We start from the raw sequence: 110510 nt of genomic DNA on the forward strand, positions 1-110510 counted from the left end.
GCGTCGGCGTCAGCTCCTTCACCTCCGCCCGCTGCAAACTGAACACCCCCACCGACATCCCGCGCAGCCAGTCCACGTCGAAGGTCTTCACCGTACGCTCGTAGTTGTCCAGCTCGCTCGGCGTACCGGCCATCACCAGCACGTTGCGCGTCGGATCGGCCAGCAGCGTCGCGTCCGGCCGCGCGAACGGCTTGATCAGCTTCTGCATCTCGGTGGCCGAGATGAAGCGCAACGGAAACAGGCGCGCCTGCAAACCGCCCGGCGGCGCCGCCGCGCCGATGCTCGGCACCAGGTTCCCCGCCACCGCCTCCTTGGACGGCAGCACCACGTAGCGACCGTTGGTCTGCACCAGCGCGTTGCCGGTCCACGACAGCAGCGTCTCCAGGATCGGCAGCGCCTGCTCGCTGGTCACCGGCTGCGAGGTGGAAAACGACACGTTGCCCTGCACGCCCGGCACGATCGAGTAGTTCTCGTGCAGCAGGTCGCCCAGGATCGCCTTGACCACCGACTCCACCGGCTGGTTCTCGAAATTGAACGTCACCGTGCCCGACCCCGCCGCCACCGGCCTGGGCTTGGCCAGCCCCACCGGCTTGACGAACTCCCCCGTGCCCGTGGTGATGTCCGGTGCCGCCGCCGGCGGCACCGGCGGATTGCTGTCGCCGATCGCCAGCGGCCTGGGCGCCGGCTTCTCCGTCCCGGCCAGCGCCTCGCGCTGCAACGATCCATCGTCCCGCGGCTGCGGCAGCGTCGTGCAGCCGGCAAGCGCGACCGCGAGCGCCGTAGCGGCGATCAGAGAACTCTTAGGCATGGAACAACGTACTCCCTCGTTGGACACGGCTATGGATGCCGACCCCTGGCCTGTTGCCGATCCGCCAACTCTAAAGGGAGGGTCCCTACAGCGCTAGCTCCCCGTGGCCGACCTGCTTCACGGGATTCGACTTACACCGAATTCAGAAAGTTCCTAGGAGTACATCATTCTGCCCATTCCGCGTGGAAACTGCCCTTCTCGTCGACGCGCTCGAAGGTGTGCGCTCCGAAGAAGTCGCGCTGCGCCTGGATGAGGTTGGCGGGCAGCGTCTCGGCACGGTAGCTGTCGTAATAGGCCACCGCCGCCGAAAAACCCGGCACCGGAACGCCGACCCGCACCGCTTCCCCCACCACCTCGCGCAGGGCCGCCTGGTAGGACTGGGCCACGTCGCGGAAGTAGGGGTCGAGGAGCAGGTTCTTCAGGGCTCCGTCGTGCTTGTAGGCATCGGTGATCTTCTGCAGGAAGCGGGCGCGGATGATGCAGCCGGCACGGAAGATCTTGGCGATGCCGCCGTAATCCAGGTCCCAGCGGTTTTCGTCCGAGGCTGCGCGCAACTGGGCGAAGCCCTGCGCGTAGGAAATGATCTTGCTCATATAAAGCGCGCGGCGCACGGACTCGACGAAGGCCTTACGGTCGCCGGTGAATCCCGGAACCTGCGGCCCGGCCAGCACCCGGCTGGCGGCGACGCGCTCCTCCTTCATGGAAGACAACACGCGGGCGAACACCGATTCGGTGATGAGCGTGAGGGGAACGCCCAGGTCGAGCGCACTCTGGCTCGTCCATTTGCCGGTGCCCTTTTGCGCGGCGCGATCGAGGATCATGTCCACGAGCATCTTTCCGCTCTTCTCGTCCTTGCGGCGGAAGATCCTGGAGGTGATCTCGATGAGGAAGCTGTCGAGCTCGCCCTCGTTCCATTCGCGGTAGACGTCGGCCAGTTCCTCGTTGGACAGGCCGGCCACGTGCTTGAGCACGGCATAGCTTTCGGCGATCAATTGCATGTCGCCGTATTCGATGCCGTTGTGCACCATCTTCACGTAATGCCCCGCGCCGCCCGGCCCGATGTAGATGACACAGGGTTCGCCGTCCGGCGCCCGCGCGGCGATCTCCGTGAGGATCGGCGCCACCAGGTCGTACGCGTCGCGCGGCCCGCCGGGCATGATCGATGGACCCTTCAGTGCGCCCTCCTCGCCGCCGGACACGCCGGTGCCGATGAAGTGCAGGCCGTCGGCGGCCAGTTGCTCGCCACGGCGCACCGTGTCCTTGTAATAAGTGTTGCCGCCGTCGATCAGGATGTCGCCTTTGTCCAGGAGGGGGCGCAGCTGTTCGATCACGGCGTCCGTGCCCGCGCCCGCCTGCACCATGAGCAGGATCCGGCGCGGCTTCTCCAGCGACTCCACGAACGCCTCGAGCGTATAGGAAGGCACCAGCTTCCTGCCCGGGCTCTCCGCCATCACCTCGTCCGTCTTTTCCCGGCTGCGGTTGAAGATCGACACCGCATGACCGCGGCTTTCGATGTTCCAGGCCAGGTTGCGGCCCATGACGGCCATGCCGATCACGCCGATCTTCTGCTTGCTCACGGGAGGGTCTCCGACTGGGAAAGGCGTCAGGATGGAACCATGCGCATCAAAGCGCCATAACGGCCGCCGGTTCTTGCAAGTTTCCCGCACTGCGGCGAAGCCCTTCGCCGGGCTCGGCTATGATGGGCGGCGAACCGGCGGCCGGACCGCCCGGAAGGATCGAAGCGCATGAACCAGGTGAAGTCGCACTCGCGCGACAAACGCGTCGCCAGCGCCCGGGAGGCGCTCGCGGGTCTCGTGGCCGACGGGCAGACCGTCGCCGTCGGCGGTTTCGGCCTCTGCGGCATACCGGAACTGCTCATCGAGGCGCTGCGCGACTCCGGCGTGACCGGCCTCACCGCCGTCTCCAACAACGCCGGAATCGACGGCGTGGGCCTGGGCCAGCTCCTCGGCACCCGCCAGATCCGGAAGATGATTTCCTCGTACGTGGGCGAGAACAAGGAGTTCGAGCGCCAGTTCCTCGCCGGCGAGCTGGAAGTGGAGTTCACGCCGCAGGGCACCCTGGCCGAGAAGCTGCGCGCCGGCGGCGCCGGCATCCCGGCCTTCTTCACCCGCACCGGCTACGGCACCCAGGTCGCGGAAGGCAAGGAAACCCGCGAATTCGACGGGCACATGTACGTGATGGAACGGTCCATCGTGGCCGACGTGTCGCTGGTGAAGGCGTGGAAGGCCGATCCGTCGGGCAACCTCGTCTACCGGAAGACCGCGCGCAACTTCAATCCGATGGTCGCGACGGCGGGCAAGGTCTGCATCGCCGAGGTGGAGATCATGGTCGAGGTGGGCGAACTGGACCCGGACCAGATCCATACGCCGGGCATCTACGTGGACCGCATCGTGCATAATCCCGCGCCGTCGAAGCGCATCGAACAGCGCACCGTGCGCGCCTGAGGAGACCACCATGGCCTGGACCCGCGAACAGATGGCGCAGCGCGCCGCCCTGGAACTCTCCGATGGCGATTACGTGAACCTCGGCATCGGCTTGCCGACGATGGTCGCGAACCACCTGCCCCAAGGCGTGGACGTGTGGCTGCAATCGGAAAACGGCCTGCTCGGCATCGGCCCCTTCCCTACCGAGGAAGAAGTGGACGCCGATCTCATCAACGCCGGCAAGCAGACGGTGACCGCCCGCCCGGGCGCGTCGTATTTCTCCAGCGCCGATTCCTTCGCCATGATCCGCGGCGGACACATCGACATTTCCATCCTCGGCGCCATGCAGGTCACCGGCGAGGGCGACATCGCGAACTGGATGGTGCCCGGAAAGATGGTGAAGGGGATGGGCGGCGCCATGGACCTGGTGGCGGGCGTGAAGCGCGTCGTGGTGCTCATGGAACACATGGCGAAGGACGGCACGCCCAAGATCCTGACCGAGTGCACCCTGCCGCTCACCGGCAAAGGCGTGGTGAACCGGATCATCACCGACCTGGCGGTGTTCGACGTGGTGCCGGGCGGGCTCGAGCTCGTGGAGCTGGCGCCAGGGGTGGATGAGGCGCAGGTTCGCGCCGGTACTGGCTGCGATTTCACCTCGAAGGTCTGACACCGCCGTTGTAGGAGCCGCTATAGCGGCGAGGAAACCTCGCGGGAGCTTGCCCTTTCGCGAGATTGCTCTCGCCGCTATAGCGGCTCCTACAAGGCCAGGCCGGTGTTTCCGGATGCAGAAAAGAAGTCGCCCCGCAGAGGACGCCTCAGCATGGGCCTCGGGGGGGGAGGTAGGCCGGATGCCGGTAGTTAGCGTCGATGCGGGGCGAGGGACCTACCGACCCAGGGGGAGGGGTTGGTGGTAGGTCGAGAAGAATCATAGATTTCCTAGGAAATTCCGGCCAATATATCTTTCGGCACTCACTTATTCGAAATTCGACTATGTTCGACCTCCGCCAGCTGCGCTACTTCGTCGAGGTTGCCGAAACCCTGAGCTTCACCCAGGCCGCGCAACGCCTGCATATTTCCCAGCCCCCGCTCTCTCAGCAGATCCAGTCGCTCGAGGCCGATCTCGGCGTGCGCCTGCTCGACCGTAACCGCCGCCGCGTGGCCCTGACGGAGCCCGGCCGGCTGTTCCTCGCGGAGGCCAAGGCCATCCTCGCCCGGGCCGAGACCGCCCGGACCGTGGTCACCGAAGCCGCCGCCGGCTTCACCGGCCAGCTGAGGCTCGCCTATGCCGTGTCGGTGTCTTTCCATCCGGCACTGCCGGAGACGTTGCTGCGCTTCTCCCATGCGGTGCCTGGCGTCAGCCTGCACCTGGGAGAAATGTTCACGGGAGCCCAGTACGACGCCATCCTCTCCGGACAGATCGACGTAGGCCTCCTGCGCGCCCACCCGGAGGGCGTGGCGAACGCCCGCCAGCTCGACGTGGAAGTGATCGACCACGAACCCCTGGTGATCGCCCTCCCCATGGGCCATCGGCTCGCGAAGCAACCCGTCCTGCGCATGGCCGACCTCGCCGGGGAACGCTTCGTCGCACCGCCGCGCGCCCTGGCGGCAACGCTCAACGACCGTCTGGCTCTTCTGGCGAACAAGGCGGGGTTCCGGCCGCACATCCGCCAGGAGGCCCAGCAGATCCCCTCCCTCCTTCCCCTGGTGGCTGCCGGCCTCGGCGTGGCGCTGGTGCCCGCGTCCCTGCGGGTGGTGCACCTGAAGGGCGTGGCCTTCGTGCCGGTCGACGATCCGGAGGCCCACCTGTTGCTCGCGGTGGCCTCGCGCGTGGACAATACGTCCCCGGTACTGGAGAGCTTCCTCCGCACCGTCCGCGAGGCCCGTTCGAAGCTTGGCCTCGGCTGAAAGACCAATGGTGGCCGGCGCTTGCGTAAGCCATGAGAGGCCGCTACAATTCCGTTTTTCCTTGTCCGTAAAGTTTCAGGAGCTGGCCGTGAAGGTGCTTTCCTCTTTGAAGTCCGCGAAGTCGCGTCACCGTGACTGCAAAGTCGTTCGCCGTCGCGGCAAAGTGTTCGTGATCTGCAAGAGCAACCCGCGTTTCAAGGCCCGTCAGCGCTGATCCAGCCGCGACGTGTCGAAAAAAAAGGGCCGCGCAAGCGGCCTTTTTTTATGCCGCATGGCCGGAGGGTCTTCATCCGCGCGCTTCGCTCAGGTACGGCGAATCCGGAATGTCGCCGGTATCCCCCATGAAGACGCAATTGCGCCCCGCCCGCTTGGCCCGGTAAAGCGCCGCGTCGGCCACGACCAGCAGGCGGTGCAACTCGAAGCCGCATTGCATGCTGCCGGCGATGCCGAAGCTCGCCGTCACCGTGAGGTCGGGCCGCGCCTGCGTGGCCGAGGTGGCCGCGATCGAGAGGCGCAACTGCTCCGCGCGGGCGCGGGCCTGTACCGGACTGCAGTCGGGCAGCAGCACCGCGAATTCCTCGCCGCCGAGGCGACCGAAGACATCGCAGGCATGCAGCGCGCGGCGGCATACGTCCACGCCGCGCTTGAGCACCTCGTCGCCGACGGCATGGCCGTAGGTATCGTTCACGGCCTTGAAGTGGTCGAGGTCGAACAGGATCACGCAGGCACCGCGATCGGAACGTGCACCATACGCCAGCACGCGCTGCGCCTGCTCCACGAAGTGCTCGCGGTTGCAGATGCCGGTCAGCCCGTCGCGCCGCGCCAGCTTCATGAAGCGCAGCTGCGAGCGCCGCAACCACAGCAGCAGCCAGCCGATCGCGCCGAGGCTGGCGAGCAGCACCACGATGTACAGCCGTCCCGTCTCCACTTCCTTCCGGTCGAGCGCGCCGGTAAGCCGCAGGATCTCGTTCTGCTTGTTGAGCGCGTCGACCTCCGCCTTGCGGGCCAGGAGCTGCTGGTCGACGATCTGGAACGCGAGACTGCGCGCGCTCACGTCGTTCAGATAGCCCTTGTCGGCTTCCATGTACTTCTCATGGTAGGCCAGCGCCGCCTGCGCATTGCCGAGCCGACGCTCCACCTCATAAAGCACGCCGTATCCCGTGCGCCGCGGATCGGTGAATTCGTCCTTGATCGAACCCGCGACTGCGGAAAGCGCGAAACGCCTCGCGTTGGTCAGGTCACCCAGTGCGAAGTACGACTGCGCGAGCGTGGCGTCGTATTCCGTCAGCAACGCCGGGTAATTCAGGGTCCGCAGACCGTCCCGTGACTCCGTCAGGATCTTCACGGCTTCGGCGGCGCGGCCTTGCGAGAGATGGAATGCGGCGATGTCGGCGCGCATGGTGTCCGCGAACACGTCGTCGCCCGTCGCGTCGCATACGTCCAGCGCCCGGAGGAACATCGGATCCAGCGTCTTCAGCCGGTTTGCCTCGCGCTCGGCGCGAAGCAGGTGCTGCGCCCCGATGCAGATCGTCCGCCCCGGTGGCGGGTTTTCCATCATCTCCCTGGCGTACGCTTCCGCTTGCTCGTATTGACCGGCCGAACTGAGCAACTGCGAGGCCTCGCCAAGCCCCTGGAAGCGCGCCTTTCCGTCGCGAATGGACGGCATCATTTCCTGCAGCTGGTTGAGCCGCACGAAAGCCTCCTGGTAACGATGCCCAACCCCGAGCAGGTTGATCAGCGTCGCCGTCGCGCGGAAGCGCAGCACGATGTCGGTTGCGTTGTCCGCGACCTCCTCCAGGGCTTTCCTGCCGGCGTCGTAGTCGCCGAGCCAGGTATACCGCCACCCCTGGAGGAAGCGCAGCCTCCAATGTTCGACCGGCGTCAGCTTCGCGTCGCGCGCCTCCAGTCCGTCGAGCAGGCGACCGAAGCCTTCGAAGTCCTTGATCTTGATGTCGTCGGCGCGGGACAGGATCGCCTCGGGGGACGACGGGATGCCCCCCTCGTCGGGTGCGGCACGCAATCCCGTGCAAACCACCAGCAACACGGTGGCCAGCAACGGGAGAACATGGCGCAACGACGTCTTCATGGCCTCAACGGGACGGATCCTCGGGCGGCATGCGCGAGATGTTCCCGTCGGGCTCGCCGTCGCCGTTCTCGTCGTCTTCGTCGCCGGGATAGTCCTCCTCTCGCTGAGGATCGTCCGGCATCTGCGAACAGCAATATCCGCCCCGGCCCAACAGGGCGCGGAGCGCATCGCCGTCTGACCCGGACAGTGCGCGGCCGAGTTCGACGTCGTCGACACCGGCGTCGAGCAGCGCGATGCGCACGACATCCGCGGACGCGTGCCGCAGCGCCGCATCGCTGCCGGCGCGCGCAAGGAATTCGATGACCTTCCCCATCTGCCTCGTCCTTTGAGCCGGGGCCCCACCCCGGCCCTCGCGGCGGACCTCCCCTCGAGGCCACTCGCGAGCGGATGATAGTCCTCTGGGCCAGTCCGGAGTAGTAGGCCAACCGGACCGGCCGAAGGGAATGCGATGCAGATCAGATACCTGGCATGGCAGGTACCGGGAACGCGGAGTTATTACAGCAGCGCGGCCGCCTTCTCCAGGGCGATCCACACGCCCACGAGGAACGGGATGCCCACGCCGAGCCATGCCAGCGTGCCCACCGCGCCGAACCGTCCGCGAGCCACGGCGGCAAGGTCTTCCTCCGACGCGGAAGCTTCGTGTTGCAGCGAACGCTCGCGCGCCAGCTCTTCCTCGGTCATGTGGTACTTAGGATCGACCGGGCGAACGAAGAGGTTGCAGACGAGACCCACGAGCAACAGGCCGGCGAGGATGTACAGCGTGCGGTCGTAGACCAGGGTCTTCTGCACGCCCGCGTTGAGTTGGGCTTCCCGCACGCCAGCGATCAATACCGGCCCGACGATCCCCGCCACCGACCATGCGGTGAGCAGGCGGCCATGGATGGCACCCACCATCTGCGTGCCGAAGATATCCGCGAGGTAGGCCGGCACGGTGGCGAAGCCACCGCCGTACATGGAGATGATCAGGCACACGGTGATGACGAAGGCACCCGCCATGCCCATGTGGCCCAAGGTGGGCAACAGGCAATAGAGCGCGATGCCGAGCACGAAGAACACCACGTAGGTGAGTTTGCGGCCGAGGTAGTCCGAGGCCGAGGCCCAGCCCAGGCGGCCAAGCGAGTTGAACAGGCTGATGAGTCCCACGAGGCCCGCCGCGGCCGCCGCGATCGCCGCCTTCTGCCCGGTGCTCAGCTCCGCCGTGGGATGCACGCCGAGCAGGCCCGCCCCGAACACGTCCTGGAGCATGGGGCTGGCCATCGATATGACGCCGATGCCCGCGGTCACGTTGAGGCAGAGCACGCCCCAGATCAGCCAGAACTGCGGTGTCTTCCAGGCCCGGTTGAGGTGGACGTGGTGATGGGTGATGAGGGGAGCCTTCTTCGCGCCGGCCGCCTCCGGCTGGAAACCCAGCGGCTTCCAACCCTTCGGCGTCACGCGGAAGCCGAAGGCGCCCAGCGACATCACCACGAAATAGAGGATACCCATGCACACCAGGGTGGACGCGACGCCGGCCGCGACGCCGTTGCCGAACACCGTCATCAGTTTCACGGCGATGGGCGCACCGATCATCGCGCCGCCGCCATAACCCATGATCGCGAAGCCGGTGGCAAGGCCGCGACGGTCGGGGAACCATTTGATGAGGGTCGATACGGGTGTGATGTAACCGAGCCCCTGCCCTACACCACCCAGGACGCCACAGCCGAGGTACACCAGCCACAGCTGGTGCATCGATACGCCGATGCCGCCGAGGACGAGGCCACCGCCCCAGCAACAGGCGGCGATGAAACCGGCCTTGCGCGGCCCCGCATGTTCCAGCCAGCCGCCCCAGATCGCGGCGGCCACGCCGAGCATCGCAATGAAGGTTTCGAAGACGTGGTTGACCGCCGGCACCGTCCAGTTGCAGGTGGTAGTGGTGAGCTGGTCGACGAAACCCTGACCGGCGCAGAGCGCGGCATCCGCTCCCGGCACCAGCTTCGTCATCGGCAGCCAGAACACGGAGAACCCGTAGGCCATGCCGATACAAAGGTGGATGGCGAGCGCCGCCGGGGGCACGAGCCAGCGATTGAACTTCGGTCCCGCGATCGTACGTTCCCGCGCCAGCAAGCCGCCTGAAGCCATGTGTCATCCCCTGCAGATGAAGGTGCAATTGCGCTGGAGGCATCTTAGGCAGGTTTTCGGCAAGCGCCACCCTACCTTGGTCTTATGGCGGGGCTTCGGAGTGGCTTGTCAAGGCGAAGAGTCTCGACTTGACGCGCTCCTTCTCGAGCTGAGACCCACGTCCACATCCCGGACTAGGTCGGGTCATTTTCGGAGTAGTCCTATAGCGAGGATTGTCCCTCCGCTCCAGGATCCAGCCTTCCCTGCAGGAGCAAACAAATGCGCAGACGGTTCACTCTGCCAATGATCGCCTTCATCCTGATGACGGCTTTCGAACTTCAAGCCGCAATGGCCGCGGGGCGTATCGAAGCCAAACTCGCTCTCTCGACGGATCCGAGGGCACCCAGCCCCGCCACCATTGTCGTTACACTAACCAACACCGGCGATGCACCGGTCAACGTCTTTCGCTGGTGGACACCTTTCGCCGCCCCGGACGGACGGCTACCTCAGCCTGTGTTCGATCTTACGGACGACACGGGAAAGCCGGTCAGATATATGGGCAGGCGGGTGAACACGGGAGCGGTACGATTAGCTCACTTCATACAGGTGGCGCCAGGGGAAACACTTGAGCGCGAGGTCGACCTGACCAAGGAATACGATTTCATACGCGCGGGTTGGTATGACATCCGGTTCGACTTGCATCTGGAGACCTCGCTCGATCCGAAGAGGGCCCCCTTGGACGAATTGGAGCGCTTCGTTCCCAATGCCCAAGGCATCGTATCGACGAACCGCGTCCGGTTTCTGCTTCGCAATCCTATCCCGTGGATCCGCCGCGCTCCGGACGAGGTGGCCAGCTTGACCTGCGACGTTGAGCAGTCCGTCGACATCGAAAGCGCCCGTATCGGTGCCAGGGCCGACGCGACCCGTGCCGAGCGGTTCTTGAATACCATGATTTACGTGTACGAGTTCACCGGTGACGACTTCGTGCTTACGTTTAGGCCTCACCCGCGATATTCGCGGTGGTTCGGAACGCACGATCCTTCCGAACCCATGCCAGAAGATCCGGGTTGGGGAGCCGGGGACAATGCGCAGGTAAAACGCACTATAGAGACTGCAGCATTGCGCCTGGTCAATGGCGTCATCTCGCCTACGTGTGGCTGTAGCCCAGGGTATGAGGACACGATGGCATGGGCGGAAGATCACACCCCATATAACATTCACTTCTGCAAGAAGTTCTTCGATGCCTACAGCGATGGTCGGGATTCACGGCGCTCGGCGGTCTACCATGAAATGACCCATTTCTTTGACCACCGCCTGGACGGACGGTCGGATTACTCGTTTGTTACCAACCAGGAAAGTGCAAAGAATCTCGCTACAACCAATCGCTCGCATGCGGTCCGAAGTGCTTTGAATTACGAATACTTCGTCACCGACACGAGCAATAGGGAAGAGGCTGAGGAGCGTTAATCAGTTCTCAAGCCTCACGACGCACTCGATGCCCTGCCTCGCCATCTTCGCATACGGGCATAGCCGCTCGGTATGACGCACGAGGGCCTCGGCGATGGCACGCGGAACGCCGGGCAGCGCGATGATGACATGGGCTACCAGCGTGAACAGGCCGTCCATAGGGTCGCGGCCGAACGTAACTGCCGCGGTGACCGTGGCATCGCGGATCTCGATGCGCTCACGGACGGCCAGCAGGCTCAGCGCGCCATGGAAGCAGGCGGCGAAACCCGCGGCGAAGAGTTGCTCCGGATTGCTCCCGCCACCCGGCCCGCCCAATTCGGGGGGCAGGCGCAGGTTGATGTCGAGGCATCCGTCGGTGGACTGGGCGATGCCGGAGGCACGCCCATGCGCGGCATCGCCTCCGGTGACGCGAACGGTACCCGTGTACAGCGGGGCGAATTCGGCTCCGCTGTACCGGTCGAGCAAGGACACCGGAGGCGGCGTCGGCTTGGCCATGATCGTGGGAGTCCCTCAGGCCGCCGAAGCGTACCGGGCGTACTTCGAGGTCTTCAGCCAGGCGGGGAAATCGATCTTCCCCAGGTGCGCATCGGGGCCGGCCACCAGCGCGTCGTCGTCGAGCAAGGCGCCGAAGTACGGCGCCTTGGCGTCGCCGATCACCTTGTGCGGGTCCTGGATGATCTTCAGGAAGCGTGCCACAAGCTCCGACATGCGGAACTTCTCCGGGCCACCGATCTCGACCATGCCATTGACGGGCGTTCCGGTGGCCGCCAGGACCACCGCGGCGGCCACGTCGTCCGAGGCGATCGGCTGGATGTAGGCGGTAGGAAGCGTGATGCTGCCGCCTTGGGCGGCCGACTGCGCGATACCGCCCATGAATTCGAAGAACTGCGTCGAGCGGACGATCGTGTACGCGATACCCGATGCGGCGATCAGTCTCTCCTGCGCGAGCTTGGCCACCATGTAGTCGCTGTCGGTGAGCCGGTCGGCGCCCACGACGGACAAGGCCACGTGGTAGCGGACACCCGCCCGTTTTTCCGCCGCAAAGATGTTCCGCCCCGCCGTCTCGAAGAAGGCGAGCACATCCGGACCCACGAAAACGGGCGAGTTGGCCAGGTCGATGACGGTGTCGACCCCGGTCATGGCCGCATCCAGGCCCTCGCCGGTGATCGTGTTCACGCCCGACTGGGGCGAGGCGGCGATCGCCTCGTGATGCATGTCGCGCAGCCGCTGCACGACCTTGCTTCCGATGAGGCCGGTACCGCCAATGACGAGGATTTTCATGATCGTGACCTCTGCTGAACGTCGAATCATCCTAGATTCGGCCCGCTCGGCCCGGTAGCACCGTCCGGGGGATCACGATGTTGCCATGGCAGCACCAATGGGCAGGATGCTGCCGCATTCCAGGTCCAGGGCGCGGATGGCGCCGATCATGAAGTCGATGAACACACGGATACGCGATGGCAGCTGCTGGCGGCTCTGGTAGCAGATGTAATGCCCGCGGTCGTCGGGCGCGTACTGCATCAGGCAGGGCACCAGGCGCCCCGAGCGCAGGTGCTCGCAGACCAGGTAGCCGGCCAGCTGGCCGACCCCCCGTCCGTCCAGCACCGCCTGCAGGACCAGGTCGGTGTCGTTGAACACCTCCATGGCCGGGGGCAGCGCCTTGCGCAGGCGGCCGTCGACCTTGAACTCCCACTCGTCGATGCGGCCGGAACCCGTGCGGTAATGAATGCCGCTGTGCGTCGCCAGCGCATCCACGCTTTCGATGGCCCCGTGTTCGCGCAGGTATTCGGCCGTGGCGCATACGAACATCTGCATCGGCACGACCTGTCGCGCGACGATCTGGCTGTCTTCCATGCGGCCGTTGCGGAATGCCACGTCCACGCGATCGCCGGTGAAATCGAACGGGCGATCGTCGAGCAGGAGGTCGATGGCGATCCCGGGATACGCATCGCGGAACGCGTTCAGCAGCGGCGCCACCACCTTGCGTCCGAAACCCACCGGCGCGCCGATGCGAAGCTGGCCGCGCGGCGGTCCGTCACGAAGCTCGCGCATGTCGTCCAGCGCCTGGGCGATACGCTCCACGCCCGGATGGCAGTTCTCGAAGAAGATCTCACCTTCGCGGGTGAGCGAGGTGCTGCGCGTGGTCCGCGAGAAAAGGCGCGCCCCCACCTGCTGTTCCAGCTTCTGCACGCTGCGGCTCACGGCCGAGCGGCCGATGCCGAGCCGGTCGGCGGCACGGGCGAAGCTGCCCTCGTTCACCACCGCGATGAAGGCGATCACGCCCGCATAGCTGGCGGAAAACGACGTGGCGAGCGCATCCGCGCCCCCGCCGCTCGACGGCGAATGGAAGTTCATGGCAAATCCTCGTTCTGCGGCCGGGCGTGGTACGAACCGGCCGCCTGTATGTAAGAGCGTGCATCGTGGAGCAGCTCACGACAAGCGCCGGCATCGCGGCGCAGCAACATGGCCACCTCGTCGATGCCCGCCTCGAAGATGTCGCTCATCAGGAAAGCCACACGGGCATCCGGCGGCAGACCGTCGAGCGCGTCGAGAAGTCCATTGAGGACGGAGTCGACTGGCTGCCGTGTCGATAGCTGCCTGCGCAAACTTTCGTAGACGGTCGTATGCGGGTCCATATCCAACAGACGAAGCGGACCCGCCGTCTGTGACATGGCCATTGGTGACTGCCGGGCAACACCATGGTCACGCCCGGATACCTACTCCCGCGCCGGGGGCGGTCATAGCCTTTTCGCCATCCCCACAGAGGATCCACCCGATGAGCCAGCGCCTCGATTACATGCAGCAGTCCCCGGACATGGTCAAGAAATTCATGGAGCTGAACGCCCTGATCAGGAAATCCACCCTGGGCGATACGATCCACGACCTCGTCAACATCCGGGCCTCGCAGCTGAACGGCTGCGCCTTCTGCATCGACATGCACCACAAGGAAGCGACGATCCACGGCGAGCGCGCGCTGCGCCTTTACCACGTGGCGGTGTGGCGCGAATCCAAGCTGTTCGAGCCGCGCGAGCGCGCCGCCCTCGCCTGGACCGAAGCCCTGACCCAGATCCCCGCCGACGGCATCCCGGACGAACTCTACGAACGGGTGCGCGGCCAGTTCTCCGAGAAGGAACTCTCCGACCTGACCTTCCTGGTCATGTGCATCAACGCCTGGAATCGCGCGAACGTCGCGTTCCTGCCCACCCCCGGCGCCTTCGACAAGGCCTGGGGCCTGGACAAGGCCGGCCTTTCCTGAGCCCCCAACCGAGGACACTCCCATGCGCATCGTCAAGGTACTCGCCCTGCTTCTCGCCCTTTCCCCGGCGCTCGCCCTCGCCCAGAAGGATCCGGCGGACGGCGCTCCGCAGCCCGACGTCAAGGACCTGATGACCAAGGCGCTGAAAGATAATCCGGGCAAGGAGATCACCATGATTTCCGTGGACTACCCACCCGGCGCGATCGAGCACGTGCACCGCCACGACGCCCACGCCATGTTGTACGTGATCGAAGGCAACATCGTGATGGGCGTGAAGGGTAAGCCGGAGCAGAAGCTCAAGGCCGGCGACACCTTCTACGAAGGCCCGGACGACATCCACACTGTCGGACGCAACGCCAGCAAGACCGAACCGGCGAAGTTCGTGGTGTTCATCCTCAAGGACAAGGACAAGCCGCTGATCATGCCCGCCCATTGAACGCCGCGGCATCCTGCAGGAGCCGCCATAGCGGCTCCTGCAGGGACGATTTTGCTCAAGACGCGTCACGAACGGGCTGGCAGAATCGTCTTGATGGGTATGAACGAAGCCACAGCGACCTTTTCCGCCCTGCGGCCCCGCTTGCACGGCATCGCCTACCGGATGCTCGGCTCGGTGGCGGAGTCGGAAGACGTGGTCCAGGACATCTGGCTGAGCTGGAACGGCGCCGAGCGCGACACCATCGACAACCCCGAAGCCTGGCTGGTGGCCGCCACGACACGGCGCGCCATCGACCGGCTCCGTGCCGTCAAGGCGCGGCGCGAGGAGTATGTGGGCATCTGGCTGCCCGAGCCGATCCTCACGGACGACGGCGCATCGCCGGAAGACCTCCAGGAACTGGCCAGCGACGTCTCCGTCGCCTTCCTCCTGCTGCTCGAACGCCTTTCTCCGGAAGCCCGCGCCGCCTTCCTGCTGCGCGAGGTGCTGGACGCCGACTACCCGGAAATCGCCAGCACCCTCGGCAAGAGCGAGGCCGCCTGTCGCCAGCTGGTGCATAGGGCCAAGGACCAGCTTCGCGACGAGCGTCCCCGGCAGACCGTGCCGCAGGACGCCCATCGGGTCCTGATGCGCCGCTTCGCCGACGCGATGGCCCGCGGCGACTTCCAGGCCTTGCGTTCCATGCTGGCGGCGGACGCCGATCTCAGCGGCGATGGCGGCGGAAAAGTCACGAGCTTCCCAAAACCGATGCTCGGCGGCCAGCGTATCGCCCAGCTGTTCTATGCCGGACACCTCCGCTACGGCGACAAGGTGCAGGTGCGCGTGGTGCGCATCAACGGCGAATGGTCGTTGCTCCGATACATCAAAGGCGAGCTGGAATCCGCGCAGACCTTCGTCACGGACGGGGAGAAGATCCTCAGCATCCACGCCCAGCGCAATCCGGACAAGCTGTCCCGGATTGCGCGCGGACTACAGGGGTTCCATCCAGCCTGACGCTCGTCGCTCCTGCGGAGGCAGGAACCCGGCGACTCGTTCGTCCGTCACCGCACGAAGCCGCCGGAAGCCCCCGCCCTCGCAGGGACGACGGTCGCGGCGTCAGCTGTAGCGGACACCCGTGATTTCGTAATTCCTCAACCCGTTCGGTGCCTTGAACTCGAATTCGTCGCCTTCCATCTTGCCGATGAGCGCACGCGCGATCGGCGACGACACGGCGATGAGGTTCTGCTTGATGTCGGCTTCGATGTCGCCAACGATCGTGTAGGTGACCTCGGCATCGCTGTCGAGGTCGACCAGGTCGACGATGGCGCCGAAGACGATCTTCTTCCCCGGATTCAGGCGCTCGGTGTCGATGACTTCCGAATTCGACAGCGCGGCCTCCAGCTCGTTGATACGACCTTCGTTGAAGCCATGCAGCTCGCGCGCCGCGTGGTACTCGGCGTTCTCCTTGAGGTCGCCGTGCGCGCGCGCCTCTGCCACGGCATTGATCAGCTCCTGGCGCTTCGGACCCTTCAGCTGCTCCAGTTCCGCGCGAAGGCGGTCGGCGCCCTTCCTGGTCAGCGGGGGACGTGTGCTGCTCATGCGTGAAGCTCCTTGTGCAGGTCCTGCAGGCTGTTGACCTCGCCGTCGGCGTGGAAGTCGAGCGAATGCACCAGGGCACGCGCGCCCGCGACGGTCGTGGAGTACGTGACGCGCTGCTGCAGCGCTTCGCGGCGGATCGAGAACGAGTCGGAAATGGCCTGCTTGCCTTCCGTCGTGTTGACGATATAGACCACCTCGCCGTTCTTGATGAGGTCGACGATGTGCGGGCGACCCTCCAGCACCTTGTTGATGCGCTCGCACGCCACGCCGTTGTCCTGGAGAAACGTCGCCGTGCCCGAGGTGGCGACGATGGCGTAGCCGCGAGCGGCCACGTCCTGCGCGATCGGCAGCAGGCGATCCTTATCGGCGTCGCGCACGGACATGAACACCTTGCCCTTCGGCGGCGCCTTGATGCCCGCGGCTTCATGGCCACGCGCGAAGGCGGCGCCGAAGCTGCGGCCCACGCCCATCACCTCGCCGGTGGAGCGCATCTCGGGACCGAGGATCGGGTCGACGTTCTGGAACTTCAGGAACGGGAAGATCGCTTCCTTCACCGAGTAGTACGACGGGATGATCTCCTTCGTCGCCCCCTGGTCGGCGAGCGTGCGACCGGCCATGGCGCGCGCCGCGATCTTCGCCAGCGACATGCCCGTGGCCTTGCACACGAACGGCACCGTGCGCGAGGCACGCGGGTTCACCTCGAGGATGAACACGTCGTCGCCCTGGATGGCGAACTGCGTGTTCATCAGGCCGATGACCTTCAACTCCTGCGCCATGGCCTTCACCTGGCGACGCATTTCGTCCTGCACCTCGGCGCTGAGCGAATACGGCGGCAGCGAGCACGACGAGTCGCCCGAGTGTACGCCGGCTTCCTCGATGTGCTCCATGATGCCGCCCACCAGCACGTTGCCCTCGGCGTCGGCGACGATGTCCACGTCGACTTCCACGGCGTGGTCGAGGAAGCGGTCGAGCAGCACCGGCGATTCGTTCGACACCTGCACCGCCTCGCGGATGTAGCGCGCGAGGTCGGCATCGGCGTAGACGATTTCCATGGCGCGGCCGCCCAGCACGTAGCTGGGCCGAACCACCAGCGGGTAGCCGATCTCGCGGGCGAGGGCCAGCGCTTCGTCGGCGTTGCGCGCGGTGCGGTTCGGCGGCTGCTTCAGGCCGAGCTTCTGGATCATCTTCTGGAAGCGCTCGCGATCTTCCGCGAGATCGATCGAGTCGGCGCTGGTGCCGATCACCGGCACGCCGGCGGCCTCGAGCGCGCGCGCGAGCTTCAGCGGGGTCTGCCCGCCGTACTGCACGATGACGCCCTTCGGCTTCTCCAGGTCGACGATCTCCAGCACGTCCTCGAGCGTCAGCGGCTCGAAGTACAGGCGGTCGGAGGTGTCGTAGTCGGTGGACACGGTCTCCGGGTTGCAGTTGACCATGATGGTCTCGAACCCGTCCTCGCGCAGGGCGAGGGCCGCGTGAACGCAGCAGTAGTCGAACTCGATACCCTGGCCGATGCGGTTCGGGCCACCGCCGAGGACGATGATCTTGTCCTTGTTCGTCGGGTTCGCCTCGCACTCTTCCTCGTAGGTCGAGTACATGTAGGCCGTGGTGGTCGCGAACTCGGCCGCGCACGAGTCGACGCGCTTGTACACCGGGCGCACGCCGAGGGTGCGGCGCACGTGGCGCACGGCAGCCTCGTCGGTACCGACCAGCTCGGCCACGCGCGCGTCGGAGAAGCCCATGCGCTTCAACTCGCGCATGCGCGGCTCGTCCAGCGCCGTGAGGCCCTGGCGCTGCACCTCGCCCTCGGTCATCACGATGTCCTCGAACGCAGCGAGGAACCAGGGATCGATGCGGGTGAGTTCGTGCACTTCCTCGAGCGACAGGCCGGCACGGAAGGCGTCGGCCACGTGGAACACACGGTCCGGACGCGGCTCGCGCAGTTCGCGCTTGAGCATCTGGAAGCCTTCCTCGCTGCCGATGTCGAGACCGGTGGGATTCAGGCCGTTCTTGCCGATCTCCAGGCCGCGCAGGGCCTTCTGCATCGACTCGTGGAAAGTACGGCCCATCGCCATCACCTCGCCCACCGACTTCATCTGGGTGGTGAGGCGCGCATCGGCGGCCGGGAACTTCTCGAAGGCGAAGCGCGGGATCTTGGTGACCACGTAATCGATGGACGGCTCGAACGAGGCCGGGGTGAGGCCGCCGGTGATGTCGTTCTTGAGTTCGTCCAGCGTATAGCCGACGGCGAGCTTGGCCGCGACCTTCGCGATCGGGAAGCCGGTGGCCTTCGAGGCCAGCGCCGACGAGCGCGACACGCGCGGGTTCATCTCGATGACCACGACGCGGCCGTCCTCGGCGTTGATGCCGAACTGGACGTTGGAGCCGCCGGTGTCCACGCCGATCTTGCGCAGCACCGCGATGGACGCGTTACGCAGCCGCTGGTATTCCTTGTCGGTCAGCGTCTGCGCCGGCGCGACGGTGATCGAGTCGCCGGTGTGCACGCCCATCGGATCGAAGTTTTCGATCGAGCAGACGATGATGCAGTTGTCCGCCTTGTCGCGGACCACTTCCATCTCGAATTCCTTCCAGCCCAGCACCGACTCTTCGACCAGCACCTCGTGCACGGGCGAGAGCTCGAGGCCGCGACCGACGATCTCGACGAACTCTTCCTTGTTGTAGGCGATGCCGCCGCCCGAACCGCCGAGGGTGAAGCTCGGGCGGATGATGGTCGGGAAACCGACGGTGGCCTGGATCTCGAGCGCCTGCTCCATCGAGCGCGCCACGGCGGCCTTGGGGCATTCCAGGCCGATATCGGCCATGGCCTTGCGGAACAGGTCGCGGTCCTCGGCCATGCGGATGGCTTCGCGCGATGCGCCGATCAGTTCCACGCCGTACTTCTCGAGCACGCCGTTGTCGGCGAGGTCGAGCGCGCAGTTGAGGCCGGTCTGCCCGCCCATCGTCGGCAGCACCGCGTCGGGGCGCTCCTTGGCGATGATGCGTTCCACCGTCTGCCAGTTGATCGGCTCGATGTAGACGGCGTCGGCCGTTTCCGGGTCGGTCATGATCGTCGCCGGGTTCGAATTGACCAGGACGACGCGGTAACCCTCTTCCTTCAGCGCCTTGCAGGCCTGGGCGCCGGAGTAGTCGAACTCGCAGGCCTGGCCGATGACGATCGGGCCGGCGCCGATGACGAGGATGGTCTTGATGTCGCTGCGCTTTGGCATGTGTTTTTCTCGCGAATCGATGGCGGATGGAGGACGGCGGGGATGGGCGTCAGGACGCCCGTTTCGCCTTGTGCGCTTCCATCGCGGCAATGAACGTGTCGAACAGGTAGCCGACGTCTTCCGGGCCCGGGCTGGCTTCCGGGTGGCCCTGGAAGCAGAACGCCGGGCGGTCGGTCAGGGCAAAGCCCTGCAGCGAGCCGTCGAACAGCGAGGTGTGGGTGACGCGCACGTTGGCCGGCAGCGTCGCGGGATCCACGGCGAAGCCGTGGTTCTGCGAGCTGATCAGCACGCGGCCGGTATCGTGGTCCTTCACCGGGTGGTTCGCGCCGTGGTGGCCGAACTTCATCTTGAGCGTCTTCGCACCGATGGCCAGCGCCATGATCTGGTGGCCGAGGCAGATGCCGAAGGTCGGGATCATCGTGCCGAGGATCTGCCTGGTCGACTCGATCGCGTAGTCGCACGCGGCCGGATCGCCCGGGCCATTGGCCAGGAAGATGCCGTCCGGATCCATGGCGAGCACTTCGCTCGCGGGCGTCTGCGCCGGCACCACCGTGATGTCCACGCCGCGGCCGGCGAGCAGGCGCAGGATGTTCTGCTTCACGCCGTAGTCGTAAGCGACCACCTTGAACTTCTTGGGGGCGTTGTAGAACGCCTGCTTGTCGAGGTCGTAGACGCCCTCGGTCCACTGGTAGGTCTTCGTGGTACTCACGACCTTGGCGAGGTCCATGCCGTTGAGGCCCGGGAAGGCCTTCGCCTTCGCCACCGCCGCGTCGGCGTCGATGGCGTCGCCCGCCACGATGCAGCCGTTCAGCGCGCCCTTCTCGCGAAGGATGCGGGTGAGGCGGCGCGTGTCGATGCCGGCGATGGCCACGATGCCATGGCGCTGCAGGTAATGCGGCAGCGGCTCCGTGCTGCGCCAGTTGCTGGCGAGACGGGGCACGTCGCGCACGATGAGGCCCGCCGCGTGGACGCGGTCGGCCTCGATGTCGACGTCATTGGTACCGGTGTTGCCGATATGCGGGTACGTGAGGGTGACGATCTGGCGGGAATACGACGGGTCGGTCAGGATTTCCTGATAACCGGTCATGGCGGTGTTGAACACCACCTCGCCAACCGTCTCGCCGCGGGCACCGACGGCATGGCCGTGAAAAACGCTGCCGTCTTCGAGAGCAAGCAGAGCAGGAGTACGCATGGGATGGCCGCCTTCGGGTGCAGCAAGGCCCGCAAGCCAGCGTGAAGCGGCTCGTGGGCCTTGGGGAAAAGGAATCGTTGGGCGGGTAAGAATGATAGATGACAGACAGCTTTCTGTCCACCGGAAACGATGTCTGAACGCGTAGGAAATTGCCGCTGGCAACCCGCTCCGTCACGATACAATGCCGGCCGAGGTATCCACTCGAGAACCGCCCGCATGCTGCTCGACCCCACCCGCCTGGAACGTCCCGACACCGACATCAGGCACGAGCCGTTTTCGTTCATGATCGCCCACGGGCAACTCCCGGACGATGCCCGCAGCGACCTCGACCGCGATTTCCCTCAATACGGCAGCGCGGGGTTCTTTCCCTACGATGCGAGCGACTGCGGCCCGTCGGTGAACGAACTGGTCAAGCAGATGACTTCACGGGAGTTTTCGGCGGCCGTCGGCCGGCACCTGGGCATCGAAGGGCTGGAGAACTACCCCACCCTGGTCACCCTTTGCCGCCTGCTCAACCGGCGCCACGGCACCATCCACACCGACAGCAAGTCGAAGATTGCGACGGCCCTCATCTACCTCAACCCGATGTGGCCCGACACCAGCGACGGCTGCCTGCGCTTCCTGCGCTCCATCAACGACATCGACGACGTCGTCGCCCCCGAGCTGAAGCCGCTGTACGGCGAATTCGCCGTGTTCCGCCGAGCCGAGAATTCCTTCCACGGCCACCTGCCCTACGAAGGCGAGCGCCGGGTGATCCAGGTGGCCTGGCTCACCTCCGAGGAGGAGAAGGCCCGCAAGACCAAGCGAGGCAAGTTCTCGCGGGCGTTCAAGAAGATCTTCGGGAAGCTGGACCGCAAGGTGGGCGCGGACCGGGACCGGAACGCGTCCCACCCAGATTGAAGCCTCTATTAGTAGCGAGAAGCCCAAGCCGAACTGTAGGAGCCGCTATAGCGGCGAGGAGCCAACGGGGCGACGAAGCGGCAAGGCAAGCTCCCCTCGCCGCTATAGCGGCTCCTACGAAGGACATCGCACTTTCAGCGGCTGCCGAAGTACCAGCCCACGAACACCGCGAACACGCCGTAGAGCGCCCCGATCGGCATCAGCCAGCGCGCCTCGACCGAGCCGCGCCGGAACATCGCCCAGAGCGCGACCACCGCCAACCCCGTGATCGCGCCCGCCACCACCAGCGGCGTATCGAACAGCCAGGGCGTCGCAAACAGGGCCAGGGAACTCGGGATCGTCGCCTGGATCATCATGGCGCCCGAGATGTTCGCCAGCGCCAGCCGCTCCTTGCCCTGCCGCACCCAGATCAACGCGTTGACCGTTTCGGGCAGCTCGGTCGCGACCGGGCTCAGCACCAGGGCCACGATGTGCGGCGAGAGCTGGAAAAAGTGGCCCAGCGCCTCGAGCTGCCACACGAAGGTGCGCGAGGCCACGGCGATCACCACCAGGGCCAGTCCCGTCTGCAGCGCCACCCAGCGCATGGCCGGGTTCGGGTCGTTGCGGCGGAAGATGAGCGGCTCCAGCTCCTCGTCTTCCGGCGCGCTGGTGTCGTCGCGCATTTCCCGCCATACATAGAAGGCGTAGGCGAGGAGGAAAAGCACGCCGAGCCACGGCTTCCAGGCGAAGGCCACCAGACCCAGCCCGATTTTCACGACGAAGATGCCCAGGAACCAGGACTGGTCGCGGGCCAGCCGGCGGTTGTCCACCCGGACCCGGGAATCCGCGCGATTCAAGCGCTTGCGGCCCGCATATAAAGCGAATCCGACCACCGAGTAGGCAATGGTGGCCAACACGAGCGGGCCGCCCAGGGCGGCACCGACGCCGATATCGCGGGCCTCGGGGGTCTTGCCGAAGATCACGGCGACGAAGGTGACCGCGCTTTCCGGCAGTGCGGTACCGAACGCCGCCAGCACCGTGCCGGTGGTGGTCGCGCCAAGGTTGAGCTTGCGTCCGAACCATTCGACGCCGTTGACGAAATATTCGCAGGCGAAATAGATGGCCCCGGCCGACACCAGGAACAGGAAACACGTAAGCAGCATGGATGACTTGAGGCCGGGCGAGCGCAATGAACCGATGGCACAACGACACCGCTCGCCCGGCCCGGGTGAGCATGTCGATGGCCAAAGGTCTCGCCGGGCGGGCGGCGCGTCCTGCAGCGCCGTTGCCGTTCGCGCCATGGGGTCGTTAGACCGCCAAGTCTGTTGACGCGAACTCCTCAGGGGGAACGAGGATGGCTACTCCCCAATGACATCGGCGCGAATCTTAACACGGCTTCGAGGTTTGGGTAGGCGCACTCACCCCTTGGTGGCGATCACGTCCTCGATGGACCATGCACCCGGTGCGCGGCCGGCGATCCAGGCCGCCGCTTCGAGCGCGCCCCGCGCGAAGATGGCGCGATCCGTGGCACGGTGGCCGAGTTCGATGCGCTCGCCCTGACCCATCAGCAGCGCCTGGTGTTCGCCGACGATGTCGCCGCCGCGTACGACCGCGAACCCGATCGTGCCCGCCTTGCGGGCGCCCGGCCGGCCTTCGCGCGCATAGACCGCCAGGTCGTCGAGTCGGGCGCCGCGCCCTTCCGCCGCCGCGTGGCCGAGGGCCAGCGCCGTACCGGAGGGAGCGTCTTCCTTGCGGTTGTGATGCACCTCGACGATATCGAGGTCCCATCCCGGCAGCGCCGCGGCCGCTTCGCGGAGCAGGCGCGTGAGCACGGCGACGCCGAGGCTGAAGTTGGCGGCGCGCAGCACGGCGATGCGCTCGGCGGCCTTTGCAAGGCGCTCCTCGAGCGCGGGCGACAAGCCGGTGGTCCCGGTGACCAGGGCCGCTCCGCCGGCTTCACAACGATCCAGCGCGGCGGCGAGCCCTTCCGGCCCGCTGAAATCGACCACCACATCGGCTTCGCCCTCACCCGACCAGTCGCCGAAACGAAGCGGCGATACATCGGCGTAAACCGGCTTGCCCAGACGGGCCGATGAGGAGGAAACCACTGCACGCGCCAGCTCGAAGCGCTCGTCGTCGCGCACGAGGGACAGGAGCGCGAGCCCCATGCGACCGGAGGCGCCGCTGATGGCGAGACGGATGGGTCGGGTCATGCAGAACGCTCGGCGGATGGGAAACGCAATGCTAGTGGATAGCCGACCCGGGCGCTCGCACACGCTCGCAGGAACCGCTGTAGCGGGGAGAAGCCGACGAGGCGGAAGCGGCGAGGCAGGCTCCCCTCGCCGCTATAGCGGCTCCTACCGAAGTGGGGTCAGGAGGTGACCCGCGACCAGAAGTCCTTCACGCCGTCCATGAACGTGGTGGAGCGCGGCGTGTGTTTCGCCGCTTCCTCGCCGACGAAGGTGGCCTCGAGCTGCTGGAGCAGGTCGCGTTGTTCCTTCGTGAGGCGCACCGGCGTCTCGACGACCACGGTGCAGATGAGGTCGCCCGTACGGCCGCCGCGCACCGACTTCACGCCACGCCCGCGCAGGCGGAACTGCTGGCCTGTCTGCGTTTCCGGCGGCACGTTGACCGGGATCTCGCCTTCGAGCGTCGGCACCATCAGTTCGGTGCCCAGCGCCGCCTGGGCGAAGCGGATCGGCATCTCGCAGTAGAGGTCGGAACCGTCGCGCTGGAAGATCGCATGCTCGCGCACACGCACTTCCACATACAGATCGCCTGCCGGCGCACCGGCCGGACCGGCTTCGCCCTGCCCCGTCAGACGGATGCGGTCGCCGTTGTCCACGCCCGCGGGGATCCGCACCGACAATGTGCGCTCTTCCTCGAGACGACCCTCGCCGTGGCACTTCTTGCACGGCTTCTCGATCTGCTGGCCGGAGCCATGGCAGGTGGGACACGCCTGCTGGATGGAGAAGATGCCGTTCTGCATGCGCACGCGGCCATGACCGGCGCAGGTGGCGCACTTCGACACCTTGCCGTCTTCCGAGCCGGTGCCGTTGCAGTGGTGGCAGTTGACCTGGGTGGGCACCTCGATCTTCTTCTCGACGCCGAACACGGCCTCTTCCAGATCGAGATCCATCATGTAGCGCAGGTCGGCGCCACGGCGCGCGCGCTGGCGTCCGCCGCCACCGCCGAAGATGTCGCCGAAAATATCGCCGAAGATGTCGCCGACGTCGCCGAAGCCGGCGCCGTTGCCGCGACCGAAACCGCCACCCTCGAAGGCGGAATGACCGTACTGGTCATACGCCGCGCGCTTCTGCGCGTCGGAGAGGATGTCGTAGGCCTCCTTGGCCTCCTTGAATTTCTCGATCGCCTCCGGGTCGTCCGGATTGCGGTCGGGGTGGTACTTCATCGCGACGCGACGGAAGGTTTTCTTGAGGTCGCCCTCGGTCACGGTGCGTTCGACACCGAGGATTTCGTAATAGTCGCGCTTGCTGCTCATTGCACGCTTGCATTCCCTGGACGAATAAGGGCGACGTGCCGCGGACCCCTCGCCCGCGACACGTCACCGCCTGTGGACGACTTACTTCTTGTCGTCCTTCACTTCCGTAAACTCGGCATCGACCACATCGTCCGGCTGGGCCGAACCGCCGCCCGGAGCCGACTGCTGCGAGGTGTCCTGCGAACCGCCGGCCTGGGCCGCGGCGTACAGCGACTGGGCCACCTGCTCAAGGTTGGTGATCTTCGATTCGATGGCCGACTTGTCGTCGCCCTCCTTCACCTTCTCGAGCTCGGACACCGCGGCGTCGATGCTGGCGAGCTGCTCGGCCGGCACCTTGCCGCCGTGCTCCTTCAGCTGGCTGCGCGTGGCGTGGACCAGCTGGTCGGCCTTGTTGCGCACCTGCACCAGCTCGTGGAACTTCTTGTCTTCCTCGCGGTTGGCCTCGGCATCGGCCACCATCCGCTGGATCTCTTCGTCCGAGAGGCCCGATCCGGCCTTGATCTCGATCTTCTGCTCCTTGCCGGTGTCCTTGTCCTTCGCCGACACGTGCAGGATGCCGTTGGCGTCGATGTCGAAGGTGACCTCGATCTGCGGCGTGCCGCGCGGTGCCGGGCGGATGCCCTGCAGGTCGAACTTCCCGAGCGACTTGTTGGCGTTGGCGCGCTCGCGCTCGCCCTGCAGCACGTGCACGGTCACGGCCGTCTGGTTGTCGTCGGCGGTGGAGAAGACCTGCGATGCCTTGGTCGGCACCGTGGTGTTCTTCTCGATGAGCTTGGTCATCACGCCGCCCATCGTCTCGATGCCGAGCGACAGCGGGGTGACGTCGAGCAGGAGCACGTCCTTCACCGAACCGCCCAGCACGCCGCCCTGGATCGCGGCGCCGACGGCCACGGCCTCATCCGGGTTGACGTCCTTGCGCGCTTCCTTGCCGAAGAAGTCCTTCACGGCTTCCTGGACCTTGGGCATGCGGGTCTGACCACCGACGAGGATGACCTCGTGGATGTCGGACACGCGCAGGCCGGCGTCGTTGAGCGCGGTGCGGCAGGGCTCGATGGTGCCCTTCACCAGGTCTTCCACCAGCGACTCGAGCTTGGCGCGGGTCAGCTTGATGTTGAGGTGCTTCGGGCCCGAGGCGTCGGCCGTGACGTACGGCAGGTTCACGTCGGTCTGGTGCGACGACGAGAGTTCGATCTTCGCGCGCTCGGCGGCGTCCTTCAGGCGCTGCAGCGCGAGCTGGTCGGTGCGCAGGTCGATGCCCTGCTCCTTCTTGAACTCCTCGACGAGGTAGTCGATGACGCGGTTGTCGAAGTCTTCGCCGCCTAGGAACGTGTTGCCGTTGGTGGCGAGCACTTCGAACTGCTTCTCGCCGTCGACGTTGGCGATCTCGATGATCGACACGTCGAAGGTACCGCCGCCGAGGTCGTACACGGCGATCTTGCGGTCGCCCGTGGTCGACTTGTCGAGGCCGTAGGCCAGCGCGGCCGCGGTCGGCTCGTTGATGATGCGCTTGACTTCGAGGCCGGCGATGCGACCCGCGTCCTTCGTGGCCTGGCGCTGGCTGTCGTTGAAGTAGGCCGGCACGGTGATCACGGCTTCGGTGACCGGCTCGCCCAGGAAGTCCTCGGCGGTCTTCTTCATCTTCATGAGGACCTTCGCGGAGACTTCCTGCGGCGCCATCTTCTTGCCGTCGGCGGTCTGCACCCAGGCGTCGCCGTTCTCATGCTCCACGATGCCGTAGGGCACGAGCTTGATGTCTTTCTGCACCTCCGCGTCGGTGAACTTGCGGCCGATGAGGCGCTTCACCGCGTAGAAGGTGTTCTTGGGGTTGGTGACGCTCTGGCGCTTGGCCGGCGCGCCGACCAGGACTTCGTTGTCCTTGGTGAACGCGACGATGGACGGCGTGGTGCGATCGCCCTCCGCGTTCTCGATGACGCGTGCGGTCGAACCCTCCATCACTGCGACGCAGGAGTTGGTCGTTCCGAGGTCGATGCCGATGATCTTGGCCATTGCAGTTGCTCCGAAATATCTATGCGGCCCCCGCGGCCGCGACTGTGTTTGAAAGTGGGGCTCGGCCCCATCGATTCAATGCCTTGTGAGACTCAGTTGTCGCGCACCACGGCCACCAGCGCCGGGCGCAGGAGGCGATCGTTCAGCACGAAACCCTTCTGCACCACCGCGACCACCGTGCCCGGCGGGTGTTCGTTGGATTCGACCGAGCTGATCGCCTGGTGGTGTTCCGGATTGAACGGCTGGTGCAGCGGATCGACCACGCTCAGGCCATTGGCCTGGGTCACCTTTTCCAGCTGCTTCAGCGTCAGCTCCAGGCCTTCGCGCAGCGTCTTCGCGTCGGCCGAGTCGTTGCTCAGACCGAGCGCGATGCCGTCGTAGACCGGCAGCAGGTCGCCCAGCAGCTTCTCGTTCGCGAAGCGGCGGGCCTGATCCAGGTCGCGCTGGAGGCGGCGGCGCTGGTTCTCGATCTCCGCCCGCTCGCGCAGGACCGTCTCGCGCGCCCCGGCCAGTTCGGACTCGAGGGCGGTCAACTTCGCGGTGAGGGCGTCGAGGTCGGCATTGACGCCGGCATCGTTCGCGCCGTCCTGCACCGGATCCGGCACATGGGGATCGTTGTTCTGCATGCTTGCTCCAAATGTCAGCTAACCGGCCCCCTCCATGAGGGGGTCGAACATTCGCGGGAAATAGTAAACCCGCCTCCCGGGGCGGTTTATGAGGTCGCCGCGGCGCGATTCAAGGCGTCGCTGAGCAATCCGGCGGTGGCCTGTACCACCGGGATCACCCGCTCATATGCCATACGCGTCGGTCCAATAACTCCGATCGCGCCGAGCATGCGGCCATTCGTGCCGTAGGTGGCGGTGACGATGCTGCAGCCGTCCAGGGCCGAAAAGCCGGATTCCTCGCCGATGAAGAGGCGGACGCCCGGAGCCTGGACACACATTTCCATCAACTGGAGCAGGTCGCGCTTCTGCTGGAAGGCGTCGAACAGCTCGCGGAGACGGTCGATGTCGGCCAGTTCGGAATAGCCCATGAGGTTGGTCTGGCCACTGACCAGGACATCGTCGGCGTCCCCGTCCGTGGTGAACGAGGCCGTGGCCAGCTCCACCGCGCTTGCCAGCATCCGGTTGAGTTCGCCGCCGGCCTCGCGCAGTTCCGAGGCCAGGTGGGCGCGAATGTCGGCCAGCCGGAAGCCGGCGAACTGCGCGTTGAGGTAATTCGCCGCCTGTTCGAGTTCGCCGCTGTCCAGGGGGCGGGCCAGCTGGACCACCCGGTTCTGCACCTGGTTGTCGGAGAACACCAGGATCACCAGGACGCGGGCGTCCGGCAGCGAGACGAAATCGATGTGGCGTAGCGGGAAGTCGCCCTGGCGCGGCACGGTGACCACACCGGCGAAGCGGGTCATGGCCGAAAGCAGGTTGGACACGTTGCCGAGCAGGTCGCGCGTCGTCGTCTGGTGGGGCGGCAGGCCGCCCTGGAGGCGCGCCATCTCGTCGCGCGGCAGGGGCTTGAGTTCGAGCAGGCTGTCGACGAACAGGCGCAGGCCGCGTGGCGTCGGCACGCGGCCGGCCGAGGTGTGCGGCGACGCGACCAGCCCGGCGTCTTCCAGGTCGGCCATGATGTTGCGGATCGTCGCCGGACTCACTTCCAGGCCGGAAGAGCGCGCCAGCGTCCGCGAGCCGACCGGCTCGCCGTCGGAAAGGTATTGGGAAATCAGGGTCCGCAGCAGCCGGCGCGCGCGAGCATCGATGTCGTGACCGGAAAACGGATTCATGCGCAGGCTGGGTCGGGAAGGGTCGGATCGTCCGCTATCAATAAGGTCTTGCCGTCCGGCTTGCAAGTCTCGGCTCCTGCGACGCCGCTCCCGCTACAATCGGCGCGATTCCCTCCGCCACCCCCGGTGCCCATGCTCACCTCGCTCTACGTCCGCCAGTTCGCCGTCGTCGAAGAAGCCGAGGTCGCGTTCGGGCCCGGCCTCACCGTGGTCAGCGGCGAGACCGGTGCCGGCAAGTCCCTGCTGGTGGACGCGCTGATGCTCCTGGCCGGTGCCCGCGCCGACAGCGGCATGGTCCGTGCCGGCAGCGACCGCGCCGAACTGGCCGCCGAGTTCGATCTGACCGGCCTGCCGGAAGCCTCGGACTGGCTGCGCCAGGAGGAACTGGACGACGGGGACACCTGCCGGCTGCGCCGCGTGATCCGTACCGAGGGCAGCTCGCGCGGGTGGATCAACGGCCGTCCCGCCAGCCTCGCGCAGATGGCCGCGCTGGCCGCACTGATCGTGGAGATCCACGGCCAGCACGAACACCAGGCCCTGCTTTCGCGCCAGCACCAGATGGCCCTGCTCGACGCCTATGCGGGCAACGAGGAACGGCTGGCGCGCGTCCGCGATACCGCCCGCGCGTGGCGCGACGCGGTGTCGCGCATCCGCGCCCTGTCCGGCGGCGACGACCGCGAGCGCCAGATCGAACTGCTCGCCCACGAACTGGAAGAACTCGAGCGCTGGGCCCTCGCCCCTTCGGCACTCGAAGAGCTCGAAGCGCAGCATCGCCGCCTCGCCAATGCGGGCCGCCTCGCCGAAGGCGCCAACGGCATCGTCGAGATGCTCGACGGAGAGAGCGAGTTCGCCATCGGCCGCGCGCTGCTCCGCGCCCACGCCGAACTCTCGCGCCTGGCAGAACTCGACGCCACCCTCGCCCCGCTCCTCGAACTCCTCGACAGCGCACAGATCCAGGTGGGCGAAGCCGTGGACGGCCTCGGTCGTTACGCGCAGGACGTGGAGCTGGACCCGGCGCGCCTCGCCGAGGTGGACACCCACCTCGCCCACCTGCACGACCTGTCGCGCCGCTATCGCCTGCCCATCGAGGAACTGTTCGCGAAGGCGGACGAGGTCCGCGAGCGCCTGGCGGAACTCGAAGGCGCGGGCGACGCACTCGATCGCCTCGCCGGCGAACGCGATCGCCTGCGCAAGGAATACGACGTCGCCGCGGCCGCCCTCTCGAAGGCGCGCGCGGACGCGGCGGGCCGGCTAGGCGCCTCTGTGGCCGCCCTGATGGGCGAACTCGGCATGGCCGGCGGCCGCCTCGAGGTCTCGCTGGAGCCGGCCGAAGGCGACGAACCGGACCCGCAGGGCCGCGAACGCTGCGAACTGCTGGTCAGCGCCAATCCCGGGCAACCGCCCCGCCCGCTGCGCAAGGTGGCCTCGGGCGGCGAACTCGCCCGCATCAGCCTCGCCATCGAGGTAGCCACGCTGGGCAACGACAACATCGGCTGCATGATCTTCGATGAGGTGGACACCGGCATCGGCGGCGCGGTGGCCGAAGTGGTCGGCCAGAAGCTGCGCGCCCTGGGCGAGCGTGTGCAGGTACTCTGCGTGACCCACCTGCCGCAGGTGGCCGCGCAAGGCCATTCGCACCTGCAGGTGGCGAAGGAAAGCGACGGCGAAGCCACCCGCACCCGCATCCGTGCGCTGGACGCCGCCGGCCGCCGCGACGAACTCAGCCGGATGCTGGGCGGCGTGGAGATCACGAAGGAAACCCGGGCCCACGCGAAGAAGATGCTGGACCGCGCGCAAGGTTGACCCCTACTTTGCAGGAGCCGCTATCGCGGCGAGGGAATGAACCTCACCGCTTCATCGCTCCGCAGGCTTCTCGCCGCTATAGCGGCTCCCACAGTCAAGTCAGCTGCGGATCAGCCCGCGCTCCTGCGCCATCCGGTAAAGATCCAGCTCCGATCCCGCGTTGAGCTTGTTCATCACCGCGGCACGGTGGATGTAGATCGTCTTCTGCCCGATGCCCAGTTCCGCCGCCACCTGCTTCGGCGCGCGGCCGATCGCCAGCAGCAGGAACACCTCGCGCTCGCGGGCGGTCAGCCGGTTGAACGGATCGAGGTCCGTCGTGGGCCGGCCGGAGCGGCGCTCGCGCAGGTCCGAACTCAGGTATTGATCGCCGCCGAGCACGGAACGCACCGCCGCCACGAGCTCCTCCGGCGCCACGCCCTTGGTGACGTAACCGCGCGCACCGCGGCGTAAGGCTTCCGAAACATAAGGCTCGCCGTCGTGCATGCTCAGCACGACGATCCGCATGTCGGGCGCGATGCTCGCGAGGTGTTCGATCAGCGGAAGTCCGCTGCCGTCGGGCAGCGACAGATCCACCGCGACCAGGTCGGGCCGATGCTGCGTGACCGCCTCCACCGCCTCGTCGGCGTTGCGGGCTTCCGCGACGACGTCCAGGTCGGGTTCCAGCTCGATGAGGCGCTTGAAACCCTCGCGAACGATGGCATGGTCATCTACTAGGACGATTCTTGGCATGGGTGGAATGTAGCAGGCTCTCCCGACGCATGCGTATGGGTGCGTAAAACCCGCCGAAGCCGCATACCCGCCGTGTACCATTCCGGCATGCGCTTATCTGGCTCTTCCCGCTTCGTCGGTCCCCTCATCGCCCTGGCTTATGCCGCCACCTGGGTGATGCTGTGGCCGACCGAACAGCCGTATTGGGTCCTGCCCTTCGGCCTGCGTTTCGGCGCCCTGCTGCTCACCCGCAGCCGCGACTGGTTCTGGATCCTGGGCGCGGAGATCGTCGCCAGTGCCTTCTGCGAGTGGCGCAGCGGCCTGCCCATCGGCGGCGCCGGCTTCGTGCTCGGCGACGCGCCCGAGCCGCTGATGGTGGCCGCATGCCTCTGGCTGCTGCGCCGGGCCCATCTCCATGCCAGCCTGAATACCCCCGAGGACGTGGCCCGCCTGCTGCTCTCGGCCATGGTCACGGCCACGGTGGCGACGGCCGGCAATGCCGCGATGATGGCCTCCATGCATCCCGCGGCTCCCGTGGAAATGCTGGGCACCACCTTCGGCAGCGACCTGCTCGGCAACTACCTGGGCGTGCTGCTGGTGGTGCCGGTGATGATCCTGGTCTTCCGCGAGCGACCCACGCAGGCCTCGCTGGCGGAACTCCTGCTCGACGGCCTGCTGGTGATGCTGCCCTCGCTGGCCATCCTCATCACCCTGGCCGAGTACTCCCCGCAACCGCAATTCGCCCGCGTGCTTTCGCTGGCACCGGTGCTGTTCTTCGCCTTCCGCCACGGTTGGCGCGGCGCCGGCCTGGCGATGCTGATCACCAGCGTGGGCCTCAACGTGACCGAGGACATGATCGGCCGCGGCGCGCCCACCGCCGCCGCCCACCTTTTCCTCGCGGTGGCCGGTACCGGCACGCTCATGCTCGGCGCCGCCACCGACGCCCTCCGCCGCAGCAGCGAGCGCGTAGCCCAGCAGAACACCCACCTTGCGGCGGCCAACCAGCGTCTCGACCAGTTGGCCCGGCAGTTGCGCGACGCCGCCCGAGGCAATCTCCAGGCCGAGGAAAACCTGCGCCGCCACATGGCCGCCGAACTGCACGACGAGCTGGGCCAGAACCTCACCGCCATCCAGACCCACCTGAAGCTGGCCCAGACGCGCCTGGGCAGCGCGGGCCTGGACGACATCGGCATGTCGATCAACGGCATCCTCGGACACATGCGCAAAGCCCTGCACCGAATGCTGGACAGCCTGCGTCCGTCGGTGCTGGACGAATTCGGCCTGTTGCGTGCGCTGGACGAAGGTCCCATCCGCGACATGCTCACCGCGGCCGGCATCACCTACGTGACCGACCTGCGCGGCGAACCACGCCTGCTCGACGACGACACGCTCACCGCCATCTATCGCGTCGTGCAGGAAAGCGCGACCAACGTGGTTCGCCACTCCGGCGCCAGCCGGATGACCCTGCGCCTGCGTATCGGCGTGCGCGACAGCGGTCCGGTCGCCATCCTCGACATACGCGATAACGGCAACGGCCTTTCCTCCAATCCGCGGCCCGCCCGCACGGACGGAGGCGGTCGCGGCTTGCAGGGAATGAGCGATCGCATCACCGCTCTCGGCGGCCTCTTCCGCATCCGCCCGGAACCCGTGGGACTTCACCTTCGTGTGCTGCTTCGCAGCACAAGTATCGGATCCGGCATAGGAAATTTTCCAATACCGGGGCAGTGAACGCTTCGTTACGATCCCATTATCGATGTGGGGGAGCCGCCGTCGAGAGACGGCGAGCCCGGGTCGGTCGTGGGGACGATCGACCCGATGAGGCGACAGGATGTCAGCCTCGCCGGTACGACATGGTGGTCCGTGGACCAGCGAGCAACTCGCATTCCACGAGCCATGACGAAGCCGGATCAGCCGTCGGTGGACAGGAGTCCACCGACGGCGTTTTTATTTGGGGGCTCGAAACGCGCCCCCCTCATGCCGCCCGCCCCATCGGGCATCCCTTCCGCCCGCAGGCCATTCCTCCCGCCTCACCTCATCCCTGCGAAAGCAGGATCCAGCGCCTTCCCACCCGACAAGGGCCGCCTCCCCCAAACGAAAAAAGCCCCCGAAGGGGCCCGGTCAACCACTGGAAGAAACGCCTCACCGCTTCTTCTTGGGCCTCACATACAGCACCAGGCTGTGATCCTCGATCACATACCCATGCCGGTCGGCGATCTCGTGCTGGAGCCGCTCGATCTCCTCGCTCATGAACTCGATGACCTTTCCGCTGTCCACGTCGATCATGTGGTCGTGGTGCTTGCCGCGGTCCAGTTCGTAGACGGCCTGGCCGCCCTCGAAGTTGTGCTTCATGACGATGCCGGCCGCTTCGAACTGGGTCAGCACCCGGTACACCGTGGCAAGCCCGATGTCCTCCTGGTGCGAGAGCAGGCGCTTGTAGATGTCTTCGGCAGTAAGGTGGCGCTCCTCGGCCTCCTCGAAGATCTGCAGGATCCGCATGCGCGGGTGCGTGACTTTCAGGCCCGCCTTGCGGAGTTCTTTGGTTTCCTGGTCCATGTCAGACCCCTCGCGGTGCCGGAAGGCGCTTAGTGTATCATCACAGGCTTCACGATCCGGACGTAACTACGCATGCAAAAGCTCATCCGCACGCTGGGTTTGGCCATGATGGCAGCCGCCATCGCGGGCTGTGGCCTCGTCTATACCCCCGACGTGCAGCAGGGCAACCTGCTCGACAAGAAGAACGTCGACCAGTTGCAGCCCGGCATGACCAAGCGCCAGGTGCTCGTCCTCCTGGGCACCCCGTCGGTCATCTCGCCGTTCGACCAGGATCGCTGGGACTACGTATCGACTTTCTCGCACCGCGGGAAGCCGATGACCAAGCGCACCCTCACCCTCACCTTCAACAACGACACCCTGGTCCGTACCGAAGGCGACTTCTTCGCCCAGGACGCCGAGCAGTTGCTGAAGGACTCCAAGAAATACAAGGCCAACCCCACGGGGGATGCCGAGGGCGACAAGAACACCAGCGGCAAGAAGGACGACGACGGCGGCTTCGGCGTCGGCGTGAGCGGCTCCTCGGACGACAGCCCGGCCAGCAAGCGCAACCAGAAGTAAGCCTCGTTCAGGCGCCGCGCGCCGCGCGGCGCCGCCTGGCTTCCATCGGGTCCAGGATCAGCGGGCGGTAGATTTCCACCCTGTCGCCCTCTTCGAGTACCCGGCCGGCGGGCACCTTCTTCGAGAAAATCCCCAGGCGACCCGGGTCCGGCGTCACGCCGGACGGCAATCCCGTCCTCGCCAGTTGCACGGCATCCCAGGCGGTTGCACCGTCCGGCACGGCGAGTGGGATGACCACCTGGCCCTCCGGGCCCGCATAGGCGACCTCGACGACGATCTCAGCCATACTGCCGGCGCGCCTCGTCGCAGAAGTCGTCCACCATCCGGTTCGCCAGTTGCTGGAAACCCATCTTCAGCACGCTGCCGCCGAGGCCGGCGTAATCGAAATCCAGTGCCAGGGCGATCTTGCATCCGATGTCGCCGAGGGCCTGGAAGGTAAAGACACCATCCAGCGAACGGAACGGCCCCTCCACGAAGGTCATGGTGAGGCGCTCGGGGCGCTGCATCGTGTTCCGGGTGGTGAAATGCTGCTTCAGCCCGGCGAACTTGAGATCCAGCCGGGCCACCAGCATGTCGTCCTGCCGCTCGACCACGGTGGCGGCATCACACCAGCCGAAGCGCTTTGGGTATGCTTCCACATCGTTGACCAGGTCGAACATCTGCGCGGGCGTGAACGGCACGATCGCACTGCGGCGGATTTCAATCATGAAGACCTCGTCTCATTCGCCGGCGCCAGGATCCGCCGGTCTTGTATCAGGGACCCGATAGACCGATTTTAACGGACATGGCAAAAGCGAAAGCAAAGGACACGGAAAAGGACGGCGGCGGCACCATCGCGCTGAACAAGCGCGCTCGCCACGAATATCACATCGACCAGCGCTTCGAATGCGGCATCGAGCTGCAGGGCTGGGAACTGAAGGCCTTGCGTGCCGGCCGGATCAACTTCGGCGAAGGCAGCTACGCGATCATCCAGCACGGCGAGGTGTTCCTCGTGGGCGCCCAGATCCCGCCGCTGATCAGCGCCTCCACCCACGTGGTGGCGAACGACCGGCGCACGCGCAAGCTGCTGCTCCACCGCGAGGAGATCGATCGCCTGATCGGCGCGGTGGAACGCAAGGGTTACACCCTGGTGCCCACCGCCCTGTACTGGAAGCACAACAAGGTGAAGTGCGAGATCGGCCTGGCGAAGGGCAAACAGGAGCACGACAAGCGCCAGAGCGACAAGGAGCGCGAATGGGCCGTGGACAAGCAACGCGTGATGCGCGCCCATAACCGGGTCGGCTGACTGAACGCGGGGGCGCGTGCCCATTGTGACGCCCCTCCCCCGCCCCTATACTTCGAGTCGGTAGTCTCACAACAGTTTCCCCGGGGGTGTTCTGGCTTCGACGGGGGTAGTGCGATTGCCTGGTGCATGCCGAGGGGGCAGCTTTCCTCGTTAATCCAGCAGCAAAACTCATAGTTGCCAACGACAACTACTACGGTGACAACCAGGTGGCTCTCGCCGCCTAAGCTGTCCGGCCCCTAAAAAAGGCCAACCGCCCGAACCCACTTGTGCTCGTGCTCGTCGGTGTAGGGTCACTATCACGGGATCGCCGAAAGACCCTCCGTCTGGGGGTCTGACGCCAGACTAATCAGACATGTCCGCCGGTGCGCTTAGCACGCCGTGCTGTCGGCGGACGAGATCTAACGGTGAGCTAAGCATGTAGATCCGGGGATTAAACGCCTTCGGACGCGGGTTCGACTCCCGCCACCTCCACCAATACCGAAAGCCCAAGCAATTGATTGCTTGGGCTTTTTGGTTTTTGGACCCGGCCCGATGACGGCCCATTTGGTCCCGATTAGGTCTGTGTTGTCCCCTACGCGGGACGGATTTGGGACGGGTTTTCGATCACGAACGGTCGTCCGATCCCTTCGGTTTGCGCGGTGGCAATGCTGCCGATTCGGTGTTCAGGAATCGCCGGCGCGCTTCGGCCAGAGCCCGAGGATCGCGCGGCATGTGGTAACGCAAGTAGTGCTCGACGAAGTACTTCGCCCGGGCTTCGCTTCCGGTGTAGCAATCCATGTCGCGGCGCCAGTCATCGGTGTGCTTGATCTGCGATCGCCACCGCCCGTCGTTGATCTCGCGCACGCAACCGATCTCGATGCCGCCGTCGATAGCCTTGGCCCACCAAGGGCCGCACGGTTCCATGGCCGCGCCATAGACGGCTTGCTCCCATATGATGGGAAGGTCGAGCGTTGGCGCGTGTCGAGGCATGGCGCGCACTCTACGCGCCCGGCGTCTCAGGCCGCGCGATGCACCTGGTTACCGCGGCCTAACGGGGGCGACGGGCTTCGGGAGGGAGGGATGGGGAATTCGCGCGGAAGACATCGCCGCGGCGCCCATGAGGCCGGCTGCGGACGGAGGCTGCCCTTGCGGCAGCGCGGGGCGCGGGAGGGAGGGAGCGGCAGCCGCAGGGGTCGCCGTGGTGCCGAAGGTCGAGGGGAGATAAGGGGACGTCGGCATGGTCATCGCTCTGTTAGCGTCAAGGGCATGCGTGCTCGCGATGCCCTGTTGATCCTGTCTGCACCGGCGCAGGCCGCAGCCGTCGGCCTCGCGGCCGGCGTGCTCGTGTTCGCCGCGATCCTGGCGCTGACCGCGGGCGGCATCACTTACCCGGTGTGGGCACCGCTCGCTTCCGTTGTTCGTAGAGGCGCAGGAAAGCGGCCATCAGGCCACCACGCTGATCCTGAAGCTCACGAATGACGCGCGTGCGCTCGGCGACAGGCAGCTGGTAGGCGCGCTGGATCTGCCGGTTGTAGTCGGCGACACCGGATTGCACCTTCTCGCTGTAGCCGGTGTCCTCGTTGCGCTGGCTCAATCCGCCGCTGGCCTCGCGGTAGGCCGCGTACAGGCTGCCCGGCACCGCGCCGACCTGGTAGGTGCGGACGTCGCCGCGATCGGTGTGCTTCAGGCGCATTGCCGGCGAACCGTCCTGGTTCGTCTTCACGGTCATGCCGTCGGCGAACACTCCCGCCTCGCGCGCGACGCGCTGCGCACCCTCGAGATCGCCGTCATCCAGCTTCGCCTGCACCATCGCCTTCGTGCGCTCGATCTGGTCACGGATGTCGTAGAAGCGATCCGACCGCGCCCGATTGCTATCGGTATCCCAGCCGAAGGACTTCACGATGGGGAAATCGCGCAGCATCGCCTGCCAATCAACCGCGACCGAACCGTCCTTCTTCGCCTTGTAGTTGCCGGCAAGCAGTTTCTCTGCCGACGTCCAGGTGCCGCTGGCGAAGCTACCCAGGCCACCGAGCATCGTGTTCGACAGGTATTGCAGATCCTCGGGGCTCCAGTCGAGCAAACCACGAGCGATCTCGGGGGGACGGAAATCGGGATCGCCGCCGCCGGCGCGATTCAGAGCGCGCGCCAGCCACACGTAAGGCGCCGCCGTGCCGGTCTTACCCATCGCCGTGCGCGGCATGTCGTAGGTGGCATAGGGCTGGTCGGCGGTGATGCGCCGGCCGAAGTCGTCGCGGTTCTCCGCCAGGTGTAGCGGGATCTTGAAGAGTTCCGGGGCGAGGCCCGTGGGACCGTTGTCGAGCGGGATGGGCGAGAAGGCCTGGAGCATGCCTGCGCCGAGGTCGTTGACCAGGTTCCCCTTGGTCGACGGCTCGCGGTTCAGCGCAGCCTGCGTGAGGCGGCCGCCGGCGAACACCATGAAGCCGAATTCGTACGGCATCGGCAGCGCGAAGTAATGGCCCTGGCCAGGCAGCGCGATGATGAGCGATCGCTCCTTCTTCCAGTCCGGGATGGCATCCCAGTCGCTCACGCCGTCGTCGCCCTTGCGCGACATCAGGAGCGCCGTCTGCGCGCCCTGTAGGGCGGCGATGCTGCCCAGGAATCCCAGCACCTTTGGATTGCGCATCAGCTGCAAGCTGCGGCGGACACCCTGCGCGCTCGCGTTGTAGAACAGGTACAGCGTATTAAGCACGCCGGCCCACTGGCCTTTGCGGTTGAAATTCACCGTGAGGTCTTTCGCGTAGGCTGCGGCGCGGTCGGGCGACATGCCTCGCTTACGAAGCGCCACGTACGAGGCCAGGCGCAGTGCGTTCTCCGTCGCCTCGTTCGCCAATTCGACGACGTGCGCGATCGGCTGGAGCTTTTCCAACGCCTTCCCGGCAGCGGCCAGCGGCCGCAGTTCTCCGAGCAGTTCCATGCCGCTCCGGAACTTGTCTTCCAGCGCGCGCGAGGTGGACTCGACATCGTTGAAATGCACAAGGCCCGTCTTGCCGCCGCGCTCCGCGAACTCTCGCGCCCAGTCGTCCATGGACTTCTGGGCATCCGGCACGCTCGCATCCCCCGGTGCATGCGCAGCGTCCCGCCAGGAGGATCGCAGCGCCGGCAGGTAGTTCGCCGCCGCATCGGCCGCAGCCGCCGCGCCATGCTCGGCGGTGAGGCCGGTCATGCCGAGAGTCATATCGCGCAGGGCATTGATCGGGGTAAAGGCCGGGTTGTAGCGGGTGCTCACGGCCGAGAGCCAGCGGTTGAACCGACCCAGCGTGTTCACCAGCCACTGCGCCTTTTCCGCACCCAGGTTCAGCACCGCGTCGCGGATGCGCGGATCCTTGAGGCGAACCATATACGGCTTGCCGTCGTGCATGACCGTCAGCACGTCCTGGTCGTTCGTCGGACGCTTCGGTGCGAGGTAGGCCTCGCCAGTGGATTCCGAGAACCGCCACTCGAGGTCGACGGGCTCCACCTGCCAGAGGTCGGGATTCGGGTATTCCGCCGCGAGCTTGAGCACGGCGCGCCCGACCCTCGCCTTCTCCGCCTGGATGATGGCGCGCTGCGCATCGCCCACGATCTCGGCGAGGATGTTCGGCGGGGCGACATTGCCGGCGCCACGGCCGAGCGCACGCTTCACCGGCTTGCCCTTGATGTTCACCCCGCGGCCGGCGCCCTTTGGCGTCTCCGCCTCGCCTTCCTTGCCGCGCAGGGGTACATAGTGCTGCCACTGCTTGCGCAGCTGACCGGCCAATTGCGGGGTGATCTGCCCCGATCCTTCGAGCGTGGCGATGGTCTGGTCGCGTACGCGGTCGACACGCGCCGCCAGCGCCTGGAGCTTGGGCATGTCGGCCGCGCTGATCTTCTGGCCGGAATACGGTCCCGGCGCATTGCCGGCGAGGATATCGCGGGCTTCCTGCGTCGTCAGGCCGGACCCGCCGTCCGGCATGTCCTTGTTGATGGTCGCAATGCGGGCGTTACGCTCCGGCGCGTGCCGCGCGTAGAGGTAATCCATGAGCAGCTTCGGGGTGACACCAAAACCTTTCATGGCCTTCAACAGCGGCTTCACCGACGTGCGATCGAGCGCGTCGAGGCGATCCGCCGCACGGCCGTGCATGAGGTTTTCGAGCCGGTAGACGTCGGCATCGTCCGCGATGGTCTGCCCGGTGGCGTCCGTGATCGCCCCCTCCGCGCGGCGCAGCGGGTCCATCTTGTCGAACAGCCCAGCGATCGCCTTCTGCACGCCACCACGCCACCCTTCATATTCGGCGGGGTTGCCGGTCCAGCCGATTGCACCCTGGCCGTACCCCTGTGCGGCTAGGTGCGAAAGGATCGACGTGCGCGCCGCGGCGGCCTGCTGTCGCACCTGCGCCGCCGGCGCGCGCGAGAAGCGGATATCGGGATTCGTGGCATCGAACGTGCCACGGTTCTCGCTGGCCGATTTGATCTGCCGCGAGTCGAACGCGATCCACTGGCGGCCGTCCTTGATGTGGATGCCATCGTAGCCCTGCGCCTCGAGGTCGCGTCGAAGCTGACGGGCTTCCTCCGGCGAGTCCACCGCCTGCAGTTGCTCGAGGGTCATTTCAGTGGGATGGCGCACAGCGAGGTAGGCATCGACCACGCGCTCCTCGGCCGGAACGCCATCGCTCGCGTTGCGCGCATAGTGCTCGGCCTGGGCCCGCCGCTCGGTGAAGAAATGCCCCAGCGACGCCGTCGCGTGGCCCGTGGCGCGACCAGAGACGTCGCCACGAAAGACGGTATGGTCCGAGGCGGTGCCGTGGTACACCGGACGCGGTCGGCCTTCCTCGTCGACGACACGGGAGCCGTCGAAGAAGCGACGGAATGCCTCCGATTCGGGCGGCTCGCTGCGGCTGAAAACCGGCGCGCCTTCGATGCTCGATGCGCGCCAGTCCTGCACACCGTCCGGCTCGACTCGCGCGCGCGTCGGCCGCTCACCACTGGCTGCAGCGCGCAGCATGTCGCGCGCCGTGCGCCGGATGGCATCGGCGTCCGATTCGAGCAGGCTGACCGGAATACCGACACGGTTCAGGCCGCGCTTCAGCGCGTCGACCACGCGTGTCACGATGCCGTGGCCAGGCGTATGTTCGGCGAGGTACGCCATCGCTTCCTCATGGAGAGCGCGCGCCGGCGTGCCGACTTTCTCGGCGTGCTGCCAGGCCTTCACCATGTCCTTGTCACCGGCAGCGATCGCCCGATTGACCATGCGGCGCAGAGCGAGACGATCCGTCTCGGTGGTGAGGCGGTCATAACCATAATGCAGACCGGCCTCGTGCAGCACGATGCCCGGCACCTCGGCGAGGTCGCGCACCTGGTCAGCCAGGATGTAGGCCCGCCCGTCGTGGTACAGGCCCTTCACGCCGCGGAGTTCGTCAGCGGACGAGGCCAGCCCACGGGAGACGGCCTCGTCGGTATCGATGACGTGCAGGACGCCCTCGCGCTCCAACTTGCCGATGAAGCGATTGCCCCACGCCCGGGTGGCTGCCTTCCGCACCTGGTCGCGGGAGGCCGCGCCCTGCCCCGCCTCGAGGTCGGCGGAGAACGCGGGGCGTTTCTTGAATGCCTCCCGCAGCTGCGCTATCGTGGGCTCGGACCCCGGCGAACCCTGGGCGCCTGCCGCTTCGGCCAGGCCCCTATCTGCGGCACCGGGGTCTTCCATTTCAAAGCCCCGGAAATCGTAGAACCGGCGGCCACCTTCCTGACCCACGCGATAGATCATCTTCACGCCGTAGGTCTTTCCCTCGATTTCCACCGGCACCGCCGCGTAGGCGTAGGCCATGCCTTCGCGGTTCGCACGATCCGCGGCTTCCTCGATAACGGGCGCGCGCGCGGCGAGTTCGGGCAGCTGACGGATGATGCCCATGCGGCGCGCGTCCCGGCGGCCCGTCGACAATGCCTTGGTCCGTCCCGACGACGAAAACACCACGGGCGTGCCGTCCGGCGACGTCACCTGCTTGCCTTGCACGTTGTCGCGGAAATACTGGTTCGCGGCGTAGAACTGCTGATCCTCCGCCTCCTTGGCCGGCTCCACGTGCAGCGGCGCGACCGGGGCCTCGTCGGGCGGCGGCGTATCTCGGCTGGCCATGGCCTCGCCGCGCGCCACGGGGCTTTCGGCGACAGGCGGGTTCTCCAGCGCGCTCCACCACGGCGAGGACGTGCCCTCGGCGACAGGTGCGGGCGGACGCACTTCGGCAGGCCGCACCGGTGCGTCATCGACGCCCGCAAGGCGAATGGCGAACTGACGCAGTTCCTCGTCGTTGTCGACGCGGGACAACCGATCCCGGAGTTGGCGCGCCTGGTTGCCGGCGGCAACGGCTTGCCGGTGGTCTTCGAGTGCACCGCGGGTTGCGGCAAGACGCTGCTCGGCGTCGGCAAGCTCCGCGTCGGAGAGGCTGTTCGACCCCGAGCGCACGACACCGGATTGCCGCTTCGCGTACTCCCCGCGAAGCAGATCCTCGAGTTCGCCTGCTTCACGGCCCAACGTCCGCAGATCCTCGTTCGGGCGAGCACGTGCGGCGATAGCGTCGAGCGCGGCAAGACGATCATCGATCACCCGGCCAGCGTCCTGGAAGGATAGACCGGGCGGCGGCGCTTCGGGCGAAGCGGGAAGCGCGCTATCGACTGGCGGCGCAGCCACCTCGCCAGCGCCGGCATCAACAGGCGCCGTGTCGGCCTTACCGGTGAGCTTGTCGAACGCTGCGATATCGGCAGCGGCGGCGGCCCGCTCGGCGTCAGTACTCGCCCCACGCCACGCCTGCACCAGGTCATCACGCGTCGCACCAGCAGGTGCTTGCGGCAAGGACGGCTCGCGCGGCACAACGTCACGCAACGCTTCCGGCGCGATCGTCGGCGCATCCGTGATGGGGGCAGGTGCAGCCGCCACCGCCTGCTGCGCATCGGCAAGGATCTGGTCCGCCGCGGCCGCGCCGGCTTCGGCAGGTCCGCGCGGTGCGCGCAAGAGCGCGTCGACGCTGGTCCCGTGCTCCTGGGCCACGGCGGCGGCAAGCTGCTGTGCGATGGCATCGGGAACCGCGCCGCCAGTCTGCTCCGCGGCCTGCCCCATGCGCTCGTCGAAATCCTGACGTGCGACACCGTCGCGCAGGAAGTCCGTGCGATTGCCGAACGCGATCTGGTCAGCGAGCGAACGCCCTTCGTCGGCGAGCGACGCCGAGTGATGGCCCGGCAGCACGCCCAGGGCGGCCCCGAAACCCGCCGCCAGTGCAGCGCCACTTCCCAGCGGGCGGCCGGTCACGACGTTGTTGGCTTCGTTGGTGGCCTCTCCAACAGCAGCGCCCGAGGCGACACGCGCCGGCAACGACCATCGGCCTGCCATCGGCACCAGGTTCGCCGCCGTCGCGGTCGACGCCATCGTGACGAGTTGGTCGGCAGAAACCGGCTTGCCCTCGGCCTCCAGCTGTGCGGCTTCGTTGCCCGCCTGCGTTGCGCCAAGGAACGCGGCAGTGCGAGCCTGCGGACTGGCCAGCGCGACGCGTGCCGCACCCATGAGGCCGGTTCCCGTCGCCGCTGCTTCACCAGCACCACCGGTCAGCGAACCAATCGACAGCTGCGAGCCGAGGTTGCCGATGGCCTGCGTCGTCAGCGCGCCAATCCCTGCATCACCGGCGGGCTGAAGTTCGCGCGTGCGTTCGACGGCAGGAGCCTCCACATAGCGCTGCCACCACTGGCCAGCCGTGGGGCTCACGGCGGAAATACCGCGGCCGAGCAGTTCGCCGACACCGGCATTGATCGACGCCGCGCCCTGGCCAAGACCGCGAGTCAGCGGGTTGTCGATGAGGTAACCGGCACCTTCGCCATAGCTGGCACCATCGCCACCACCGCCGAGCTGTTGCTTCCACCAGTCTCCGGAAAGGAACGCAGGCCCCGTCGGCTCGTTCGTCGGATCGACGTTCACCGCGCCATAGCCGGCCGCGGTGCCGGCGCCGAAGCGTGCATCGAACGCTGCCGCCGGCGCTGCCCTCAATGCCTGCACGAAGCGGTTCGGGCCTATCAGGTCGGATGCGCTAGAAGCCGCGCCCGAGTAGGCCTTAGCCTGTTCATCGTGCAGTTGTCCGGCATAAGCGTCCGCCGATTCTTCGTTTGAAAAAACACCGAGATTTTCGCCAGTCCGCTGGAAGTGAGCGATCGCCTCCTTGTTCGATACAACACGATCGCCGACAACGGTCGGGATGAGGATCGCCTTACCGTCGTCCGCGGTGATCGTGATACTGCGCACCGTGCTGTAGCTGCCGTCCTTGTTGTGCACGACGGGTCGCTTCGACAAGTCGATGTTCCCCGGACGGAGCATGCCGGCCGGCGCTTCGCCGGCCACGTAGGTCGGGGCACGCGGCAAGACACCACCGCTATCGCCGTCCCGCGCGGCATAAGCGACGGCCGCCTGCTGGTTTTGCAGACCCTGCACGTCCTGGTTGGTCGGCACCGATGCGGGTTGACCATTGGCGTCCAGATGCGGAACGTCATCGACGGCACCGACCTGGTACGCCCCGGGAGGCATGCTCTCGGCCGACGGCGCGCGCGAGGCCCATCCCCAGTCGCCAGCCGCCATGCCACCGGCGAGCTCGTTCTCCTGCTGCACGGCGCCCTGCTCCATCGCCGCCCACCACGGCCTACCCGACGCGGCGGAGACGGGCGGAGGCGGAACAGGCGCGGGCGTGGGCGCGGGAGCCGCTGCAGCGCCGTCGTATTGATCCCACCAGTTCGCCATGCATCAGGCTCCGGGAATCTGCATGACGCGACCCGACGGCAGCCGCACCCACGTTCCCGGCGGCGGCTGCGTGGCGGTGGAGGTTGCATCCAGCGGATTGTCTTGCGACGAGCCAGCGGCCGCCGGAGCGGCAGGCGCGGGGGCAGTGAAAGCCGCCGGCGCACCGAGGGCACCGTTCAAGGCACTTCCTGGGCCGGGCGTGCCGCCGCGCGTGCGCGCACCGACGCTGCCGCCCTGGGTCCATACCAGGTTGCCTTTTTCCGGCGGCGCCTCGTCGGGCTTCACCAGGACGTTCTGTCCATCCGGCAACTGCCAGATCTGCTCGCCGCGCGGCTTCGCCTTGCCCTCGGCATCGGAGCGGATGGTGGCGGCCTGGATCGTCGCGTTGGCCGACAGGCCGCTGCGCTTTTCCTCGGAGGCCCGATCCATCGCCTTCTGTTCCGCGTCGAAGCCTTGCTTCTTGTCCTCGAGGGAGGCCTTCGCCTGGTTGTCCTGCGCGTGCAACTGGCTGTCGGCGGCGAACTGCATCGTGATCTTGTCGTAGTTCGCCTGCGACTGGTACTGGTATTTCATCGCTTCGAGCGCGCGCTCCTCAGCCGCCTTGGCCTCCAGGAGTCGCTGCGTGCGGATATCCGCCTGCTCCTGCTGGATCTGCTGCTGCAGTCCGCCAAGGAAGCCCTGGGCGGCACCCATCAGGCCGTAACCGAGTGCGCGATTCATTGGGCTGCTCCCATGAGACCATTACCTTGCGGCGGCGCGGCGGCCGGTGAAGCTCCTGCCGGAGCGCCGCCCTGCTGCCCCTGCGCCTGCGCGAACGGATTGACGCCATTTCGCTGCCCGATATCCGAGAGCGTCGATTGCGCGTCGCCGAATTCCTGCGGGCTGACTTCCTTCAGCGCTTCCTGCGCCTCACGCTGCGCTTCGCTGCCATCGGGCAAGGAATCGGCGTAATCGTTCAGGGCCTGCGTAAGCGCTTGCAATCCCACGGCCTGCGCGTCGAACTGCATGTTCATCGCGGCCGCCATCTTCTCCAGCGACTCGATCAATTCGGTGGCGACACCCATCAGCAGATCCATGCTGAAGTCGTGCCCGGCCTTGTGGCCCTGATCGGCGCCCTGCTGCACGAGCGCGAAGGTGATGTGCCCAATGACCGTGCCCAGCGTGTCCGGCGTGGCCTGCTGGATCTGACGCTGGATATCGGCCTGGCCCTTGCCCCACACCCAGTCCAACAGGCCGGCCAGCATCGTTTCGAAGAGTTTGCGTTCGTCCGCCATGGGATCAGTTCCAGTAGATCGGGTTGCCGTTTGCATCGACCGGGAGGCCCGAGTCCATATCCCAGCCAGCTGCCATGAGCCCACGGTTCCCGTTGGGCGCGGTGCGGAACGAGTTGGCATTCAACTGCGCCGCGGGGTTCGTGTTGTTCGCGCCGCGCACCGGACCGGTGATCTGGTCCGGAGCCGCCGCGGGCTGACCGGTGAGCGTGGCGCCGGCATCGAAGGGACTCGTGATGGCACCGCCGCCGTTGTCATCGCCGCGCGCACCGACACCCCAGTACGACATCGGCTTCTCGCGGTCCCACTGATCGTCGGCAAGCTCCTGCTGCTGCTTGCTCTGCATGTAGCTCGATACGCCCTGGATGCCGGACGAAATCAGCGGAACGGCGAGTTTGCTGTTCAGCACCTTCGACATGAGGCCAGGCTGCGCGGCATTCGCCGTCGTCGTCGTGAGACCTGCGCCCGCGGTGGTGCCCGTGCCGGCACCGATCGCGCCGCCCGTTCCGGCCGCGCCAGCCGTGGTCCCGGCAAGCGATCCGGTCGCCCCTGCGTTGGCGAGATAGCTCGCGTTCGCCGCGGTCGACCCGGCGCCGGTATAGGTGCCGGCGCCGGTCAGCGCGTTGAAACTGCCACCGGCAGCGCCCGCCGCACCGCCCGCGGCAGCGCCACCCGAGGCGGCGGCCGGCGCATAGGTCGAGGCGGCAGCACCCAGGCTCTGCGCTGCCGCACCCGTACCCAAGGTCAGGCCCGCACCACTGGAGACGCCAGCCATCACCGGCGCCGAGGCGAACGCACCGCCAGCCGTGGACGCGGTGACACCGCTGCCGATGCCGACACTGCCACCGATCGCGGCCGCGCCAGCGACCATCGTGGACCCTGCGGCTGACATAAAGCCTGCGAATCCCCCGCCGGCCGTGGCCATGGCGCTACTGAATCCCGCGATGCCCACCGTGGCGATGCCTGCGGTGAACACGATGGCGGCCACGATGAGGATCTGCTTCCAGTACTTCTTGACGAAGTTGGTCGCGCGCTTGAAGTCCTTTTTTACGAACTTCGCGACACCCTTTACTGCTTTCTTGACTGCGCTCACGGCTTCGTCTCCAAGGGGATTTTCATGAGGTACATACCACCGGTCCGCGCAAGACCCTTGCGCTGATACAGGTGATCGATGCGGTCGCCGGGATCGTCCTGCGACACGCTGAGGTCGATGCGCGCCACGTGCTTCTTGCGCGCCCATTCGACAAAGGCGTCCAGCAGAACATCGCCGCCCTGCTCCGCGTAGAAAGCGCCATCGGTGGCGTACTTGCGCGGAGAGAACGGCAACTCGATGGTCATCGCGATGAGGAAGCCACAGAGGCTTCCGTCAGCCCTTTCGGCGATGAGAACGTCCTGCCCCTTGAGCAGTACGGCGCCGCGGAACATGTCGCGGGTGTGGCCTGCGTTGAACGGAATGTCGCGGTAGTTGCTCGCCCCGTGGGCCACACGCCCCAGGATGACGAGGCGGGTCAGATCTTCGAGCCCAGCGAGGCGAACAGTGATCGTCATACGTTGGTGAACACCTGGGGCACGCCCGCGTTGAAGGTGTTATTGGTCGCGCTCCAAAGGCCCTGAAAGATGGCCTTGGCGTTCTCCGCCGCCTGCTGCTGTTGCGCTGGCGTGAGGTTGGAGTTGTTGTAGATCGACGAAAGGATCTGCGACATCTGCTGCTCGCGCTGGAACTGCGAACCAAAGTACTGGTTCGACTGCTGCGCATTGAGATTCTTGTCGAACTGATATTGCTGTTCGTTGAGTTGTGCCTGGCTCATCAGGCCGCTGTTGACCTGTCCCGCGTTGAACTGGCTTTGCTGATTCGCCTGGCCAGCGTTGAATGCACCGGCCTGATTCAGGCTGTTGGCGTTGAACTGGCTCGTGCTGTTCTGCGCGTTTGCGGTGAACTCGTTGGCGCGGTTGGTGGCGTCGTTGTTCGCCTGCGTCATCTGGTTCGTTTGGCCGGCGTTGAACTGATCGGCCGTGTTCGCCGCGGTCGCGTCGGCGGTGTTCGCCGTCAAGGTCTGTCCGGCGTTGAATTGCGAGGCGGTGTTCGTCGCGATCTGGTTCGCATCGGCAACCGTGCCGTATCGCGCCGCGTCCGCCTGGGCGATGGGCAGCGCGGCGGCAACGGCCGCACGTTCCGATGCCCCGGCAGCGATGCTGCTGGTCATCAGGCCAGATCGAGCCGCCTGCTGCTGGCCCTGCTGGCGGGCTTGCTGGATGTACTTGCTGTCGCCCGCGGTGAGGTCGTTCAGCTGGTTGCTGACCAGCTGGTTCCCCTGCACCGTCTGGAGCGTCGGGTCGTACGTGGTGCCGGTCTTGTCGACCTTGGTCGGGTCGTAGGTCTGCGCCGTGCCCGTCGCCGCCGTATAACCGGTGGAACCGGCCGTGGCGGGGTTGTAAGTCGTGGTCGAGGCCTGGGCCGGCACGAAGCCCGTGTTCGGCTGAGCGGTGCTCTTGGAGGCGGCAGTCATCAGGCCACCCGTGGCCGGCACGGGCGGCGGGGACTTCGTCGTGGTGGCACCGCCACCACCATAGGTTGCATCTGCGGGCAGCATGGTCAGCCTCGTACGTGGCCGCGGGAGTCACCGCGGGGATCAGCATCCGTGCCGATGGCCTGCAACGTGTGCGGCCCCTCGACGTCGGAAAGGGAATCGAAACGCAGGGTCACCTCGTAACCCTCGATGGGGGCATCGGCGACACCACGCGCGGGGAACACGCCGGCATTGGCCAGCGGATCGCCGAGCGTGAACGGGAACGCTTTCGTGCCATCGGGCACGCTGTAGTTGACGCTGCGGCTGAGCCGGACCTTCGCGAACCCCTCGGCCTGGCCAAGGAGGAATGTCCGGTCGAAACGCTTCAGCATCACGCTCTCGCTGAAGGACAGCGGGTTCAGCACCACGTAAGAGGGGAACGCCGCACCGTCGAACGTGGTGCCGTGATCCAACTCGAAGACGTATCCACGGTTGGCGTCCGCATCGAAGCTGCCGAAGATCCGCTCACGGCCCAAGTCGTCGATGCCGATACCCACGGTCGAGATCGGGAACGGCTGGTCCGGCATGTCCGGATCGTCTGCGGCGACGAAGTATCGCTGCTTGGTGAATTCCGGCGTGTCGTTCGCGGTAAGGGTCATGTAGTACCCGTCGCGGAAGTACAGCCGGTACTGGTTCTTCGAACGCACGGCGATCGCGCCGATCACCTGCTGCAGCGGCACGGTGCCGTCGGCTACGGCCTGGAGCCGCGGCTTCAGCCAGGCCTGCACCTTCATCGATAGATAGGTCCGGCTGAGGTCGCCGAACGCCTGCGTGGCATCCGACGAGGCGATGCCGACGGCATCGGCGACGAGCAGGCGGCCCACGTCGGCGCCGGTGTATTCGATGCCGCCGCGGTTATCGGAGACGGTCTGCTGGTCGTAGCTGTCGGCATCGGTGCCGTGCAGCGCGAGCGTCTTCGTCTCGCCCACCACCAGCAACGCATCGCCCATGGCCGGCATGAGGTTGGTCAGGTGCTGGCCGATCTCGATGCTGGCTGCCCCGTCTTCGCCACGGAAGTTCAGCGGGTCGCCCGGCGGGCTCAGGATGTACGCGCCCTGGTAATAGCCCAGCACCAGCGATGCGCCATGGCGCGCGATGTGCCGCGGCAGATCCTGCTGGGGATCGACAGGAGTGCGCACCCACAGCAGGCGCGAGCCGTCGTAAGTGAACGCGGGCGACGCGCCGGAGACGCCGTAGATCGCCTGGTAGTCAGCCATGCCGTAGAAATTCGTGGCGAGAAAACGGTACTGGCTCCGGTTCGCCTGAAGGTCGGGCCAGCCCGGCAGGCGGATCGGCTGGTCGCCGCTGGCCACGGTGGCCAACAGGTCGCCGCCGCCAGCCGGCGCCGAGCGGATCTGCATACCGTTGCCGATGGACGGTGCCCAACTCGCCCCAGGGATATCGAGGACCAGCCAGCCCGCGGCGTCGCCATCGACGTAGCTGCCGGTGATGAGTTGCGCGTCGACCAGGTTAACGGCGATATCGAGCGAGCCCGTCCACACGTAGATCGCAGCGTCGCGGCGGCGGTAGTACACCTGCAACGACACGCGGTTGATGGCACCCTGCGGCTCGGGATCGACGGCCTGCGTGACGAGACGGAAACCGAAGTCCGCCTCCTTCACGGTGCGCGGAGTCAGGTTGTCGTTGCCCCAGAGGTCATCCTCGCCTCCGTAGACCACCTCGGTGTCGTCGGTATCCCACGTCACCTGGCGCGCCTTGTTGGTGCTGGTGCCGTCGATGCCGATCAGTTCGGCGATGTAGTCCTCGACCTTGTGCCCGACATCGGCATAGCGCTTCACGCGCACCTCGATGCCCAGGATGGTCGCCGTGTCCGGGATGGCGGACAGGTCGCAGCCGGTCACGCGCAGTTCGTCGCTACCGTTGCCGGATAGCGCGGCGCCGCTGCCGTCGTCGGCCGCAACCTCTGCCGTCACGTCGATGCCATCGAGCAGCGCCTTGGTGCCGGCCTTGTAGCCGCTGGCCAGCGGCGCCGCACCGATACCGATATTCGTGTTGATGAACTGGCCGAAGGCGGACGTGCCGGAACTGAATTGCGCCTCACGCTTCAGGTCGACCGGCTGCCAACCCGTGGCGGTGGCCTTCCACAGTCCCGCTGGGGTGCGGTAGGCCCGCACGCTGAGGTCATCGTTCTCCGGCTGCACACCCGTGCCCGGGCTGGTCATCGTGGCCTTGCCGTCGCCATAGCTCAGCATGCCCATCATCGCCACCGGCAATTCGCCCATGGCGGCGCCAGCAGCGTCGAAGCCCGTGTACTGCGAGGGCCGCGTCACTTGATCGCCCGGCTCCGGTGCGACAGTCATCGGCTGGCCATCCTGGCCAATCGGCCACAACACCATGTAGCCGGCGAGATAGGCCTGGCTCGTGTAGTGCACGGCCACGACCGTGTACACGCCGCCGGGCATGGTCACTTGGTCGCCCACTCGGAACGGCCATTGCTTCGCCGACTCGAACCAGATCAGCGGGTAGTCGCGGATGGCATAGAGCCGGTTCTTGAACCAGAACACGCCGGATACGGGCACATCGGGATTGCCCGGCACCAGGCCCACCAACGGACGAGCGGCATCGGCCAGCGCCTTACGCGCGGCGTTCACGACCTTCTGCTTGCCCACCGGGTCGGCCATCAGATCGGCCGCCGTGATCGTCGCACTGCCGGCGCGCGAAAGGTTGGTGATCGTGGCCGGTAGCTCGAGCGGCCACGGATCGCGGCTATGGCACATCACATACAGCGCCCAGCCGGTGCCACGCGCGGCGGAGGTCACATAGCCGGTGTGACCGCCAGCCATGACCTCATCGCCGGGAAGGAAGCTGCCGCTGACCAGCGCCCCCCTCATCCGCACCGTGCGGAACTCGGCGACGCGGAACTGTCCGTCGAACCGCTCGAAGCCCGTGATGCGGGTGTAACCGTCGCGGTCGGTCACCTCGTAATTGAGGCAATCCAGCAGCGTGCCGGGATCGGCTGTCGCCTTTCCCGTGGACAGGTCGAGTCCGCCCTTGAGCGCGTAGGACTGCATGCGTCAGAACCCCAACTCGGGCAGCTGCTCGCGGTAGAGCCGCGCCATCGCCTGTTTCCGGCGGCGCTCCCACTTCTGGTAGGACTCCTGGGTCTTCTCGCGCGAATCCGCGTAAATCATCAGCGCCCGCCACACGATGGCCTGGTGATGCTGCGCCGGCAGAATGGGCGCGTCCGTATCCGCTTCCAGCGTGGCCAGGGCCCGGGTGTACGCGAACGTGATATCCACCGCTTGGGCCGGCGTCGGGTACAGCCGCAGCGACCCGTCGGGCATCACGGAAAAGTAGTTCGGCAGGCCCGTGGCGCTAGCGGCCGAGCCGCGCTCGTACCGGCCGCCGCGCCATTCCTCCCATGGAACGAACCACGCCGGCTGCTGCGCGGCCACACCCTGCCCCGTGGGCGCCACGAGGATGTGGCGATGCCGCATGTCGCTGGTGTAAGGACGCAGCGTCTCGTAATCCGCCGGCAGCAGCGCGGCGTCCACGGTGCGCACCGCGACACCCGTCACGGTGGCCGTGGACTCGCGGAACGCCCAGTCACGCTGATCCTCCTGGATGTCGCGATAGGCGTACTGCACCCAGCTGACGATCTCTGCCAGCACGCCCTCCTGGCCGATCACCGTCTCGGGCGCCGTACCCGGCGGGTCTTCGCCGATGCGCGAGATGCGGTGCACGTCCTTGCACAGTTCCAGGAAGGTCGACATGGCTTAGGCGTCCGCGTAGATATCGACGCCGATGAACGTCAGGAGCTGGTCGCGGATGTCGTCGTCGCTCATGTCCTTCGTCGTCACGTTGGCCTGCGGGCCGTGCAGCCAGCGCATCACGCGGATGAGGTCGCGGCGGTTGCTATCGGCGAAGTTGTTGGCCGATTTCGCCACCTCCTGCACGTACTCGATCATGGAGCACGGCAGGCCCTCGGTTCCCGGGGTATCCCCCAGGTCGGAGAACGGGATCACCGGACGCCGGGTTTCCTTGGTAATCACGCTGCGGCCATCCGCCGAGAGATCCTTGGTCACCTGCGTTTCGATCATGTTGCGCAGCGCCTCGTAATAGGGCCACGGCATGTCGAGTTCGGTATCGAAGTGGAAGTACTTGATCTGACCTTCCCACGAGATCGGGAAGCCCACGAAGTTCTGGTAATAGTCGGTCTTCGACAACCGGACGCGGCGGTAGCGCCCACCCCAGCGACCGGACGGCCCCAGATTGGGCGGCGCGGACGACAGCGTGAAGCCGTTGGCGGCAGGCTTCGGTGCTGCCGAAGCGATCGCCGTGACCTGGTCGTTGGTCAGCGTCGTCTCGGTGAAGCCGATGGCGGCGCGCAGCTTCTGCCGCAACGTCTCGCTGTTGGTTTGCGGCGCGTACTGGACATTGAGATCCTTCGCGGCCTGCTTCAGATCGTCGCGCTCGAGGTCGGCGAAGCCGGTGCGCATCCATTCGAGCAGCTGTTCGTTGGTGTTCTGGGTCATGGGAACCTCAAAAAAAGAGACCCCGCCGGAGCGGGGCCTCGAAGGGCCAGCCGAAGCTGACGGATGCCGGTCCTACGGCGTTAGGTCGGATTGGCGGTGACGCCGACCTCGATACGCTGGATCCATTCTTCCGAGAGGCGCAGCGCGGCGTCGTACCAGGCGGCCGCGATGTAGACGCGCTCGTTCGTCGGGTCGGACTTGTCGGGCTGGTCGAGGATGCTGACCTTGACGGCCCCCCGGCCGGCCGGACCCGAACCGCGCAGTGCGATGCTGCCCAGCGCGTGCTGACCGAAGATCATCAGCGGGTACACATCGACGTTGGTGCCGTCGCGCGACTTCATGCCCGTGCTGCCCACGGCTGCGCCCGCGCCGTAGAACGGCTCCAGTTCGGGCGAGAGGAAGAACAGCACCGAGCCCAAGGCGCCACGCAGCAGCGGGCTCTTGGCCTCGGCCGGCAGGTTCGACATTTCGGGCACCGTGCGGAAGCCCGGCAGGCGACGCAGGTCCGGCATCAGATCGGTGTGGCCGAAGGCGAAATACGCCGGCTCCACGCCCGCCGTGCTGACCGCCGTCGACGCGCGGATCATCTGCGTGAAGGTCATCGCCTTGTTCGCTTCCAGCGCGCGGGTGGCGACGTCGAGGCGGCCAACGGAGATGGCGCCGTTCACGCCATCACGGGTGGTCACCGACGGGCTGTTGTAGGACACGGCCGAACCGGCCTTGCCCGTGTTGTAGCGGACGCGCTCGCGGGTACGCTGGATCAGGTCGCCGAGCACATCGGCCGCACCCTTGACGCTATCCCACACGTCCAGGTCGTAGTTGTAACGCGACTCTTCGAACACCTCCGCGAAGCGGTTGATCGTGGTGTTGTAGTCGTCGTGCGCGAGCGCGCGGGACGTCGGCGTGACACCCTCCGCGTTCGGGGTCTCGTTCACCGCCGGGTTCCGCCAGCGACGGAAGTTCACGGCGTTACCGGCGTTCTTCGGCACCGGCTTCATGTCGGCGGCGAGGTCGAGGCAGATATGCGGGCCGGCGCGCTCGAGCACCTTGGCTTCGCAGTAGATGGGGGCAGAAACGCCCGCGATGGGCTGATACTGACGCTGTGCCATGACGGCAATCCTCTGTTAACGGAAATTGGGGTTATCACCCACCAGCTGCAGGAAGGCGGCATCGTCGTCCGACATCGCGCCGCCCGGATTGCCACCCGTAGAACCGGTGGATTCGGGGCTACGCACGTTCGGAGCCGTGCCACGTTCGAGCGCCTGGGTGCGCCGATGCTGAATCGCGTCGGCCGTGCCGGTCTGCGCGCTTTGCGCAGGGACGGCGGTAGTGGTTGCGAGACTGCCCTTGTAGATGTCGAGCAGGGAGATCGTGTCGAGGGCATTCATCGACGCGTTGAGGGCCTGGATGCCGGGAGGCTGCCGCTCCAACCACTCCCAGTAACTGGGACTGTTATGGATATCGCGCCAATCCGCGTGCTTGAGTTCCAGTGCACTCACCTCGCGTTCCAACGCCGCTTGCTCCCGGTCCGACGAGAGCGAGCCAAGCTCGGTGCGGGCAGCGCTAAGCTGCCCCTTCAGGGACTTCACCTCTTCCCGCAAAGGATTCACCAGCGCCTGAAGCATCCGGGATTCCTCTGGGAACTGCGCAGCCCATTCATCGAATCCGTTCTGGGCGTCATCCGTGGCGGCGCCCGCGTTCCCTTGCGTGCGCCCAACCTGCTCCAGCTGCTGGATTCGCGCCGTGGTGGTTTCCACCTGGCGGCGCAATTCCGCGTTCTGTCGCTGCGTCGGCGCCATCATGCCGTGCAGCGCCCTGTAATCGTTCTCGAACTTCCGGCTCTTCTTCGACAGGTTGTCGAACGCCTCGCGCACTTCGGGGCTGAGGTTCGCATAGCCGGGGAACGGCTCTTCATCAGCACCCTGCCCCGAGCCGCCCTGCGTGCCATCGGCACCGGCCTGCACGGTGGCGTTCCCATCCGAAACATCACGCGCCGTCGCACCGTCGTCCTGCGTGGCTGCGGAGGCCGCCGTCTGATCGGGACCCTGCGCGCCGGCGCCATCGTCGGTCGTGTCTACGGCGCCAGGTGCAGCGCCGGCGGTGGCTTCACCGAACAGCGGGTTGCCGGTGGTCATCGCGGCGAACTGTTCGTCTTCGGAAAGGTTCTTGGTTTCGTCGGTCATGGTCTGCTCACGGGGGCTCGATTCCGAAGGCGACTTCGGATTCGGTCTTGGTCGGAGCGGCACTGGGCAGTTCGAGCAGCGATTTCAGCAGCTTGATCTGTGCGCGGAGCGCGAGCGTTTGCTCGTGTTCCGTCGCGTCGCTCTCCAGCGCGCTACGGGCTTTAGCCAGGCGGGCCTTCGCCCAGCCGGAAACGTCTTTCCAGGTATCGGAACGGGTATCGATCGCCATCAGATGCCGGTCCCGGAGGCGTTCGCAGGATCAACCTTGAGGCTCATTTCCTGCCGATCCTTGGCGATGGTCGCTGCCTTCAGGCGCGCGTTCATCGTGCCCATGAACTGGGCGAGGTTGTTGGTCGACTGGGCGATCTGAAGATCCTTCTCGATCTCGGCCAGCGAAATGTCTTTCTCGGTCGCCAGGCGCGCGGCCATGATCTGAAGCTCGGTGTTCTTCAGCATCAGGCGGGCTTGGCGCTCTTCGGCCTTGTCCTGCAATTCGGCCATACGCTCCTGGTGGAGCATCGCGCGCTCTTCGGCGGCCTGCTGCTGTTCGACCTGGAAGCGCTGCTGCTCCAGTTCCAGCTGCTGCCTCTTCAGGTCGGTCTGGGCCTGCATGGCCTGGGCCTTCGCCTGATCGGCCGCGCCGGCGCCCTGCCGGCTCGCCTGGGCCTGTTGCTGGCGAATCTGGTCGGCCTCTTCGTCGGTACGCAGGAGGACTTCCGACGACACATCGGCGGCTTCGAACATTTCGCGCAGGAACTCGCCTTCCTTGAGGTACACGGCGAAACGCGGATCCGCGGTGATCTGGGCGATGATCTGGAGGTGTTGGGCCTTGATGTCCTTATGCAGCAGCACGCTGGTGCCGCGTGCCGACACCGCAAAGTCGCCCTTGATGGTGTCGTCCTCGCCGTGCAGCATTTCCCACACGTAGAAACGCTCGATCATGGGCGAGATCAGATCGTCGTCCATGGACTTCGCGCACCGGCGTTGTACGATGTTCGAAGCATTCAGCAGCTGGATCAGTCCAGCTGCCGTGGGAACTGCATCGTTCGGCTGACCCTGCGCGATCGAGGGCAACGAAATTTCGTCGTCACCCAGTTCCATCGCCAGCTTCAGCACCTCCATCAGCTGCGAGGCGTTGTTGGGCAGCGTCTCGGCCCGGAAGACTTTGCTGACGTCTTCGACGTCCTCGTCCTCGACCTCCCAGAGTTTCGGCCCACGGATCTTGTAGACGCCGTCCTTGGGCTTGACGATGCCCTTCTTGTAGAAGACCTGGGGGCCGCTGCTGACGGCCATGTTGTGCATCAGCATGAGCCAGATGCTGTCGATGGACCGTTGCGGGTTGCGGTACAGCCAGGGGATGCCGTAGCCGTAGATGGTGTCGTCCGCGCGCTCGTAGCACCACGTCCAGTACGGCGGCCGACGGTCGGCCTCGAGGACCGACAGCGAGGCGCGGAGTAGTTCGCCCTGGCAGAACCACAGTTCCGCCACGGGGATCACGTCCACGTCGCCGTCGAGGTCGCCCAGGCCCAAGGCCTCCAGCTGTTCTTTGCTCAGGACGACGTGCGCTTCCCACACCGCATACAGTCCCTCGAACTCTTCCTTCAGGACGCAGCGCTGGTTCCACTTCCGCAGGTTATCGCCAACCCGGCCCAGGTCGGGCTTCTGCCGCAGCAGGAGTTCGGCGGCGGGCTTGTCGATGCCGTCCTGACCGGCAAGCTCCTTGATGGCCGACCGGCTCATCAGGTGCAGTTCGAAGACCTGTTCGCATTCTTCCATCGTCCGCGCGGCCGCGGGATAGAAGAACCGTGGATCGACGCGGGTGCACTGCGGGACGCGATGCTCCATGACGTCGAGCGTGGCGACCATCCTGCCCTGCGAGTTCCGCTGGAAGCCGAACCGCTTCCGCCGGATCTTGCGGGTGAACGGGCCCTTCATAACGCCCACGCCGATCTTGCAGCCGTCCTCGATGATCCGGCGACCGTGCTCGGAGTACAGCGAGTCGTCCAGGTAGTTCTGGATCTTCTCGCGCATCCCGTCGCACTTGCCCTTATCCTGATCGGCGGTGGCGGCACCGGTGGCCACGGCCGTCTGGTCATCCGTCGGCTGCGGCGCGGGCGTGGGCTGGCCAGGCGCAGGCATGCCGGGTTGCGGTGCGCCAGGTGGCTGCATCGGCTGGGCAGCCTGCGGCGGCTGACCGGCATCCACCTTGCGCAAGGCCTCGCCCACGCGATCGGTGAGCGGCTGAAGATCCCAGTTCCGGTCGTTGGCCGGGAACAGCATGTCCGCGATACGCGCCGCGGCCATGTTGGTGCGGGCGCGGGTGAGGTTCACCTTCGTCTGGGTGTCGCGCTCCCGATTGTTGCCCTCGGTCGAGTACTCCTTCGACACGGGCAATGTGGACTCGCCTTCGTACTGGTTGACGTCTTCAACCCAGCGCTGCTCGATCTCGGCACGGCCGGCGATGATCCGGTCGCGGGACTGCTCCAGTTCCTTGATGAGCCCTCGCGCAGCCACGCGCTGGTCGCGCACGGCGCCGATGATCTCGTCGAGAGCGTGACGCTGTTGCTCGTCCGGCAGCTGCAACAGTTCGGGGTTCGCCCGCACCGTTTCGGCGACGGCGGCAGTCTCGACGGGATCGAGCCCGTCGAGGGCGGAATCAACGGTAGAGGCCAAAGGTCAGTTCCTCGTTCGGCTGCGCGGCGGCAACCTGGGGTGTCGTAGCGATCTTCAGACCGCTCACGACGCCGTAGCGTGTGGCGTCCATCAGGTGGTCATCCTGTTTACGGATGCGACCCTGATCGTCGTAGCTGTAGCGGCGGTATTCCTCGAGCCATTTCTGGCAGGTGGAGAACACCTTGAAACGTCCGGTGGCGATGCGGCCGAGCACGTCCTGCAAGCCAGCGTCCACGGCCTTCTCAGCCAGGCGCAGCTTCAGCCCTTCCTTCTTGTAGAGCTTCAGGATCTGCTCGCCGTCGCCCTGGTTGATCGCGGCGGCATCGCCGACACCGGGAATCCAGAGGCCGCGCGACTTGATGGCGGCGGCGTGGATCGGAATCTCCACCTCGCCGCGCTTGTACTCGCTGTACAGGTAGACGGTGTCGGTGTCCTTGTCGTAGGCCAGCCACACCGCCGCGGTGTTGTACCAGCCGCCATCGAACCCGTAGACGCGTCGGTAGTGGTTCGGGAGCGGGATGGGCGGGATGACGAAGTCTTTTTCGTCCACGGGGTAAACCTTGCCTTTGCCGGCGACCGGGGTGCCATAGCGGCGGGCATCACGGAGGTAACCCGGCGTGGCCGCCAGCAACTCTCGTTTCTCCTGCTCGCCGAGGTGAGGGATGTCATCCCAGCCGCAGGTGATGAGGCGCTTGGAGCCACCCTCGGCGAGGGCCTGCTCCCACTTCATGAAGCCGTCGACGACGTCCGTCCAGCCCGACAGCGGCGTGAACGTGAGAGCGATCTTGCCGGCGGTGGTGCGGCCGCGCATGACGCACTCGACATAGATATCGAGCGGCGGTTCCTCGTCGAGCCAGATCCAGGGAATCTCCGTACCCTGCCAGGCTTTTCGACCCTGCTCGTAGCTCTTCAGGTTGATGACGGTCCACCCGCCATCCTTGTTCTTCACCCTCGCGAAGTCGATCGCGCGGTTGGTGTTCGGTCGAAACCGGATGCCTTCGGCGTCGATGGCGTCACGCGGGATGAGGCCGGTGCCCAGCAGTTCCGGGTCTTTCGCGACGTTCCCGAAGAGCTTCGCCTGCGTGATGTCGCGGACCGTCTCGTTCGTGTCGCCACCGACCCACATCGGGATCGAGGTGTTGAACTGGTAGCCCGTCCACCAATCCGGATATCGCCCGGTGGCGTGGCATGCCGTCTCGAACCCGCCGAGCACCGACTTGCCGACACCGTTGCCACCCATGAAACACCGCTCGCGCGTGGTCGCGCCAAGGGTGATGAACGACATGTGCTTCGCGTACAACTCCCGCCGCAGCGGCCCGGTGTCCGGGAACATGTACGCCAGCTGGTTGAATCGGTGCTCGGCCTGCAATAGCTCGAGCAGGCGCGCCGCCGGGTCCGCCATACGGTTAGGCGGTGCCTCCGCCTCCCTGTACCTGCGCCTGGAGGGCTTCCACCTGGTCAGCCAGCGTCTTCACGGCCCCGATGAGGCGCACGGTGAGCAGTTCATAGTCCAGCCGCTGGAAGCCGTCGGCCCCTGACGAGATAAGTTCAGGGATGCAGGCTTGGCTGGCCGCTGCACCGATCGCAATCGTTTCCCGCCCCGTCGTCTTGTCGAAGACACGGAGCGGCTTCAGCGCTTTCACGCACGGGAGGCAGTCCGTCATTTCCCGGAGGTTCGACATGAGGCGTTCGTCGGCGATGGCCATTACGGAAGATCCCGTGAGACGCTGATGGTGATGTCTTTGAAGGCAGACGAATGGCCGTCGCCAACGGTGAGACGCCACACGGCGGTGAGCGTTTCGGTGCCGCCACCGCCGGTGTTGCCCAGGTTGCCCACGCAGGAGAACGTGGGATTGACCGCGGCCGTATTGCTGCACACCGGGATACTGGATCCGCTGATGCGCTGCCATGTGGCTGTTATCGATCCGGAGCCGCCGGACGTACTGGTCCCTGCAGCGTGCGACGCGGACGATGGTGGACGGCTGACCGGAATCGTGCCAAGGCTCACCAGCGACGGACCGTTGATCGACAGCGGCACGTAGTTCACGGCACCAGCCAACTGCGACAGTGCAATCGGCGCGGTGGTGGGAACGGCTGCGTTCTGCGAGACGTTCGGCACGTGGCCGGCACCACGGCGTAGGCCGAGCAGGCTAGATGCACCGAAGGTCAGCTGACGCTCGCGCAACGAGACCGCCATGTCAGTGGCCCTCCAGCTTGGCCAGCCGATCGTCCACCTCGAGCAGCGCGGACGCGAGTAGTGCGGTCACCTGCCCGTAAGACACGCCGTCGTAGCCGTTGGGCAGAGGAATCTTGGCTTCCGGGAGAGCCTTCTCGACCTCGGTCGTGAGGAAGCCCACCTCGGGTTTGCCTGGGCCACGAAACTCCGGGGTGTCGTACTTCACGTACTCGCGCGGCCGCATCTGCTTTAGCGATTCCATGCCGCGAAGGAGAGGACGCACCCGGTCCTTCAGACGAGGGTCCGAGGTCGCGATGAAGTCCGGGGCGGAGGCATTGCCCTGGATGTACAGGTTGTCGCTGGCGTCCAGGCGCATTGCCCATCGGGTACTCGTGACGTTGTAGATGCCGGCGTTTCCGGAGGCGGTGGACGCGAAGCGATACATGCGCCCGCCGACGGGATTCAGTTGCACCGACATATCGGTGCCACCACCGATGACTACGGGGCCCGTGAATGTCGCCCCAGAGAGCGCGGCGTAGTTGCCCGGATCGAAGTTTCCGGAATGCCAGAGATAGCCCTGGAACGTCGTATCGATGGTGATGCCGAGTTGGTTGGAGCCCCATGCAAAGAAGACGTCGTTCGACGTCGTGTTTCTCACGGGATGCGCAAGGTTCGTTGAATCCCAGGGCGTGGCCCCATCGAAGATCGGGCGCTCGTTGAAGGCCACGGCGCCAGTGAATGTCCCACCCGACTTCGGCATCTTCGCATCGAGCGCCGTCTGTAGCCCGCTCACCTTGGCGAAGGTAAGAGCGCCGTCGGCAATGGACGTCGTGAGCGCGACATTGGCCGTGCCGTCGAAGGACACCGCCGCGGCCGTGACCAGCCCCGCAAGGGCAAAGGTCCGCGCATCGGCCAGCTTCGTCGCCGCGTCCGCGGTGTCGCCGGTGTCCATCTTTTGCGCGATGAGCCCTGCGGTGATGCCCTGGAGCGTGGGCGTACCAGCCGTCCAGGATTGAGCGGTGGTGCCTTCCTGCGCTCGGGTGACGCCGGTCAGCGTCACCTGGTTACCGACGATGGCGCGACCGGTGTAGCGCACGATCTCGATCTTCGCCGGCGCGCTCGGAACGTCCTGCAGGACGATGATGCCCGGGGCGTCCTCGGTGGCTGCCGGCGGATCGCGCAGAGGCGCCGCCGCCTTGGCCAGCACAAGCTGCGTGTCGGCCGCCGTTGCATCCGTGGCCAGGACGGACCGGACGAAGTTGTCGAGAGTGGTCGCCATGGCGGGATTACGACGCCATCAGGCCCGCGGCCTGGAGCTTCGCCAGCAGGGCATTGAAGTCCGTCTTGAGGCCGGCGACATCGGCGGCCGTGCTATCGGCCTGCGCCTCGGCCTGCAACACCACGCCAGCCGTTTCCGTGGTGGCGTCCACCACCCCGATAGCAGTGCGCGCTGCGGCGGCATCGACAGCGGTCAGGAGGCTGATGCCGGTTTCGGTCGCGTCGGTGATGGTGTCCGACGACACCTCGCCAGCGGTCACGGCGGCGACGTCGGAAATCAGCTTGTCGAACAGCGCGGTGAGCGCGCGGGCCTGGTCGGACGGCAGGCTGTTGAGTCGCAGGGCGACTTCGCTGGGGGTAAGAGCCATGGGGCTACTCCTAGTGAGCGGGGCCGCTCGCCACCGTGGCGAACAGCTCGGGGTGCTGGGCGGCGAGATTGCGGATCTCGGCCTGTCGTTCTTCGGGCGTCATGTCGGCAGCGGGCAGCTGCTGCGACTTGATCGGCCCACCGTTCTTGCCGGTGAGTTCATGGCGGGACACCTGGCCGTAGCGCTCCGGCGACTCGATGGCGCATTGCCATTTCAGCGTGTCGACCATGACGCGAGCGGACCGGGCATCGATCCTGCCGTGGCGAAGGTCATAGATGACCTCATCCATGGACTCATAGCGGGCATGCGCACGCTCGTGCGTCGCCGCCATGTACGCCACCCGGAAGTCCTCGTGCTTCGCCAGCCACTGGAAGATGGCGGCCTTGCTCGGCATACCCGTCTGTGCCGCGATCGCACGCACCGATGCGCCCTCGGATATCAATGCGCAGACAGCGGCGCCGATTTCCGGGGAGTACATGACGTACGAATCGCCAGCGGGCGCGTCCGGCGTGGACTTGCGCGAGGCGCGAGTGGTGGTCGCAGGTGCGTCCTTCGCTGCCTTCTTGCTGGTGGCCTTCGTGGCCTTGCCGCGTTTCGCGGCGGGTGCCTTCTTCGAGGCGGTCTTTCGGGGTGCCATGTCGTGCTCCGACTGATCCACCCTGCCCGACTCGCGATGGCGACTCGGTTCGGTGGTTCAGGGTTGGCCCGCTGGTGGCGGTGGTGGGGTTACTTCTTGCTGGTGGTGCGCGGCTTCCAACCGCAGAGCTTGGCGCCCGTCACGTTGTGATCGAGGATCGCCTTGGCCGTCGCATCGGTCAGCACGTCTTTCGTGCTCACGTAGATGGGCTTCCAGGCGCTACAGGGATCGGAAACGATCACGGGCGGCTCAGTCGCGCGTCCATCCATCGTCGCGCAACCGACCAGCGGCCGTACCAGCAGGAGCAGCGGCAACACTCGAAGGAGGCGCATCAGGAAGCGCAGCTGTTTCGGATTCGACGTCATGGCGCACCTCGGCGTTGTGCACCGCAGCCTGCGCCGCGGCGGCAGTGGTTTCGGCCTGGTCGGCGCGCTGTTGCAGTTGCGCGTTCGCGGTGGCCTCGCTCGAACCACTGCGACGGCCGAAGAAGTAGGCAGCACCGGCCGCGGCCAGCGTGGCCAGGATGGCGAGCGCCCAGTCCTTGCCGCTGCGGAGAAGGGACAGCAACCAGGTCACGCCGAAGCGACCTTGCGGCGGTCGACCACGCAATCGAAGAAGCAAGCGCCCCAACGGGTGTACACCCAGAGTCGGCGACCGGTGCTCGGAGCGTGGATGCCGCCAAGCCGCACGATCGTGGCGGATACCAGCCGCCACCAGGGCCACGTCTGCGGCCCGTGCAGCGGGCGCATATCGGCACGGAAGTGGGCGAACGATGCGAAGAAGTGCACGCGGGCGAGCTTGATGAACATGTCAGGCACCTGCCTGGTCGGTATCGTCGATGCGCTGAGCCTTGCCCTGGTCCCAGGCGATCAGCACGGCGCCGACGATCACGGCGGCGAACTCTGCCAACTGGCCGGCGGCGGAATCGGTGACGGTCAGGCCGAAGATGGCGGCGACCTTCACCACCAGGCCGATGTACGTCGTGGGCTGCTGCAAGCGCAGGCGAAGCCACGGCAGGACGGCACGCCAGAAGGCGCGCAGGCGGGCTTTCAGGGTCGGGTTCACTTCGTCCACTCCCGGAGGGGCTGCTTGTCGGCCTTCTGGTCGAGCTTGCCCTCGATGCGCTCAAGGCGGCCGACGATCTCGGTGCGCATGTTCTGCACGGCGCCGGCATCCTCGGCGCGGCGTTGCTTCAGCATGTCGACATCGGAGCGCAGCTGCACGATGTCGGTCTTGTTCTGGGTCGACAGAGCCATGGCCTGGCTCACCTGCGCGGCGGAGGCATCGATCGTGAAGATCTTCCACGCCATGCTGCCGACGACCGTCAGGAGCGTGGCGGTGGCCGCCAGCGACGAAACGAGGTTGCCCATCGTCCAGCGGTTCTCGATGACGGGCCGGTTCATGCCGTTGCTTCCCCGCGCACGGTGCTGACCGCCACGTCGTAGTTGTGCAGGAACTTCCCGGCCAGGATCGTCCGCGTCGCCGCGTTGCCGCGCGTGTAAGCGCCAGGGCGCCAGTTGCGCAGGTAGTAGGCCAGCATGGCGTCCCCTTCTCCGACCTCGGGCAACGGCGCCGGATCGCTGAACAGCAGCAGGCGCGCGAAACCGCAGGCCAAGAGATCATCCGCCGCCAGCGCCAGGTACGCGCTGCGCTCCGTCTTCGGCACTCCGCGGCGGGCCAGCAACTGCCCGGCGAGCATGGCCGTGGCCTGATGAGTCATCACCCCATGCACGCCGCCGCCCTGCTCGAACATCCAGGGGCCGCGTGCCGGGCCGCTGATCTGCTGCCGATAGGCGATCTGCCCGTCCATGCCACCCTCCTGCAGCGCGATCGCCAGCAGCGCGACCGCCGCCCGGTCATCCCAGGGCACGCCCGGCAACAGCGCGCTCGTCGGGTCGATGATCTTGCGCAGCGCATCGGCCGGCGAAATGGGAAGTGGGATGGGCATGTCGGGCAGGGCTCCAACGAAAAAGCCCCGCACAATGGCGGGGCTTCGGGGGTAGTTCTGGATGATGGCGAATTTAACTGCTTTTCCAGTCCCGTCAAGATGACGTGCGCGCGAGGTGGTCTACACGCGATCAGTCCTTACTGATGGACCCGAAATTGAACGCGGAGACATCCTCGATCTTTACCCTGACGAAGATCCCTTCGCTCCCAGTGGGAATTGCGTTGCCTCCCGGATGCCAGTAGCGGGCATTGCGAAGATGGATGAACATCGTCGGGGGAGAACCCTCATCGTTGCCATTTTCGGCTTTCTCCTGCTCCATCAACTGTTTGATCCCATCCCCGAATGCCTTCGCCACTGGATGATGCTCGTAGTACTTGTCCGCGCTCACGACGTAGCCGGATACGAGAATCCCTCCTACTGCAAGGGTCACGTCGCAACTCACGCTGCCGTCGTTCGCCATACCCGCGAGGGTGGTGATCATTGCGTCTCGATTCTTAGACATTGTCCCTGTTCCTCCGTTGTGGTGCGGAAAGGATACCGCCCCTCAAGCTAACGCGTGAACTTGACAAGGGGCTACGCCTTCGCCCGGGTCAGCGCCCACAGAAACTTCTCTTCCGCGTCCCCGCACAGGCCATCGAGCCAGCCGCCGGCGGATCGCATGGCCTCGTCCAGTCGCTCCCGGCGGACACACAGCATCCAGGCGTACTCGGCTACCTCGTGCTGGGTCATCTGCGCTCCGGCCAATCGGCGCACCGCCAGGGCGGCGCCCATCCGCAAGAGGGCTACCTCGTGGGGCGGCAGCTTCGTCTTCTGGCCCTTGGCGTCTTCCCGGACCTTGTGGTCCCAGGCACGGCGCAAGGCGCGCTCGTGCAGCAGCGTGGAGGCGTACCGGGTTTCCAGCGCGGCGATGGCGACCACCCCGACCTTCCGCTGCGCCATACCCAGCGCCATCTTGATGTCCGCGTCGGAATCGCCGGCGAGCGATCGCGGCGCGAAACCCTGCCGGAAATCCTTGTACGTGGTCTTGCCCTCCATCTGGGCAATCTTCTCGAGCTTGGCGTTCATCGTAGGGGCCTCGGTATGGTTCGGGCCCGGCTCTTCGGCCGGACCTCTTGCAGGTAGTGGGTCAGGTGCCAGCCGTGGCAGTGGTCGCAGCGGTACGGGCGGACGCGGTGCCCGCGGCGCTTCGTACCGACCACGGCGGCATGCGCATCCGCGGAGGTGAGGTAGCGACGTTTCCCGGTGTGGGTACATCCGTAATCGCACGTCATGGGCTCAGCACCCTCAGCACGATGCGGACACCCGGGGCGTCCAGGGCTTCCGGATCCTCGCCCGGGTAGACCTTGGCCAGGCGCTCGTACTCAACCAGCCGCGCGTCGTCTCGCCAGATGCCGGCCTCGGTGAGCGCGTCCTCGGTGCTCCGAGCGAGTTTCGACAGGTCTGGCGTGCGCATGGGCCACGTGCGGCGGCGCTTCGGGGCGCTCAGCGGCTTCGGCAGGGTGAACACCATCCGGCAGATCACCGGCGCGTCGATGGGTGGTCCCGACCGGACCTCGAGCGCGGCGGCCCTCACGTCCTGTCGCCAGGGCTTCACCTTCTTCGACGATTCGATCATCACGCCGCCGCCGACATGGCGCTTGCTGCCCTGCGGGCCGGGTGTGCCGTACACGACGATCTCGATCATGGCTTCCATGCGTCATCCCATGGCGACACCTGGCGGCGGCGCAGCTGCGTGCGGAAAACGCCCTCGGCATGGGCAAGGCGGACATCGGCGTAGGTGTAGCCAGCCGGCGGCGAGAGGCGACCGTCGACGACGTCGTGGCAGTAGTGGCACCCCTCGGCGGCCTGCTCGTCGTCCGGCTTCGTAGCGGTGCCGCTGGTGTCGTCCAGCCGGTAGTGGCACAGCACGACAGTGTCTCGGGCGCCCTGGCAGCCGGGAATGCGGATGGTGCAGCGCTGGCCACGGGCCTCCTGGCGCATGGGCGTCGTCTTCGGCCGAGTCATCGCCATTGCCTCTTGCGCTTGCTGCCGCACCGCGGGGCGCCGTTCGGGGCCGGGCGATAGGTGCAGGGCTTCGCACCCACCTTCGCCGGCGGCGGCAACCCCTCGTTTCGCATCGGCTTCGGCTCCGGTGGCGCGAAGCATAGTGCGTCCTGCGCCAAGTCGAAGAACACCGTGAGGTTGGGGAGGTGTCGAAGCGGCTTCACGCGGCCACCTCGCGCGCGGCTTGCACCTCGGCGTCACGGTCCATCAATCGCAGGTGAACCAAGCGGCGGAATTCGGCATCGCCCAGGCTGATGCGAAGCCGGTTCATACCGGACAGGAGCATGGCGGTCTCGCAGTCGTGCGCCCGCTCCGCATGGCGGAACTCGCCCCACGCTCCGGACCACGAGCGCGGATCGGGGCCGACGACGCGGAACACCCTCCGGCCCCTGACCTCGAGCAGGCCCCACCGTGGCGGCAACTCGTTGGGCCGGATCATCTCGGCAGGTGCGAGGAAAAAGCGAAGCGTCCCCATGCCCCGCTCGGGCTCGCGGCGGAACGGTTTCTTGCGGTCAGCCAGGAAATCGGCACGGCTCGTCTTCGCTTCGACGAGGATGGTGCCGCCCTCGCGCCAGCCGATAGCATCCGGGATTTCACCCGAGCGGCACACGGCGGCCAACTCGGTCATGACGATCTTGCAGCCGGCGGCACCGCGCAGCCAGGCGCCCGCACGCTCGACCAGGTCCGCGTGCGTCATGCCGCCTTCTCCCGCCAGAACGGGCTGGGGTCCGGAACCTCGATGTTCAGTTCTGCAGCGATGCGTTGAACCATGTCGTAGAACCGGACGAAGGTGCCGCGGTCGATGACGTCGCGCTCCCCGTATTCGTTCGTCGTGGTGGTGCGGCGGGCACGGGTCACCTTCTCGCCCAGAACCATCACTTCGACGGTCCCGAAGAACTTCCGGCAGAAAGCCGCATGCAGCTCGTCGGCGTCGTAGCCGGTTTCCATGCAGATCGGCGGGTAGGCCACGCCCCACAGGGCGCTGTTCTGGTCGAGCGATCGCTCCCGGCTCGCCTCCCGGATCTCGATGCGCCATGACTTCGTGTCCGGCAGCTTGTCGACGAAGGCCGTCACGTTGGCGAGCACACGCGGCCTCTCACGGCCGCCGGCGTTGAGGGTGAATCGGTGAATCACGCGGCATCCTCCCTACGGTCGTGACTGATGCGGGCCAGCAGGTGGCCGGCGACGTACTTCGCGTCGGTGATGCGCAGCGTGGCGCTGTCCGACCCTTGCTCGATCACGCGAACCGCCTTCTCGGTATCGCCGATCAACACCGGCCGGACCTGGTACTCCCGACCGCTGAGGTTGTTCTCGGCCTCGCTCTCACCGATCAGGCGCGGCGGGAACGCCGGCAGTTCACGGCGGAGGCGGTAGGCGGCATAGCGGCGCTCGAATTCGCGGGCCTTGAACGGCAAGTCCTCCGCGGCGCATCGGCACAACGGCACCCAGCCGCCCATTTCGACCAGCACGACGTGGATGAGCGGATCGTCGAACGAGACGGAGCGGTAGGCGCCGACGGACTTCACGGCCCTCTCGACCTTCGCCCACGCCCGCATGCCCTGGGTCTGCGTCGAACCTTCGAGCAGGCGCGTGATATCGGCGAGGCGCGGCGGGAACTGACCGCGGTCCGGGTCGCGGGCGTGCAGCGAGAAGGCGCGCTTCACGTCCTCGAATTCGTGCATGCGCAGCCCATTCCAGAAGACGTCGATCACGAACGGCACGCAGGCCTGCCGGTAGTAGGTCATCACCTCCGCGAGCAGTTCGGCGAAGGGCTGGCGGTCAGTGGGTTGCATGGGATTCCTCCGGTTCGATCACGACGCCGGCCCAGTCGGCGGCGGTGTCGCGGTTGGTTTGCTCGAGGGCGGCCTGCTGGTCTGCCTTGGCGGTTCCGGCACCTGGTGATCGCATGGCGTCCTGCAGTTGGCCTCGCGCCTTGCCGACGACGTAGGCCATGCGACCTTTGCCGTCGCGCACGGCCTGCGCCGCGACGGCCTCGATGGCCTCGACGCGACCGCCCTCGGCGATGAACTGGTGCAGGGGCTCGAACTGAGGGTGGGCGTCGTGCACACCGGCCTGGCGCATCGCGATGGCCGCGGCGACATGCGCGGGGAACTGCGCGGAAGAGCCCTCCCCTACCCCCTCAGTGTTGGTGTTCCCAGAAGGGTTACCTACGGAGTTAAAGGTCTCTGTCCCTGTCCTTGTCCCTGTCCTTGTCTCTTGCGATCCCGGCGGGATTCCCGGTGGGATGCCGCCAGCATTCCCGGTGGGAGGCTTTTTCTGTCCCGATGGGATTCCCGAAGGCCGCCGTCTCGTCAACGCTCGGGATTGCGGATTGAGTGCCATTAGGAAGCGACGGGCGACGTCGATGTCTGCCTCGATAGCTGTCGGATCGAACTCGATATCCCAGCGCTTGGCATTGCCGGCACCGCTGCTCAAGCGCTTCGCCAGCTTCTCCAGCCAGGCTTCGAGCGCCTTCTCGCACACCACCGGATGGTAGTAACGGCCGTCATCGCAGAGGCGCCAGCCGCGCAGCGCCATGTCCTTCACGCGTTTCCACCGCGTCATGGCACCCGAGAACTGCACGCTGGCGAGGATCCGGTCATCGGACGGCAGAGAGCCGGCGGGGCGCTGATACCAGGACTTGCCCCATAGCGTGAAGGCGGCGACCTTCTCGGCGTCGTTGGAGAGCGCCCACGTATCGCTGCCGAACAGGCGCTGGAAGTCGAACGGCATCCAGTCGAAGTCGGTCAGGTCGACGTTGGCGGGTACGAGCGGGGTGTTCATGCTGCGGCCTGCTGTTCCAGTGCGTCGAACAGGCCCGGCATGGAGAGGCCGCGCTCCGCGCCCGCGCAGTAGGCGCACGCGTCCAGGAAGTACAGGTTCGCCAGTTCGCAGCCGCGGCCATAGCGCCCCATCTTCACGGCCATGTAGGGCACGGTGCCGAGGCCAGCGAAGGGGTCGTACACGACCTCTCCCGGCATCGAGTACTGCTCGATACCTCGCTCCACGATGTCGAACTGAAGCGGGCACAAGTGCTGTTCCTTGCCCTTCGCCGCCTGCGTGCTGTTGAGCGTTCGCATGCGGGTGATGTCGGTCCAGACGTCGGGGTGCCAGCTTTGCGGCTGCAACAGCATGAACGACGTGGGGAGCCAGCCCGAGCGATCTACCGCCTCCGCGATGCGCACGTCGTGCCGGAAGTCGTAGACGTTCTCCAGGCTGTGCCGCTTGAACAGCTTGAAGATGGCGGCCTGGTCGAGGCCTTCCAGTTCCTCCGGCAGCAGCGGACGGTCGCCACTGGACCGCGTCAGGCCGTGGGCGTCGAACTGCCAGCGCGGCCGCGTGAACGTGGCCTTGTCTTTCACCACCGGAACATCGGCGTAGCCGTTGCTGCGGTCGGTGGGCGGCTTGCGGAAGATCAGGAGGTATTCGGGCATGCCGGCGCCCATGCGCGAGCCGTCCTTGCACTGCTCCGTCCACCCGAGGCGGTATGTCTGGCTGTTCTCGCGCACCACGTCGGTGACGATGGTCTTCCTGGCCAGGAAGGCGAAGCCGTGTTTCTGGAAAGCCGCCACGCACTCGTCGCTGAAGGGCTGCACGGTCTGGAAGCCGAAGCCGTTGATACCCCCAGGGGTGATGCGGTCCTTGACGTGGATCGCCGCGATGCGACCGGGCTGCAGCACGCGCAGCAGCTCCGGGATCAGGAAGTCCATCTGCTGCCAGAAATGCGCGTTGTCGTCGGTGTGCCCGAAATCACGGTAGTTCGCGCTGTACTCGTACTGCGTGCCGAACGGGATGCTGGTAACGATCAAGTGCACGCTGTCGGCATCCATCCGACGCGTCTCGTCGACGCAGTCGTTGTTCACGACAGTGTAGTGCTCGCCCGAGGCCTCGACGCGCTCCACGCCGAGCGATCGCGCCAGCTTGCTGGCCATGGCGGCGTGCGCCAAGCCAAACTCACGAATGATATTGCTCATCTTGTCCGCCATGCGGTTGTGCTGGTTCCACTTCCGTTCCAGCTGCTGCCGGACCTCGCGCTCCGCTTCGGTGTAGATCAGGTCGATGCGGACACGCTGGGTTTGGCCGAAGCGCTGGATGCGGTGAATGGCCTGGATGAAGTCGCGGAACTTGAAGCCGATGCCGAGGAAGACGGCCCAGGCGCAGTGACGCTGGAAGTTGCAGCCGGCGCCGGCGATGACAGGCTTGGCCGCCAGTTCGCGGAACTTGCCGTCGCTGAAGTCGATGATCGCCTGCTCGCGGTCATCGAGATCCTGGCTGCCGTACACGCTCACGGCATCCGGCACGGCCTTTTCAATGGCGCGGCGCTCGTCTTCCAGGTCGTGCCAGAGGATCCGGTGGGCCGCCAAATCCTCGGAGCGAATCTCCTGCAGCTTGGCCACGCGCGCCGGCAGGCTTTCGCGCTTCTCGCGCGCGGCATCCTGCACGCCAATGGCGGCGTTGCGGAACAGCCTGCCCTGCCCATCCTTCTCCGTACCGGCGTCGGCGTGGTTGGTGGGGATCTCGTGCCAGCGGACGTCCAGTTCGGGAAGCGTGTAGCCCTCGTCGCTGAACCCGAGGTCAGAGGGCCGCTGCACGAACAGAGCCCAGGAGGACACCCACAGCCAGAACTCTTCTTCCTTGTGCGGGTGCAGCGTCAGCTGATCGGCCTTCTCGCTGTTGCGCTTGAAGAACCGGGTCTTCGCGGCCGCAACATCCATGATGCCGAGGTAGGCCGCGTAGGCCAGCAACTCGATGTAGTCGTTCGGGCTCGGCGTCGCCGTGGCCACGAACCGGTAACGGATGCCGTCCGTGCGCACGCCTGCCGCGCGATCGTCGCCGGCGAACAACGCCATGAACTCGCGGAAGGTCTTGCTGCCGCCGAAGCCACGCAGGCAATCGGCCTCGTCCAGGCTCGTGGCATCGAAGTGGCGCGGGTCGAGCTTCCCGTCGCGCACCGTCTCGTAGTTGGTGAGGTAGACGCCGGTGGCGCTCGCCTCTTCGATCCGCCGGATGAACTTCGGCGGCTCCGCCCAGCCCAGGCGTTCCACGGCATCCCGTCGGAACTCCTGACGCACACCGAGGGGCAGCACGATGAGACCACGGCCACCGGCATGCTCGCTGGCCAGTCGCACGGCCTCCAGCTGGATCACGGTCTTGTGCAGGCCAAAGCTGGCGAACAGCGCGCGCCGGCCACCTTGCAGGAGCCAGGGCACAATGGCTCGGCAGTGCGGCTTCATCGCGGGATTCACGAGCGCGGGATCGACCTCGAAGCCATGCTCCGGCGCCGTGCAGACCTTCGCTTCGATGAATTGCTGGTAAGCGTCCGTCATGCCGGCGACCTCCGGGCCAACCGGAATCGAAACGGCTGCCCCTGACCCTGCCCTACGCGGACAACCTCACGCCGCTGTTCCATCGCCCGGACTGCGCTTTGCGCGCCCATTTCGGTCGTGCCAGCCCGGCGTGCAATTTCCACGACGGTCAGCGCATCGCGGCCGAGAATCTGCGCGATGAGGTCTTGGATACCGGTGCGGCGGGTCATGCGGCCTCCGCAACGGAGACGTCTACCGGGTCGAGGTTCGCCTCGGCGATCGCGCGCAGCGGCGGCGGGCTGACGGAATTGCCCACCATTCGCACGCTCTTGCTGATGCTCAGCGGGCGCCCGTCGGCCGTGCGATCAATGATGTAGTCGGCCGGAAAGCCCTGGGCGCGGAACAGTTCCTCTCGGCGGAGCATGCGCAGGCCGATGTCCACGATCACGTAGGGGTTGCCCTGCACCCAAACGGTGACCAGGGCCAGGCGGTCCTTCGTGGTCACGGTGTCCAGCGGCTCATCGATATCGACGCCGAGCGCCGTGCCGTAATACTTGACCAGGAACGCAGCGACACGGAGCGCGCCGGCCTCGTGTTCCGGGCTTAGCGTGCATTCGACGACGGCGTGGTGCTCGGCGCCGGCGCAGATCGTGCCCACCGTCTCGTCGGCGCCACGCCCATCGCAGTTGCGGCGCAGCGTGGCGAGGTTGGCTGTGACCAGGCGCTGCTGTGCGCCGGAGCCCGTGATGGTGGACGTGGGTACGTCGGCGGCATTGCCGTCGCCGTCGTAGAAACCGCCGTTGGCCTGCTCGAGGAAAGCCGTCATCACGCCCATGGCATGCGCTGCCCCAGCCGGTCGGGCCGCGCCCGCACCGGAGGTGATCGTGGGCATCGGGTCGTCAGCGGCCGAGCCCGTGCTATCGCCACGGAATTTCACGAGGTGCGCGGAGACCATCGCGAAGTGTCTGCCTTTCACCTCGGCGCACATTGTGCGAACGGGCTCGGTGACGGGCTTGTTCGTGTCGACCGACGCCTGCGCGTGCTGGGTGATGAACGGCGCAAGCTTGGGTTGGATGGCGGCAAGTTCGCCGCGGTGCGCGGCGGTGATGGTCGGCAGGGGTTCGTCGCTGGGATGCATGCGACGCTCGCCGTGGTGCGTCAGCGGCGTGACGATGGGAGCCAGCGTCGGCTGAACCAGGGCGGCGTCGTACTTTGCTGTGGTCGTAGCGCCCGGCTCGTGCACGCTGCTCTCGGCAGTCTGGCCGCGCCGTCCGCCGACGCCGACAATGAACGGCTCCGCTGCGTCAAGCACGTATCGCTTCACGCCGCGCGCGATGCGTCGCATGGTGGCATCAGCCAAGGGCCGCTTGCGCTCGAAGATCGAAGGGCAAGCGACCGTGAAGTCGATGCAGTCAGCGGCGGTGACGTAGGGCTTGGCGCGCCCCGGGCCGTGGGTCGGTTCCGGCCACACGATGGGCTGACCGTCACGGCGCGCGACTAGGAACAGGCGCTTTCGGCTGGTGCCCGCGCCGTAGTCGGCGGCGACCAGTTTCCGCCATTCCACGACGTAGCCGAGCGTGCGCAGCGCAGCAACGAAGTGCTCCCACGTGCGTCCGGCGTGCTTCTTGTCAGGAACGAGCGCCTGATTCCAGACCGATACCTGCTCGCCCTTCGCCGCAACGGTGCCGTCCAGCTTCACGACGCGGCCCGTGGCCTTGTCACGCTTCGCGACCAGCGGGCCCCACTTCAGGATCTGCTCGACGTTCTCGAGGCTGATGATACGCGGCGCCAAGCCTGCGCGGGCCAGCGTGCCTGCGACCTTCAGCACGACCCACGATAGGGAGCGCGTCGCCTTGCTGCGCGGCTGGCCGCCCTTTGCCTGGCTGAAGTGCGTGCAGTCCGGCGACGCGTGGAACCAGCCTACGGGCCGTCCGCCCACCTCGCGCAGGATGTCCACGGCCCACACATCGGCTTCCATGTGCCGGGTGAACGGGTGGTTCGCCGCGTGCATGGCGATCGCGTCGGCGTCGTGGTTTACCGCGACGTCCGGATCACGACCGAGGGCCTGGCGGAGCGCCTCGCTGGCACCACCGCCACCGGCGAAGAAGTCCACGACGATCTCGCCCGGCCGCAGCCTGGAAGCGATCTGCCGCTTCGGGAAGTTGAAACCGCTCTGTGCGCCGCCGTCAGCCATGGGTCACCGCCATGCGCTCCACGTGGAACGGGATCGTGAAGCCCTCGTGGCAGAGCGGCGACTTGAAGAGGTGCACGACGTTGCCGCGCGCCGGCACAGTCGCCGGCGAGACGACACCGTTCCGGTGCTGCATCACCTCGCTATGGCACGCTCGGCACCGGCCGAAGCGGATACGACCGTTCACGACGGGGAAGAATTCCGGCGTCGCGGGATGCCATGCATCCTCGCCATAACCCAACTTTTCGCAGCGGGCGCAGCGGCGGTATTCGCCATCGGCGCGGGACTGCCACAGGGCAGCGTGGTGGCGCATCAGAAACCCTCCGGGTTGGTGTCGTCGGCGTGGTCGCGGCTAAAGCGCACGACCGAGAGCGCCGGGGCGGCGTTGGTTACGGGAGTGGGCGACCGGTTGGTCAGCTGCTCGCGCAGTGCCTGGAGGTCGCTGATTTCGCTGAGGACCGCGGACAGGCGCTCGTCGATGCGGGACAGGAGCTCCTGCTGCCGCTGCTCGCTCGGGATGGGCTCAGTGCGGTAGCAAAGGTCATCCGACATCGCGTCGTAGAGCGCGTGGTTGCCGCTCTCGCGCATCCAGAGCCACAGTTCGGCGATGCCGAAGCGCTGCCCTCCCCCGTTCTGCGGGTTCAGGCAGTCACCGACGCGAGCGATGGCCGAGTCGAGGCTGAGCCGCGCCGGGCTCCATAGGCCCGTCTCCAGCATCAGCGAGGCGAACTGCTTGCGCGTCCGCGGTGGGAAGGTGGCCAGCAAGGCTTGGTGACCACGCTGGAGCCAGGCGACGAGTTGGTTATCCATGAGCCACCCCGACCGCGATGGCGGCCCATAGCACCTTGCATGCGAGGTGCACGGCCTGATCGACATTGATTCCGATCCAGCCCTCGCACTTCAGGTGGTCGGTGACCGCATGGATGACGGCTTCAGCGGCGCCGAGCCACCACAAGCCAGTCACCGCTGCGACCACACCTCCATGGATCAAGGCGTGCGCGGCGAGCGCCTGCCACCACGGCACGTATTTCGGGCCCTTACGTGCTTTGTTGGTGGCGAGGAAATCGCCTTGAAGGGGGTAATCCGCCAGCGCATGACCGGCGATCAGTAGAAAAAGGAGGTTAGCCATGAGCCACCTCCCCTTGGCGTCCCTTGACGCGAGGGCTTTTGGGGGTGGCACCTGGCCGCGTAGCTTGGGCGGAATGAACCGACGACGCGTCTCCGCCGACCTTCTTCCCCTTCCCTGCCGGAGTGCCGAGTCGCACCTGGTAGCCGGTAACACGGCCGTCGGCATCGCGCTGCCAATCGACGTCCGCGCGCATCGTGTCGCATGCGATCTTCCGGCCGCTGCTCTCGTGAATGCGGAAGGCCAACTCCGGGCTGGGGGCCTTATGCCCCAAGCCGATCAGGTAAAGGACGTGGGCGCTACAGCCCGCCTTGGTGGCGAGGTCGGCGAGGACGGGACAGTCCCTCATGCCGGTGCCGCCCGTCTCGATAGCGTAGGTTCGAATGTTCATAGGTGTGCTGACATTACCAAAACGGTTACGCCAGTCAATACCGTTTCGATAATTTACCGCACAGGTAACACCTGCGAGGATTCGTCGTATATGGAAGCGAGCGAAATCCGTAGGCGAAACATCGAGATGCTGGTGCGTGCTGCTGGCGGCCCAGGCGTGTTCGCGCGCCGCGTCGGTCGAGAGCAAACTCAGGTCAGCCAGTGGATTTCGGTCAAAACTCCAAAGGCAATCGGCGGCCGGCTCGCACGGGATATCGAGGAACACCTCGGGCACGAGCGAGGCTGGCTAGATAGGCCACAGTGGATGCCCGAGCGGGAGGTCGACACTGCCGATGCCGCAGGCTTCGGCGTGCCGAGCGCGAAGACATCTGAAGAATTGAGACCAGCTGCCGATACGTTGACCAGAGCGCTCATCGTCACAGAGCGCGTATTGGATCGAACCAAGGTGGCGGTCAAACCCGAGGCCAGAGCGTCCATCGTCATGGCCGTGTACGACATGCTCAATGAGGGTCAGGGCATGCAGGCGGCTGAAAACGTGGTGTCGCGCATGCTGGACGTCGTGAGGGGGGCGATCGTTACCGACTAACAGGGGCAGGACATGTCGGTAAAGGATCCAGAAGAATATCTAGAGGCACTGATTCGGAAGCATGCAGCTGAGGGAAACATCATTCCGTTCCCGAAAAATCCATTGAAACGCGCCGTGGCGCCGTCCGCGCCGGTCGTGGTCAATGGAGACGGAAACGCGGCGGTGTACGGTTCCAACAATCACATCTCCATCAACGTGGTAAGGACAACGCGGCGAGTGGTCGCCGAGGTGAAGCCGGGAACGGTGCACATCACGGACCGCCAGGCGGCGCTCCTGAAAGACCTCGTTTCCGTGGTGTGCAAGGCCAGTGGGAAGTCTCACCAGTTCGTGTGGAACCAGCTGCTCCGGCATATGGTGGTGCCGCAGTACCGGCTGATCCCGGAGGCCGCCTACCCCGATGCCGTGGCCTACCTCGAGAAGTGGCTGGCACGCCTTACACCCGTGGTCGAAGACGATGAACAGGCCAAGCGGAGGCGGCACCTGGCCTACATCAAGATCAACCAGAAGAAAAAGCGCATGGCAGATAGCTTGATCGCCAAGTTCGTGCAGGAAGTGCTTGGAAAAACCGGCCTCAGCGACTGCTCCAACCGAGACCTGGAGTTCGTGCGGGGGCTCGTGAAGACATGGTCACCGAAGTGAATCGTCGAGGGCAATGAACATGAGGCTGATCGTCATAGCAACGGCACTCATCCTGTGTGGGTGCACAAAGACCATAACCATGGTCTACCACTCGCAACCCGAGGGGGCTGCAATCGTCCAGGACGGCAAGACTATCGGGCGTTCCCCGGTCACGATGAAGTATCAAGCACCTGCGACCTTCAATGACGGAGGGTGCGCAGCGCTCGGCCAGACGGGTGCCGTGTGGCAGAGCGGCGTATCGACGGCGCCCACCGCCCTCACCGTTTGTAAGCAGAACACCTACCTGCAACACGTCGTCATTCAACGCCCCGACGCACCCGGACTAGAGGCCGACGTCGCAGCTGCTCTCCCGAGACCAGCGCCAGTGGCGGAAGACAGCGGCGATGGCTTGCTAGGAGCGATCATCATCGCCGGCGCATTGTCGTCGAGCCGCCCCGCTCCACCCCCTCGCTACCAACGCAGCGCATCGCCTGCCCCGGTTACCCCTGTACAATCCAGTGGTTTTCCGGCGCCCCGTGGCTTCACATCGCCTACCACCTACCAGAAGATCGGTAACACGGTCTATGGCAGCGACGGGACCAGCTGCCAGCGAACTGGCGATGTGGTCACCTGCAAGTAGCCGTCACACCCATGCCCCCCCCCGAAGCCCCGCCCGTGCGGGGCTTTTTATTGGCCTTCGCTCAAAACATGAATGAATCCTGAACAATAAACCGTCGCAGTAAAATCAATCCGAAGAAATTACCGTTTCGGTGTTGACCGAAATTATCGTTTCGGTAATATGCATCCCACACACAGCACGGGGGTGCATATGAACGACCAGGACATCCAGTTTCTTGCCCAGCCCGCCGGCCGCGACTTCCGCGGCGAAGTGGTGGACGGGGCGACCCACGAGACGCTTGCGCGTACCTCGCTGACCTATCCCACGCCCCACCTCGCCCAGATCGGCGCCCGCACCATGTGGCAGGCCCGCGCCCAGCGCATCGCGACCACGATGCACGGCCGCATGCCAGCGATGGTCGTAGCGCTCGCCACCGCCACTGCCGTCATGGGCGCCCTCGGCCGCGCGGCGGGCCTCGTATGAACGTCCGCACCGAAGACGCCTTGATGGCGACGAGCCTGCGTGTCGGCGCCGAAGCGGGCTCCATGTACCGGCTCACCCAGCACTTCACCGGTCCGGCCGACGTCAAGGAAAAGCTGGACGCGGTACGCGCCTCGCTGAACCTCGCGGCCCTCGTGCTGATGGACCTCGCCCTTGAAGTGCAGCATCCCGTAGAGCATTACACCGCGCTCGCCGAGCAGGCGAAGGCTGGTGTTGCATGAGCCGCTACTCCGATGCCGAATACGAAGCCGCCATCGAGGAAATGATGGACCAGCCGCGCTACATCGCGGACTTCATCTTCGACGGCGCCGAGACGGAAGAACTGGTTCGTCTCCTCCTTTCCCGCGGCCTCCCGTTTCGCGATGGCACCGCACGGGACGGCCGCTTGCTCGACAGGTACAACGAGCAGATCGACGCTCTGAAGGCCGCTTTCACCACGTTCGCCCACGAAGGCAAGACCGCGAAGCACGCGAGCCGCGTGGATGCGTTCCTGGACTACCAGCGCCAGCAGATGGAGGACGCGGCATGACCAGCCAAACCCTGCGCCAGCGCATGACGCTGCGCTACGCGTCCATCAAGCAGGACGGCGACAGGCAGGTGCGCGCCGAGGCAGCGGTCTCGGCGCCGTCTTCGACGCCCACGCTTCAGCGCTTCTTCGAGAGCGGCAAGGGCCTCACGATCCTATTGACCATCGGCCTTGCCATCCTCGCCCTCGCCGCGAGCGGGAGGCTGCCATGAGCGGCCTCTGCGATCTCTACGACTATCCCGAGCACGAGCGCGTCGCGATCGCGATGGCCGTGCGCGATTCCCTTATGCCGGCCACGGCACCAGTTCCCCTGGTTGCATCCCCCCCTGTGCACGCCGTGGCCGGCACCTCTACCGCGGAGGTGCCGTGATGCGCCTCGCCATCAGCCGCAGCTGCAACCCACTCACGCCGAAGGAGCGCATCGCCACCTTCCGCACCGAACTGCACCAGCGGGCCGACTTCGAGCCGCTGGTCTATGACGCACGTGTGGCCCGAGGCCTCGCATGGCGCGCAGCCCTTGCCCGCCGCCCCATCCCGCGCCACCGCGCACTCGTCCCGGTTTCTCAGTAGCCCGATCAACCACCAAGGAATACCGATGTCCAACGAAGCAATTGCCACCCAGCGTCACGTGCTCATCCACGACGGCCAGATCGTCGTGGACAACGAAACGGGCCTGTGGTGGCCCGTCAATGACAGCGACGAGTGGTTCACTCCCGACGAAGCGGCGAAGTTCTGCGAGGACTTCCGCCTCGGTGACTACAACGATTGGTTCCAGCCCAATCTACAGCAGCTGGAGTCCATCCGCTCCACGGATCACTACGAGCCGGCGCTGTTCCCGCTCTTCAAGTCGAACGGCGGCTGGGTGTGGACGAGCACGCAGACCCCGTGGACGAAAGACGAGAAGGGCTCCGCCCGCTCCTTCTTCTTCGTCGGCATGGGCAGCGGCTACGTCGGCAACGACTACGCCAGCAGCCGCTTCCGGGTGCGCCCGTGTCGCGTGGGCGGTCCGGTGCCGGCCGGTCAGTAATCGGCCATTGAACCTATCGACGTTGCGCCGGCTCCGGCCGGCGAAGGAATTCGAATGAACGCATCTACGAACGTCGCGGCTCGCAAGCCCGATACATTCCCTTCCATGCTGGAGCGCTTCAAGGGTGAAATCGGTCGCGCCTTGCCGAAGCACCTTGACGGCGACCGCATGGCGCGCATCGCTCTGACAAGCTTCCGCAGCAATCCGAAACTCGCCAAATGCGAACCGCGCAGCGTGTTCGCCTCCATCATTGTTGCCTCGCAGCTGGGGCTCGAGCCGGGTGTCATGGGCCAGTGCTATCTCATTCCCTACAAGGATGAGTGCCAACTGCAGATCGGCTACCAGGGCCTTATCGAGTTGGTCCGCCGTTCCGGCAAGATCAAGCGCGTCGAAGCCCACGTCGTACACGCGAACGACACCTTCACCTATCGCACCGGTATGCAAACCGTGCTCGAACATGAGCCGGTTCTCGAAGGCGATCCTGGCGAACCGCGCCTGGCTTATGCCGTCGCGGAATTCGTTAGCGGCGGCTTCCACGTCGAGGTCATGACGAAGCACCAGATCGAGGCCATCCGCGATCGGTCGCAGAATGTCCAGAACGCCAAGAAGTATGGCAAGAAGACCCCCTGGGACACCGATCCCGAGGAAATGTGGCGAAAGACTCTCGTCCGCCGCATCTGCAAGTACCTTCCGAAGTCGGCGGAACTGGCAACCGCTATCGCGCTGGAGAACACCAGCGATCGCGGCGCACAGCAGCACATCGACATTGATGACGCCATCGACGGAACGTGGGCTCCGGTCGAGGCCGACGATGATGCGGCAGTCGTCGTCGAAATGCCGAAAGAGAAGATCGCGGCCGCTACCCCGGCACCGGCGCCGGCACCGACTGCCGCTCCCGAGAGCGCGCCGGCGTCGCAGGAAACCGAGACTGCCGCACCAACCGCAGGCGACACGACTCCTTCGGCTGCTGACCAAGAGCCGGGCATCTTCGGCCTCAGCGATGCCATGGACCGCCTGCTGATGGAATCCGCCCGTGTCGCCGGCGTGACCCGCGAGCAGCTGATCGCCCAGTACGGTCGCATCGACCTGTCGAACTACAACGGCGTTCGCGCCGACCTGAAGTCGATGGCCGAGGGGGGCTGACATGCTGAATCGGCTCGCCTATGACGACGCGTTGCACGAGTACCGTTTCGACGGGCAACTCGTGCCGAACGTCACGAAGATCCTCAGCCGCCTTACGGCTGAGGAATATCGCGGCGTCGACCGCGAGACGATGGAGCGTGCCGCCTTGCTCGGCAAGGCCGTGCACAAGGTCATCGAACTCGATCTGCGCGACACCCTCGATACCGACAGCCTGTCTGAAGGTCTTCTCCCCTACTACGGAGCGTGGCTCAACTTCCTTAACACCAGCGGCTTCAAGGCGCTGCTGAGCGAGCAGCGTGTCTATTCCGAACGGTACGGCTATGCCGGCACCCTCGACCTCTTCGGTCGCCTGAACAATCGCCTCGCAGTCATCGATGCAAAGCGCACCGCCGCCGTGCCGCGCACGGCCGGTCCGCAAACCGCTGCGTACGAAGCCGCGCTCAGGGAGTCCCGCCCGGACCTCACCGGCGCCCTGCCCATCGACCGCTTCGCCCTGCACCTGCGCGCTGACGGCACCTGGCGTCTCGTCCCCTTCGCCGAGCGAAGCGACCTTCGGGTCTTCCTCGCTCAGATCACCACCCTTCAATGGCTGAGGCAAGCCGCATGACCGACACCAACTATCCCGAGGTTGCACAGGCTGGCCAGTTGGCCGACCGCGCCCACGAACTCGCCCTCGCGGTGAAGATCGACTGCCCCGAAATGCTCGACATCGCCAGCGACGAGCTACGGGGCATCGTCACCCGCCGCAAGGAAATCGAAGAACTGCGCTTCTCCATCACCCGACCGATGGACGCCGCAAAGCAGAAGGTGATGGATCTCTTCCGCGCGCCGTTGGACCGACTGGGCCAGGCCGAAAGCCTGCTGCGGGATGAGGTGACGCGCTACCAGCGCGAGGAACGCGAGAAGGCCGAGGCCGCCCGCCGCGATGCCGAGCAGCGTGCCGCACAGGAACGGGCCGAGGCACAGCGTCGCGAGCAGGAAGCCCTGGACGCCGCAGCGGCCGCCGAAGCGGCGGGCGACCACGAAGCGGCCGCGGCCGCGACGCACGCGGCCGAGGCGGCCCGCGAAGATGGCGACCTCGCCCTCATTGCTCCCCTGCCCGTGGGCGCTGCCCGCGCTCCGGCGAAGGTCGCGGGCGTCAACGCCCGCAAGACCTGGAAGGCGGAGGTGACCGACTTCAAGGCGCTCGTCGTCGAGGCGGTGAAGCGGTCGGAGAACGGCGACGACTTCCTGCTCACCTTCATCGCACCCGACGACAAGGTGATCGCCCAGGCCGCGAAGGCGATGCAGGCGAAGCTCAACGTACCCGGCATCAGGGTCTACGCCGAGGACTCGCTCAGCGTGCGCCGGAAGACGGGATAACCGATGTCGTCCGCCGCGATCGCCGCCCAGCTTTCCCTCGACTTCGCCATGCCGCGGCTACGGCAGGTGGAGACGCCGGCGGCGCGCGCGACGGACCCGATGACCTCCCACCTCGCCGCCGAGCAGATCACCGCCAGCGGCAAGCGGGGACAGCAACAAGCCCAGGCGATCGCGGCGGTGCGCGCGTTCCCCGGGATGACCAGCTTCGAACTCGCGATGAGGACAAAGCTGGACCGCTACATGCTCGCCCGCCGTCTGCCGGAATGCCTTACCACCGGAGCCGTGAGGAAGGACGAGCCGCGCACCTGCTCCATCACCGGCCGACTGGCCACCACCTGGTTTCCAACCTGACCACCACGAGGACATGCCGTGAGCACGAACAAGCCTTCCCCGAACCGCACCGACTTTTCTGCCCTGCTGGCCGACTTGCATGCCGGCGTCTTCGAGCAGCAGGTGAATGCCGCCATCAGCGACGTGGCCGCCAATGTCTGCACCCACGGCAAGAAGGGTGAGGTGGTTCTCAAGTTCACCATGAAACAGATCGGCGACTCCAACCAAGTCGCCATGACCCATTCGATGAAGTTCCTCGTGCCGACCGCACGCGGCCGCATCGTCGAGGAAACCGCCGCCGACACGCCGCTGCATGTCAGCAAGGGCGGAAAGCTGACGCTCTATCCCGAAGAGCAGCGCGAGATGTTCAACCGCGAAGGCGCGGTGCAGTCGGGCTCCACCGCCTCGCACTGATCCACCACCAACCGCACTCCAAGCAGCAAGGAACCCACATGGATTCGTCCGCCCTCAAGCTCATCCAACTCACCGCCATCGAAGCGGAGAAAGCCAACCGCCTCGACACCCACATTCCGGCCGTCCTGCACGAGGGGGGCATCCTCTCGCTCGAATCGCTGCAGGAAGGCCGTTCCCGCTTCCGTGGCAAGTACACCACCGATTCCATCGAGGCCTTCGTCTCGTACGTGCAGGCGCATCCCGGCGGCGAGGGCTTCGTCAACACCGAGAACGTCAGCGCGAAGGTTTACTTCAACATCGGCACCACGGATGCCCCCGGCCATGCCGACTGGACGGGCGAACTCAAGCTGAAGCACACGCCCGAGTTCTCGGCATTGCTCCAGGTCAACGGCCGCAAGCTGACGCAGCGCGACCTCGTCGATTTCATCGAGGACTGGGGCCATTGCATCACTCCGTTCGACAAGGATGGCCAGCCCATCAAGCCTTCCGTGGCACTCGGTGCCATTCGCAATATCTCGATCAAGGCGAGCAACGAATCGAACCATCAGGAGCGCGACTTCGGTGCACGCCGCTCGGCCGTCGAGGACATCGAGGCTAGCGCGGAGAATGGTGTCCCCTACTCCTTCGGCTTCGTCGCGATCCCGTACCCGGGCCTGATGCAGCGTTCCTTCACCATGCGCCTCTCCATCCTCACCTCGGGCGAGAAGCCGCTTCTCGTGCTTCGCATCATCAGCATCGAAAGCGCCGTCGAAGCGATCGCCCAGGAATTCAAGCGCACGCTCGAAGCCCAGGTCGGCGATGCCGCAACCTTGGTGCTCGGCAACTTCAGCCCGTAACCGCATCCCGTAGCTCCCGCGAGGGAGGCGCGCAGGGTGACCCGCCACCCGGTTCCTGCGCGCGGCATGTGGTGGCAGCGGCCGGCGGCAAACAGCCGGCGGACAGTGCGGAAAGGCGCTCACCTGGTGGTCAAACGAGAGTCGCCACCCCCGGACGCGAGTAACCGGAAAGTCACCCACCGAGGAATTCCCGTGAACGACGAACAGATCGAAGAACAGATACAGGCCAAGGGCCTGAACGCACCGCGCATCACTCCGGCCGATATCGAGAACGAAATCGTCGGTGAGTACAGCTTCGTGGTCGGCGATGTGCTTCAGCAGGCCCCCATTCTCGACTCGGTGAAGCTCCTGACCATCAGCGTCCTCGTCCTGCGTAATGGCTTCACTGTGACGGGCGAATCGGCATGTGCTAGCGCCGAAAACTTCGACGCCGACATCGGTCGCAGGGTTGCCCGCGACAAGGCCGTGTCGAAGATCTGGCCGCTGCTCGGGTTCCGTCTCCGCGACCAGTTGGCGGTCAACGCCGCCGCGTAACAATCCCGACTGCTATCGGTGTGCCGCATCGACTGGTGCGGCACATCCTCGAGGAATCTCCAATGTCCGAACGCGATGCCATCGCGGCAGCCATTACCGGCGCCGAATACCCCTTCCGCCTCTCCGCCGGTATGCGTGATCGCGCCAAGGCCGCTGGCGTCGTCATCGTCTACGGTGCCAGCGATGACCTGATGGAGTTCGACGGCGCGTATCGGGGCGAACTCGATGCCTACGAAGGCACCACCGCCTATGTCGACAAGGAAGGCGTACTCGACCGCGCTGCCCTCGAAGATGACGACGACCAGGCCATTGCCGCCTACGTGACGCGCAAGCGCGCCGCAAGGGAAATCGAGGCCCTCTGGGATCCCGGTGACGGCTACAGCTGGACCTACAAGACCGACATCCCCCACGCCACGTTCGAAGTCATCGACACGGATGGCGAGAAGTACTGCCGCGGCATCGTCTTCAACCTCGCCGACCTCTGACCCTACAAGGAATCCCCATGCGCGTCCTCGTCTACGATACCGAGACCACCGGCCTGCCCGACTGGAAGCAGCCGAGCGAATCGGAGCACCAGCCCCACATCGTGGAACTGGCAGCCCTCCTGTTCGACACCAACACGCGGGAGTTGATCGCCAAGCAGCACACGCTCATTAAACCGGACGGCTGGATCATTCCCGACGACGTTGCCGCGATCCATGGCATCACGACGGAACGCGCGGCCACTGAAGGGATCCCGGAAGCCGAAGCCCTGGCCGGGTTCCTCGACCTGCACGCCATGACCGATCTGCGCGTGGCGCACAACGAGAGTTTCGATGCCCGGCTCATGCGGATCTGCATCAAACGGTTCGCCGCGGGTGATACGCAGGAAGCCCGCGACCTGATCGCCGATGCCTTCAAGGCCGCGCCGGCGTACTGCACCTGCAATTCGGCGAAGCCGATCATGAAGCTGCCGGCCACCGAGGCCATGCGCCGCAACGGCAAGGGCCACTGGTTCAAGCCCCCCAACCTGCAGGAGGCGCACCAGCACTTCCTCGGCCAGACGTTCGAGGGTGCCCATAGCGCGCTGGAAGACGCCCACGCCTGCGCACGCGTGTACTTCGCCATCCAGGCGCTGACGAGGGCGGCCGCGTGAACGCCGAGCACATGACGGTACAGCAGGCGCTCGCGTTGGCGGACCAGGCCTGTCCGCTGCCGTCCCTCGGCGGCCAGGCCTTGCGCGTACTCCGCGCGCATGTGCAGCTGTTGGAGGCCGAGGTCGCGGCCCATCACGGCAAAGCCGCCTCGAAGCCGACCAGCGGCGTCGCCCGCATCGCCGCCGAGCGGACCCGGCAGATCCTCGCCGAGGGATGGTCGACCGCGCACGACCGGCAGCACGGCGCCGGCGAACTGGTCAGCGCCGCCTGCGTCTACGCCATGGCCACGCTGGAGACGGGCGTCCCGCCGATAGCGGTCATGAACCTTTGGCCGTGGGCCCGCACCTGGTGGAAGCCCGGCACGCCGGTTCGCAACCTCGAAAAGGCGGGGGCGCTGATCGCCGCCGAAATCGACCGCCTCACCCTCACCGATGAGGCCACGCCATGAAGCGGAAGCTCATCAGCCAGCGCGAGGCACGGGCATTGCGCCATCGAGTGCTGGTTCTCGAAGCACGCGAGAGCGAACGCCTGGAAGCTTGGGTGCAGAACTATCCCGGAGGTACACACATCGCTCGAACCAACGTGCTCGACGTCACGGCCGCTCGCATCCACACCGCCCGCCTTCTCGGTCATGCCGTCGTCGTCACGGACGACGGAGGCACGTTGAATTTCTACGCCTTACCTGTAGCCGAGGAACCGAAGGCATGAGCAACGAACTGAAAGCTTTCCAGTGCGACGAAACCGAGCTTTTCGCAGCGGTCAGCGCCGAGCAGGCCGCCGAATTGTACGAGGAATGGACTGGCGAGGCACCCGAGGCGCCGTATCCGGCCGAACTTACCGATGTTCAGTTGGACGAGCCGATTCCCGACTTCGACGAGGACGAGAATCCCACCGGCGAGATGACCAGCGTCCGCCGTTTCCTCGCCGAGCATGGCGAGGAACCTGGCTGGCTTGCGGGGAGCATGGGCTGATGAACGACGAATCCAGCAAGTACCGAGCAGTCCAGGGAACCATTGTCAGCGGCCGAGCCAACAGCTTCGCCGGTTTCATCCTTGAGGTTGCCGCGGACATCAGCTACGCCGTCGGCGACCGCCTGTGGATATCGAAGACCGTTCCCGCCTCCCAGCCTGCCGAGCAGCCGAGGGGCTTGCGTAATTACATCCTCAAAGCACTGGGCGGCTACTTGGAACGATATTGGCCCGATAGCCCGGTGAATTATGACGATATGGCCGACTACATTACGCAAGCTTTGCCTGCTGCCCAGCCGAAGCCCGAGCAGGCGGTGGACGATGGGGTGGTGGTCGGATACATCCGCGAACAGGATGTTGCGCACCTGAAAGGCGGAAACCGCAATGGCTGGCGATGGTCGTACATTGCGAGCGCCCCGAATGAAAGTCACACACTACCCGTCTACACCACCCCGCACCCGGCAGACGCCACGCCTGCCGAGGTGACGGACGTCCCAACGCCGACCTCAATTGATCGTCGCCACCCGAACCAAGCATACGTGACGGTTGGCTTCGACTCGGAAGACGCGTGTAGCTCGTTCATCAAGGCGATTTCCACGCACGGGCTTCGTCTTGCCGCCCTCGCCTCACCCAGCTCCGGGGCGGTGGTGCCGGAGGCCCTGCTTGCCGATCTTCGTAAGTTCCACGAGGAAACCGAGGCATGCGACGAGTTCGATCTCACCAGCGAAGCAACGGCAGCGCTGCTGTCTGCGAACCTGATCGAGGGGACGCACTTCGTGCTTACGGCGAAGGGTGAGGCGCTGCTCGCCGCCGCGCCGGAGGTGAAGTCGTGAGCAACGAAGCTTTCTACTTCGACGCGCTCAAGCGCATCGCCAGCTACCAGTCGCCGGAGAAACTTCGCCGGAATGCGATCAAGCAGTATGGCCTCTCCGGAGAGGAAGCAATCGAGATGGCCTACGAGAACGTGATCGAAGAGGCCAAGCGCGCGGTGAAGGGCAAACGCAGGCCAGCGCCGGAGGTGCCCCATGGCTGACTACGTGACACTGCTCGGCGCAGAACAGGTGCAGGCCGCTGGACACCACATGGCGCGGGCTGCCGACGACATGCGGAACGCCGCTTATTCGATCTCTGAGTCCGTCGATAGGCTGACGCGTGCTCTCGATGAGCATGCATCGCGAATCGAAGCCGCGCAACGGGCCGGCGGCGATGACCGTCGGCTGATCGGATGGCGAACGGCTGATTACACGGCCGAAACCAGCGACCCAGACCAAGCGAAGAATTGGTCTACCAACGTTCCCGTGCTACCCATTTTCGAAGGCGACCCGAACACTCGGCTAGTTGCCACGCAGGAGACATCCCATGGATAAACGCAACCCGATCTTGATTGGTCAGGCCGAAGTGATCGACCTGGTGCAGCCGCAAGTTCGCACCATGCTGGCGACCGACGGGTTCTATATCGGCACGGATACGGAACACCCAGATTTTGAGGTGCCGCTCGTCGTCATCAACGGCAAGGTTTACGGCATGACCGTGGATAACGAACTGGACCCGGAGCGGTTCAAGGACTCCCTGCTGCTGGCCGGGCCGTTCCGCGGTCTGCAGGAGGTTCCGCAGGACGAATCGAATGGGTGACCAGACCGCTATCGAGTGGGCCGATGCCACGTTCAACCCGTGGATCGGCTGCACCAAGGTATCGCCTGCCTGCGATCACTGCTACGCCGCGGTCAGCACGCCGGCGCGCACGCTGGGCGTCAGCTGGGGCGCTGGCCAAGCTCGTCGGCGGACGTCGGCCGCCAACTGGAAGCTACCTCTGCGCTGGAACGCGAAGCGCTTCATGGCGTGCGGTGCGTGCGGCTGGCGTGGCGAATGCGACGCCGAGCTGATTGGGTGCGGCCGCTGCGGCTCCATGGACGTGGACGACACCCGTCGCCGTGTTTTCTGCGCCAGCCTCGCCGACGTGTTCGACAACGAGGTCGATCCCCTATGGCGGCGTGACCTGTTCGAGCTGATCCTCAAGACCCCGAACCTCGACTGGTTGCTGCTGACGAAACGGATCGGGAATGCCGGCAGGCTGATCGAAGAGCAGCGGCTCCGGCACGCCCGCTACTTCGACGAGTGGGCATTCTCGGAGGGATGGTTGAAGGGCGAGCCGCCGGCAAACGTTTGGCTGGGCGCGACCGTCTGCAACCAGGAAGAGGCTGACAGAGACATCCCGAAGCTGCTTGCCCTGCCCGCACGCGTCCACTTCGTCTCGATGGAACCGCTTCTCGGTCACGTCGACCTTGAGCATGCATGCGGTCTCGGACGTGGCATCCCTTCGTGGGACGACAGCGCCGATGTGGCTGCGGACGCCATGGCGTTACGCTATGGCGACACGTCGCGCCTGGATTGGGTGATCGTCGGCGGTGAGAGCGGCCCCGGCGCCAGGCCCATGCATCCGGACTGGGTGCGATCGCTGCGCGACCAATGCGCCGCCGCTAGCGTGCCCTTCCTATTCAAGCAGTGGGGTGCCTGGGCGCCGGACGACGGTCGCCATAGCGAAAGGATGTTCGTCTACCGCAGCGGCATGTCCGACATACCCGACTTCCGCGTGCCCGACCCTGCGAACGATGGCGAAACCGAAATGGCACCGGTCGGCAAAAGGAAGGCCGGCCGAATGCTCGATGGCCTGCATCACGACGGATTCCCATCGTGACTGGCACGATAAACATCGGCCTGACCGCCTACCACGCCGTGGGCAACCTCGTATTCGTGAAGGTGCCCAGCGAGCGCGGCCGTTACATGCTCACGGATCTGTGCGTCATCGCGGTCCCCTGCCCGCTATGCGGCGCTGTCGTCGGCGAGCCCTGCCGCTCCTATTACGGCCTGCGGTACTGGGAAAAGAGATACCCCGACACGAAGCCCAGTGCGCACACGCAGGGCGTGCACGTGAACCGGAAGCATGCGGCGGACGACAAGTACGGCCGTGGTTGGAAGAAGACCGTGCTCGCTCACTACAGGCTTCACCTCGCCGCCAGCGACGTCGAGGCGGCGATGGCCCACCTGCCAGAGCCGGAACCCGAGCCGGACCCCATGGATATCGACGTGCCGGTCACACGGCGCACGGAGGGCTGATGTTCGAGGGTTGTTGAGGGTTAAGAACAGTGCTTCCTTACGTCACGATAGAGAAATTCTCGGCTGATTCCGGGTACTCACCGGAGGCCGTGCGCGCGAAGATCAAGAAAGGCGTGTGGCTACAAGGCCTAGTCTGGTGCAAGGCACCGGATGGCCGCGTGCTGATATCGCCGGAGGGCTATGGGAAATGGGTCGAGGGTCAAACACTGGCGGCAGCAAGCCGGGCGGTGTCAGGAAAGAGAGCGAGAGCAGCATCCTCGTCGATTTCACTTATCGCGGGGTCCGTTGCAAGGAGCGGCTGAAGCTACCCCCGACCAAGGCGAACCTGAAGCTTGCCGAGCACCTGCGCGCCGAGATCCTGACCGAGATCGGCCGCGGCACGTTCGAATACGCCAGGTACTTTCCGGACAGCCCGCGCGCCGCCACCCTGGCCAAGTCACCAGGTGCGGCCACCGATATCGCCTCGGCGTTACGCCAATGGCATGCGGGCATGAAGAGCCAACTCGAGCACACCACCGTCCGCGATTATGGCCTCGCGATCGAGAACGTCTGGGTGCCGAAGTTCGGCGCGCTGCGCCTTACCGAACTGTCGCGAGCCATGCTGAAGGAATGGGTCGCCGAGCAGACCTGCGGGCTGAAGCGGATCCGCAACCTCCTGCTCCCGATGCGCGGCATGTATGCCGCGGCGATGGAGGACGAGTTGATCGAGCGGAACCCCTTCACCGACTGGACGCCGCGCAAGGTCGAGCCGCCGAAGGAGGACGATGACATCGATCCGTTCTCTCCGGACGAGGTGAAGGCCATCCTCGCCTCATGCGATGGCCAGGCGCGCAACTTCTTCCAGTTCGCGTTCTGGACCGGCCTTCGAACCAGCGAACTAATCGCCCTACTGTGGGACGATGTCGACCTCGTGGGACGGACGATCACCGTTCGCCGCGCGAAGGTCCGGCGCAAGGTGAAGAGTCCGAAGACTCGCGCGGGCCGCCGAACCCTCACCCTGCTGCAGCCGGCGTACGAGGCGCTGGTAGCCCAACGCGCTCACACCCAACTCGCCGGCGAGGAGGTCTTCCACAACCCCCGCACGAACGAGCCTTGGGAGCATGACGGCCCCATCCGCAAGACCGCCTGGACACCCACGCTGAAGCGCGCAGGCATCCGCTACCGCTACCCCTACCAGACCCGCCACACGTTCGCGTCGACGCTGCTCAGCGCGGGCGAGAACCCGGTGTGGGTGGCGAACATGATGGGTCACAAGGACTGGACGATGATCGTGAAGGTGTACGGCCGCTGGATACCGTCGGTGGCGCCCGACGCCGGCCAGAAGGTCGCGGCGCTTTGGGCCGGAAATGGGACGGATCAGGCGGCAAGTGGTTGATATATCGATGAGGCGCGCGGGTTCGACTCCCGCCACCTCCACCAATTTGGCCCTCTAAGTATGATTGCTTAGAGGGCCTTTCTGTAAGTGGGTGTCAGGGATATATCATTGACGCCTCTGCCTTTTCATGGAAAGGTGTGCTCATGACCAAGAAAGCGACTCCGCCCAGTGCCCGGAACCTTGTTCGAAGGACTCTTAAGCAGAAAAAGCTGAAGAGTGCCGCAGCAAGCGAATCCAGTGCGGACGCGATCAAGGCGATGTACACCATGTCTTCGCGGAAAGGCCTGCGGCTTCTGAAAGAAGGTGGCATCGTCACGCCGAAGCACAAACTGGCCCGCCTCTACCGGTGAACAACGGCCACCTGCTGGTTGCCTATCACGGATGCGATATCTCTGTCCGCGACGCCTTGGTCACAGGCGAGCTGCCTCATCTTGATTTCAGCCAGAATCGCTACGATTGGCTCGGCCCTGGCGTCTACTTCTTCGAAGGTGACATGCACCGGGCAATGCGCTTCGCTGAGGCGTCTCGCGACAATCCGGAAAAAATGTACACCGCCCGGCCCATTGTTCAAGCTGCTGTGGTCGGCGCAGTATTGAGCGTGCATCGCTGGCTCGACATGACGACGCAAGAAGGGCTGTTGGAATTCAGCGAAGCCTACCCGCTTATGATCCGATCAATGACAGCGGGTCACGTTGAATTACCCGAGAATCAGCCTACAAGCCCCGACGATACCGATGTCTTGCTGCGTCAACTCGACAACGCGGTGTTCAAGTTCATTCACGACGTGCGTCTTGATCACGGGGCTCCGGACTATCAAGCTGTCCGTGGCGCATTCCGACAAGGCGAAGAGCTTGCCCCTAATTCGGGCTTTCACGCCCAGACGCACGTTCAATTGGCGTTGCGCGATCCTGACTGCGTGCTGGGTTGGTTCTTGGTGCCAGGCGACCGATTGCTCAGTTCTCGCGAGCTTTCGCAAGCTAAAGCGCGAGTCGAACGGGCGGTGCGGGGGCGCAAACCTCGTGTACACGTGTCCTAAGCAAGGCGCCGTCAATCGAGCAAATGGGTCAATGCCGACGCATTGGCCCATTTTGCTTTTTTAGGCGGCAGAAAAACCCTTCAATCTATCGTCGAATTTCATGACCCGACGCTATCGCCCCACGGATGGTGCTTCGTCGACCGTCACATTCACGTTCATCTGGCCCAGATGGAGCAATGGGTCGCCCGAGTGGTGCCTGCACCGGCCGTGGTCCACGCATATGCGGATCCGATGGCCAGCGCGACAGCAAAAATCGCTTTCGTCATGTTGTATCCCCCCTGGGCTCGTGCCGACCTCAGGTCGTCCTGCGAGTCGAGCCGAATCTCGCATGGCTACCAGGGGGCTACAAAGCGAGATCAAGCTGGAACGTAAGTCAGCCTGATCACATCAGGCGCGACGATCTCGTTTGCCACAAGGCGAAGCCGTGACCGAGGGCCGGCGAAGAAAGGCTTACCGTGTCCAAGGACCACGGGGTGGATGTAGAGGCGATACTCGTCGATCAGATCAAAGCCGGCCAAGCTGCCTGCCAGTTCCGATCCGGCGACCTCGATCACTCCACCGAGCGTCGCCCTCAACTGACGTATCGCCGCCGCGACGTCCCCGGCGACGAGGGTAGCGTTCGGGCCAACCGATTTCAGCGATCGCGACACAACCCACTTCGGCCTGCTCCGCCATACCACCGCGTACTCGCGTTCGGGCGCACCCCATTCCGGAAGATCGTCGTCCCAATACCGCATCACCTCGTACATCCGGCGACCGTAGATCATGCCCGTCAGGCCGCGGACGTCTTCGATGAAGTGCCGGAAGAGCACCGGATCGGGAGGCCCGAGTTCCTCATGCTCGACGTAACCGTCCAAGGACTGGTTCAGTGCGAAAACGAGCTTCGCCATGGATTGACCTCCCGTGCTTCGGCCGCGGTCACCCCCCGTCAGGTGGCTGCCAGAGTTCGATCTTGTTCCCTTCGGGATCGATGACCCACCCGAACTGCCCGTACTCCGAGTCGGGGGCCTTTTCGAGCACGTTGCAGCCTTCTTCGCGCAACGCCGCGAGCAGTGCGTCCAGGTTGTCCACGCGATAGTTGATCATGAACGGCGATGCGCCCTTCGGGAATTGCTCGCCGCCTGCTTCACCGATCGACCAGATCGTCATGCCTTTGCTCGGGTGCCCGGCATCGTCCGACCATGGGAAGACGGCACCGCCCCACTCCAGTACGTCGATGCCCAGATGGTCCCTGTACCAATGGCGCAATCCGACGGGATCCTTCGCCTGGAAAAAGATCCCTCCGATACCCGTGACTCGCTTCATCAGACGACTCTCCTTGACGGATAAACCGACCGCCGGACTCTGCGGCGTCCACCCGAGAGGCGTCAATAAGAAGAACTCGCAGAGAATCCCGTGGATCCGGCGGCACCCTTGGGTCAGCCGAACGACGCGATGACCTCCTCCTTGCGCGCCTCCATCAGGCTGCCAAGTTCGGCCAATTCCTCCCTGGAAAGGAGTTCCCTGGCGTCCTTGAACATCTCCTTCTCTTCCTCGTCCGCGTGGTGCTCGATGAGTTCCTTGAGCACCTTCGCCCTCCCGGAGAACTCGACGCTTGCCGGGTCGGTGGCAAGGAGGTCGGGGAGCACGAGGTCCTCGGCGGCACGGTGTTCCTCGAGCGCTTCGAAGTACATTTTCGCTTCCGCCTTCCGCCCTGCCTTCTTGAACGCCGGGTAGAAGATCTCCTCCTCGATGGTCGTGTGCGCCTTGAGGTTGATCTGGATTTCACGGAGCAGCGAAGCCCGCTTCTTGGTGGCACGCTCGCTCGTCTCTTCCAACTGCGTGAGCAGTTCCTTGACGAGCTTGTGGTCGGTCTTGAGCAATTTGATGGCATCCATCGACGGGTTCCTGGCAGGTGGCTGGGAGCGCTACCTTCGGCGGGCCGCCGTGAAGATTCCGAGTGCAATCGATGAGGTTCGACGCGGCGCTAAAGCACGGTTGGATGCAGGGCGTTGAACCGTTCCGACAGGTCCTGCTGTCGGAAGCTTTCCACGATGTGGTCGATGAAGACACGGATCTTCTGCGGCAGCAGGGCCTGCGCCGCGTAGTACAGCGACAGGTTGCCGCCCTCCACCCACCAGTCCGGTAACACGCGCCGCAGCCGTCCACGCTCGATCCATGGCAAGGCCGACTGCACGGCGACCAGCGCGATACCCATGCCGAGGGCGGCCGCGTGGCACGCCGCGTCGGGATCGTCGAACACGATTCGCCGGTCCAGCTCGACCGCGGCTTCCGCGCCATACCGGTTCGAAAGCACCCAGTCCCTCACGCGCCCTGTCTGCGGCGAACGAATGAGGATGCCTTCCCTGCCCTTCAGGTCGCCGGGTTTCGCGATCCGCGGGCCGCCTTCCATGGCATCCGGCGCAGCGACGAGAATGCGATGGGCCGGTGCCAGCACGCGTGCGACGACACCGGGCCGAAGGTCGAAGCCACCGCCGATGGCGACATCGAAGCCGTCCGCGATGAGGTCCACCGGTCGATTGTCGAAGCGCCAGTCCGGGCGGATGGTGGGATACGCCTGCAGGAACGTGTCGAGCATCGGGACGATGTATTCCCGGCCGAACGCATTGGGAAGCGCGACGCGCAGTTCTCCCGCCGGACCCGTCGTGCGTGCCCGTGCGTTGCTCATCGCCCCGTTGAGCTGGTCCAGGCTGCCCTGCACTTCCTGCCGGAACGCTTCGCCGGCCTCGGTGAGCGAGAGCCGCCGCGTGGTCCGCTGAAAAAGGCGAACGCCGAGTTCGGCTTCGAGGCGGGCCACGTTCTTGCCGACCGCGGCGGGGGTGAGCCCCAGGACACGTGCGGCCGCGGCAAAGCTGCCGGACTCCGCGCTGCGGATGAAGCACGCGATGCCGTTGAGGGTGTCCATGGCGCGATTCTAAACCTTTGGGATCGAATGAAAATACCACTCAGGCTCTACCGGTTGATGGGGCGGAAGCCTAGATTGAGCGGGCTTTCCAAATTCATCGCTATCGGAGATCCCGTCATGAACAACCTCAATTCCATCCAGGGCAAGAGCGCACTCGTCCTCGGCGGCTCGCGCGGCATCGGTGCGGCGGTGGCCCGTCGGCTGGCCGCCGGTGGCGCCTCGGTCGCCATCACTTACGTGCAGGGTGCCGCGGCCGCCGACGCCGTCGTCGACGACATCGTCAAGGCGGGTGGGCGCGCGATCGCCGTCCAGGCGGACAGTGCGAGCGATGCCGCCATCGAAAGCGCCGTGGCCAAGACCCGGGAAGCCTTCGGCGGCTTCGACATCCTCGTCAACAATGCCGGCGTGCTCGCCATCGCGCCGATCGAGGACTTCTCCACGGAAGACCTCGACCGCACGCTAGCGGTGAATGTCCGCGCCGCCGTGATCGCCAGCCGGGCCGCCGCCCGCGTCATGGGCCAGGGTGGCCGCATCATCCACATCGGCAGCACCAATGCGGACCGCATGCCGTTTGCCGGGGGCGCGGTGTATGCGATGAGCAAGTCGGCGCTGCAAGGCCTTACCCAGGGGCTGGCCCGCGACCTCGGTCCGAAAGGCATCACGGTCAATGTCGTGCAGCCCGGCCCCGTGGATACCGACATGAACCCGGCGAACGGCCCGATGGCCGCCAACCTCGTCCCGATGCTTGCGGTCGGCCGCTACGGCCGGCCCGAAGAGGTCGCCAGTTTCGTTGCTTACCTGGCAGGCCCTGAGGCGGCGAACATCACCGGCGCGAGCCTCATGATCGATGGTGGATTTGCTGCCTGATGGTATGGCGCGGGTAACGCTTCCCCGCATGCCAAGCGCAAGGCGCTGGGTCCCTCCGAAGGAGGAATCCAGCGCCTTATGTCACGGTTCCCGATCTTACAAATCCACGCCGAAACCCACGCCTGCGGAGTTCTCGGAACCGCTGAAGGCGCCACCGATACTCACCCGCATGCGTTCGCCGATCGGCGCCGCATAGCCCACCGACAAGGCCGACTGCCCTCCCGACACGCCTGCGCCGACGGCAACGCGGCCACGCGGCGACGTCGTCCCTGCCGCGTTGATCGCCATTTGCGTGCTGGCCGCGCCGATGGCGCCGATGCGGTCCATGCGTTCGTCCACCCGATGGAAGCGGTCGTCGACCTGGTTGCGGAAGGAATTGAACTCGCCGCTGCCGACCATGTTCGCAAGCTTGCTGTCTGCGTACGCCTTGGCATCGTTCAAGGTGCGCTTATCGCCTGTGTCCGCATACGACTTCGCATTGACCAGCGCTTCGTCGACCTGTCCGACGGTCGCCGGATCGGTCGTCGCGGTGGGCGCCACCGGTGCGCCGGCGGCGCGCGTCGATACCGCGGCCGGCACCGGTGCGCTGGCCGCGGTCTGCTTCGCCGCGAACGTCTGGGCGCTCCTCGCGCCCCTGGCGGTGGAGGCGGCACTGACCGTCCCATCGCCGGCATCCGTCGTGGCGGCCTCCTCGAGGGCACCGACGCGGTTGTCCAGGTTCGACAGCGCGCCGTCGACGGCGCCGAATGCGTCGCCGACGTTATTGAAGCTCGCGCCCCGGATCGTGTACATCGGTGCCGCGAATCCCGCGATGCCGAAGCTCGCGCCGCCCCCGAAGGCTCGGGCCACGTCTTCGCCGAAGGCGCCGAGCTGGCCGCTGGCCATCTGCGCGCTCGCCTTCAGCTGGGCCATGTTCACCGCGTCGGTCTCCGCGCTACCCGCCGCCACGTTGACGATACGGCGCGTAAGGACGTTGCCGTAAGGCTGGCCGCCCGAGTTGAGGTCGGTTGCCATGTGTCCGACGGAGACGACGTTGTCCTGGCCGGCCGCGGAGTACGAACCCAACGACACGCTGCCCTTGCCGAGCGCCGTCGTCGACCAGCCGACGCTCGCGCTTTCCTTGCCGACGGCATTCGACAGAGCACCGACCGCGGTGGCGTTCTCGCCCGAGGCGAAGGCCTTTTCGCCAAGCGCCATGGCCCGCTCGCCGCTGCTCGACGCGCCGGCACCGATCGCAACACCCAGCGTGTTGTATGCCCGCGCCTGGTTGCCGATCGCCACCGAGCGGCTGCCCCGCGCCGTGCTCGCGCCGCCGACGGCCACCGCGCTGTCGCCCGAAGCTTCGGACACCGCGCCGACGGCGACCGTCGCATAGGCGGATGCATGCGCCGCCACGCCGAGTGCCGTGCTCTCCTTGCCGCTCGCCTCGGTGGACCAGGTTTCGTGTTCCCAGGTATCGCCGTTGATGACGATCATCTGCCCGCCGACGGCCGTCGCGCTCTGCCCCGTCGCCTGGCTGCCCACCCCGTAGGCGCTGCTCCATTTCGCCTGGGCGAGGCTGCCGTAACCGGCGGCTGTCGAGAGTTCGCCCAGCGCGTTCGCACCGGCACCCAGGGCGGTCGATTCGTCGCCCATCGCGAAGGCACCGGAGCCTGCGGCCAGCGCATACGCACCCGTCGCCAGGGCGTTGTCGTCGCCCGTGCCCGTCGCGGCGAAATAACGCCCGGCATCGCTGTCCTTCAACTGTCCCACCGTCGCCGCGTCCGTATCTTCCACGCCCTCGCTCACGTTTGCGATGCGTCGCGTCAGCGAATCCTCGTAGGGATTACCGAACATGTCCGGATCCCCGATGGCATGTCCCACCGAGATCACGTCGTCGGCCGTCGTCGTCGAGAACGCGCCCAGCGCCACGCTGCGTGCGCCGAAGGCCGTCGACCACCAGCCGATGCTCGCGCTCTGGTCACCAAGCGCATTGGACACCGCGCCGACGGCGAGGGAGCTGTCGCCGTAGGCGCTCGAGGTCTCGCCGAGGGCGACCGCACGCGGAGCATGGCTGACCGCGCCGGCGCCCAAGGCGATGCCGAGGTCGTCGTAAGCACGCGACTCGTTGCCGATGGCCACGGCCTTATGCCCGCGCGCCGTGCTCGCCGAACCGATCGCGATGGCCGAATCGCCCGACGATTCCGAGACCGCGCCGACGGCCACGCTACCGTAATTGTTGGCGTGCGCGGCAACACCGAGCGCCGTGCTTTCCTGCCCGTTGGCTTCGGTGACCCAGGTCTGCTCTTCCCAGGTGCTGCCGTCGATGACGGTCATCGCGCCGCCGATGGCGGTGGAACTCTGGCCGTTGGCCTGGCTGCCGACACCATAGGCGGTGCTCCACAGGGCTCCCGCGTGGCTGGCGTAACCTGCGGCCGTGCTCAGTTCGCCCGCGGCGGTGGATCGGGCCCCCATGGCCAGGCTGCCCGGTCCTCCCGCCAGGGAATCCATGCCCATGGCCACGCTCTCCATGCCGACGGATTGCGACAAGGGTCCCATCGCAAGGCTGTAGTCCCCTCTCGACCAGGCCGTCCCGCCGAGCGCGGAACTGCCAACGCCGGAGGCGACAGAGCGCTCGCCCACCGCCGTGCTGAAGTCGGCTTCGCCACGCGCACCCGCGCCGATGGCGGTGGCGTGCGCACCAAGTGCCTCGGTGCGCACGAAACCGAGGAAGGAATCGAACGAACCGCCCACGGCGGTGCTCGCTTCGCCGGCGGCGTTCGCGCGTCCGCCCACGGCGGTGGCGCCACGCTCCGTCGCCCGGCTTTCCATGCCCTGCGCCACCGCCCATTCGGCGACGGCCCGGCTGTCCTTGCCGCCGGCCAACGCCCCGTACCCCATGGCCCGCGCATTGCCACCGAAGGCGGAGGCATAGTCGGCGCCGGCCCGGGCGCCGGTGCCGATGGCGGTCGCGTTCACCCCGTCCGAGGACGCATTCGCGCCTGCGGCCATCGCGTTCGTGCCGGACGCCTGGGCGATATCGCTGCCGTCGCCGGCGCCGTTCGCGGTGAAGTAATCGGCGGCCGCGAGCAGTCGCTCCACGATCGGACGCTGGCAAGCCAGGGCCTGCCCCGACCGGGTCGCCACCGGATCGAGAATGCCCCAGGGACACGAGGCGGCGGCGGCCGCGGTGCCATGGAACGCCATGCCGATCGCCGCTGCGAGCAGCGTGCCGCGCAGCACCTTACCGTGAGACATGTTCATCGTTGTTTCCCCAAGTTGGACCGCATTGCCCGATGAGGTGCACAACGTAGGAACAGGCGCGAAGCGAGTCACGCTCACTTGCTCCCGACTTCTCACACTTGCTCACACGGGCGAATCGGGCTTAGTGTTCGTGGACGGGCCAACACGTGTGCCGTAGGGGGCGGCCACGACATCGGGGTGGTGGTAACCATGTGGAGGCACATACGCGCGTGGCTGGGTCGCGTTCCTGTTCGCGATCCTGTCGACAGGCGCAACGCGGTTTTCCTTCAATTCGTCCTTGCCTGGATGGGCGTGTTCCTTCCGCTCAACTGGCTTTACCTGCGCCTGACCGTCGGTTTTTCCGACGCCCATGGACTGGATGTCGATCGCTGGATGGGACTGGCCATCGTGCCGGTCGCGTGGGCGTGCGTCTGGGCGATCCGGCGCGGTCATTTCCGCGCGGCGGTCGTCGGATTCATCGTGGCGCAGGTCGCCACGCAGGCGGTGGCCTATGCGGCGACGGGTTTGCGCTTGCAGATGAGCGATCCGAGCGTGCCGATGCTCCTGGTCGTGCTGGGCGGACTGCTGCTCGGCCGTCGTACGTTATGGGTGCTTTTCGCGGTGCTGCTCGGCATGTTCGCGATCGGCGCGGTGACCGACGTGCTCCGTGCGATCGACGCCGGCAAGCCGTGGTTGTCCGCGGTCAGCTACACGCCGTCGCTCGCGATACGCTATCTCATCATCATCGTCGTCCTGGATCGTTGCATCGCGGCCCTGCGCGAAAGTCTCGACGATTCCGTGCGACGCAGCGCCGAACTGGCGATCTCCAATGCGCGCCTGCGCTTCGAGATGGGCGAGCGCGAACGTGCGCAGGAACATCTGGTGCATGCGCAGAAGATGGAGGCCGTCGGCCGCCTTGCAGGTGGCATATCGCACGACTTCAACCATGTGCTCAACGTCATCGTGGGTTATGCGGGCCAGCGGCACCGCTCGGACGCGAACGCGGACCTGCTCCACCGCGCGTTGGAAGGCGTCGAATCGGCGGCCAGCCGCGGCGCGGTCATCTGCCGCAAGCTGCTGGGCTTCAGCCGGCGGGAGGTGCCGCATCCGGAAACCTTCGAAGCAACCCAGGCCGTACGCGACCTCGTACCGATGCTCGGCCAGCTCCTCGGATCGTCGGTCCGGCTCGAAGTCGACACGGACAAGGCGCCTACCCCGCTTCATATCGACCGCGCGCAACTGGAACTGGCATTGCTCAATATCGCCGCCAATGCGCGGGATGCGATGGACGCCGACGGCGTGCTTCGCATCGGTGTCCATCGCGAGGCCGCGCACGTCGAGATCGATGTCGCCGATAACGGCCACGGCATGGACGCCGCGACGCGACGCCGCATCTTCGAGCCGTTCTTCACGACAAAGCCGAACGACGAAGGCACGGGTCTCGGGTTGTCGATGGCGCACGACGTCGTCACCGCCGCCGGCGGCAGCATCCGGGCAGAGAGCGAACGCGGCGCGGGCAGCCGCTTCGTCCTGCGTCTGCCCGTGGCCTCGAATGGATACACAGCCTGCCCCGATCCAGGATTCGAGGCCGCCTGCGCTCAGGGAATCATGACGTAGCCGACCCCATGCACCGCGCGCAACGGCAGCGCTTCGCCGGTGCCGTCGGCCACCTTCTTGCGGAGCCGGTGGACGATGGTTTCGAGCCGGTGCGGGTCGAAGTCATGCACGTTGGCGGTGAGCGCCGCGATGATGGCCTCGCGCGAGACGGGCTCGGCGGGTTTTTCCAGCAACAGGCCGACGACACGTCGCTCCGCCTGGGTCAACGGCACGATCGCGCCGGCAGGGGCGAGGAGACACCAGCCGCCGGCGTCCAGGGACCACTGCCCGGCGGATGACGACGGGCTGCCTCCGCCTGCCTGCATGCGCAGACGCCGCTGCAGGCTGCGCAGCGTGGCCGCCAGCAACTCGGTCTGCACCGGCTTCGAGAGGTAGGCGTCGGCCCCCTCGCTCAGTCCCCTCACGCGATCCGGCACACCGTCGCGGCCCGTGAGCATGACGATGCCTATCGGCGACAAGGCACGAAGACGGCGAGTGACCGAGAAACCGTCCTCGTCGGGCAACCCCACATCGAGCACCACGATATCGAACGAACCGCCGAGCATGGCCGCATAGAGTTCAGCGGCCCGGCCGAACCCCTGCACGTCGAACCCGAAATCGGCCAGTCCGGGCAAAAGGATCTGGTCACGAAGCTCGATGTCGTCCTCGAGCAAGGCAATGCGTTCGGTCATCCCTCAGGGTTATCGCAGATAGGAGACGGCAGGAAAAGGCTTTGCCCGGAGAATGGCAGGAATGGGTCCCGCGCTCGCCCCACAGCAGGGAGAGGATGACTGCCTCGCGTCCATCGACAAGGGGGAAAACCGGATGAAACCGTTGAGCATAGCCATGGCCACGTGCCTGCTGATGTCCTGGGGTGCAGCCAGCGCGGAGCCCGCGCTCTGGCAGCCCGCCGGCGGGCGGGCGCAGGTGGCGCTATGGCCGGGCACGCCACCGCATCCCAACACGGTGCCGGGTCCCGAGTACGTGAAGACCGGTACCGATCTCATCGGCGGCAAGCCGGTGACGTGGATTTCGAACGTATCCCGACCCACGATCACGATCTACGCTCCCACGGGAGCGAACACCGGCGCGGCGGTCATCGTGATTCCCGGTGGAGGCTTCGAAGGTCTCGCCATGGACCTGGAAGGCACGGACGTCTGCGACTGGCTGACGCCCAAGGGCGTGACCTGCGTGCTGTTGAAGTACCGCGTGCCGAGCCCGCCCTACGAGTGGCGGTGCGATTGCCGTCCGCACAACCTCGCGCTGTCCATGCCGTCCTTGGCGGACACGCAAAGAGCATTGAGACTGGTTCGCTCGAAAGCAGCCACGTGGCACATCGATCCGCACAAAGTGGGCGTGCTTGGCTTCTCGGCCGGCGGATTCCTTGTGGCCGAAGCCAGCACGAACTTCAAGCGGCGCATCTACGCACCCGTGGACGCCGTCGACAAGCAAAGCGCGCGGCCCGACTTCGCGCTCGCGATCTACCCCGGTCACCTCACCACCGACTACCGTACGTTGAATCCGAACATCCCCGTTTCCGCGGAGACGCCGCCCACTTTCGTGCTGCAAGCCGAAGACGACGAGGTGGACGGCGTGAACCAGGCGCTGGTCTATTTCACGGCCTTGAAGAAGGCCGGTGTACCTGCGGAAATGCACCTGTATGCGCACGGCGGCCACGCCTTCGGGTTGAGGCCGACCGCGGAACCGATCACGCACTGGACCGGGCTGGCGGATGCCTGGATGCGCGGCATCGGCATGACGGCGCGCACGCCCTGATCGATCATGTGCCCGGCGGCGGAAATCCGGGCTTCCTGAAAGTCACCGCATCGAGAGAAATCTCCGAAGGCAGGTCGCGCGTCTCGCCGGTGCGCAGGAACGCGCCGACTTTCGCCAGCAATGCCGGACGGCTGCGCAACAGCTGGAACGTGCCGCCGTGCTGCGCCCGGTGGACGACGACCGTACGGCTGTTCGGGAAATACGGGGCCATGGCGAAGGTGTTCTCGATCGGGGTCGAGGCATCCCAATCGCCCTGCACGAAGAGGATGGGGGTCGGGTCCTGTACCGCGTGACGGAAGGCATCGCCGGGGTCGGGTGTAGCCCACTCGCCCTTCGTGGCGAGATAGCTGGCGAAGTTCCAGCCACCCACGATCGGAAGGGCCGGATCGGTCCAAAGGAGATCTTTGCGCTCCGCGCTCATGTCCAGGCCGATGTTGACCAAGGGATTGATCAGCGACCGGTCCTCGGCGGCTCGCCAGCCGATGCTGTCGCGTGCCCACTCGTCGTAATGGCGGTGATAGGCGGACAGAACGAAGGCGGGAAACTCGCTGGCATCGCCCGCATAATTGACGAGCGCCTGCTGGTAGTCGCCGAGGCCAAGGACGAGTTTCCGTGTCGCTCCGTTTTCGCCAGGAACGATCACGGTCGCATCGCCCTTCCGGAAACGTTGGAGCGTGGCCTGGATCGCGCCCGTCAGGCCACCCTCGGGCATGTAGGGCTTGAGTGCTGGATCCTGTTCCGCTTCCACGGCGATCCGTTGCATGACCGCGAAGACATGCGACGGGATATCGTAGCCATAGTCGAGGGGCTCTGCCGACGAGATCACCGTCCTCGCCGTCCTGCCCGGATGTCTCTTCATCACCGCGAACGCCCACTGCGAGCCGAAGCTGGCAGCCACGAGGCTCACCCGGTCGTAACCCAGCGCTTTGCGCAGGTCGTCCACATCGTCCGCCATCTCGCCGATGGAATATCCGGAAAGGTCGGCCTTCGGGTATGCGGTTCGCGCGGCCCGCGCCATGCTGCGCATCGTCTCGATATCCGCTTCTATCGTCGATGCCTTATCCAGCGGGGCGGCGGGAACCTTCAATGTCATCATGTCGCCACGCAACGTGTAACCCCGCTGTTCGATGACGATGAGGTCCGCGATCTCCGCGTACCCCTGCCATACCTTCACCCGACGCTTCGCCGCATCGTCGCGATCCAGGACGATGTCGAGCATGGTGATGCCCGGTCCACCCGCGAGAAGGACGATGGGCGGGGCCTTGGTCGGGTGCGTGGCCTTGACCCGTACGAATCCGACGCCGATCGGACGCGAGCCGGGTTTGGCGCGGTTCTCCGGAACGTATAGCGTTCCGATCTCGTACGGCATGGTCGAACCGTCGGATGCCGTGGCGACACCGTGTTCGACGGCGATCTCGCCGGGACGGGGTCCGGGAGTCGCGTCGACGGCAAACGCAGGAGCGGGCAGCGTGAGGGCCAGGAGGGCGGCGAGGCTGGGCAACGAAACCTTAGGCATGTCTCGGGCTCACTCGGGAGGGAGCCCGATGATGCCCGAATGCGCCGGCATGGACAGTCCTGCCTGCCATCGCATCCGATGAACCGGGCGACGATCAGGTTTCCCGCCGCATCCATTCGGCCAGCACGGCCGCGTGGTTGATGCGTCCGTCGCGCGCACCGTAAACGAAGGTGACCTTGCGCTTGCGGGCCAGCGTGCGAAGTTCCGCGGCTGCCGGGTTGTGTTCCAGCTCGGCCACATACCGCCGGGAGAACTCCTCGAAGCGGTCCTCCCGATGATCGAACCATGTACGCAGCGACGGAGACGGCGCGACGTCCTTCATCCACAGGTCCACCGCCGCCTTCTCCTTGGTCAACCCTCTAGGCCACAGACGGTCGACCAGGATACGCATGCCCTCCCGATGGCCCGGCTCCTCGTAAACCCTTTTGATCGAAATGGTCGGCATGGTTCATGGTTTGAAGCTGACGGGCGTCACACATCGTACCCCCATCGCTCGCCGGCTTCACGTATCCTCCACGCCAGGAGCATCCGGGGGGATGCTATGCCACGAATCGAGGCCTCGCCGTGTCGCAACCGTCGAAGAAGAGCATCATGCACGTCCGCCCCACGCACTTCGCGTCGGCGGTAGCGACAGGCATGGCGGTGACCGGTCCGACCGACGACGGTTTCATCCACCTGCATTTCTTCCGCGAAGTGCAGCGCATCACCAACGACGAGGTACCCAGTCGTTCGAGCGCGCCCAATGAAGTGGAGCTCGCGTGGACACATGCGGAACCCAACATCCATCTGATGCGCGAAGAGGTGGCGGTCATCTCCGTCCCCGTCACCCGCCTGCCGTTCATCGGTACCGCGTTGAACAAGGCGGTGCGTTTCGTGGCTAACGTCGTGAACGGTGGCGTCTCGTCGTCGCGTGCAAGACAGAGTCCCACCCATGTCGCTGTTCCCGGCCCGGGGGCGAGGACTCCTGATCCGGCGGCTCCCGCCGGAGCCATGCCGACCCGTCCCAGGGCTCCAGCCTGACGCTTTCCGCAAACAGGCCGGATCGAAAAATCCGATGGTCTCCGCGTGTCAATCGTCAGGCCGACAATTCCAGTAAAAATAGTTACATATGCGCCTAACTCGCACGTTCCTGCGCGATTTCTTGCGATGGCTGCTTTTGTGATCCGTAACCATTGACGCGTTTGGAATGACGAGCCTAAGGTCCGGGGACCGTACGTTGCGACGTGCGGTTTTTGCACGTGGTTCTCCATCGTCGTCGACGCTCGGGGGAGATCGGATCCACGACGGTAGAGAAGCGCTTTCCACGTGAGATCGCCGGCGGCACGCCGGTGTCTTTCCGGTCCGTTCCGGGCCTTCCTCTGGGGAGCCGTAAATGAATCCACGCACCAACCGTCAGATGCCTCTGCTGCGTCGCTCCACCTTGACGCTCGCGCTTGCGCTCGGCTTCGCCGGCGCAGGTGCCGTCTTCGCTCAAGCCACTACCGGTTCGATTTTCGGCCAGGCCTCGCCGGGCAGCACGGTCCAGGTTACGGGTACCACAGGCGTCACGCGTCAGGTACCCGTCGGCGAAGATGGGCGCTACCGCGTCGGCAACCTGCCGCTGGGCAATTACACCGTCAACCTGATGCAGAACGGCCAGGTGGTCGACTCGCGGAAGGACGTCGGCCTCACCGTCGGTGCCGGTTCCGAAGTGTCGTTCGCCGCCACGGCCACGGCTGCTACCGCGCAGGCACTGGATTCCATCACCGTCAGCGCCAACGCGCTGCCACCCATCGACGTCTCTGCCGTGGACTCGCGCACCGTCGTCACGGCGCAGCAGCTTGCCCGGCTTCCGCTCGGCCGCAACGCGGAATCGATCGCCCTGCTCGCACCCGGCGTCAACCCGGGTGCCGGCTACTTCGGCCGCACCGTTTCGTTCGGTGGTTCCGGTGTATCCGAGAACGCGTACTACATCAACGGCTACAACACCACCGATCCACTGCGTAACCTGGGTGGCGTCGGCCTTCCCTACGGTGCGATCGACCAGCAGGAAATCTACACCGGCGGCTACAGCGCCATGTATGGTCGCTCCGACGGCGGCGTGATCAGCCAGGTGGGCAAGCGCGGCACGAACGAATGGCACTTCGGCGCGCAATTGCTGTGGGAGCCGAAGTTCGCACGAGCGCAACTCGGAAACCAATATTTCGCAAATGCGGGCCTCCCGGCCGGCTACGGTTATACCAGCCCCGAACTCGCCGGAAAGCTTTACCGGAATCGCGCGGGAGATACGCAGTGGACGCGCACCGTGAGCGCTTACGCCGGAGGCCCGCTGGTCAAGGACAAGCTGTTTCTTTTCGTCGCCGCCGAAACCGAGAAAACCGAAGGCACCGATACCAACGCGTTGACCACGGCACCCGCTGCGACCAAACATTTCACCTACGACCTTCCGAAGTACTACGCCAAGCTGGACTGGAACATCGACGACAGCAACATCCTCGAACTCACAGGCATCAACTCATCCGACCAGCGCGATGGAAAATACTCCACGTTCGACTACGACAACCGCGTGCATACCGGATTCGAAGGACAATACCCGGACAGCACCAAGGTCTCGTCCACGTACTTCATCGGCAAATACACCAGCTACATCACCGACGACCTGACGTTCTCGGCCACCTACGGCAAAAGCAAGACCACGGACGTGCAGACGAACCCGGGCGACCACGGCCTGCCCTTTATCAGCCACCCCGAACTTCAGGATCCCGCCATCCCCGGTGCCGGCTCCCTGGTCAACAGCACGGCCACCACGCGGAAGATCGCGCCAGGAGCCAACAGCAGGACGCACGGCCTGCGTGCCGACCTCGAGTGGCAGGTGGGCGACCATCGCCTCACTGGCGGCATCGACAACATGAAGTTCCACGCCCACAACGAAGGCGTCTCCACGACCGGTCCGGGCTACCAGTGGGTCTACGGCAAGGAAAGCGATCCCACGGCGGCACTCGTGCCCGGCCTGGGGGTGGGCCCGGCCGGCGGTGAGGGCTATTACGTGCGCCGCGGCATCTTCATCACCACCACGAGCATGTCGGTCGATCAGAAAGCGTACTACGTGGAGGACAAGTGGCAGGTCACGGACAAGTTCCTGCTCACGGTCGGATTGCGCAACGACAAGTTCAAGAACTACAACGACCGCGGCCGCGTCTATGTCGACAGCGGCAACCAGTGGGCGCCGCGCATCGGTGCGTCGTGGGATGTGTTCGGCGATTCCTCGCTGAAGATCTACGGCAACCTCGGTCGCTACTACCTCGCCTTGCCGAATAGCGTCGCCATCCGCGGCGCGTCGGCGTCCTTGAACACCAGCGAATATTTCACCTACACCGGCATCGATCCGAACGGCGAGCCGCTCGGCCTCAGCCCACTCGGTCCGGGCCCTGTATCGACGAACGGCGAGTACGGCCAGCCCAACGACCCGAAATCGATCACCGCCACCGACCTGAAGTCGCAGTACCAGGACGAAGCCATCCTCGGCTTCGACAAGACGCTCGGACCGGACTGGGTCGTCGGCGCGAAGTTCACGCTGCGCAAACTGCAGGCTGCGATCGACGATGTCTGCGACCTTGTGAACAAGGACGGCAGCGGCAAGGCCCAGCTGAAGCTCGCGTCGATGGGGATCGACCCGGACTCGGTGACGATCCCGAGTTGCGTGATCTTCAATCCTGGACGCTCGAACGATTTCAGCTTCGCGAACGCGGATGGCAATGGGCGTACGGAATTCACCATGACAAAGGCCGACTGGGGTTTTACTTCCGGCGCGAAGCGCAAGTACTACGGCCTCGACCTGTACCTCGAGCATCCGTTCGACGGCAAGTGGTTCGGGCGCATCGACTACACCTTCTCCAAGAGCTACGGCAACACGGAGGGTCAGGTGAAGTCGGACATCGGCCAGATGGATATCTCCAAGACGCAAGACTGGGATGCCGCGGCGATCATGGTGCATAGCAACGGCCTGCTGGCCAACGACCGCAAACACCAGTTCAAGGCTTATGGCTCGTACCAGCTCACCCCGGAATGGATGTTCTCCGGTTCGCTGCGCCTGACCTCCGGTGCGCCAAAATCGTGTCTTGGCTACTTCGGTCCCAACGACGACGACCCGATCAGCTACGGCTCCTCGTATCACTCATGCGCAGGCGAACTCTACGCGCCGGGCCAGGACCGCATGCCGTGGTTCAAGCAACTGGACGTCGCGGTCGAATATCGCCCAGCCTTCGCCGACCACAAGCTGGCCCTCGGCATCCAGGTGTTCAACATCACCAACGAGCGCAAGCCGCTTCTCGAGGATTACACCTATGAGGACGACCGCTTCACGGTCAGCAATACCTACGGTGCCGGCCTGTACTACCAGACACCGCGATATGCCCGCCTGACGGCGACCTACGATTTTTAGGTGTTGCGTCTCGATTGTTTCCAAAATCGATACAATAACAGTCCAGGGAGGGACCTCTGTTGCATGCTCCCCATCGCCACCGTGACCATCCGGTGGCGCTTTATGATCGAAAGTAGCGAAAGTCCCGCACACTCATGCGATGAATTCCGGTTCGTACAAGTCTGAAAAATTCCTAGGAATCCTAGGAAAAATAGGCAGATATGAGCTTGATATCGCCTCTCGATTCGCAAAATATTGCGAATGTTACCCATATGAATCAGTAACTATTGACGCGTTTAAAATATTGGCTTTATGTTTCCCTTACCGCAACAAAACGAGATGCGGTTTGCACGTGATCCTCGATCGCCGTCGTCCTCTCGGGGGAGAGTCCGACGCAGTTCGGACGAGGATGCTTCATACGTGAGATTCGTCGGTCTTAGCCGACGTTGCCTGGCCCACCTGGCCAATTCTGGGGAGCGCAAAATGTACTTACGCAACATCCGTCAGACGCAGCTGCTGCGTCGTTCCGCGCTGGCGTTCGCCCTCGCGGCGAGCCTGGGCGGCACAGGGGCCGTCCTCGCGCAGGCCACGACCGGTTCGATCTTCGGTCAGGCCGCGCCTGGCAGCACCATCCAGATCAGCGGTAGCACGGGCGTCAACCGCCAGGTCCCGGTCGACCAGGACGGCCGGTATCGCATCGGCAACCTGCCGCTGGGTTCGTACACCGTCAACGTCGTGCAGAATGGCCAGGTCGTCGATTCGCGCAAGAACGTCGGTCTGACGGTAGGTGCCGGCTCGGAGGTGTCGTTCGTCGGAAGCGCCGCCACCAGCGCGCAATCCCTCGAGTCGGTCACGGTCACCGCCAACGCCCTGCCGCCGATCGATGTTTCTTCCGTCGATTCGCGCACGGTCGTCACTTCGGAACAGTTGGCACGCCTGCCGCTCGGCCGCAACGCCGAGTCGATCGCGCTGCTCGCTCCGGGTGTCGTGACCGGTTCCGGCGACTTCGGCCGCGTCGTCTCCTTCGGCGGTGCCGGCGTCAGCGAGAACGCCTACTACATCAACGGTTACAACACGTCCGATCCGCTGAAGAACCTCGGCGGCGTCAGCCTGCCTTACGGGGCGATCGACCAGCAGGAAATCTATACCGGCGGTTACAGCGCCGCATATGGCCGCTCCGACGGTGGCGTGATCAGCCAGGTCGGCAAGCGCGGAACGAACGAATGGCACTTTGGCGCGCAGGTGTTGTGGGAGCCGAAGTTCGCCCGGTCGCAGCTGGGCAACCAGTACTTCCGGGATGCCACGCCTCCGGCTGGCTATGTCTATACCGACGAAAGCCTGCCTGGCACGCTGTACCGCAACCGCAAGGGCGACACGCAGTGGACCCGCACCGTCAGCGGCTACGTCGGCGGTCCGCTGATCGAGGACAGGCTGTTCCTGTTTGTCGCCGCCGAGTCGGAGAAGACCGAAGGCACCACCACATCGGCGTATACGTCGGCAAAGCCAGCGACGAACCACTACACCTACGATCTGCCGAAGTACTACGCCAAGCTGGACTGGAACATCAACGACAGCAACATCCTCGAACTGACGGGCATCCGTTCGACGGACGAGCGTAGCGGCGTGTACAACGTGTACGACTACGACACCCGTACGCACCTCGGCAAGGACGGCACGTTCCCGGATACCACCAAGGTCTCCTCCAAGTACGCCATTGCCAAGTACACCAGCTACATCACGGACGACCTGACGTTCTCGGCGACGTATGGCAAGAGCAAGACCGACGATATCCTCAAGAACCCGGGCAACAGCGACCTGCCGTTGATCAGCGGCGCGACGAACCAGGATCCGGCGCTCAACGGGGGTTCGCCCATCCGTACCAATACCGTGACGTCGCAGCAGAACGCACCGGATGCGAACAGCAAGACGCACGGCCTGCGTGCCGACCTCGAGTGGCAGGTGGGCGACCATCGCCTCACCGGCGGTATCGACAACATGAAGTTCAGCGGTCACAACGAAGGCGTGACTACGACAGGCCCGGGCTACCTCTGGATCTACAACCATTCCGGTGCGCCCGATGAAGTGATCGACGACCGCCTGGGCGTCGGTGCTCCGGGTGGCGACGGCTATTACGTCCAGAAGTACATCTTCAGCACCACGACGAGCATGTCGGTCGACCAGAAGGCCTACTACCTCGAAGACAAGTGGCAAATGACGGACAAGTTCCTCCTGACCGTCGGTGTTCGTAACGACCGCTTCACCAACTACAACAACAACGGCGAGAGCTACGTCAACAGTGGCAACCAATGGGCACCGCGTATCGGTGCTTCGTGGGACGTCTTCGGCGACTCCAGCTTGAAGATCTACGGCAACCTGGGCCGTTACTACCTCGCCCTGCCGAACAGCGTCGCGATTCGTGGTGCCTCGTCCTCGACCTTCACGAGGGAATATTTCACCTACACCGGCATCACCGCCAACGGCGAGCCCACCGGCCTCACCCCGCTGGGTCCAGGCCCGGTGTCCTCGAACGGCGAATACGGGCAGCCGAACGATGCCAAGTCGATCACGGCGCGCGACCTGGATTCGCAGTACCAGGACGAGGCCATCCTCGGCTTCGACAAGACGCTTGGCTCCGAGTGGGTGACGGGCGCCAAGTTCACCCTGCGCAAGTTGCAGGCTGCCATCGACGACGTGTGCGATACGGACAGGGCCGCCGAGAAGCTCGCCGCGCAGGGCGTGGATCCGGACACTGTCACGATTCCGGGCTGCGTCATCTTCAATCCGGGCAAGACCAACACGTTCAGCTTCGCCAACGCCGACGGCAACGGCCGCACCGAGGTGAAGATGAGCTCGGACGACTGGGGATTCACCCAGGGTGCCAAGCGCAAGTACTACGCCCTCGACCTGTACCTGGAGCATCCGTTCGACGGCAAGTGGTTCGCGCGTTTCGACTACACCTTCTCGAAGAGCTATGGCAACACGGAAGGCCAGGTGAAGTCGGACATCGGCCAGGATGACATCTCGAAGACCCAGGACTGGGATGCCGCCGCACTGATGATCCACAGCAACGGCCTGTTGGCCAACGATCGCAAGCACCAGTTCAAGGCTTACGGCTCGTACCAGCTCACCCCCGAGTGGATGTTCTCCGGTTCGGTCCGCATCACGTCGGG

The 110510-nt window shown here is 65.7% G+C and carries 119 protein-coding genes, 1 other RNA gene and 1 riboswitch (2 of these 121 running past the window's edge); of the genes, 51 read left to right on the forward strand and 69 right to left on the reverse strand.

What is annotated here, in order from left to right:
- Together gspD and gndA are read right to left on the reverse strand one after the other, a co-directional pair.
- On the reverse strand, positions 1-808 hold the start of the coding sequence (gene gspD / locus HBF32_RS05495) for a type II secretion system secretin GspD (RefSeq protein ID WP_166698702.1). The gene continues 1520 nt to the left of window position 1, outside the view; only the first 808 of its 2328 coding nucleotides appear in the window; it begins with the start codon at positions 806-808; its stop codon lies beyond the left edge, outside the window.
- Between the two features lie 164 nt (positions 809-972).
- Complete coding sequence (gene gndA / locus HBF32_RS05500) at positions 973-2385, reverse strand: NADP-dependent phosphogluconate dehydrogenase (protein WP_166698703.1); 1413 nt, start codon at positions 2383-2385, stop codon at positions 973-975.
- Between the two features lie 168 nt (positions 2386-2553).
- Here gndA and HBF32_RS05505 point away from each other — a divergent pair, with 168 nt between their 5' ends.
- The 4 genes from HBF32_RS05505 to ykgO all read left to right on the forward strand — a co-directional run bounded on the left by HBF32_RS05505 (position 2554) and on the right by ykgO (position 5371).
- Positions 2554-3273: a CoA transferase subunit A gene (locus HBF32_RS05505; RefSeq protein WP_166698704.1), complete on the forward strand. Its 720-nt coding sequence runs from the start codon at positions 2554-2556 to the stop codon at positions 3271-3273.
- Between the two features lie 10 nt (positions 3274-3283).
- On the forward strand, positions 3284-3919 hold the full coding sequence (locus HBF32_RS05510) for a CoA transferase subunit B (RefSeq protein WP_166698705.1): 636 nt from the start codon (positions 3284-3286) through the stop codon (positions 3917-3919).
- 323 nt (positions 3920-4242) lie between these two features.
- The gene (locus HBF32_RS05515; protein ID WP_166698706.1) at positions 4243-5157 is read left to right on the forward strand and encodes a LysR substrate-binding domain-containing protein; all 915 of its coding nucleotides are present in this window, start codon (positions 4243-4245) and stop codon (positions 5155-5157) included.
- Positions 5158-5245: 88 nt separating this feature from the next.
- Positions 5246-5371: a type B 50S ribosomal protein L36 gene (ykgO, locus tag HBF32_RS19240; protein ID WP_029213509.1), complete on the forward strand. Its 126-nt coding sequence runs from the start codon at positions 5246-5248 to the stop codon at positions 5369-5371.
- A gap of 72 nt (positions 5372-5443) precedes the next feature.
- Here ykgO and HBF32_RS05525 read toward each other — a convergent pair whose 3' ends face one another.
- From HBF32_RS05525 to HBF32_RS05535, 3 genes are all read right to left on the reverse strand, one after another.
- Positions 5444-7243 carry a tetratricopeptide repeat-containing diguanylate cyclase gene (locus HBF32_RS05525; RefSeq protein ID WP_166698707.1) on the reverse strand — a complete coding sequence of 600 codons (1800 nt, stop codon included), beginning with the start codon at positions 7241-7243 and terminating at the stop codon, positions 5444-5446.
- A gap of 4 nt (positions 7244-7247) precedes the next feature.
- The gene (locus HBF32_RS05530) at positions 7248-7556 is read right to left on the reverse strand and encodes a hypothetical protein (protein WP_166698708.1); all 309 of its coding nucleotides are present in this window, start codon (positions 7554-7556) and stop codon (positions 7248-7250) included.
- Between the two features lie 182 nt (positions 7557-7738).
- Positions 7739-9361 (reverse strand): OFA family MFS transporter, encoded by a 1623-nt coding sequence (locus HBF32_RS05535; protein WP_166698709.1) that lies wholly within the window; start codon positions 9359-9361, stop codon positions 7739-7741.
- Positions 9362-9619: 258 nt separating this feature from the next.
- On the opposite strand from HBF32_RS05535, the gene HBF32_RS05540 reads away from it, so the two are divergent.
- Complete coding sequence (locus tag HBF32_RS05540) at positions 9620-10807, forward strand: M35 family metallo-endopeptidase (RefSeq protein WP_166698710.1); 1188 nt, start codon at positions 9620-9622, stop codon at positions 10805-10807.
- Here the strand turns inward: HBF32_RS05540 and HBF32_RS05545 are convergent, their stop codons facing one another.
- The 4 genes from HBF32_RS05545 to HBF32_RS05560 all read right to left on the reverse strand — a co-directional run bounded on the left by HBF32_RS05545 (position 10808) and on the right by HBF32_RS05560 (position 13485).
- Positions 10808-11302, reverse strand: a complete 495-nt coding sequence (locus HBF32_RS05545) for an Ohr family peroxiredoxin (protein WP_166698711.1) — start codon at positions 11300-11302, stop codon at positions 10808-10810.
- Positions 11303-11317: 15 nt separating this feature from the next.
- Entirely contained in the window at positions 11318-12088 is a 771-nt protein-coding gene (locus tag HBF32_RS05550) for an SDR family oxidoreductase (protein WP_166698712.1), read from the reverse strand.
- 72 nt (positions 12089-12160) lie between these two features.
- A complete protein-coding gene (locus tag HBF32_RS05555; protein ID WP_166698713.1) occupies positions 12161-13162 on the reverse strand; it encodes a LysR family transcriptional regulator in 1002 nt (333 codons plus the stop codon).
- The gene (locus HBF32_RS05560; RefSeq protein WP_166698714.1) at positions 13159-13485 is read right to left on the reverse strand and encodes a sigma factor-like helix-turn-helix DNA-binding protein; all 327 of its coding nucleotides are present in this window, start codon (positions 13483-13485) and stop codon (positions 13159-13161) included. The genes HBF32_RS05555 and HBF32_RS05560 overlap by 4 nt, the downstream gene beginning before the upstream one ends.
- Positions 13486-13583: 98 nt before the next feature.
- Here HBF32_RS05560 and HBF32_RS05565 point away from each other — a divergent pair, with 98 nt between their 5' ends.
- From HBF32_RS05565 to HBF32_RS05575, 3 genes are all read left to right on the forward strand, one after another.
- Positions 13584-14063, forward strand: coding sequence for a carboxymuconolactone decarboxylase family protein (locus HBF32_RS05565; protein WP_166698715.1), 480 nt, complete (start codon positions 13584-13586; stop codon positions 14061-14063).
- Between the two features lie 22 nt (positions 14064-14085).
- Complete coding sequence (locus HBF32_RS05570) at positions 14086-14499, forward strand: cupin domain-containing protein (RefSeq protein WP_166698716.1); 414 nt, start codon at positions 14086-14088, stop codon at positions 14497-14499.
- A 99-nt stretch (positions 14500-14598) separates the two neighbouring features.
- On the forward strand, positions 14599-15489 hold the full coding sequence (locus HBF32_RS05575; RefSeq protein ID WP_166698717.1) for an RNA polymerase sigma-70 factor: 891 nt from the start codon (positions 14599-14601) through the stop codon (positions 15487-15489).
- Between the two features lie 102 nt (positions 15490-15591).
- On the opposite strand, the gene greA is transcribed toward HBF32_RS05575, so the two are convergent.
- Genes greA through carA form a run of 3 tightly spaced genes read right to left on the reverse strand, consistent with a single transcriptional unit; the run spans position 15592 to position 20490 of the window.
- Positions 15592-16074 (reverse strand): transcription elongation factor GreA, encoded by a 483-nt coding sequence (greA, locus tag HBF32_RS05580; protein ID WP_166698718.1) that lies wholly within the window; start codon positions 16072-16074, stop codon positions 15592-15594.
- Positions 16071-19298, reverse strand: a complete 3228-nt coding sequence (carB, locus tag HBF32_RS05585; protein WP_166698719.1) for a carbamoyl-phosphate synthase large subunit — start codon at positions 19296-19298, stop codon at positions 16071-16073. The genes greA and carB overlap by 4 nt, the downstream gene beginning before the upstream one ends.
- Before the next feature lie 49 nt (positions 19299-19347).
- Positions 19348-20490, reverse strand: a complete 1143-nt coding sequence (gene carA / locus HBF32_RS05590) for a glutamine-hydrolyzing carbamoyl-phosphate synthase small subunit (RefSeq protein ID WP_166698720.1) — start codon at positions 20488-20490, stop codon at positions 19348-19350.
- Positions 20491-20706: 216 nt separating this feature from the next.
- Between carA and HBF32_RS05595 the strand changes: the two genes are divergently transcribed.
- Positions 20707-21390, forward strand: coding sequence for a 2OG-Fe(II) oxygenase family protein (locus tag HBF32_RS05595; RefSeq protein WP_193570330.1), 684 nt, complete (start codon positions 20707-20709; stop codon positions 21388-21390).
- Between the two features lie 134 nt (positions 21391-21524).
- Here the strand turns inward: HBF32_RS05595 and HBF32_RS05600 are convergent, their stop codons facing one another.
- The 6 genes from HBF32_RS05600 to hrcA form a co-directional block, all read right to left on the reverse strand.
- Positions 21525-22532, reverse strand: coding sequence for a sodium:calcium antiporter (locus HBF32_RS05600; RefSeq protein ID WP_166698722.1), 1008 nt, complete (start codon positions 22530-22532; stop codon positions 21525-21527).
- A 19-nt stretch (positions 22533-22551) separates the two neighbouring features.
- Positions 22552-22748, reverse strand: a riboswitch (yybP-ykoY riboswitch).
- 39 nt (positions 22749-22787) lie between these two features.
- Positions 22788-23582 (reverse strand): 4-hydroxy-tetrahydrodipicolinate reductase, encoded by a 795-nt coding sequence (dapB, locus tag HBF32_RS05605; RefSeq protein ID WP_166698723.1) that lies wholly within the window; start codon positions 23580-23582, stop codon positions 22788-22790.
- Positions 23583-23740: 158 nt separating this feature from the next.
- A complete protein-coding gene (dnaJ, locus tag HBF32_RS05610) occupies positions 23741-24871 on the reverse strand; it encodes a molecular chaperone DnaJ (RefSeq protein ID WP_166698724.1) in 1131 nt (376 codons plus the stop codon).
- A gap of 81 nt (positions 24872-24952) precedes the next feature.
- Entirely contained in the window at positions 24953-26878 is a 1926-nt protein-coding gene (dnaK, locus tag HBF32_RS05615) for a molecular chaperone DnaK (RefSeq protein WP_166698725.1), read from the reverse strand.
- Between the two features lie 92 nt (positions 26879-26970).
- Positions 26971-27504, reverse strand: a complete 534-nt coding sequence (gene grpE, locus HBF32_RS05620) for a nucleotide exchange factor GrpE (RefSeq protein ID WP_166698726.1) — start codon at positions 27502-27504, stop codon at positions 26971-26973.
- A gap of 86 nt (positions 27505-27590) precedes the next feature.
- Complete coding sequence (hrcA, locus tag HBF32_RS05625) at positions 27591-28652, reverse strand: heat-inducible transcriptional repressor HrcA (protein ID WP_166698727.1); 1062 nt, start codon at positions 28650-28652, stop codon at positions 27591-27593.
- 132 nt (positions 28653-28784) lie between these two features.
- On the opposite strand from hrcA, the gene recN reads away from it, so the two are divergent.
- Positions 28785-30455 (forward strand): DNA repair protein RecN, encoded by a 1671-nt coding sequence (gene recN / locus HBF32_RS05630; protein WP_166698728.1) that lies wholly within the window; start codon positions 28785-28787, stop codon positions 30453-30455.
- A 99-nt stretch (positions 30456-30554) separates the two neighbouring features.
- Here recN and HBF32_RS05635 read toward each other — a convergent pair whose 3' ends face one another.
- On the reverse strand, positions 30555-31184 hold the full coding sequence (locus HBF32_RS05635) for a response regulator transcription factor (RefSeq protein WP_166698729.1): 630 nt from the start codon (positions 31182-31184) through the stop codon (positions 30555-30557).
- A gap of 87 nt (positions 31185-31271) precedes the next feature.
- Here HBF32_RS05635 and HBF32_RS05640 point away from each other — a divergent pair, with 87 nt between their 5' ends.
- On the forward strand, positions 31272-32891 hold the full coding sequence (locus tag HBF32_RS05640; RefSeq protein WP_166698730.1) for an MASE1 domain-containing sensor histidine kinase: 1620 nt from the start codon (positions 31272-31274) through the stop codon (positions 32889-32891).
- Between the two features lie 411 nt (positions 32892-33302).
- Here HBF32_RS05640 and fur read toward each other — a convergent pair whose 3' ends face one another.
- Positions 33303-33716: a ferric iron uptake transcriptional regulator gene (gene fur, locus HBF32_RS05645; protein ID WP_166698731.1), complete on the reverse strand. Its 414-nt coding sequence runs from the start codon at positions 33714-33716 to the stop codon at positions 33303-33305.
- Between the two features lie 72 nt (positions 33717-33788).
- On the opposite strand from fur, the gene HBF32_RS05650 reads away from it, so the two are divergent.
- On the forward strand, positions 33789-34274 hold the full coding sequence (locus HBF32_RS05650) for an outer membrane protein assembly factor BamE (RefSeq protein ID WP_166698732.1): 486 nt from the start codon (positions 33789-33791) through the stop codon (positions 34272-34274).
- Positions 34275-34281: 7 nt separating this feature from the next.
- On the opposite strand, the gene HBF32_RS05655 is transcribed toward HBF32_RS05650, so the two are convergent.
- Together HBF32_RS05655 and HBF32_RS05660 are read right to left on the reverse strand one after the other, a co-directional pair.
- Entirely contained in the window at positions 34282-34560 is a 279-nt protein-coding gene (locus tag HBF32_RS05655; protein ID WP_166698733.1) for an RnfH family protein, read from the reverse strand.
- Entirely contained in the window at positions 34553-34981 is a 429-nt protein-coding gene (locus tag HBF32_RS05660) for a type II toxin-antitoxin system RatA family toxin (protein WP_166698734.1), read from the reverse strand. The genes HBF32_RS05655 and HBF32_RS05660 overlap by 8 nt, the downstream gene beginning before the upstream one ends.
- Before the next feature lie 77 nt (positions 34982-35058).
- On the opposite strand from HBF32_RS05660, the gene smpB reads away from it, so the two are divergent.
- Positions 35059-35559, forward strand: coding sequence for an SsrA-binding protein SmpB (smpB, locus tag HBF32_RS05665; RefSeq protein ID WP_166698735.1), 501 nt, complete (start codon positions 35059-35061; stop codon positions 35557-35559).
- An 82-nt stretch (positions 35560-35641) separates the two neighbouring features.
- Positions 35642-36033: a transfer-messenger RNA gene (gene ssrA, locus HBF32_RS05670) on the forward strand.
- Positions 36034-36162: 129 nt separating this feature from the next.
- On the opposite strand, the gene HBF32_RS05675 is transcribed toward ssrA, so the two are convergent.
- The 39 genes from HBF32_RS05675 to HBF32_RS05870 all read right to left on the reverse strand — a co-directional run bounded on the left by HBF32_RS05675 (position 36163) and on the right by HBF32_RS05870 (position 74547).
- Positions 36163-36528 carry a hypothetical protein gene (locus HBF32_RS05675; protein ID WP_166698736.1) on the reverse strand — a complete coding sequence of 122 codons (366 nt, stop codon included), beginning with the start codon at positions 36526-36528 and terminating at the stop codon, positions 36163-36165.
- A gap of 391 nt (positions 36529-36919) precedes the next feature.
- A complete protein-coding gene (locus HBF32_RS05680; protein ID WP_166698737.1) occupies positions 36920-44281 on the reverse strand; it encodes an LPD38 domain-containing protein in 7362 nt (2453 codons plus the stop codon).
- A 3-nt stretch (positions 44282-44284) separates the two neighbouring features.
- Entirely contained in the window at positions 44285-45001 is a 717-nt protein-coding gene (locus HBF32_RS05685; protein ID WP_166698738.1) for a hypothetical protein, read from the reverse strand.
- Entirely contained in the window at positions 44998-45555 is a 558-nt protein-coding gene (locus HBF32_RS05690; RefSeq protein WP_166698739.1) for a hypothetical protein, read from the reverse strand. The genes HBF32_RS05685 and HBF32_RS05690 overlap by 4 nt, the downstream gene beginning before the upstream one ends.
- Positions 45556-45559: 4 nt before the next feature.
- Positions 45560-46645 (reverse strand): hypothetical protein, encoded by a 1086-nt coding sequence (locus HBF32_RS05695; RefSeq protein WP_166698740.1) that lies wholly within the window; start codon positions 46643-46645, stop codon positions 45560-45562.
- Positions 46642-47100, reverse strand: a complete 459-nt coding sequence (locus HBF32_RS05700) for a GNAT family N-acetyltransferase (RefSeq protein ID WP_166698741.1) — start codon at positions 47098-47100, stop codon at positions 46642-46644. The genes HBF32_RS05695 and HBF32_RS05700 overlap by 4 nt, the downstream gene beginning before the upstream one ends.
- Positions 47097-48143: a hypothetical protein gene (locus tag HBF32_RS05705; RefSeq protein ID WP_166698742.1), complete on the reverse strand. Its 1047-nt coding sequence runs from the start codon at positions 48141-48143 to the stop codon at positions 47097-47099. The genes HBF32_RS05700 and HBF32_RS05705 overlap by 4 nt, the downstream gene beginning before the upstream one ends.
- 2 nt (positions 48144-48145) lie before the next feature.
- A complete protein-coding gene (locus tag HBF32_RS05710; RefSeq protein WP_166698743.1) occupies positions 48146-51151 on the reverse strand; it encodes a hypothetical protein in 3006 nt (1001 codons plus the stop codon).
- A gap of 3 nt (positions 51152-51154) precedes the next feature.
- Entirely contained in the window at positions 51155-51853 is a 699-nt protein-coding gene (locus HBF32_RS05715; RefSeq protein ID WP_166698744.1) for a phage adaptor protein, read from the reverse strand.
- A 3-nt stretch (positions 51854-51856) separates the two neighbouring features.
- On the reverse strand, positions 51857-52615 hold the full coding sequence (locus tag HBF32_RS05720) for a hypothetical protein (RefSeq protein ID WP_166698745.1): 759 nt from the start codon (positions 52613-52615) through the stop codon (positions 51857-51859).
- A gap of 80 nt (positions 52616-52695) precedes the next feature.
- Positions 52696-53724, reverse strand: a complete 1029-nt coding sequence (locus tag HBF32_RS05725) for a N4-gp56 family major capsid protein (RefSeq protein ID WP_166698746.1) — start codon at positions 53722-53724, stop codon at positions 52696-52698.
- Positions 53725-53739: 15 nt separating this feature from the next.
- A complete protein-coding gene (locus HBF32_RS05730; protein WP_166698747.1) occupies positions 53740-54798 on the reverse strand; it encodes an AAA family ATPase in 1059 nt (352 codons plus the stop codon).
- 7 nt (positions 54799-54805) lie between these two features.
- On the reverse strand, positions 54806-55027 hold the full coding sequence (locus tag HBF32_RS05735; protein ID WP_166698748.1) for a hypothetical protein: 222 nt from the start codon (positions 55025-55027) through the stop codon (positions 54806-54808).
- Entirely contained in the window at positions 55027-57471 is a 2445-nt protein-coding gene (locus HBF32_RS05740) for a hypothetical protein (RefSeq protein ID WP_166698749.1), read from the reverse strand. Before HBF32_RS05740 ends, HBF32_RS05735 begins: the two co-directional genes overlap by 1 nt.
- The gene (locus HBF32_RS05745) at positions 57455-58873 is read right to left on the reverse strand and encodes a terminase large subunit domain-containing protein (RefSeq protein WP_166698750.1); all 1419 of its coding nucleotides are present in this window, start codon (positions 58871-58873) and stop codon (positions 57455-57457) included. Before HBF32_RS05745 ends, HBF32_RS05740 begins: the two co-directional genes overlap by 17 nt.
- A 4-nt stretch (positions 58874-58877) precedes the next feature.
- On the reverse strand, positions 58878-59177 hold the full coding sequence (locus tag HBF32_RS05750) for a hypothetical protein (protein WP_166698751.1): 300 nt from the start codon (positions 59175-59177) through the stop codon (positions 58878-58880).
- Complete coding sequence (locus HBF32_RS05755; protein WP_166698752.1) at positions 59177-59668, reverse strand: hypothetical protein; 492 nt, start codon at positions 59666-59668, stop codon at positions 59177-59179. Before HBF32_RS05755 ends, HBF32_RS05750 begins: the two co-directional genes overlap by 1 nt.
- A 1-nt stretch (position 59669) precedes the next feature.
- Positions 59670-60926: a tail fiber domain-containing protein gene (locus HBF32_RS05760; RefSeq protein ID WP_166698753.1), complete on the reverse strand. Its 1257-nt coding sequence runs from the start codon at positions 60924-60926 to the stop codon at positions 59670-59672.
- 7 nt (positions 60927-60933) lie between these two features.
- Positions 60934-61293, reverse strand: coding sequence for a head fiber protein (locus tag HBF32_RS19145; protein ID WP_205287712.1), 360 nt, complete (start codon positions 61291-61293; stop codon positions 60934-60936).
- A 10-nt stretch (positions 61294-61303) separates the two neighbouring features.
- Positions 61304-61930: a terminase small subunit-like protein gene (locus tag HBF32_RS05770; RefSeq protein ID WP_166698754.1), complete on the reverse strand. Its 627-nt coding sequence runs from the start codon at positions 61928-61930 to the stop codon at positions 61304-61306.
- 249 nt (positions 61931-62179) lie between these two features.
- A complete protein-coding gene (locus tag HBF32_RS05780) occupies positions 62180-62506 on the reverse strand; it encodes a hypothetical protein (protein ID WP_166698756.1) in 327 nt (108 codons plus the stop codon).
- Positions 62503-62739, reverse strand: a complete 237-nt coding sequence (locus HBF32_RS05785) for a hypothetical protein (RefSeq protein WP_166698757.1) — start codon at positions 62737-62739, stop codon at positions 62503-62505. Before HBF32_RS05785 ends, HBF32_RS05780 begins: the two co-directional genes overlap by 4 nt.
- Before the next feature lies 1 nt (position 62740).
- Positions 62741-62995 (reverse strand): hypothetical protein, encoded by a 255-nt coding sequence (locus HBF32_RS05790; RefSeq protein WP_166698758.1) that lies wholly within the window; start codon positions 62993-62995, stop codon positions 62741-62743.
- Positions 62992-63333: a hypothetical protein gene (locus tag HBF32_RS05795; RefSeq protein ID WP_166698759.1), complete on the reverse strand. Its 342-nt coding sequence runs from the start codon at positions 63331-63333 to the stop codon at positions 62992-62994. The genes HBF32_RS05790 and HBF32_RS05795 overlap by 4 nt, the downstream gene beginning before the upstream one ends.
- Positions 63330-63878: a hypothetical protein gene (locus HBF32_RS05800; RefSeq protein WP_166698760.1), complete on the reverse strand. Its 549-nt coding sequence runs from the start codon at positions 63876-63878 to the stop codon at positions 63330-63332. The genes HBF32_RS05795 and HBF32_RS05800 overlap by 4 nt, the downstream gene beginning before the upstream one ends.
- Before the next feature lie 130 nt (positions 63879-64008).
- Positions 64009-64359 carry a hypothetical protein gene (locus tag HBF32_RS05805; RefSeq protein ID WP_166698761.1) on the reverse strand — a complete coding sequence of 117 codons (351 nt, stop codon included), beginning with the start codon at positions 64357-64359 and terminating at the stop codon, positions 64009-64011.
- A gap of 92 nt (positions 64360-64451) precedes the next feature.
- On the reverse strand, positions 64452-64943 hold the full coding sequence (locus HBF32_RS05810) for a hypothetical protein (RefSeq protein ID WP_166698762.1): 492 nt from the start codon (positions 64941-64943) through the stop codon (positions 64452-64454).
- A 202-nt stretch (positions 64944-65145) separates the two neighbouring features.
- A complete protein-coding gene (locus tag HBF32_RS05815; RefSeq protein ID WP_166698763.1) occupies positions 65146-65571 on the reverse strand; it encodes a RusA family crossover junction endodeoxyribonuclease in 426 nt (141 codons plus the stop codon).
- Positions 65559-65882 (reverse strand): nuclease domain-containing protein, encoded by a 324-nt coding sequence (locus HBF32_RS05820; RefSeq protein ID WP_166698764.1) that lies wholly within the window; start codon positions 65880-65882, stop codon positions 65559-65561. Before HBF32_RS05820 ends, HBF32_RS05815 begins: the two co-directional genes overlap by 13 nt.
- 199 nt (positions 65883-66081) lie before the next feature.
- Positions 66082-66618, reverse strand: coding sequence for a hypothetical protein (locus HBF32_RS05825; protein ID WP_166698765.1), 537 nt, complete (start codon positions 66616-66618; stop codon positions 66082-66084).
- A complete protein-coding gene (locus tag HBF32_RS05830) occupies positions 66615-67055 on the reverse strand; it encodes a hypothetical protein (protein WP_166698766.1) in 441 nt (146 codons plus the stop codon). The genes HBF32_RS05825 and HBF32_RS05830 overlap by 4 nt, the downstream gene beginning before the upstream one ends.
- Complete coding sequence (locus HBF32_RS05835; protein WP_166698767.1) at positions 67052-67714, reverse strand: DUF6475 domain-containing protein; 663 nt, start codon at positions 67712-67714, stop codon at positions 67052-67054. The genes HBF32_RS05830 and HBF32_RS05835 overlap by 4 nt, the downstream gene beginning before the upstream one ends.
- The gene (locus HBF32_RS05840) at positions 67701-68705 is read right to left on the reverse strand and encodes a DUF1376 domain-containing protein (RefSeq protein WP_166698768.1); all 1005 of its coding nucleotides are present in this window, start codon (positions 68703-68705) and stop codon (positions 67701-67703) included. Before HBF32_RS05840 ends, HBF32_RS05835 begins: the two co-directional genes overlap by 14 nt.
- A complete protein-coding gene (locus tag HBF32_RS05845; RefSeq protein ID WP_166698769.1) occupies positions 68702-71248 on the reverse strand; it encodes a DNA methyltransferase in 2547 nt (848 codons plus the stop codon). Before HBF32_RS05845 ends, HBF32_RS05840 begins: the two co-directional genes overlap by 4 nt.
- Positions 71245-71457, reverse strand: a complete 213-nt coding sequence (locus HBF32_RS05850) for a hypothetical protein (RefSeq protein WP_166698770.1) — start codon at positions 71455-71457, stop codon at positions 71245-71247. The genes HBF32_RS05845 and HBF32_RS05850 overlap by 4 nt, the downstream gene beginning before the upstream one ends.
- A complete protein-coding gene (locus HBF32_RS05855; protein WP_166698771.1) occupies positions 71454-73421 on the reverse strand; it encodes a DNA cytosine methyltransferase in 1968 nt (655 codons plus the stop codon). Before HBF32_RS05855 ends, HBF32_RS05850 begins: the two co-directional genes overlap by 4 nt.
- A complete protein-coding gene (locus HBF32_RS05860; RefSeq protein ID WP_166698772.1) occupies positions 73414-73731 on the reverse strand; it encodes a hypothetical protein in 318 nt (105 codons plus the stop codon). The genes HBF32_RS05855 and HBF32_RS05860 overlap by 8 nt, the downstream gene beginning before the upstream one ends.
- Positions 73731-74228, reverse strand: a complete 498-nt coding sequence (locus HBF32_RS05865; RefSeq protein ID WP_166698773.1) for a hypothetical protein — start codon at positions 74226-74228, stop codon at positions 73731-73733. The genes HBF32_RS05860 and HBF32_RS05865 overlap by 1 nt, the downstream gene beginning before the upstream one ends.
- On the reverse strand, positions 74221-74547 hold the full coding sequence (locus tag HBF32_RS05870; protein ID WP_166698774.1) for a DUF3307 domain-containing protein: 327 nt from the start codon (positions 74545-74547) through the stop codon (positions 74221-74223). Before HBF32_RS05870 ends, HBF32_RS05865 begins: the two co-directional genes overlap by 8 nt.
- A 478-nt stretch (positions 74548-75025) precedes the next feature.
- On the opposite strand from HBF32_RS05870, the gene HBF32_RS05875 reads away from it, so the two are divergent.
- From HBF32_RS05875 to HBF32_RS06025, 31 genes are all read left to right on the forward strand, one after another.
- The gene (locus tag HBF32_RS05875) at positions 75026-75520 is read left to right on the forward strand and encodes a helix-turn-helix domain-containing protein (RefSeq protein ID WP_166698775.1); all 495 of its coding nucleotides are present in this window, start codon (positions 75026-75028) and stop codon (positions 75518-75520) included.
- Between the two features lie 12 nt (positions 75521-75532).
- Positions 75533-76159, forward strand: coding sequence for a hypothetical protein (locus HBF32_RS05880; protein ID WP_166698776.1), 627 nt, complete (start codon positions 75533-75535; stop codon positions 76157-76159).
- Positions 76160-76178: 19 nt separating this feature from the next.
- Positions 76179-76778 carry a hypothetical protein gene (locus HBF32_RS05885; RefSeq protein ID WP_166698777.1) on the forward strand — a complete coding sequence of 200 codons (600 nt, stop codon included), beginning with the start codon at positions 76179-76181 and terminating at the stop codon, positions 76776-76778.
- Between the two features lie 189 nt (positions 76779-76967).
- Positions 76968-77240: a hypothetical protein gene (locus tag HBF32_RS05890; protein ID WP_166698778.1), complete on the forward strand. Its 273-nt coding sequence runs from the start codon at positions 76968-76970 to the stop codon at positions 77238-77240.
- On the forward strand, positions 77237-77479 hold the full coding sequence (locus tag HBF32_RS05895) for a hypothetical protein (RefSeq protein WP_166698779.1): 243 nt from the start codon (positions 77237-77239) through the stop codon (positions 77477-77479). Before HBF32_RS05890 ends, HBF32_RS05895 begins: the two co-directional genes overlap by 4 nt.
- Complete coding sequence (locus HBF32_RS05900) at positions 77476-77787, forward strand: hypothetical protein (RefSeq protein ID WP_166698780.1); 312 nt, start codon at positions 77476-77478, stop codon at positions 77785-77787. Before HBF32_RS05895 ends, HBF32_RS05900 begins: the two co-directional genes overlap by 4 nt.
- The gene (locus HBF32_RS05905) at positions 77784-77996 is read left to right on the forward strand and encodes a hypothetical protein (RefSeq protein ID WP_166698781.1); all 213 of its coding nucleotides are present in this window, start codon (positions 77784-77786) and stop codon (positions 77994-77996) included. Before HBF32_RS05900 ends, HBF32_RS05905 begins: the two co-directional genes overlap by 4 nt.
- The gene (locus HBF32_RS05910; RefSeq protein ID WP_166698782.1) at positions 77993-78154 is read left to right on the forward strand and encodes a hypothetical protein; all 162 of its coding nucleotides are present in this window, start codon (positions 77993-77995) and stop codon (positions 78152-78154) included. The genes HBF32_RS05905 and HBF32_RS05910 overlap by 4 nt, the downstream gene beginning before the upstream one ends.
- The gene (locus HBF32_RS05915; RefSeq protein WP_166698783.1) at positions 78154-78354 is read left to right on the forward strand and encodes a hypothetical protein; all 201 of its coding nucleotides are present in this window, start codon (positions 78154-78156) and stop codon (positions 78352-78354) included. Before HBF32_RS05910 ends, HBF32_RS05915 begins: the two co-directional genes overlap by 1 nt.
- 25 nt (positions 78355-78379) lie before the next feature.
- Complete coding sequence (locus HBF32_RS05920) at positions 78380-78811, forward strand: Lcl C-terminal domain-containing protein (protein WP_166698784.1); 432 nt, start codon at positions 78380-78382, stop codon at positions 78809-78811.
- A 54-nt stretch (positions 78812-78865) separates the two neighbouring features.
- The gene (locus tag HBF32_RS05925; RefSeq protein WP_275690412.1) at positions 78866-79954 is read left to right on the forward strand and encodes a recombinase RecT; all 1089 of its coding nucleotides are present in this window, start codon (positions 78866-78868) and stop codon (positions 79952-79954) included.
- A 1-nt stretch (position 79955) separates the two neighbouring features.
- Positions 79956-80561 (forward strand): hypothetical protein, encoded by a 606-nt coding sequence (locus HBF32_RS05930; RefSeq protein ID WP_166698786.1) that lies wholly within the window; start codon positions 79956-79958, stop codon positions 80559-80561.
- Positions 80558-81316 carry a hypothetical protein gene (locus HBF32_RS05935; RefSeq protein WP_166698787.1) on the forward strand — a complete coding sequence of 253 codons (759 nt, stop codon included), beginning with the start codon at positions 80558-80560 and terminating at the stop codon, positions 81314-81316. Before HBF32_RS05930 ends, HBF32_RS05935 begins: the two co-directional genes overlap by 4 nt.
- A gap of 3 nt (positions 81317-81319) precedes the next feature.
- A complete protein-coding gene (locus HBF32_RS05940; protein WP_240147794.1) occupies positions 81320-81667 on the forward strand; it encodes a winged helix-turn-helix domain-containing protein in 348 nt (115 codons plus the stop codon).
- A gap of 18 nt (positions 81668-81685) precedes the next feature.
- Positions 81686-82060: a hypothetical protein gene (locus HBF32_RS05945; protein ID WP_205287713.1), complete on the forward strand. Its 375-nt coding sequence runs from the start codon at positions 81686-81688 to the stop codon at positions 82058-82060.
- A 38-nt stretch (positions 82061-82098) separates the two neighbouring features.
- Positions 82099-82896, forward strand: coding sequence for a DUF2303 family protein (locus tag HBF32_RS05950; RefSeq protein WP_166698788.1), 798 nt, complete (start codon positions 82099-82101; stop codon positions 82894-82896).
- Between the two features lie 192 nt (positions 82897-83088).
- Entirely contained in the window at positions 83089-83430 is a 342-nt protein-coding gene (locus HBF32_RS19245; RefSeq protein ID WP_166698789.1) for a Gp49 family protein, read from the forward strand.
- A gap of 62 nt (positions 83431-83492) precedes the next feature.
- Positions 83493-83915 (forward strand): hypothetical protein, encoded by a 423-nt coding sequence (locus tag HBF32_RS05960; RefSeq protein WP_166698790.1) that lies wholly within the window; start codon positions 83493-83495, stop codon positions 83913-83915.
- A gap of 17 nt (positions 83916-83932) precedes the next feature.
- Positions 83933-84565, forward strand: a complete 633-nt coding sequence (locus HBF32_RS05965; RefSeq protein WP_166698791.1) for a 3'-5' exonuclease — start codon at positions 83933-83935, stop codon at positions 84563-84565.
- A complete protein-coding gene (locus HBF32_RS05970; protein ID WP_205287714.1) occupies positions 84562-85014 on the forward strand; it encodes a hypothetical protein in 453 nt (150 codons plus the stop codon). Before HBF32_RS05965 ends, HBF32_RS05970 begins: the two co-directional genes overlap by 4 nt.
- Positions 85011-85274, forward strand: a complete 264-nt coding sequence (locus tag HBF32_RS05975) for a hypothetical protein (RefSeq protein WP_166698792.1) — start codon at positions 85011-85013, stop codon at positions 85272-85274. Before HBF32_RS05970 ends, HBF32_RS05975 begins: the two co-directional genes overlap by 4 nt.
- Positions 85271-85537, forward strand: coding sequence for a hypothetical protein (locus HBF32_RS05980; protein WP_166698793.1), 267 nt, complete (start codon positions 85271-85273; stop codon positions 85535-85537). The genes HBF32_RS05975 and HBF32_RS05980 overlap by 4 nt, the downstream gene beginning before the upstream one ends.
- Positions 85537-86367 (forward strand): hypothetical protein, encoded by an 831-nt coding sequence (locus HBF32_RS05985; RefSeq protein WP_166698794.1) that lies wholly within the window; start codon positions 85537-85539, stop codon positions 86365-86367. Before HBF32_RS05980 ends, HBF32_RS05985 begins: the two co-directional genes overlap by 1 nt.
- On the forward strand, positions 86364-86567 hold the full coding sequence (locus HBF32_RS05990; RefSeq protein WP_166698795.1) for a hypothetical protein: 204 nt from the start codon (positions 86364-86366) through the stop codon (positions 86565-86567). The genes HBF32_RS05985 and HBF32_RS05990 overlap by 4 nt, the downstream gene beginning before the upstream one ends.
- On the forward strand, positions 86560-86901 hold the full coding sequence (locus tag HBF32_RS05995) for a hypothetical protein (protein ID WP_166698796.1): 342 nt from the start codon (positions 86560-86562) through the stop codon (positions 86899-86901). Before HBF32_RS05990 ends, HBF32_RS05995 begins: the two co-directional genes overlap by 8 nt.
- Complete coding sequence (locus HBF32_RS06000) at positions 86894-87166, forward strand: hypothetical protein (RefSeq protein WP_166698797.1); 273 nt, start codon at positions 86894-86896, stop codon at positions 87164-87166. The genes HBF32_RS05995 and HBF32_RS06000 overlap by 8 nt, the downstream gene beginning before the upstream one ends.
- Complete coding sequence (locus HBF32_RS06005; RefSeq protein WP_166698798.1) at positions 87159-88229, forward strand: phage Gp37/Gp68 family protein; 1071 nt, start codon at positions 87159-87161, stop codon at positions 88227-88229. The genes HBF32_RS06000 and HBF32_RS06005 overlap by 8 nt, the downstream gene beginning before the upstream one ends.
- Positions 88226-88648: a zinc finger domain-containing protein gene (locus tag HBF32_RS06010; protein WP_166698799.1), complete on the forward strand. Its 423-nt coding sequence runs from the start codon at positions 88226-88228 to the stop codon at positions 88646-88648. The genes HBF32_RS06005 and HBF32_RS06010 overlap by 4 nt, the downstream gene beginning before the upstream one ends.
- 187 nt (positions 88649-88835) lie before the next feature.
- Positions 88836-90023 carry a tyrosine-type recombinase/integrase gene (locus tag HBF32_RS06015; RefSeq protein WP_166698800.1) on the forward strand — a complete coding sequence of 396 codons (1188 nt, stop codon included), beginning with the start codon at positions 88836-88838 and terminating at the stop codon, positions 90021-90023.
- Between the two features lie 143 nt (positions 90024-90166).
- Positions 90167-90373 (forward strand): hypothetical protein, encoded by a 207-nt coding sequence (locus HBF32_RS06020; protein WP_166698801.1) that lies wholly within the window; start codon positions 90167-90169, stop codon positions 90371-90373.
- Positions 90370-91059 (forward strand): hypothetical protein, encoded by a 690-nt coding sequence (locus HBF32_RS06025; protein ID WP_166698802.1) that lies wholly within the window; start codon positions 90370-90372, stop codon positions 91057-91059. The genes HBF32_RS06020 and HBF32_RS06025 overlap by 4 nt, the downstream gene beginning before the upstream one ends.
- Before the next feature lie 356 nt (positions 91060-91415).
- Here HBF32_RS06025 and HBF32_RS06030 read toward each other — a convergent pair whose 3' ends face one another.
- The 4 genes from HBF32_RS06030 to HBF32_RS06045 all read right to left on the reverse strand — a co-directional run bounded on the left by HBF32_RS06030 (position 91416) and on the right by HBF32_RS06045 (position 93964).
- Positions 91416-91949, reverse strand: a complete 534-nt coding sequence (locus tag HBF32_RS06030) for a dihydrofolate reductase family protein (protein ID WP_166698803.1) — start codon at positions 91947-91949, stop codon at positions 91416-91418.
- A 28-nt stretch (positions 91950-91977) separates the two neighbouring features.
- A complete protein-coding gene (locus HBF32_RS06035; RefSeq protein WP_166698804.1) occupies positions 91978-92364 on the reverse strand; it encodes a VOC family protein in 387 nt (128 codons plus the stop codon).
- Between the two features lie 113 nt (positions 92365-92477).
- Positions 92478-92936: a PA2171 family ribosome-binding persister protein gene (locus HBF32_RS06040; protein ID WP_166698805.1), complete on the reverse strand. Its 459-nt coding sequence runs from the start codon at positions 92934-92936 to the stop codon at positions 92478-92480.
- 89 nt (positions 92937-93025) lie between these two features.
- Entirely contained in the window at positions 93026-93964 is a 939-nt protein-coding gene (locus tag HBF32_RS06045; RefSeq protein ID WP_166698806.1) for a LysR family transcriptional regulator, read from the reverse strand.
- Positions 93965-94081: 117 nt separating this feature from the next.
- Between HBF32_RS06045 and HBF32_RS06050 the strand changes: the two genes are divergently transcribed.
- Entirely contained in the window at positions 94082-94831 is a 750-nt protein-coding gene (locus HBF32_RS06050) for an SDR family oxidoreductase (protein WP_166698807.1), read from the forward strand.
- Positions 94832-94927: 96 nt separating this feature from the next.
- Here the strand turns inward: HBF32_RS06050 and HBF32_RS06055 are convergent, their stop codons facing one another.
- Complete coding sequence (locus HBF32_RS06055) at positions 94928-98074, reverse strand: YadA-like family protein (RefSeq protein WP_166698808.1); 3147 nt, start codon at positions 98072-98074, stop codon at positions 94928-94930.
- A 291-nt stretch (positions 98075-98365) separates the two neighbouring features.
- On the opposite strand from HBF32_RS06055, the gene HBF32_RS19620 reads away from it, so the two are divergent.
- Positions 98366-99670, forward strand: a complete 1305-nt coding sequence (locus HBF32_RS19620; protein WP_166698809.1) for an ATP-binding protein — start codon at positions 98366-98368, stop codon at positions 99668-99670.
- Here HBF32_RS19620 and HBF32_RS06065 read toward each other — a convergent pair.
- Positions 99652-100341, reverse strand: a complete 690-nt coding sequence (locus HBF32_RS06065) for a response regulator transcription factor (protein WP_166698810.1) — start codon at positions 100339-100341, stop codon at positions 99652-99654. The genes HBF32_RS19620 and HBF32_RS06065 overlap by 19 nt on opposite strands.
- 154 nt (positions 100342-100495) lie before the next feature.
- On the opposite strand from HBF32_RS06065, the gene HBF32_RS06070 reads away from it, so the two are divergent.
- Positions 100496-101425, forward strand: a complete 930-nt coding sequence (locus HBF32_RS06070) for an alpha/beta hydrolase (RefSeq protein WP_425482232.1) — start codon at positions 100496-100498, stop codon at positions 101423-101425.
- 4 nt (positions 101426-101429) lie between these two features.
- Here HBF32_RS06070 and HBF32_RS06075 read toward each other — a convergent pair whose 3' ends face one another.
- A complete protein-coding gene (locus HBF32_RS06075) occupies positions 101430-102941 on the reverse strand; it encodes an alpha/beta hydrolase (protein ID WP_166698812.1) in 1512 nt (503 codons plus the stop codon).
- Positions 102942-103035: 94 nt separating this feature from the next.
- Positions 103036-103386, reverse strand: coding sequence for a DUF488 domain-containing protein (locus HBF32_RS06080; protein ID WP_166698813.1), 351 nt, complete (start codon positions 103384-103386; stop codon positions 103036-103038).
- 146 nt (positions 103387-103532) lie between these two features.
- On the opposite strand from HBF32_RS06080, the gene HBF32_RS06085 reads away from it, so the two are divergent.
- From HBF32_RS06085 to HBF32_RS06095, 3 genes are all read left to right on the forward strand, one after another.
- Complete coding sequence (locus HBF32_RS06085; protein WP_166698814.1) at positions 103533-103961, forward strand: hypothetical protein; 429 nt, start codon at positions 103533-103535, stop codon at positions 103959-103961.
- Positions 103962-104313: 352 nt separating this feature from the next.
- Positions 104314-107361, forward strand: coding sequence for a TonB-dependent receptor (locus tag HBF32_RS06090; RefSeq protein WP_166698815.1), 3048 nt, complete (start codon positions 104314-104316; stop codon positions 107359-107361).
- 462 nt (positions 107362-107823) lie between these two features.
- A protein-coding gene (locus HBF32_RS06095) for a TonB-dependent receptor (protein WP_166698816.1) crosses the window boundary here: on the forward strand, positions 107824-110510 show its 5' portion. The gene runs 340 nt beyond the window's last position; only the first 2687 of its 3027 coding nucleotides appear in the window; its start codon is at positions 107824-107826; its stop codon lies off the right edge, out of view.

The organism is Luteibacter yeojuensis (genome assembly GCF_011742875.1).
GTDB lineage: Bacteria > Pseudomonadota > Gammaproteobacteria > Xanthomonadales > Rhodanobacteraceae > Luteibacter > Luteibacter yeojuensis.

Excerpts from the sequence above, each read along its gene's own strand:
- HBF32_RS05505 (WP_166698704.1), top strand. The coding sequence starts at position 2,554 with ATGAACCAGGTGAAGTCGCACTCGCGCGACAAACGCGTCGCCAGCGCC.
- HBF32_RS05510 (WP_166698705.1), top strand. The coding sequence starts at position 3,284 with ATGGCCTGGACCCGCGAACAGATGGCGCAGCGCGCCGCCCTGGAACTC.
- HBF32_RS05515 (WP_166698706.1), top strand. The coding sequence starts at position 4,243 with ATGTTCGACCTCCGCCAGCTGCGCTACTTCGTCGAGGTTGCCGAAACC.
- HBF32_RS05525 (WP_166698707.1), bottom strand. The coding sequence starts at position 7,243 with ATGAAGACGTCGTTGCGCCATGTTCTCCCGTTGCTGGCCACCGTGTTG.
- HBF32_RS05530 (WP_166698708.1), bottom strand. The coding sequence starts at position 7,556 with ATGGGGAAGGTCATCGAATTCCTTGCGCGCGCCGGCAGCGATGCGGCG.
- HBF32_RS05535 (WP_166698709.1), bottom strand. The coding sequence starts at position 9,361 with ATGGCTTCAGGCGGCTTGCTGGCGCGGGAACGTACGATCGCGGGACCG.
- HBF32_RS05540 (WP_166698710.1), top strand. The coding sequence starts at position 9,620 with ATGCGCAGACGGTTCACTCTGCCAATGATCGCCTTCATCCTGATGACG.
- HBF32_RS05545 (WP_166698711.1), bottom strand. The coding sequence starts at position 11,302 with ATGGCCAAGCCGACGCCGCCTCCGGTGTCCTTGCTCGACCGGTACAGC.
- HBF32_RS05550 (WP_166698712.1), bottom strand. The coding sequence starts at position 12,088 with ATGAAAATCCTCGTCATTGGCGGTACCGGCCTCATCGGAAGCAAGGTC.
- HBF32_RS05555 (WP_166698713.1), bottom strand. The coding sequence starts at position 13,162 with ATGAACTTCCATTCGCCGTCGAGCGGCGGGGGCGCGGATGCGCTCGCC.
- HBF32_RS05560 (WP_166698714.1), bottom strand. The coding sequence starts at position 13,485 with ATGGCCATGTCACAGACGGCGGGTCCGCTTCGTCTGTTGGATATGGAC.
- HBF32_RS05565 (WP_166698715.1), top strand. The coding sequence starts at position 13,584 with ATGAGCCAGCGCCTCGATTACATGCAGCAGTCCCCGGACATGGTCAAG.
- HBF32_RS05570 (WP_166698716.1), top strand. The coding sequence starts at position 14,086 with ATGCGCATCGTCAAGGTACTCGCCCTGCTTCTCGCCCTTTCCCCGGCG.
- HBF32_RS05575 (WP_166698717.1), top strand. The coding sequence starts at position 14,599 with ATGAACGAAGCCACAGCGACCTTTTCCGCCCTGCGGCCCCGCTTGCAC.
- greA (WP_166698718.1), bottom strand. The coding sequence starts at position 16,074 with ATGAGCAGCACACGTCCCCCGCTGACCAGGAAGGGCGCCGACCGCCTT.
- carB (WP_166698719.1), bottom strand. The coding sequence starts at position 19,298 with ATGCCAAAGCGCAGCGACATCAAGACCATCCTCGTCATCGGCGCCGGC.
- carA (WP_166698720.1), bottom strand. The coding sequence starts at position 20,490 with ATGCGTACTCCTGCTCTGCTTGCTCTCGAAGACGGCAGCGTTTTTCAC.
- HBF32_RS05595 (WP_193570330.1), top strand. The coding sequence starts at position 20,707 with ATGCTGCTCGACCCCACCCGCCTGGAACGTCCCGACACCGACATCAGG.
- HBF32_RS05600 (WP_166698722.1), bottom strand. The coding sequence starts at position 22,532 with ATGCTGCTTACGTGTTTCCTGTTCCTGGTGTCGGCCGGGGCCATCTAT.
- dapB (WP_166698723.1), bottom strand. The coding sequence starts at position 23,582 with ATGACCCGACCCATCCGTCTCGCCATCAGCGGCGCCTCCGGTCGCATG.
- dnaJ (WP_166698724.1), bottom strand. The coding sequence starts at position 24,871 with ATGAGCAGCAAGCGCGACTATTACGAAATCCTCGGTGTCGAACGCACC.
- dnaK (WP_166698725.1), bottom strand. The coding sequence starts at position 26,878 with ATGGCCAAGATCATCGGCATCGACCTCGGAACGACCAACTCCTGCGTC.
- grpE (WP_166698726.1), bottom strand. The coding sequence starts at position 27,504 with ATGCAGAACAACGATCCCCATGTGCCGGATCCGGTGCAGGACGGCGCG.
- hrcA (WP_166698727.1), bottom strand. The coding sequence starts at position 28,652 with ATGAATCCGTTTTCCGGTCACGACATCGATGCTCGCGCGCGCCGGCTG.
- recN (WP_166698728.1), top strand. The coding sequence starts at position 28,785 with ATGCTCACCTCGCTCTACGTCCGCCAGTTCGCCGTCGTCGAAGAAGCC.
- HBF32_RS05635 (WP_166698729.1), bottom strand. The coding sequence starts at position 31,184 with ATGCCAAGAATCGTCCTAGTAGATGACCATGCCATCGTTCGCGAGGGT.
- HBF32_RS05640 (WP_166698730.1), top strand. The coding sequence starts at position 31,272 with ATGCGCTTATCTGGCTCTTCCCGCTTCGTCGGTCCCCTCATCGCCCTG.
- fur (WP_166698731.1), bottom strand. The coding sequence starts at position 33,716 with ATGGACCAGGAAACCAAAGAACTCCGCAAGGCGGGCCTGAAAGTCACG.
- HBF32_RS05650 (WP_166698732.1), top strand. The coding sequence starts at position 33,789 with ATGCAAAAGCTCATCCGCACGCTGGGTTTGGCCATGATGGCAGCCGCC.
- HBF32_RS05655 (WP_166698733.1), bottom strand. The coding sequence starts at position 34,560 with ATGGCTGAGATCGTCGTCGAGGTCGCCTATGCGGGCCCGGAGGGCCAG.
- HBF32_RS05660 (WP_166698734.1), bottom strand. The coding sequence starts at position 34,981 with ATGATTGAAATCCGCCGCAGTGCGATCGTGCCGTTCACGCCCGCGCAG.
- smpB (WP_166698735.1), top strand. The coding sequence starts at position 35,059 with ATGGCAAAAGCGAAAGCAAAGGACACGGAAAAGGACGGCGGCGGCACC.
- HBF32_RS05675 (WP_166698736.1), bottom strand. The coding sequence starts at position 36,528 with ATGCCTCGACACGCGCCAACGCTCGACCTTCCCATCATATGGGAGCAA.
- HBF32_RS05680 (WP_166698737.1), bottom strand. The coding sequence starts at position 44,281 with ATGGCGAACTGGTGGGATCAATACGACGGCGCTGCAGCGGCTCCCGCG.
- HBF32_RS05685 (WP_166698738.1), bottom strand. The coding sequence starts at position 45,001 with ATGAATCGCGCACTCGGTTACGGCCTGATGGGTGCCGCCCAGGGCTTC.
- HBF32_RS05690 (WP_166698739.1), bottom strand. The coding sequence starts at position 45,555 with ATGGCGGACGAACGCAAACTCTTCGAAACGATGCTGGCCGGCCTGTTG.
- HBF32_RS05700 (WP_166698741.1), bottom strand. The coding sequence starts at position 47,100 with ATGACGATCACTGTTCGCCTCGCTGGGCTCGAAGATCTGACCCGCCTC.
- HBF32_RS05705 (WP_166698742.1), bottom strand. The coding sequence starts at position 48,143 with ATGCTGCCCGCAGATGCAACCTATGGTGGTGGCGGTGCCACCACGACG.
- HBF32_RS05710 (WP_166698743.1), bottom strand. The coding sequence starts at position 51,151 with ATGCAGTCCTACGCGCTCAAGGGCGGACTCGACCTGTCCACGGGAAAG.
- HBF32_RS05715 (WP_166698744.1), bottom strand. The coding sequence starts at position 51,853 with ATGTCGACCTTCCTGGAACTGTGCAAGGACGTGCACCGCATCTCGCGC.
- HBF32_RS05720 (WP_166698745.1), bottom strand. The coding sequence starts at position 52,615 with ATGACCCAGAACACCAACGAACAGCTGCTCGAATGGATGCGCACCGGC.
- HBF32_RS05725 (WP_166698746.1), bottom strand. The coding sequence starts at position 53,724 with ATGGCACAGCGTCAGTATCAGCCCATCGCGGGCGTTTCTGCCCCCATC.
- HBF32_RS05730 (WP_166698747.1), bottom strand. The coding sequence starts at position 54,798 with ATGACCGACGAAACCAAGAACCTTTCCGAAGACGAACAGTTCGCCGCG.
- HBF32_RS05735 (WP_166698748.1), bottom strand. The coding sequence starts at position 55,027 with ATGGCGATCGATACCCGTTCCGATACCTGGAAAGACGTTTCCGGCTGG.
- HBF32_RS05745 (WP_166698750.1), bottom strand. The coding sequence starts at position 58,873 with ATGGCGGACCCGGCGGCGCGCCTGCTCGAGCTATTGCAGGCCGAGCAC.
- HBF32_RS05750 (WP_166698751.1), bottom strand. The coding sequence starts at position 59,177 with ATGGCCATCGCCGACGAACGCCTCATGTCGAACCTCCGGGAAATGACG.
- HBF32_RS05755 (WP_166698752.1), bottom strand. The coding sequence starts at position 59,668 with ATGGCGGTCTCGTTGCGCGAGCGTCAGCTGACCTTCGGTGCATCTAGC.
- HBF32_RS05760 (WP_166698753.1), bottom strand. The coding sequence starts at position 60,926 with ATGGCGACCACTCTCGACAACTTCGTCCGGTCCGTCCTGGCCACGGAT.
- HBF32_RS19145 (WP_205287712.1), bottom strand. The coding sequence starts at position 61,293 with ATGGCTCTTACCCCCAGCGAAGTCGCCCTGCGACTCAACAGCCTGCCG.
- HBF32_RS05770 (WP_166698754.1), bottom strand. The coding sequence starts at position 61,930 with ATGGCACCCCGAAAGACCGCCTCGAAGAAGGCACCCGCCGCGAAACGC.
- HBF32_RS05785 (WP_166698757.1), bottom strand. The coding sequence starts at position 62,739 with ATGTTCATCAAGCTCGCCCGCGTGCACTTCTTCGCATCGTTCGCCCAC.
- HBF32_RS05795 (WP_166698759.1), bottom strand. The coding sequence starts at position 63,333 with ATGAACCGGCCCGTCATCGAGAACCGCTGGACGATGGGCAACCTCGTT.
- HBF32_RS05800 (WP_166698760.1), bottom strand. The coding sequence starts at position 63,878 with ATGCCCATCCCACTTCCCATTTCGCCGGCCGATGCGCTGCGCAAGATC.
- HBF32_RS05805 (WP_166698761.1), bottom strand. The coding sequence starts at position 64,359 with ATGATCACCACCCTCGCGGGTATGGCGAACGACGGCAGCGTGAGTTGC.
- HBF32_RS05810 (WP_166698762.1), bottom strand. The coding sequence starts at position 64,943 with ATGAACGCCAAGCTCGAGAAGATTGCCCAGATGGAGGGCAAGACCACG.
- HBF32_RS05815 (WP_166698763.1), bottom strand. The coding sequence starts at position 65,571 with ATGGAAGCCATGATCGAGATCGTCGTGTACGGCACACCCGGCCCGCAG.
- HBF32_RS05820 (WP_166698764.1), bottom strand. The coding sequence starts at position 65,882 with ATGACTCGGCCGAAGACGACGCCCATGCGCCAGGAGGCCCGTGGCCAG.
- HBF32_RS05825 (WP_166698765.1), bottom strand. The coding sequence starts at position 66,618 with ATGACGCACGCGGACCTGGTCGAGCGTGCGGGCGCCTGGCTGCGCGGT.
- HBF32_RS05835 (WP_166698767.1), bottom strand. The coding sequence starts at position 67,714 with ATGCAACCCACTGACCGCCAGCCCTTCGCCGAACTGCTCGCGGAGGTG.
- HBF32_RS05840 (WP_166698768.1), bottom strand. The coding sequence starts at position 68,705 with ATGAACACCCCGCTCGTACCCGCCAACGTCGACCTGACCGACTTCGAC.
- HBF32_RS05845 (WP_166698769.1), bottom strand. The coding sequence starts at position 71,248 with ATGACGGACGCTTACCAGCAATTCATCGAAGCGAAGGTCTGCACGGCG.
- HBF32_RS05850 (WP_166698770.1), bottom strand. The coding sequence starts at position 71,457 with ATGACCCGCCGCACCGGTATCCAAGACCTCATCGCGCAGATTCTCGGC.
- HBF32_RS05855 (WP_166698771.1), bottom strand. The coding sequence starts at position 73,421 with ATGGCTGACGGCGGCGCACAGAGCGGTTTCAACTTCCCGAAGCGGCAG.
- HBF32_RS05860 (WP_166698772.1), bottom strand. The coding sequence starts at position 73,731 with ATGCGCCACCACGCTGCCCTGTGGCAGTCCCGCGCCGATGGCGAATAC.
- HBF32_RS05865 (WP_166698773.1), bottom strand. The coding sequence starts at position 74,228 with ATGGATAACCAACTCGTCGCCTGGCTCCAGCGTGGTCACCAAGCCTTG.
- HBF32_RS05870 (WP_166698774.1), bottom strand. The coding sequence starts at position 74,547 with ATGGCTAACCTCCTTTTTCTACTGATCGCCGGTCATGCGCTGGCGGAT.
- HBF32_RS05875 (WP_166698775.1), top strand. The coding sequence starts at position 75,026 with ATGGAAGCGAGCGAAATCCGTAGGCGAAACATCGAGATGCTGGTGCGT.
- HBF32_RS05880 (WP_166698776.1), top strand. The coding sequence starts at position 75,533 with ATGTCGGTAAAGGATCCAGAAGAATATCTAGAGGCACTGATTCGGAAG.
- HBF32_RS05885 (WP_166698777.1), top strand. The coding sequence starts at position 76,179 with ATGAGGCTGATCGTCATAGCAACGGCACTCATCCTGTGTGGGTGCACA.
- HBF32_RS05890 (WP_166698778.1), top strand. The coding sequence starts at position 76,968 with ATGAACGACCAGGACATCCAGTTTCTTGCCCAGCCCGCCGGCCGCGAC.
- HBF32_RS05895 (WP_166698779.1), top strand. The coding sequence starts at position 77,237 with ATGAACGTCCGCACCGAAGACGCCTTGATGGCGACGAGCCTGCGTGTC.
- HBF32_RS05900 (WP_166698780.1), top strand. The coding sequence starts at position 77,476 with ATGAGCCGCTACTCCGATGCCGAATACGAAGCCGCCATCGAGGAAATG.
- HBF32_RS05905 (WP_166698781.1), top strand. The coding sequence starts at position 77,784 with ATGACCAGCCAAACCCTGCGCCAGCGCATGACGCTGCGCTACGCGTCC.
- HBF32_RS05910 (WP_166698782.1), top strand. The coding sequence starts at position 77,993 with ATGAGCGGCCTCTGCGATCTCTACGACTATCCCGAGCACGAGCGCGTC.
- HBF32_RS05915 (WP_166698783.1), top strand. The coding sequence starts at position 78,154 with ATGCGCCTCGCCATCAGCCGCAGCTGCAACCCACTCACGCCGAAGGAG.
- HBF32_RS05920 (WP_166698784.1), top strand. The coding sequence starts at position 78,380 with ATGTCCAACGAAGCAATTGCCACCCAGCGTCACGTGCTCATCCACGAC.
- HBF32_RS05925 (WP_275690412.1), top strand. The coding sequence starts at position 78,866 with ATGAACGCATCTACGAACGTCGCGGCTCGCAAGCCCGATACATTCCCT.
- HBF32_RS05930 (WP_166698786.1), top strand. The coding sequence starts at position 79,956 with ATGCTGAATCGGCTCGCCTATGACGACGCGTTGCACGAGTACCGTTTC.
- HBF32_RS05935 (WP_166698787.1), top strand. The coding sequence starts at position 80,558 with ATGACCGACACCAACTATCCCGAGGTTGCACAGGCTGGCCAGTTGGCC.
- HBF32_RS05940 (WP_240147794.1), top strand. The coding sequence starts at position 81,320 with ATGTCGTCCGCCGCGATCGCCGCCCAGCTTTCCCTCGACTTCGCCATG.
- HBF32_RS05950 (WP_166698788.1), top strand. The coding sequence starts at position 82,099 with ATGGATTCGTCCGCCCTCAAGCTCATCCAACTCACCGCCATCGAAGCG.
- HBF32_RS05960 (WP_166698790.1), top strand. The coding sequence starts at position 83,493 with ATGTCCGAACGCGATGCCATCGCGGCAGCCATTACCGGCGCCGAATAC.
- HBF32_RS05965 (WP_166698791.1), top strand. The coding sequence starts at position 83,933 with ATGCGCGTCCTCGTCTACGATACCGAGACCACCGGCCTGCCCGACTGG.
- HBF32_RS05975 (WP_166698792.1), top strand. The coding sequence starts at position 85,011 with ATGAAGCGGAAGCTCATCAGCCAGCGCGAGGCACGGGCATTGCGCCAT.
- HBF32_RS05980 (WP_166698793.1), top strand. The coding sequence starts at position 85,271 with ATGAGCAACGAACTGAAAGCTTTCCAGTGCGACGAAACCGAGCTTTTC.
- HBF32_RS05985 (WP_166698794.1), top strand. The coding sequence starts at position 85,537 with ATGAACGACGAATCCAGCAAGTACCGAGCAGTCCAGGGAACCATTGTC.
- HBF32_RS05995 (WP_166698796.1), top strand. The coding sequence starts at position 86,560 with ATGGCTGACTACGTGACACTGCTCGGCGCAGAACAGGTGCAGGCCGCT.
- HBF32_RS06000 (WP_166698797.1), top strand. The coding sequence starts at position 86,894 with ATGGATAAACGCAACCCGATCTTGATTGGTCAGGCCGAAGTGATCGAC.
- HBF32_RS06005 (WP_166698798.1), top strand. The coding sequence starts at position 87,159 with ATGGGTGACCAGACCGCTATCGAGTGGGCCGATGCCACGTTCAACCCG.
- HBF32_RS06015 (WP_166698800.1), top strand. The coding sequence starts at position 88,836 with ATGGGTCGAGGGTCAAACACTGGCGGCAGCAAGCCGGGCGGTGTCAGG.
- HBF32_RS06020 (WP_166698801.1), top strand. The coding sequence starts at position 90,167 with ATGACCAAGAAAGCGACTCCGCCCAGTGCCCGGAACCTTGTTCGAAGG.
- HBF32_RS06030 (WP_166698803.1), bottom strand. The coding sequence starts at position 91,949 with ATGGCGAAGCTCGTTTTCGCACTGAACCAGTCCTTGGACGGTTACGTC.
- HBF32_RS06035 (WP_166698804.1), bottom strand. The coding sequence starts at position 92,364 with ATGAAGCGAGTCACGGGTATCGGAGGGATCTTTTTCCAGGCGAAGGAT.
- HBF32_RS06040 (WP_166698805.1), bottom strand. The coding sequence starts at position 92,936 with ATGGATGCCATCAAATTGCTCAAGACCGACCACAAGCTCGTCAAGGAA.
- HBF32_RS06045 (WP_166698806.1), bottom strand. The coding sequence starts at position 93,964 with ATGGACACCCTCAACGGCATCGCGTGCTTCATCCGCAGCGCGGAGTCC.
- HBF32_RS06050 (WP_166698807.1), top strand. The coding sequence starts at position 94,082 with ATGAACAACCTCAATTCCATCCAGGGCAAGAGCGCACTCGTCCTCGGC.
- HBF32_RS06055 (WP_166698808.1), bottom strand. The coding sequence starts at position 98,074 with ATGAACATGTCTCACGGTAAGGTGCTGCGCGGCACGCTGCTCGCAGCG.
- HBF32_RS06065 (WP_166698810.1), bottom strand. The coding sequence starts at position 100,341 with ATGACCGAACGCATTGCCTTGCTCGAGGACGACATCGAGCTTCGTGAC.
- HBF32_RS06070 (WP_425482232.1), top strand. The coding sequence starts at position 100,496 with ATGGCCACGTGCCTGCTGATGTCCTGGGGTGCAGCCAGCGCGGAGCCC.
- HBF32_RS06075 (WP_166698812.1), bottom strand. The coding sequence starts at position 102,941 with ATGCCTAAGGTTTCGTTGCCCAGCCTCGCCGCCCTCCTGGCCCTCACG.
- HBF32_RS06080 (WP_166698813.1), bottom strand. The coding sequence starts at position 103,386 with ATGCCGACCATTTCGATCAAAAGGGTTTACGAGGAGCCGGGCCATCGG.
- HBF32_RS06085 (WP_166698814.1), top strand. The coding sequence starts at position 103,533 with ATGCACGTCCGCCCCACGCACTTCGCGTCGGCGGTAGCGACAGGCATG.
- HBF32_RS06090 (WP_166698815.1), top strand. The coding sequence starts at position 104,314 with ATGAATCCACGCACCAACCGTCAGATGCCTCTGCTGCGTCGCTCCACC.